Annotated in this window: 121 protein-coding genes, 1 tRNA gene and 1 riboswitch (2 of these 123 running past the window's edge); of the genes, 110 read left to right on the forward strand and 12 right to left on the reverse strand. The window is 42.1% G+C overall.

Going from position 1 to position 115,343, the window contains the following annotated elements; translation table 11 throughout:
* From infB to DWY31_RS00770, 47 genes are all read left to right on the forward strand, one after another.
* A protein-coding gene (infB, locus tag DWY31_RS00535) for a translation initiation factor IF-2 (RefSeq protein WP_118519261.1) crosses the window boundary here: on the forward strand, positions 1–1,091 show its 3' end. It extends 1,666 nt beyond the left edge of the window; 1,091 of the gene's 2,757 nt are visible here — the last part of the coding sequence; its start codon lies beyond the left edge, outside the window; the stop codon is at positions 1,089–1,091.
* A gap of 20 nt (positions 1,092–1,111) precedes the next feature.
* Positions 1,112–1,495, forward strand: a complete 384-nt coding sequence (gene rbfA / locus DWY31_RS00540; RefSeq protein WP_021859999.1) for a 30S ribosome-binding factor RbfA — start codon at positions 1,112–1,114, stop codon at positions 1,493–1,495.
* Positions 1,485–2,432 (forward strand): DHH family phosphoesterase, encoded by a 948-nt coding sequence (locus tag DWY31_RS00545; protein WP_117537296.1) that lies wholly within the window; start codon positions 1,485–1,487, stop codon positions 2,430–2,432. The genes rbfA and DWY31_RS00545 overlap by 11 nt, the downstream gene beginning before the upstream one ends.
* A gap of 2 nt (positions 2,433–2,434) precedes the next feature.
* Complete coding sequence (truB, locus tag DWY31_RS00550) at positions 2,435–3,355, forward strand: tRNA pseudouridine(55) synthase TruB (protein ID WP_118519262.1); 921 nt, start codon at positions 2,435–2,437, stop codon at positions 3,353–3,355.
* An 18-nt stretch (positions 3,356–3,373) separates the two neighbouring features.
* Positions 3,374–4,273 carry a bifunctional riboflavin kinase/FAD synthetase gene (locus DWY31_RS00555; RefSeq protein WP_118519263.1) on the forward strand — a complete coding sequence of 300 codons (900 nt, stop codon included), beginning with the start codon at positions 3,374–3,376 and terminating at the stop codon, positions 4,271–4,273.
* A gap of 12 nt (positions 4,274–4,285) precedes the next feature.
* Positions 4,286–5,932 carry a Na/Pi cotransporter family protein gene (locus tag DWY31_RS00560; RefSeq protein WP_118519264.1) on the forward strand — a complete coding sequence of 549 codons (1,647 nt, stop codon included), beginning with the start codon at positions 4,286–4,288 and terminating at the stop codon, positions 5,930–5,932.
* A 132-nt stretch (positions 5,933–6,064) separates the two neighbouring features.
* A complete protein-coding gene (rpsO, locus tag DWY31_RS00565) occupies positions 6,065–6,331 on the forward strand; it encodes a 30S ribosomal protein S15 (protein ID WP_021859994.1) in 267 nt (88 codons plus the stop codon).
* A gap of 236 nt (positions 6,332–6,567) precedes the next feature.
* Entirely contained in the window at positions 6,568–8,655 is a 2,088-nt protein-coding gene (locus DWY31_RS00570; protein WP_021859993.1) for a polyribonucleotide nucleotidyltransferase, read from the forward strand.
* Between the two features lie 139 nt (positions 8,656–8,794).
* Complete coding sequence (gene spoIIIAA, locus DWY31_RS00575; RefSeq protein WP_118519265.1) at positions 8,795–9,787, forward strand: stage III sporulation protein AA; 993 nt, start codon at positions 8,795–8,797, stop codon at positions 9,785–9,787.
* Complete coding sequence (locus tag DWY31_RS00580) at positions 9,772–10,290, forward strand: stage III sporulation protein AB (RefSeq protein ID WP_021859991.1); 519 nt, start codon at positions 9,772–9,774, stop codon at positions 10,288–10,290. The genes spoIIIAA and DWY31_RS00580 overlap by 16 nt, the downstream gene beginning before the upstream one ends.
* Before the next feature lie 11 nt (positions 10,291–10,301).
* Entirely contained in the window at positions 10,302–10,496 is a 195-nt protein-coding gene (spoIIIAC, locus tag DWY31_RS00585) for a stage III sporulation protein AC (RefSeq protein ID WP_021859990.1), read from the forward strand.
* A gap of 15 nt (positions 10,497–10,511) precedes the next feature.
* Positions 10,512–10,898 (forward strand): stage III sporulation protein AD, encoded by a 387-nt coding sequence (gene spoIIIAD / locus DWY31_RS00590; protein ID WP_021859989.1) that lies wholly within the window; start codon positions 10,512–10,514, stop codon positions 10,896–10,898.
* Positions 10,895–12,109, forward strand: a complete 1,215-nt coding sequence (locus tag DWY31_RS00595; protein ID WP_118519266.1) for a stage III sporulation protein AE — start codon at positions 10,895–10,897, stop codon at positions 12,107–12,109. Before spoIIIAD ends, DWY31_RS00595 begins: the two co-directional genes overlap by 4 nt.
* Before the next feature lie 8 nt (positions 12,110–12,117).
* Positions 12,118–12,468 carry a stage III sporulation protein AF gene (locus DWY31_RS00600; RefSeq protein ID WP_118519267.1) on the forward strand — a complete coding sequence of 117 codons (351 nt, stop codon included), beginning with the start codon at positions 12,118–12,120 and terminating at the stop codon, positions 12,466–12,468.
* Positions 12,452–13,045, forward strand: coding sequence for a stage III sporulation protein AG (locus tag DWY31_RS00605; protein WP_226976723.1), 594 nt, complete (start codon positions 12,452–12,454; stop codon positions 13,043–13,045). The genes DWY31_RS00600 and DWY31_RS00605 overlap by 17 nt, the downstream gene beginning before the upstream one ends.
* A gap of 18 nt (positions 13,046–13,063) precedes the next feature.
* On the forward strand, positions 13,064–13,687 hold the full coding sequence (locus DWY31_RS00610) for a SpoIIIAH-like family protein (RefSeq protein WP_118519269.1): 624 nt from the start codon (positions 13,064–13,066) through the stop codon (positions 13,685–13,687).
* Positions 13,688–13,807: 120 nt separating this feature from the next.
* A complete protein-coding gene (locus tag DWY31_RS00615; protein ID WP_118519270.1) occupies positions 13,808–15,412 on the forward strand; it encodes a peptide chain release factor 3 in 1,605 nt (534 codons plus the stop codon).
* Positions 15,413–15,532: 120 nt separating this feature from the next.
* Positions 15,533–15,916, forward strand: a complete 384-nt coding sequence (locus DWY31_RS00620; RefSeq protein ID WP_117537292.1) for an Asp23/Gls24 family envelope stress response protein — start codon at positions 15,533–15,535, stop codon at positions 15,914–15,916.
* Positions 15,917–16,318, forward strand: a complete 402-nt coding sequence (gene nusB / locus DWY31_RS00625; protein ID WP_021859982.1) for a transcription antitermination factor NusB — start codon at positions 15,917–15,919, stop codon at positions 16,316–16,318.
* A 12-nt stretch (positions 16,319–16,330) separates the two neighbouring features.
* Positions 16,331–17,542 carry an exodeoxyribonuclease VII large subunit gene (gene xseA, locus DWY31_RS00630; RefSeq protein WP_118519271.1) on the forward strand — a complete coding sequence of 404 codons (1,212 nt, stop codon included), beginning with the start codon at positions 16,331–16,333 and terminating at the stop codon, positions 17,540–17,542.
* Positions 17,535–17,750 (forward strand): exodeoxyribonuclease VII small subunit, encoded by a 216-nt coding sequence (gene xseB, locus DWY31_RS00635; RefSeq protein ID WP_021859980.1) that lies wholly within the window; start codon positions 17,535–17,537, stop codon positions 17,748–17,750. Before xseA ends, xseB begins: the two co-directional genes overlap by 8 nt.
* Positions 17,734–18,636, forward strand: a complete 903-nt coding sequence (locus tag DWY31_RS00640; protein WP_118519272.1) for a polyprenyl synthetase family protein — start codon at positions 17,734–17,736, stop codon at positions 18,634–18,636. Before xseB ends, DWY31_RS00640 begins: the two co-directional genes overlap by 17 nt.
* A gap of 15 nt (positions 18,637–18,651) precedes the next feature.
* Positions 18,652–20,520, forward strand: coding sequence for a 1-deoxy-D-xylulose-5-phosphate synthase (dxs, locus tag DWY31_RS00645; protein ID WP_118519273.1), 1,869 nt, complete (start codon positions 18,652–18,654; stop codon positions 20,518–20,520).
* Positions 20,517–21,323 carry a TlyA family RNA methyltransferase gene (locus tag DWY31_RS00650; protein ID WP_118519274.1) on the forward strand — a complete coding sequence of 269 codons (807 nt, stop codon included), beginning with the start codon at positions 20,517–20,519 and terminating at the stop codon, positions 21,321–21,323. The genes dxs and DWY31_RS00650 overlap by 4 nt, the downstream gene beginning before the upstream one ends.
* Before the next feature lie 14 nt (positions 21,324–21,337).
* Positions 21,338–22,171: an NAD(+)/NADH kinase gene (locus DWY31_RS00655; RefSeq protein WP_118519275.1), complete on the forward strand. Its 834-nt coding sequence runs from the start codon at positions 21,338–21,340 to the stop codon at positions 22,169–22,171.
* Between the two features lie 5 nt (positions 22,172–22,176).
* The gene (gene argR / locus DWY31_RS00660; protein ID WP_117537290.1) at positions 22,177–22,626 is read left to right on the forward strand and encodes an arginine repressor; all 450 of its coding nucleotides are present in this window, start codon (positions 22,177–22,179) and stop codon (positions 22,624–22,626) included.
* Positions 22,627–22,634: 8 nt separating this feature from the next.
* Complete coding sequence (recN, locus tag DWY31_RS00665) at positions 22,635–24,311, forward strand: DNA repair protein RecN (RefSeq protein WP_118519276.1); 1,677 nt, start codon at positions 22,635–22,637, stop codon at positions 24,309–24,311.
* Positions 24,312–24,460: 149 nt separating this feature from the next.
* The gene (gene spoIVB / locus DWY31_RS00670; RefSeq protein WP_118519277.1) at positions 24,461–25,519 is read left to right on the forward strand and encodes a SpoIVB peptidase; all 1,059 of its coding nucleotides are present in this window, start codon (positions 24,461–24,463) and stop codon (positions 25,517–25,519) included.
* A 145-nt stretch (positions 25,520–25,664) separates the two neighbouring features.
* Complete coding sequence (gene spo0A, locus DWY31_RS00675) at positions 25,665–26,456, forward strand: sporulation transcription factor Spo0A (protein WP_118519426.1); 792 nt, start codon at positions 25,665–25,667, stop codon at positions 26,454–26,456.
* A 68-nt stretch (positions 26,457–26,524) separates the two neighbouring features.
* On the forward strand, positions 26,525–27,961 hold the full coding sequence (glgA, locus tag DWY31_RS00680) for a glycogen synthase GlgA (protein WP_021859971.1): 1,437 nt from the start codon (positions 26,525–26,527) through the stop codon (positions 27,959–27,961).
* 232 nt (positions 27,962–28,193) lie between these two features.
* Positions 28,194–29,066 carry a methylenetetrahydrofolate reductase [NAD(P)H] gene (gene metF / locus DWY31_RS00685; protein WP_021859970.1) on the forward strand — a complete coding sequence of 291 codons (873 nt, stop codon included), beginning with the start codon at positions 28,194–28,196 and terminating at the stop codon, positions 29,064–29,066.
* 12 nt (positions 29,067–29,078) lie between these two features.
* A complete protein-coding gene (locus tag DWY31_RS00690) occupies positions 29,079–29,726 on the forward strand; it encodes a vitamin B12 dependent-methionine synthase activation domain-containing protein (RefSeq protein WP_118519278.1) in 648 nt (215 codons plus the stop codon).
* A gap of 26 nt (positions 29,727–29,752) precedes the next feature.
* Positions 29,753–32,152 (forward strand): homocysteine S-methyltransferase family protein, encoded by a 2,400-nt coding sequence (locus tag DWY31_RS00695; RefSeq protein ID WP_118519279.1) that lies wholly within the window; start codon positions 29,753–29,755, stop codon positions 32,150–32,152.
* A gap of 64 nt (positions 32,153–32,216) precedes the next feature.
* On the forward strand, positions 32,217–33,224 hold the full coding sequence (asnA, locus tag DWY31_RS00700; RefSeq protein ID WP_118288539.1) for an aspartate--ammonia ligase: 1,008 nt from the start codon (positions 32,217–32,219) through the stop codon (positions 33,222–33,224).
* Between the two features lie 114 nt (positions 33,225–33,338).
* On the forward strand, positions 33,339–34,850 hold the full coding sequence (locus tag DWY31_RS00705; RefSeq protein WP_021859966.1) for a 4Fe-4S dicluster domain-containing protein: 1,512 nt from the start codon (positions 33,339–33,341) through the stop codon (positions 34,848–34,850).
* Positions 34,851–34,939: 89 nt separating this feature from the next.
* Complete coding sequence (gene alaS, locus DWY31_RS00710) at positions 34,940–37,579, forward strand: alanine--tRNA ligase (protein WP_118519280.1); 2,640 nt, start codon at positions 34,940–34,942, stop codon at positions 37,577–37,579.
* Between the two features lie 237 nt (positions 37,580–37,816).
* Positions 37,817–37,912: riboswitch (glycine riboswitch) on the forward strand.
* Between the two features lie 141 nt (positions 37,913–38,053).
* Complete coding sequence (gcvT, locus tag DWY31_RS00715) at positions 38,054–39,142, forward strand: glycine cleavage system aminomethyltransferase GcvT (protein WP_118519281.1); 1,089 nt, start codon at positions 38,054–38,056, stop codon at positions 39,140–39,142.
* Positions 39,143–39,229: 87 nt separating this feature from the next.
* A complete protein-coding gene (gene gcvH / locus DWY31_RS00720) occupies positions 39,230–39,610 on the forward strand; it encodes a glycine cleavage system protein GcvH (protein ID WP_118288536.1) in 381 nt (126 codons plus the stop codon).
* 37 nt (positions 39,611–39,647) lie between these two features.
* Positions 39,648–40,958: an aminomethyl-transferring glycine dehydrogenase subunit GcvPA gene (gene gcvPA / locus DWY31_RS00725; protein ID WP_118519282.1), complete on the forward strand. Its 1,311-nt coding sequence runs from the start codon at positions 39,648–39,650 to the stop codon at positions 40,956–40,958.
* A gap of 3 nt (positions 40,959–40,961) precedes the next feature.
* A complete protein-coding gene (gene gcvPB, locus DWY31_RS00730; RefSeq protein WP_118519283.1) occupies positions 40,962–42,392 on the forward strand; it encodes an aminomethyl-transferring glycine dehydrogenase subunit GcvPB in 1,431 nt (476 codons plus the stop codon).
* Between the two features lie 24 nt (positions 42,393–42,416).
* Complete coding sequence (locus DWY31_RS00735; protein WP_118519284.1) at positions 42,417–43,415, forward strand: lipoate--protein ligase; 999 nt, start codon at positions 42,417–42,419, stop codon at positions 43,413–43,415.
* Between the two features lie 25 nt (positions 43,416–43,440).
* Positions 43,441–44,844: a dihydrolipoyl dehydrogenase gene (gene lpdA / locus DWY31_RS00740; protein ID WP_118519285.1), complete on the forward strand. Its 1,404-nt coding sequence runs from the start codon at positions 43,441–43,443 to the stop codon at positions 44,842–44,844.
* A gap of 154 nt (positions 44,845–44,998) precedes the next feature.
* The gene (locus DWY31_RS00745; protein ID WP_117537412.1) at positions 44,999–45,625 is read left to right on the forward strand and encodes a cyclodeaminase/cyclohydrolase family protein; all 627 of its coding nucleotides are present in this window, start codon (positions 44,999–45,001) and stop codon (positions 45,623–45,625) included.
* A gap of 16 nt (positions 45,626–45,641) precedes the next feature.
* Complete coding sequence (locus DWY31_RS00750) at positions 45,642–46,493, forward strand: bifunctional 5,10-methylenetetrahydrofolate dehydrogenase/5,10-methenyltetrahydrofolate cyclohydrolase (RefSeq protein WP_118519286.1); 852 nt, start codon at positions 45,642–45,644, stop codon at positions 46,491–46,493.
* A 7-nt stretch (positions 46,494–46,500) separates the two neighbouring features.
* Entirely contained in the window at positions 46,501–46,740 is a 240-nt protein-coding gene (locus tag DWY31_RS00755; protein WP_117537286.1) for a hypothetical protein, read from the forward strand.
* 143 nt (positions 46,741–46,883) lie between these two features.
* On the forward strand, positions 46,884–47,060 hold the full coding sequence (gene rpsU / locus DWY31_RS00760) for a 30S ribosomal protein S21 (protein ID WP_004054229.1): 177 nt from the start codon (positions 46,884–46,886) through the stop codon (positions 47,058–47,060).
* Positions 47,061–47,324: 264 nt separating this feature from the next.
* Entirely contained in the window at positions 47,325–48,566 is a 1,242-nt protein-coding gene (locus tag DWY31_RS00770) for an aspartate aminotransferase family protein (protein ID WP_021859955.1), read from the forward strand.
* Here the strand turns inward: DWY31_RS00770 and DWY31_RS00775 are convergent.
* Positions 48,563–49,141, reverse strand: coding sequence for a Maf family protein (locus DWY31_RS00775; protein ID WP_118519427.1), 579 nt, complete (start codon positions 49,139–49,141; stop codon positions 48,563–48,565). The two genes, DWY31_RS00770 and DWY31_RS00775, sit on opposite strands and share 4 nt — an antisense overlap.
* A gap of 224 nt (positions 49,142–49,365) precedes the next feature.
* Between DWY31_RS00775 and DWY31_RS00780 the strand changes: the two genes are divergently transcribed.
* From DWY31_RS00780 to DWY31_RS00830, 11 genes are all read left to right on the forward strand, one after another.
* Positions 49,366–49,908: a prolyl-tRNA synthetase associated domain-containing protein gene (locus DWY31_RS00780; protein ID WP_021859953.1), complete on the forward strand. Its 543-nt coding sequence runs from the start codon at positions 49,366–49,368 to the stop codon at positions 49,906–49,908.
* A gap of 14 nt (positions 49,909–49,922) precedes the next feature.
* Positions 49,923–50,636, forward strand: a complete 714-nt coding sequence (locus DWY31_RS00785; protein WP_226976713.1) for a pentapeptide repeat-containing protein — start codon at positions 49,923–49,925, stop codon at positions 50,634–50,636.
* A 2-nt stretch (positions 50,637–50,638) separates the two neighbouring features.
* Positions 50,639–52,339 carry an ABC-ATPase domain-containing protein gene (locus DWY31_RS00790; protein WP_118519289.1) on the forward strand — a complete coding sequence of 567 codons (1,701 nt, stop codon included), beginning with the start codon at positions 50,639–50,641 and terminating at the stop codon, positions 52,337–52,339.
* Positions 52,306–53,046 carry a tRNA (N6-threonylcarbamoyladenosine(37)-N6)-methyltransferase TrmO gene (tsaA, locus tag DWY31_RS00795; protein WP_243060340.1) on the forward strand — a complete coding sequence of 247 codons (741 nt, stop codon included), beginning with the start codon at positions 52,306–52,308 and terminating at the stop codon, positions 53,044–53,046. Before DWY31_RS00790 ends, tsaA begins: the two co-directional genes overlap by 34 nt.
* An 82-nt stretch (positions 53,047–53,128) precedes the next feature.
* Positions 53,129–53,641, forward strand: a complete 513-nt coding sequence (locus DWY31_RS00800; RefSeq protein WP_118519291.1) for a GNAT family N-acetyltransferase — start codon at positions 53,129–53,131, stop codon at positions 53,639–53,641.
* Positions 53,642–53,749: 108 nt separating this feature from the next.
* Positions 53,750–54,049 carry a metal-sensing transcriptional repressor gene (locus DWY31_RS00805; RefSeq protein WP_021859948.1) on the forward strand — a complete coding sequence of 100 codons (300 nt, stop codon included), beginning with the start codon at positions 53,750–53,752 and terminating at the stop codon, positions 54,047–54,049.
* A 19-nt stretch (positions 54,050–54,068) separates the two neighbouring features.
* Positions 54,069–56,660 carry a heavy metal translocating P-type ATPase gene (locus DWY31_RS00810; protein WP_118519292.1) on the forward strand — a complete coding sequence of 864 codons (2,592 nt, stop codon included), beginning with the start codon at positions 54,069–54,071 and terminating at the stop codon, positions 56,658–56,660.
* Between the two features lie 303 nt (positions 56,661–56,963).
* On the forward strand, positions 56,964–57,458 hold the full coding sequence (infC, locus tag DWY31_RS00815; RefSeq protein WP_021859946.1) for a translation initiation factor IF-3: 495 nt from the start codon (positions 56,964–56,966) through the stop codon (positions 57,456–57,458).
* A gap of 34 nt (positions 57,459–57,492) precedes the next feature.
* Complete coding sequence (rpmI, locus tag DWY31_RS00820) at positions 57,493–57,690, forward strand: 50S ribosomal protein L35 (RefSeq protein WP_021859945.1); 198 nt, start codon at positions 57,493–57,495, stop codon at positions 57,688–57,690.
* Between the two features lie 33 nt (positions 57,691–57,723).
* A complete protein-coding gene (gene rplT, locus DWY31_RS00825; protein ID WP_021859944.1) occupies positions 57,724–58,080 on the forward strand; it encodes a 50S ribosomal protein L20 in 357 nt (118 codons plus the stop codon).
* A gap of 184 nt (positions 58,081–58,264) precedes the next feature.
* A complete protein-coding gene (locus DWY31_RS00830) occupies positions 58,265–58,801 on the forward strand; it encodes a cysteine hydrolase family protein (RefSeq protein WP_118519293.1) in 537 nt (178 codons plus the stop codon).
* A gap of 18 nt (positions 58,802–58,819) precedes the next feature.
* Here the strand turns inward: DWY31_RS00830 and DWY31_RS00835 are convergent, their stop codons facing one another.
* Positions 58,820–59,299 (reverse strand): S-ribosylhomocysteine lyase, encoded by a 480-nt coding sequence (locus DWY31_RS00835; RefSeq protein WP_021859942.1) that lies wholly within the window; start codon positions 59,297–59,299, stop codon positions 58,820–58,822.
* 177 nt (positions 59,300–59,476) lie between these two features.
* Here DWY31_RS00835 and DWY31_RS00840 point away from each other — a divergent pair, with 177 nt between their 5' ends.
* From DWY31_RS00840 to DWY31_RS00855, 4 genes are all read left to right on the forward strand, one after another.
* On the forward strand, positions 59,477–60,106 hold the full coding sequence (locus DWY31_RS00840; protein WP_021859941.1) for a histidine phosphatase family protein: 630 nt from the start codon (positions 59,477–59,479) through the stop codon (positions 60,104–60,106).
* Positions 60,107–60,456: 350 nt separating this feature from the next.
* Positions 60,457–60,975, forward strand: coding sequence for a hypothetical protein (locus tag DWY31_RS00845; protein ID WP_021859940.1), 519 nt, complete (start codon positions 60,457–60,459; stop codon positions 60,973–60,975).
* A gap of 12 nt (positions 60,976–60,987) precedes the next feature.
* Positions 60,988–61,488, forward strand: a complete 501-nt coding sequence (locus DWY31_RS00850; RefSeq protein ID WP_021859939.1) for a hypothetical protein — start codon at positions 60,988–60,990, stop codon at positions 61,486–61,488.
* An 84-nt stretch (positions 61,489–61,572) separates the two neighbouring features.
* Positions 61,573–62,163 carry a hypothetical protein gene (locus DWY31_RS00855; protein ID WP_118519294.1) on the forward strand — a complete coding sequence of 197 codons (591 nt, stop codon included), beginning with the start codon at positions 61,573–61,575 and terminating at the stop codon, positions 62,161–62,163.
* Between the two features lie 212 nt (positions 62,164–62,375).
* On the opposite strand, the gene DWY31_RS00860 is transcribed toward DWY31_RS00855, so the two are convergent.
* A complete protein-coding gene (locus tag DWY31_RS00860; protein ID WP_021859937.1) occupies positions 62,376–64,007 on the reverse strand; it encodes an ABC-F family ATP-binding cassette domain-containing protein in 1,632 nt (543 codons plus the stop codon).
* 477 nt (positions 64,008–64,484) lie between these two features.
* On the opposite strand from DWY31_RS00860, the gene DWY31_RS00865 reads away from it, so the two are divergent.
* Entirely contained in the window at positions 64,485–65,342 is an 858-nt protein-coding gene (locus DWY31_RS00865; RefSeq protein WP_118519295.1) for a patatin-like phospholipase family protein, read from the forward strand.
* Between the two features lies 1 nt (position 65,343).
* A complete protein-coding gene (locus tag DWY31_RS00870) occupies positions 65,344–65,958 on the forward strand; it encodes an HD domain-containing protein (protein ID WP_118519296.1) in 615 nt (204 codons plus the stop codon).
* A 164-nt stretch (positions 65,959–66,122) separates the two neighbouring features.
* Here the strand turns inward: DWY31_RS00870 and truA are convergent, their stop codons facing one another.
* Positions 66,123–66,899: a tRNA pseudouridine(38-40) synthase TruA gene (truA, locus tag DWY31_RS00875; protein ID WP_021859934.1), complete on the reverse strand. Its 777-nt coding sequence runs from the start codon at positions 66,897–66,899 to the stop codon at positions 66,123–66,125.
* A gap of 93 nt (positions 66,900–66,992) precedes the next feature.
* On the opposite strand from truA, the gene DWY31_RS00880 reads away from it, so the two are divergent.
* Complete coding sequence (locus DWY31_RS00880) at positions 66,993–67,469, forward strand: acyl-CoA thioesterase (RefSeq protein ID WP_021859933.1); 477 nt, start codon at positions 66,993–66,995, stop codon at positions 67,467–67,469.
* 7 nt (positions 67,470–67,476) lie between these two features.
* Here the strand turns inward: DWY31_RS00880 and DWY31_RS00885 are convergent, their stop codons facing one another.
* The 4 genes from DWY31_RS00885 to DWY31_RS00900 form a co-directional block, all read right to left on the reverse strand.
* Positions 67,477–67,752 (reverse strand): hypothetical protein, encoded by a 276-nt coding sequence (locus tag DWY31_RS00885; RefSeq protein WP_117537273.1) that lies wholly within the window; start codon positions 67,750–67,752, stop codon positions 67,477–67,479.
* Positions 67,753–67,767: 15 nt separating this feature from the next.
* On the reverse strand, positions 67,768–68,181 hold the full coding sequence (locus tag DWY31_RS00890; protein ID WP_117537272.1) for a hypothetical protein: 414 nt from the start codon (positions 68,179–68,181) through the stop codon (positions 67,768–67,770).
* 120 nt (positions 68,182–68,301) lie between these two features.
* On the reverse strand, positions 68,302–68,562 hold the full coding sequence (locus tag DWY31_RS00895) for a chorion class high-cysteine HCB protein 13 (RefSeq protein WP_117537271.1): 261 nt from the start codon (positions 68,560–68,562) through the stop codon (positions 68,302–68,304).
* Between the two features lie 73 nt (positions 68,563–68,635).
* A complete protein-coding gene (locus DWY31_RS00900) occupies positions 68,636–69,268 on the reverse strand; it encodes a J domain-containing protein (protein WP_021859809.1) in 633 nt (210 codons plus the stop codon).
* A gap of 152 nt (positions 69,269–69,420) precedes the next feature.
* Between DWY31_RS00900 and DWY31_RS00905 the strand changes: the two genes are divergently transcribed.
* The 17 genes from DWY31_RS00905 to DWY31_RS00985 all read left to right on the forward strand — a co-directional run bounded on the left by DWY31_RS00905 (position 69,421) and on the right by DWY31_RS00985 (position 80,377).
* Positions 69,421–70,299, forward strand: coding sequence for a S8 family peptidase (locus tag DWY31_RS00905; RefSeq protein ID WP_118519297.1), 879 nt, complete (start codon positions 69,421–69,423; stop codon positions 70,297–70,299).
* Between the two features lie 114 nt (positions 70,300–70,413).
* A complete protein-coding gene (gene ylxM, locus DWY31_RS00910; RefSeq protein ID WP_021859807.1) occupies positions 70,414–70,758 on the forward strand; it encodes a YlxM family DNA-binding protein in 345 nt (114 codons plus the stop codon).
* A 4-nt stretch (positions 70,759–70,762) separates the two neighbouring features.
* Complete coding sequence (gene ffh, locus DWY31_RS00915; RefSeq protein WP_021859806.1) at positions 70,763–72,115, forward strand: signal recognition particle protein; 1,353 nt, start codon at positions 70,763–70,765, stop codon at positions 72,113–72,115.
* A 78-nt stretch (positions 72,116–72,193) separates the two neighbouring features.
* Positions 72,194–72,439, forward strand: coding sequence for a 30S ribosomal protein S16 (gene rpsP / locus DWY31_RS00920; protein ID WP_021859805.1), 246 nt, complete (start codon positions 72,194–72,196; stop codon positions 72,437–72,439).
* A 24-nt stretch (positions 72,440–72,463) separates the two neighbouring features.
* Positions 72,464–72,694, forward strand: coding sequence for a KH domain-containing protein (locus DWY31_RS00925; RefSeq protein ID WP_021859804.1), 231 nt, complete (start codon positions 72,464–72,466; stop codon positions 72,692–72,694).
* A 76-nt stretch (positions 72,695–72,770) separates the two neighbouring features.
* Positions 72,771–73,277 (forward strand): ribosome maturation factor RimM, encoded by a 507-nt coding sequence (rimM, locus tag DWY31_RS00930; protein ID WP_118519298.1) that lies wholly within the window; start codon positions 72,771–72,773, stop codon positions 73,275–73,277.
* Positions 73,278–73,303: 26 nt separating this feature from the next.
* Complete coding sequence (gene trmD, locus DWY31_RS00935) at positions 73,304–74,050, forward strand: tRNA (guanosine(37)-N1)-methyltransferase TrmD (RefSeq protein WP_118519299.1); 747 nt, start codon at positions 73,304–73,306, stop codon at positions 74,048–74,050.
* A 114-nt stretch (positions 74,051–74,164) separates the two neighbouring features.
* On the forward strand, positions 74,165–74,512 hold the full coding sequence (gene rplS, locus DWY31_RS00940) for a 50S ribosomal protein L19 (RefSeq protein WP_021859801.1): 348 nt from the start codon (positions 74,165–74,167) through the stop codon (positions 74,510–74,512).
* Between the two features lie 65 nt (positions 74,513–74,577).
* The gene (gene lepB, locus DWY31_RS00945; protein WP_118288515.1) at positions 74,578–75,240 is read left to right on the forward strand and encodes a signal peptidase I; all 663 of its coding nucleotides are present in this window, start codon (positions 74,578–74,580) and stop codon (positions 75,238–75,240) included.
* Between the two features lie 6 nt (positions 75,241–75,246).
* On the forward strand, positions 75,247–76,098 hold the full coding sequence (gene ylqF / locus DWY31_RS00950; RefSeq protein ID WP_118519300.1) for a ribosome biogenesis GTPase YlqF: 852 nt from the start codon (positions 75,247–75,249) through the stop codon (positions 76,096–76,098).
* Complete coding sequence (lepB, locus tag DWY31_RS00955; RefSeq protein WP_118519301.1) at positions 76,092–76,652, forward strand: signal peptidase I; 561 nt, start codon at positions 76,092–76,094, stop codon at positions 76,650–76,652. The genes ylqF and lepB (DWY31_RS00955) overlap by 7 nt, the downstream gene beginning before the upstream one ends.
* A 93-nt stretch (positions 76,653–76,745) precedes the next feature.
* Positions 76,746–77,312 (forward strand): signal peptidase I, encoded by a 567-nt coding sequence (lepB, locus tag DWY31_RS00960; RefSeq protein ID WP_117537262.1) that lies wholly within the window; start codon positions 76,746–76,748, stop codon positions 77,310–77,312.
* Positions 77,305–77,976: a ribonuclease HII gene (locus DWY31_RS00965; RefSeq protein WP_118288513.1), complete on the forward strand. Its 672-nt coding sequence runs from the start codon at positions 77,305–77,307 to the stop codon at positions 77,974–77,976. The genes lepB (DWY31_RS00960) and DWY31_RS00965 overlap by 8 nt, the downstream gene beginning before the upstream one ends.
* Before the next feature lie 26 nt (positions 77,977–78,002).
* Entirely contained in the window at positions 78,003–78,356 is a 354-nt protein-coding gene (locus tag DWY31_RS00970) for a YraN family protein (RefSeq protein ID WP_021861164.1), read from the forward strand.
* A gap of 10 nt (positions 78,357–78,366) precedes the next feature.
* On the forward strand, positions 78,367–79,203 hold the full coding sequence (gene pgeF, locus DWY31_RS00975; protein WP_118519302.1) for a peptidoglycan editing factor PgeF: 837 nt from the start codon (positions 78,367–78,369) through the stop codon (positions 79,201–79,203).
* 58 nt (positions 79,204–79,261) lie between these two features.
* Positions 79,262–80,149, forward strand: coding sequence for a mechanosensitive ion channel family protein (locus DWY31_RS00980; protein ID WP_117537259.1), 888 nt, complete (start codon positions 79,262–79,264; stop codon positions 80,147–80,149).
* Positions 80,150–80,304: 155 nt separating this feature from the next.
* Positions 80,305–80,377: transfer RNA gene (locus DWY31_RS00985), tRNA-Thr, on the forward strand.
* Between the two features lie 144 nt (positions 80,378–80,521).
* On the opposite strand, the gene DWY31_RS00990 is transcribed toward DWY31_RS00985, so the two are convergent.
* A complete protein-coding gene (locus DWY31_RS00990; protein ID WP_442873158.1) occupies positions 80,522–81,319 on the reverse strand; it encodes an ABC transporter permease in 798 nt (265 codons plus the stop codon).
* Positions 81,312–82,079, reverse strand: a complete 768-nt coding sequence (locus DWY31_RS00995) for an ABC transporter ATP-binding protein (RefSeq protein WP_021861160.1) — start codon at positions 82,077–82,079, stop codon at positions 81,312–81,314. The genes DWY31_RS00990 and DWY31_RS00995 overlap by 8 nt, the downstream gene beginning before the upstream one ends.
* A 136-nt stretch (positions 82,080–82,215) precedes the next feature.
* Between DWY31_RS00995 and DWY31_RS01000 the strand changes: the two genes are divergently transcribed.
* From DWY31_RS01000 to DWY31_RS01085, 19 genes are all read left to right on the forward strand, one after another.
* A complete protein-coding gene (locus DWY31_RS01000; protein WP_117537256.1) occupies positions 82,216–82,830 on the forward strand; it encodes an epoxyqueuosine reductase QueH in 615 nt (204 codons plus the stop codon).
* Positions 82,831–82,871: 41 nt separating this feature from the next.
* Complete coding sequence (argH, locus tag DWY31_RS01005) at positions 82,872–84,269, forward strand: argininosuccinate lyase (protein ID WP_021861158.1); 1,398 nt, start codon at positions 82,872–82,874, stop codon at positions 84,267–84,269.
* A gap of 25 nt (positions 84,270–84,294) precedes the next feature.
* A complete protein-coding gene (asd, locus tag DWY31_RS01010) occupies positions 84,295–85,380 on the forward strand; it encodes an aspartate-semialdehyde dehydrogenase (RefSeq protein ID WP_021861157.1) in 1,086 nt (361 codons plus the stop codon).
* Positions 85,381–85,603: 223 nt separating this feature from the next.
* Positions 85,604–87,721 (forward strand): polyphosphate kinase 1, encoded by a 2,118-nt coding sequence (ppk1, locus tag DWY31_RS01015; RefSeq protein WP_118519304.1) that lies wholly within the window; start codon positions 85,604–85,606, stop codon positions 87,719–87,721.
* Between the two features lie 16 nt (positions 87,722–87,737).
* Entirely contained in the window at positions 87,738–89,774 is a 2,037-nt protein-coding gene (locus DWY31_RS01020; RefSeq protein ID WP_118519305.1) for a DNA topoisomerase, read from the forward strand.
* A 70-nt stretch (positions 89,775–89,844) separates the two neighbouring features.
* Positions 89,845–90,516 (forward strand): hypothetical protein, encoded by a 672-nt coding sequence (locus DWY31_RS01025; protein ID WP_021861154.1) that lies wholly within the window; start codon positions 89,845–89,847, stop codon positions 90,514–90,516.
* Positions 90,517–90,534: 18 nt separating this feature from the next.
* The gene (locus DWY31_RS01030) at positions 90,535–91,008 is read left to right on the forward strand and encodes a methylglyoxal synthase (protein WP_021861153.1); all 474 of its coding nucleotides are present in this window, start codon (positions 90,535–90,537) and stop codon (positions 91,006–91,008) included.
* Positions 91,009–91,463: 455 nt separating this feature from the next.
* Positions 91,464–92,993, forward strand: coding sequence for a sodium:solute symporter family protein (locus DWY31_RS01035; RefSeq protein ID WP_118519306.1), 1,530 nt, complete (start codon positions 91,464–91,466; stop codon positions 92,991–92,993).
* Between the two features lie 163 nt (positions 92,994–93,156).
* Complete coding sequence (locus DWY31_RS01040) at positions 93,157–95,145, forward strand: 2-isopropylmalate synthase (protein WP_021861151.1); 1,989 nt, start codon at positions 93,157–93,159, stop codon at positions 95,143–95,145.
* Between the two features lie 573 nt (positions 95,146–95,718).
* The gene (locus DWY31_RS01045; protein WP_118519307.1) at positions 95,719–96,282 is read left to right on the forward strand and encodes a hypothetical protein; all 564 of its coding nucleotides are present in this window, start codon (positions 95,719–95,721) and stop codon (positions 96,280–96,282) included.
* A 165-nt stretch (positions 96,283–96,447) separates the two neighbouring features.
* A complete protein-coding gene (locus DWY31_RS01050; RefSeq protein ID WP_118519308.1) occupies positions 96,448–97,755 on the forward strand; it encodes a hypothetical protein in 1,308 nt (435 codons plus the stop codon).
* 166 nt (positions 97,756–97,921) lie between these two features.
* A complete protein-coding gene (locus DWY31_RS13855) occupies positions 97,922–98,071 on the forward strand; it encodes a hypothetical protein (RefSeq protein ID WP_158575475.1) in 150 nt (49 codons plus the stop codon).
* A 224-nt stretch (positions 98,072–98,295) separates the two neighbouring features.
* Positions 98,296–98,802 carry a hypothetical protein gene (locus tag DWY31_RS01055; RefSeq protein ID WP_118519309.1) on the forward strand — a complete coding sequence of 169 codons (507 nt, stop codon included), beginning with the start codon at positions 98,296–98,298 and terminating at the stop codon, positions 98,800–98,802.
* A gap of 47 nt (positions 98,803–98,849) precedes the next feature.
* Positions 98,850–99,779 carry a hypothetical protein gene (locus tag DWY31_RS01060; protein ID WP_021861146.1) on the forward strand — a complete coding sequence of 310 codons (930 nt, stop codon included), beginning with the start codon at positions 98,850–98,852 and terminating at the stop codon, positions 99,777–99,779.
* An 87-nt stretch (positions 99,780–99,866) separates the two neighbouring features.
* Positions 99,867–100,208, forward strand: a complete 342-nt coding sequence (locus tag DWY31_RS01065) for a nucleotidyltransferase domain-containing protein (protein ID WP_118519310.1) — start codon at positions 99,867–99,869, stop codon at positions 100,206–100,208.
* A gap of 208 nt (positions 100,209–100,416) precedes the next feature.
* A complete protein-coding gene (locus tag DWY31_RS01070) occupies positions 100,417–101,064 on the forward strand; it encodes a hypothetical protein (RefSeq protein ID WP_118519311.1) in 648 nt (215 codons plus the stop codon).
* Positions 101,065–101,080: 16 nt separating this feature from the next.
* The gene (locus DWY31_RS01075; RefSeq protein ID WP_118519312.1) at positions 101,081–101,659 is read left to right on the forward strand and encodes a M16 family metallopeptidase; all 579 of its coding nucleotides are present in this window, start codon (positions 101,081–101,083) and stop codon (positions 101,657–101,659) included.
* A 51-nt stretch (positions 101,660–101,710) separates the two neighbouring features.
* The gene (locus DWY31_RS01080) at positions 101,711–102,358 is read left to right on the forward strand and encodes an insulinase family protein (RefSeq protein ID WP_118519313.1); all 648 of its coding nucleotides are present in this window, start codon (positions 101,711–101,713) and stop codon (positions 102,356–102,358) included.
* Positions 102,355–102,621, forward strand: a complete 267-nt coding sequence (locus DWY31_RS01085) for a hypothetical protein (RefSeq protein WP_118519314.1) — start codon at positions 102,355–102,357, stop codon at positions 102,619–102,621. The genes DWY31_RS01080 and DWY31_RS01085 overlap by 4 nt, the downstream gene beginning before the upstream one ends.
* 172 nt (positions 102,622–102,793) lie before the next feature.
* Here DWY31_RS01085 and DWY31_RS01090 read toward each other — a convergent pair whose 3' ends face one another.
* Positions 102,794–104,581, reverse strand: coding sequence for an aminopeptidase P family N-terminal domain-containing protein (locus DWY31_RS01090; protein WP_117537244.1), 1,788 nt, complete (start codon positions 104,579–104,581; stop codon positions 102,794–102,796).
* 249 nt (positions 104,582–104,830) lie between these two features.
* Between DWY31_RS01090 and DWY31_RS01095 the strand changes: the two genes are divergently transcribed.
* On the forward strand, positions 104,831–105,202 hold the full coding sequence (locus DWY31_RS01095) for a hypothetical protein (RefSeq protein WP_117537243.1): 372 nt from the start codon (positions 104,831–104,833) through the stop codon (positions 105,200–105,202).
* A gap of 138 nt (positions 105,203–105,340) precedes the next feature.
* On the opposite strand, the gene DWY31_RS01100 is transcribed toward DWY31_RS01095, so the two are convergent.
* Positions 105,341–106,696 (reverse strand): peptide MFS transporter, encoded by a 1,356-nt coding sequence (locus DWY31_RS01100; protein ID WP_118519315.1) that lies wholly within the window; start codon positions 106,694–106,696, stop codon positions 105,341–105,343.
* Between the two features lie 347 nt (positions 106,697–107,043).
* Here DWY31_RS01100 and DWY31_RS01105 point away from each other — a divergent pair, with 347 nt between their 5' ends.
* From DWY31_RS01105 to DWY31_RS01140, 8 genes are all read left to right on the forward strand, one after another.
* A complete protein-coding gene (locus DWY31_RS01105; protein WP_118519316.1) occupies positions 107,044–107,643 on the forward strand; it encodes a hypothetical protein in 600 nt (199 codons plus the stop codon).
* A gap of 294 nt (positions 107,644–107,937) precedes the next feature.
* The gene (locus DWY31_RS01110) at positions 107,938–109,377 is read left to right on the forward strand and encodes an acyl-CoA carboxylase subunit beta (protein WP_118519317.1); all 1,440 of its coding nucleotides are present in this window, start codon (positions 107,938–107,940) and stop codon (positions 109,375–109,377) included.
* Between the two features lie 14 nt (positions 109,378–109,391).
* Positions 109,392–110,177, forward strand: coding sequence for an OadG family transporter subunit (locus tag DWY31_RS01115; RefSeq protein WP_021861136.1), 786 nt, complete (start codon positions 109,392–109,394; stop codon positions 110,175–110,177).
* Positions 110,178–110,198: 21 nt separating this feature from the next.
* A complete protein-coding gene (locus tag DWY31_RS01120; protein WP_118287908.1) occupies positions 110,199–110,573 on the forward strand; it encodes a biotin/lipoyl-containing protein in 375 nt (124 codons plus the stop codon).
* Positions 110,574–110,619: 46 nt separating this feature from the next.
* Complete coding sequence (locus DWY31_RS01125) at positions 110,620–111,768, forward strand: sodium ion-translocating decarboxylase subunit beta (RefSeq protein WP_117537237.1); 1,149 nt, start codon at positions 110,620–110,622, stop codon at positions 111,766–111,768.
* 56 nt (positions 111,769–111,824) lie between these two features.
* Complete coding sequence (locus DWY31_RS01130) at positions 111,825–113,240, forward strand: oxaloacetate decarboxylase subunit alpha (protein WP_021861133.1); 1,416 nt, start codon at positions 111,825–111,827, stop codon at positions 113,238–113,240.
* Between the two features lie 290 nt (positions 113,241–113,530).
* On the forward strand, positions 113,531–114,253 hold the full coding sequence (locus tag DWY31_RS01135; RefSeq protein ID WP_158575476.1) for a LytR/AlgR family response regulator transcription factor: 723 nt from the start codon (positions 113,531–113,533) through the stop codon (positions 114,251–114,253).
* Positions 114,253–115,343, forward strand: partial view of a sensor histidine kinase gene (locus tag DWY31_RS01140; RefSeq protein ID WP_118519319.1) — the 5' portion only. Its footprint extends 76 nt past the window's final position; the window shows 1,091 of its 1,167 coding nt (coding positions 1–1,091); its start codon is at positions 114,253–114,255; its stop codon lies off the right edge, out of view. Before DWY31_RS01135 ends, DWY31_RS01140 begins: the two co-directional genes overlap by 1 nt.

The following is a 115,343-nucleotide window of genomic DNA, read 5'->3' on the forward strand; positions in this document are numbered from 1 at the left end:
GAAGCACAATTTTTGTCCCGGTATCTGCAAAGACAGGAGAAGGTCTGGAAGATCTGATGGAAATGATCGTACTGACTGCAGAAGTAATGGAATTAAAGGCAAATCCAAACAGACGTGCAAGAGGACTTGTCCTAGAAGCACAGCTCGACAAAGGAAGAGGTCCGGTTTCAACAGTCCTTGTACAGAAAGGAACACTGCGTGTCGGAGATGCGATCGCAGCAGGATCTGCACATGGTAAAGTCAGAGCAATGATGGACGACAAAGGACGCCGCGTCAAAGAAGCAGGTCCATCTGTGCCGGTAGAGATTCTCGGACTCAATGATGTACCGAATGCCGGAGAAGTATTTGTCGGATGTGCAAATGATAAAGAAGCAAGAAACTTTGCTGAGACATTTATTTCACAGAGCAAAGTAAAACTTCTGGAAGAAACAAAATCAAAACTGTCTCTGGATGATCTGTTCAACCAGATTCAGGAAGGTAACTTAAAAGAATTAAACATCGTTGTAAAAGCAGACGTACAGGGATCTGTAGAAGCAATCAAACAGAGTCTTCTGAAACTTTCCAATGATGAAGTTGTTGTAAAAATCATCCATGGCGGTGTTGGTGCGGTCAATGAATCTGATGTAAGCCTTGCATCTGCATCTAACGCGATCATCATAGGATTTAATGTACGTCCGGATGCAACAGCAAAAGAAACCGCAGACCGTGAAGGTGTAGATATCCGTCTGTATCGTGTCATCTACAATGCGATCGAAGATGTGGAAGCAGCCATGAAAGGACTTCTGGATCCGGTATTTGAAGAAAAAGTACTAGGCCATGCAGAAGTACGTCAGCTGTTCAAAGCATCCGGTGTTGGTACGATCGCAGGATCTTATGTACTGGATGGAACATTTGAAAGAGACTGTTCTGTGCGTATCACAAGAGATGGCATCGTCGTATTTGAAGGTGCACTTGCTTCCCTTAAACGTTTCAAAGATGACGTGAAAGAAGTCAGAGCAGGCTATGAGTGTGGTTTCGTATTTGCAAACTTCAATGATGTAAAAGAAGGCGATCTTGTAGAAGCATTCAAGATGGTTGAGATTCCTAGATAGGAAGAAAAGAGGAGAGCAATTTGAGAAAACGTAGCATTAAGAATACAAGAGTAAATACAGAAGTACAGCGCGAATTAAGTAGTATTATCCGGGGCGGGCTCAAAGATCCGAGAGTTGCTCCATGGACTTCTGTTGTTGCGGCAGAAGTCGCACCGGATCTTAAGACTTGTAAAGCCTATATCAGTGTGCTCGGTGACGAAAAAGCACAGAAAGATACACTGGAAGGTTTGCAGAGTGCAGAAGGTTATATCCGCCGGGAGCTTGCGCATACATTAAATATGCGTAACACACCGGAGATTACATTTGTTCTGGATCAGTCGATCGAATATGGTGTAAATATGTCCAAAAAGATCGATGAAGTGACAAAAGGAATGAAAACAGAAGGTGACGAAGATGCTGAATAAGATACTGAGCGGAGCAAAAGAAATCGCAATCGGTGGTCATGTAAGGCCGGACGGAGACTGTGTAGGCTCCTGTATGGGACTGCGTCAGTATATCATTGAGAATTATCCAGATAAAAAAGTGACGGTATATCTGGAAGAAATCCCAGATTCTTTTCAATTCCTGAAAGGAATAGAGGAAATCCGTTCAGAAATCCCGGAGAATAAAGTCTATGATCTCTTTATCTGCCTGGATTGTGGAGATAAGGGAAGACTTGGATTTTCAGCACCGCTTTTTGAACAGGCAGCACACACATTCTGTGTGGATCATCACATCAGCAATGTAAGCTTTGCGATGGATAATGTGATCCGGCCGGATGCAAGTTCTACATCGGAACTGGTGTATGAACTGCTGGATAAGAAGCGTATCAGCAAAGAGACGGCAGAAGCGTTGTATCTTGGAATCGTACACGATACCGGTGTATTCCAGTATTCCTGCACTTCACCGGATACGATGCGGGCGGCGGCAGTACTGATGGAAAAAGGAATCGATGCGCCGGAGATTATTCATGATACATTTTATGAAAAAACATACAACCAGAACCAGATTTTAGGACGTGCACTCTTAGAGAGTATCCTTCTCCTGGATGGACAGTGCATTGCAACTTATGTGCGGCAGAAAGAGATGGAATTCTATGGTGTAAAACCGAAAGATCTGGAAGGAATCGTAAGTCAGTTGCGCAATACAAAAGATACAAAAGTTGCGATTTTCATGTATGAATTAAAGCTGAATGAATTCAAAGTCAGTCTCCGCTCGAATGACGATGTGGATGTCAGCAAGATCGCACAGTATTTTGGCGGCGGCGGACATAAAAAAGCGGCAGGCTTTACAATGACAGGTCAGCCGTTTGATGTGTTGAACAATGTCTCCGCACAGATCGTAGCGCAGCTTGAGGAGTAACTATGATTCATGGCATTATAAATATTTACAAAGAAAAAGGCTATACATCACATGATGTCGTTGCAAAATTACGCAGAATTGTCGGGCAGAAGAAAATCGGACACACAGGAACACTGGATCCGGATGCGACCGGTGTGCTGCCGGTCTGCTTTGGTAAAGCAACAAAATTATGTGATCTTTTAACAGACAAAGATAAAACATACGAAACGGTACTGCTGCTTGGGCGGGAAACAGATACACAGGATATATCCGGAACTGTACTGAGTGAAAAGCAGACCGGTACTGTGACAGAGGCAGATGTAAGAAGTGTGGTGGCTTCTTTTGTCGGTGCTTATGTGCAGACTCCGCCGATGTATTCGGCAATTAAGATTGGTGGAAAGAAGCTCTATGAGCTTGCAAGAGAAGGAAAGACAGTGGAGAGAAAACCGCGGAATGTTGAAATTTTTTCTATTGATATTCTGGAAATGGATCTGCCGCATGTGAAGATGCGGGTGCACTGTTCCAAAGGCACGTATATCCGTACGCTTTGCAATGATGTCGGTGCGAAGTTAGGATGCGGCGGCTGTATGGAAGAGCTTGTCCGTACAAAGGTGAGTTCTTTTGTGCTCACGGAAGCGAAGACGCTTGCAGAAGTGGAAAATTTTGTGTCAGACGGCAGACTTTCTGAAATCATAACACCGGTCGACGCAATGTTTGCACACTATCCGGCATTGTGTGTGACGGAAAAATGGGACAAATTCGCATATAATGGTAACGCACTTCCGAAGGATGCAGTGGGGGATGTGCCAGACGGGCACAGCATTTCGGACGTCCACAGAGTGAGGCTCTACAATTCAAAGGAGGAGTTTATCGGTCTGTACGATTATAAGAAAAGCGAAAATAAATACAAACTTGTAAAAATGTTTTATACGCCGGATGTATAGAACATGAGAGGGAAAAATATGCAATATATAGAAGGTCTGAATGAATATACAGAAACCGAAAAGTCAGCAGTGACCTTTGGAAAGTTTGACGGAGTGCATAAGGGCCACCAGAAGTTAGTTGAAGAAGTGCTCAGATGCTGCACAAATGGAAATATAAAAAGTGTTTTGTGTGCATTTGAGATGAACAAAAAAGACATTCTTATGACTCCGGATGAGAGAAGAGAAAGAATGGACGGCAAAATAGACTATCTTGTGGAATGTCCGTTTTCAGATGAACTCCGGCACATGAGTGCGGAAGATTTTATAAAAAAAATTATAAAGGGCGTTTTTCATGCTGAATATGTGGTTGTAGGGACTGATTTTCATTTTGGATATGGAAAAGAAGGCGATGCGCATATGCTGGAGGCGTATGCCGAAAAATATCATTATAAGGCAATCGTAGTTGAAAAAGCACGGTTTAAGCATCGGGAGATCAGTAGCAGTTTTATTAAGAGTCTGGTCAAAGATGGAAGCATTACAACCGCGAATTACCTTCTGACATATCCATACCCGGTAGAAGGAATTGTAGAACATGGAAAACATCTGGGAAGTGAGTTGGGATTTCCCACATGTAATGTAGAATGGCCGGCGCATAAAGTACTGCCGCCAAAAGGAGTGTATGTAAGCCGTGTTTATATTGATGGGGAAGTTTATGGCGCAATATCCAATATCGGAGTCAAGCCAACCGTATCAGATGAAAACAGAGTGCTGATCGAGAGTTATTTATATGGATATAGCGGAGATGCATACGGAAAAAACGTTAAAATTGAATTACTGGAATTCCGACGCCCGGAACATAAATTTTCTTCTATTAAGGAAATGCAGGTACGAGTCCGTCAGGATATACAGTATGTCAGAGAATACTTTGAAAAAGAGTAAAAGGAGAAACAGATGAATATAATAACTATATTTTCTCTGTTTGGCGGACTTGGACTGTTTTTATATGGTATGAGCCAGATGAGCGAAAGCCTTGAAAAAGCAGCCGGCGCCAAAATGAGAAGTATTCTGGCAGTCTTTACAAAAAACAGATTTATCGGACTGCTGGTAGGTATGATCTTTACAGCGATCATCCAGTCATCCAATGCTACAACAGTTATGGTCGTGAGTTTTGTAAACTCCGGACTGATGAATCTGATGCAGGCAACCGGAATTATTCTGGGAGCCAATATCGGAACTACAATCACCGGACAGTTGATTGCATTTAATCTGTCGGACATAGCGCCACTATTTGTAATCATCGGTGTGATTATGTCCATGTTCTGTAAGAACCAGAAGGTGCAGAGAGCCGGTGATGTGATTCTGGGATTTGGTATTTTGTTTATGGGGCTGAAAGTTATGGGTGAATCCTTGACCATTGTAAAACAGTCACCGGTTGTAAAAGAATTTTTAAGCTCTTTAAGCAGTCCGTTTATTGCGATCCTTGTCGGATTTATTGCGACTTCTATTTTGCAGAGCTCTTCGGCAACGGTTGGTATTATTATTTTGATGGCATCACAGAATCTGATCCAGTTTATGATCTGTCCGTTTGTAATTCTTGGCTGTAACATCGGTTCTTGCGTGTCTGCACTTCTTGCCAGCCTGAACGGAAGAAAAGATGCAAAGAGAGCAGCGATGATTCATTTCTTATTTAACGTGATCGGATCTGCAATTATGTTTACTGTGATCTTTATATTTACCAAACCAATCACAGGTGCACTGCTTGGAATTTCCGGTGGAAATGTGGCACGTGCGGTTGCCAATACACATTCTCTGATGAAAATCATAGAAGTGGCTATGTTGTTCCCGTTTATGGGCTGGATCGTGAAGCTGACTTACAAAGTAGTTCCGGGAAATGATGATACAGACGAAGATGAGTATGAACTGAATTATATCAAACAGTCTATGATGTCACCTGCAACGGCAGTTATGGATGCAATCCATGAGATCGAGCATATGGGAAAGGTTGCAATGAGCAATCTGGAACTGTCCATGCATGCACTCTGTGAGCTGGACGGAGAAGCAATTGAAAAGGTATACAAAACCGAAAAATATATTGATTTTATGAACAGTAAGATCACGGATTACCTTGTGAGAGCAAATGAGCTGGAACTTCCGACTGCAGATGCAGATAAGCTGGGAGGACTGTTCCATGTAGTAAATGATATTGAAAGAATCGGTGATCATGCAGAAAATATGGCTGAGGCTGCAAGAGAGAGAATTGATTCCGGCGTAAAATTAAGCGATAAGGCGATACGTCAGATGAATGATATGATGAAGTCGGTACAGACACTTCTGGAATATGCATTGGATATGTTTACAAATGGAAATCAAGAACATATGCGTGAGATTCTGGAACTGGAAGATGCCATTGATGAGCTGGAAAAGAAACTGCAAAGATCACATATCAAGCGGCTGACGAAGAACAAATGTACACCGGAAGCAGGAATGATCTTTGCAGATGCAGTATCCGGTCTGGAGCGTGTAGCCGACCATGGAACCAATATCGCATTTGCGATATTGGTACCGGATGAATACAAATCTGATGAAGAAGAAGAGTAAAATAATCCTTTACAGAGGATAAGTGTTGTGTTATACTCATCTGGTATGAACAGCCGGTGTTCGGTAACAGGATACTCCAACCGTTGCTTAATACCAGGCGATAATTAAGAGAATTAAAAGGAGGAAATCACAATGGTTTCAAAAGAACAGAAAGAACAGATCATTAAAGACTTTGGAAGAACAGCAGGAGATACAGGTTCACCGGAAGTACAGGTAGCTATCCTGACAGCAAGAATCAATGACCTGACAGATCATTTCAAAGCTAACCCGAAGGATCATCACTCAAGAAGAGGACTTCTTAAGATGGTAGGACAGAGAAGAGGACTTCTTGCATACCTGAAGAAGACAGATATCAACAGATATCGTGCTCTGATCGAGAAACTTGGACTTAGAAAATAATAATGATTTTAATAAAAATTCCGATTGCGTTATGCAGTCGGAATTTTTTGTAGAAAAAAGATATGGTGTATTTACATAAGATATGCTATAATATATTGGATTGTGGACGAGGGAGATATAATCCGAGACCACTGAAAAGGATATTGTCCGGTGGTAGCGAAAAGAGAGTGTCTTTTTCAGTAGTTTCGGTATCCTTCTTTCGCAGAACAGATGAATGAAGATAAAAGGAGAATACTATGTATAAGAAGTATGAGATGGAATTAGCCGGAAGAACACTTCGCGTAGATGTTGGTAGAGTAGCGAAGCAGGCGAACGGTGCAGTTTTAATGCACTATGGTGATACAACTGTACTTTGTACAGCAACTGCTTCTGAGAAGCCAAGAGAAGGAATCGATTTCTTCCCGTTAAGTGTAGAATATAATGAGAGAATGTATTCCGTAGGTAAGATCCCGGGAGGATTTAACAAAAGAGAAGGAAAAGCATCTGAGAATGCGATCCTGACATGCCGTGTTATCGACCGTCCGATGCGACCACTGTTCCCAAAGGATTACCGTAATGATGTTACATTGGAGAACCTGGTACTTTCTGTAGATCAGGATTGTTCACCGGAGTTGACAGCTATGCTTGGAGCAGCAATTGCGACTACAATTTCTGATATCCCGTTTGACGGACCGATCTCTACAACACAGGTTGGACTGGTTGACGGTGAATTTGTATTTAATCCGACAGCAGAACAGAAAGAAATATCTGATATGGCGCTGACGGTTGCATCTACAAGAGAGAAAGTTATCATGATCGAAGCAGGAGCGAATGAAGTTCCGGAAGCACAGATGGTCGAAGCGATTTACGCAGCTCATGAAGTGAACCAGAAAGTAATCGCATTTATTGATACAATCGTTGCAGAATGCGGAAAAGAAAAACACAGCTATGAGAGCTTTGCGATTCCGGAAGAATTATTTGCAGCAATCAAAGAAATCGTACCGCCGGAGACTATGGAGGAAGCTGTATTTACAGATGATAAACAGGTAAGAGAAGAAAATATCCGTCAGATTACAGATAAGTTAGAGGAAGCGTTTGCTGATAATGAAGAATGGCTTGCTGTTCTTGGAGATGCAATTTACCAGTATCAGAAGAAGACTGTCCGCAAGATGATCCTGAAAGATCACAAGCGTCCGGATGGAAGAGCAATCGACCAGATTCGTCCACTTGCTGCAGAAGTAGATCTGATTCCTAGAGTACATGGTTCTGCTATGTTTACACGTGGACAGACACAGATCTGTAATATCTGCACACTGGCTCCACTGTCAGAGGCACAGAGACTTGACGGACTGGATGAAAAAGAGACAACAAAGCGTTATATGCATCACTATAACTTCCCGTCATACTCTGTTGGAGAGACAAGACCATCCAGAGGACCGGGACGTCGTGAGATCGGACATGGAGCACTTGCAGAGCGTGCATTGGTTCCGGTGCTTCCGAGTGAGACAGAGTTCCCGTATGCAATCCGTACCGTATCCGAGACATTTGAGTCTAACGGATCTACATCAATGGCTTCTACATGTGCATCTTGTATGTCACTTATGGCTGCAGGTGTTCCGATTAAAGCTATGGTTGCAGGTATCTCATGCGGACTTGTAACAGGAGATACAGATGATGATTATCTGGTACTTACAGATATACAGGGACTGGAAGACTTCTTTGGTGATATGGACTTTAAGGTAACTGGTACAAAGAAGGGTATCACAGCAATCCAGATGGATATTAAGATCCACGGACTTACAAGACCGATCGTTGAGGAAGCAATCGCACGTACAAGACAGGCTCGTCTGTTCATCATGGATGAGTGTATGTCAAAAGCAATCGCAGAGCCGAGAACAGAGGTTGGTGAATTTGCACCGAAGATTATCCAGATGCAGATCGATCCTCAGAAGATCGGTGATGTTGTTGGACAGAGAGGCAAGACGATCAATGCGATCATCGAGCAGACTGGTGTGAAGATTGATATTACAGATGACGGAGCAGTATCTATCTGCGGAACAGATGCCAAGAGCATGGAAGAAGCACAGAAGCTGATTCACATCATTGTTACAGATTATGAAGCAGGACAGGTTCTGGAAGGACATGTTATCAGTATCAAAGAATTTGGAGCATTTATTGAGTTTGCACCGGGAAAAGAAGGAATGGTTCACATTTCCAAGATTTCCAAAGAGCGTGTAAACCATGTTGAAGATGTGTTGACACTTGGCGATAAAGTCAAAGTTGTATGCCTTGGAAAAGACAAGATGGGAAGATTTTCATTCAGCATGAAAGATGTTGCAGAATAAATTGCTGCGTGATACGTTGTAAAATAAAAGACAGTATGATAAATAAGGACCGTGCCGGGTTATCCGGTACGGTCCTTTGTGGATTTCAGGAATAAATAACTGTCCCGGGCATATATTGGAGATAAGAGGTGGACAAAACATGAAAGAAGAATGTATCTTATCGTTACTACCGGGGAAATTAAGAATCCAGATGCAGAAGATCGTGAAAGATTATGAAAAACTGCAGGAGATCAAAGTACGCATTGAGAAGCCGGTTTTTTATTTTCAGGATGGCAGGGAATATATGCTGAAAGATGAGTGGGGGAGACCTTATATTGCGACAAAAGAAGAAGTGCGGGAATTGCTGGAATATGTGAGCCATTATTCGCTGTATGCATACGAAGAAGAGATGAGGCAGGGATTTCTGACTGTGGAGGGCGGGCACAGGATTGGTTTTGCAGGACAGGCGATTTTAGAAGGAGGGCATGTGAAGAATCTAAAATATATTTCGTCCGTAAATATCCGGATAGCCCATGAAGTGATGGGATGTGCCGATTGGATTTTTCCATATATAACACGAAACCGATCGCTTTTTCACACCCTGATCGTGTCACCGCCGGGACAGGGAAAAACAACACTTCTGCGTGATATTGTGAGGCAGATTTCGGAAGGGAATACATACATCAGCGGGAAAACAGTGGGTATTGTAGATGAACGTTCGGAAATCGGAGGATGTTATCAGGGCGTTGCGCAGAATCATGTCGGGATGCGGACAGACATCCTGGACGCCTGCCCGAAGGCAGAAGGAATGATCATGCTCATCCGTTCCATGACACCGGAAGTCGTAGCAGTTGATGAAATCGGCACGGCGCAGGATGTACATGCCATAGAGTATGCAATGCACTGTGGCTGCAAAATGCTTGCGACCGTACATGGAGAATCCATGCAGGAAGTGAAGAGAAAGCCGGTACTTGGCACATTGATCAAACAGAAGCGTTTTGAAAGATATATTGTCTTATCAGGAGAAGGAAAAGCCGGTGAAGTTGGCGGCATCTATGATGACAGGGGGAATACACTGTATTCTTTTGTCGGACAGTCCAACACAGCGGGCTATACCGGCATGGCAGGTGATGAAAAATGTGGAAAGCCATAGGCGCTTTTCTTATTCTTTTCTCGGCTTCCATGGAAGGGACAAGGCATGCACATAAGATTCGTGAGGAATACGAAGAACTGCAAAAGATACGGTATCTTATTTCTTTATTAAAAAGTGAGATCTGCTATGCCAGGTCCAGCCTGGAAGAAGTGTTTGCATCCGTTGCAGAAAAATGTGAAGATCCGTACCGTAACTGGCTTCTTATGATGAGAAATGAAATGCGATGTAAAAAAGAAAAACGATTCGTAAAAATATGGCAGGAATCGGCAGATGTCTGTCTTGTGGGTCTGATGATTTCAAGAAAAGAAAAAGAGAATCTGAAAGAAGTCGGTGCAAGACTTGGAAATCTGGATCTTAAGATGCAGATCCGTTCTCTGGAGCTGTATGAAGAGAAAGTGGAGGAATCGTTAAGGCAGATACAGAAACAGATGTACACGAAGATGAGACTTTATTATCTTATGGGGATCATGGGCGGGATTCTGACAGTCGTGCTTCTGATCTGAAGGAGGAAGAGATGGATGTAAATCTGATATTTAAGATTGCGGCTGTCGGAATTTTAGTATCGGTACTCAGTCAGGTGCTGAAACATAGTGGCAGGGAAGAACAGGCATTTTTAACAAGCTTTGCAGGACTTCTGCTTGTATTGTTCTGGATCGTGCCATACATTTACCAGTTGTTTCAGAATATCCGGCAGTTATTTTACCTGTAGGAAAGAAGGGGGCATATGAGTATCATACAGATTTGCGCAGCTGCTGTTGCAGGTATGCTTCTTGCTGTGCAGTTTAAAGCGCAGAAACCGGAGTATGGAATCTATATCAGCATAGCGCTGAGTCTTCTTATTTTCTTTTCTGTACTCGAGAAAATAGAAACAATCGCGGAAGTAATACGAAAAATCGGTACATATATATCGGTTGATGATATGTATATGGGAACATTGTTCAAAATGCTTGGAATTACTTATGTGGCAGAATTTGCATCGAACATTTGCAAAGATGCGGGATATCAGACGATTGCAAGACAGATTGAGATTTTCGGGAAACTTGCAATCATGGTACTTAGTTTTCCGGTGCTTCTTGCGATTCTGGACACGATCCGGAAGGTGTTGTCATGAGAAGAAAGGTTAAACAGAAAAAGATGCGCTGTGGGAAAATAGTACCTGGACTTACAATCCTGTTTATGCTGCTGACTGGATTTCCGGCAGGTTTTCAGATGGAATATGTGTATGCAGCAGAACCGGCATATGAAACAGGAATATCAGAAGATGCACAGGCAGAGACAGAAAAATGGATACAGCAGTTTTCCTTTGATGAGATGCAGAACTACATAGATCAGATGTTTCCGGAAAAGAATTATAATTTAGAAGAGATGCTCCGGAAAATTACAGAAGGGGATTATGAAGATTTTTTAAGCCAGGCAGGAAAAATGTTAAGAGACAAGTTTTTTCAGGCTGTGGAAAGCGGAAGAAAATATCTGATTCCGATTGTATTTCTGGCATTTCTGGCGGCATTGTTTCATAATTTTTCACAGGTGTTTGAAAGCGGCCAGCTTTCAGAAACCAGCTTCTATGTTCTGTATCTTTTGCTGATCGCATTGTGTCTGAAAGTATTTCTTGCGGTAACGGAATGGGTAAGCACCGGTGTAGAAGGACTGACTGCATTTATGGGTGTATTCTGCCCGCTGTATTTTCTTGCTGTAGCGATTGCGAAAGGCAGTGTAACAGCGATCGCATTTTATCAGCTTGTGCTTTTTATTATTTATCTGGTAGAACTTTTAATTGCCAAGATCCTGCTGCCGATGATCCATATTTACATGATACTGAGACTGCTCAATTATCTGTCGAAAGAAGATTATCTGAGCAAATTTGCCGGCTTTCTGGAAATGCTTGTTTCCTGGACGCTCCGGACAATGTTGGCTGCTGTAGTCGGATGGAATCTGGTGCAGGGACTGATCGGTCCGTCCGTCGATGATGTGAAGCAGAGTCTTGTGACAAGAGGAATGGAAGCCATACCGGGTGTGGGGGATCTTCTGGGCGGCGCTGCGGAAGTGACGATCGGTACACTCGTACTGGTCAAAAATGGAATTGGAGTTGTGGGCGCACTGTTTGCGGTACTCTTATGTTTGGTTCCGCTCGTAGAAGTCGGGCTGGTCGTGCTACTTTATAAATTCACGGCGGCTCTTCTGCAGCCGGTTTCCGATGCGCGTGTGATTGGCTGTATTGAAAGTGTGGGAGACGGACTACGGCTTTTTATGCGTGTGCTGTTTACAACAGGGCTTTTATTTCTTCTGACAATTGTTGTGGTCGCAGCTACAACCGGAGAATAGGAGGAAAAATGATCGATAAAATCTATGAATGGGTGAAGAACTTAAGCTTTTATCTGGTTCTTGTAACGGCCCTTTTACAAATGCTTCCGGACAGCGATTACCGGAAATATATCCGTTTTTTTACAGGACTTGTGTTGATTGCACTGCTTCTTACCCCGGTCCTTAAGACGTTGCACGCAGGCGACTTGAAGACAGAGATTTTGCAGGATGCAGACTGGCAGGAGTTTCAGGATAAGCTTCAGAAGACAGAAACAAAAGTCCGGAAGCAGATGACGGAAACAGCAGATGCAGCAGAAAACGGGAAAGCGCAGGATGAGCAGAAAAAAATAGAGGTGAAAGAGATTGAAGTTCAACCTTAAGATGTTAAAAGAATTGCTGTGTAAAGGGAAAAAACTGAAGAAAGACCAGCTTCTGATCCTGTTTCTTACCGGAGTACTCTTATTAGTTATTACATTGCCTGCCGGTAAGGAAAAAGAAAATAGGAAAACTGTCGGAAGCAGAACCGGGCAGAGTGTGATAACAGACCGTGAAAGTTATACAAAAGAGATGGAACAGGAACTGGAAGAAATGTTGTCGCAGATGGATGGCGCCGGGGAAGTGAAAGTGATGCTGACACTTGCATCAACAGCGGAAAAAGTGATAGAGAAAGATTGTGACACCCAGAGTGAGCAGGTAAAAGAGTCCGATCATCAGGGCGGAGAGCGTACGACAGATAAAGATTCCCTGTCTGAAGAAACGGTATATAAAAAGCAAAACAGTAATGGAGACAGCCCATATGTAACGAAAGAACTGACACCGCAGGTTGAAGGTGTTGTCGTGCTTGCCACAGGGGGTGATAATCCTGAAGTAGCTAAACATATTACGGAAGCGGTGCAGGCATTATTTGGAATAGACACGCATAAGATTAGAATAATGAAAAAGAATCAGAAACCATAAAAGGCAGGAGGAGAGAACGTGAAACGAGTGTTTAAGAAAAATCAGGTGATCATTGCAGCGCTGGCGGTGATGATAGCGGTAGCAGGATATTTGAATTATTCCGGACGCCTGTTCCCGGATAAGGCAAAATCCAGTGAGACAGGAAGTGAAGTGGCAAGTCAGGAACTTCTGGATATTTCACAGGAGGACAGTCAGAGTGCATCCTCGGATATTAAGAGTCAGGACGGGGATAATGAAGCGCAGACGAGTACGCCGGGCGAGGCGGTACTGACAGGAGGAGATGCCACATCCATCGTATCACAGGCAAAGATCACAAGAGAACAGGTGCGGGCTAAAAATAAAGAGTCCCTGCAGGAGATCATAGACAATAAACAACTGACAGGAGAGCAGAAGAAAAAAGCGGTAAATGAAATGGTTGAGCTTACAAAAATTGCAGAAAAAGAGGCAGCTGCGGAGACGATGCTTTCTGCCAAAGGATTTACAGACAGTGTAGTCAGTCTTTCCGAAGAATCCGCAGATGTTGTGGTAAATGCCAAAGAATTAAGTGAAGCAAACCGGGCACAAATTGAAGACATTGTTATAAGGAAGACCGGAATGGCAGCTGAAAATATTGTGATCACACCGGCAGGCAGTAAAAAATAGAATAAAATATATGGAAAATCCCGCAGCAGCGGGATTTTTGTTTGAGCATTTGCAGAGGATATGTTATACTGACTAACAGTGTCTATAAACGGATATACTAATGTAGGAGTGTTGGAATATATGTCAGAGATAACAAATGAAATAACAAATGAGATTAAAAAACGAAGAACGTTTGCAATTATTTCCCATCCCGATGCAGGTAAGACAACTTTAACAGAGAAGTTCCTGCTTTACGGAGGAGCCATTAACCAGGCAGGAAGTGTCAAGGGAAAGGCAACAGCAAAGCATGCAGTATCAGACTGGATGGAGATTGAGAAGGAAAGAGGTATTTCTGTAACTTCATCGGTATTACAGTTTAATTATGATGGATTCTGTATCAACATCCTGGATACACCGGGACATCAGGATTTCTCGGAGGATACCTACCGTACTCTGATGGCGGCAGACTCAGCTGTAATGGTCATTGATGCATCCAAAGGTGTAGAGGCGCAGACAAGAAAACTGTTCAAAGTATGTACGATGCGTCATATCCCGATTTTTACTTTTATCAATAAGATGGACCGCGAAGCGATGGATACATTTGAATTATTAGATGATATCGAGAACGAGCTGGGAATCGCAACCTGTCCGGTAAACTGGCCAATCGGTTCCGGTAAGGAGTTCCGCGGTGTCTATGACAGAAATACAAAGAAAGTCGAGCTGTTCTCAGATACAAGAAAAGGAACAACACAAGGTGAGGTGCGCAAAATCGACATTGACGATCCGGAGATTGCAGATCTTATTACAGCGGATCAGAAGAGCCAGTTAGAAGAAGAGATTGAACTGCAGGACGGTGCAGGAGCCGAGTTCGATCAGGAGCTGGTCAGCAAAGGAGAACTTTCACCGGTATTTTTCGGATCTGCACTTACGAACTTCGGTGTAGAGACATTCCTTCAGCATTTCCTTGCAATGACAACTTCACCGCTTCCGAGAAAATCAGATGCAGGTCTCATTGATCCGATGGAGGAAGGAGATTTCTCGGCATTTGTATTTAAAATCCAGGCAAATATGAACAAGGCGCACCGAGACCGTATCGCATTTATGCGTATCTGTTCCGGTAAATTCGAGGCAGGAATGGATGTGTTCCATATTCAGGGCGGCAAGAAGGTCCGTCTGTCGCAGCCACAGCAGATGATGGCTAGCGAGAGACATCTGGTGCAGGAAGCTTATGGCGGAGACATTATCGGTGTGTTTGATCCGGGCATTTTCTCAATCGGTGATACACTGACGACTTCAGCAAAGAGGTATGCATATGAAGGTATCCCGACATTTGCACCGGAGCATTTTGCAAGAGTCCGTCAGGTAGATACGATGAAGAGAAAACAGTTTATCAAGGGGGTCAACCAGATTGCGCAGGAAGGTGCGATTCAGATCTTCCAGGAATACAATACAGGCATGGAAGAGATTATCGTCGGCGTTGTCGGTGTTCTGCAGTTTGACGTATTAAAATATCGTCTGGAGAATGAGTATAACGTAGAGATCCGTATGGACAGTCTTCCATATGAATACATCCGCTGGATCGGCAATGAGGAAGTGGATATGGACAAACTTTCCGGAACATCTGATATGAAGAAGATCAAGGATCTCAAAGGAAGACCGCTGCTTCTGTTTGTAAATGAGTGGAGCATCCGTATGACACAGGAGAGAAACGACGGACTGATACTGGAGGAGTTTGGAAGATCTTAATCCGGGAGATTGTGAGAAAAGGAAGTCGGCAGATGGAAGTTTTTTGTGCTGGCTATTTGCAAAAGAATAGAAATTTGTTATAATGATAAGAACGAATAAACCAGACAGGAGGTTTCTGAAATGGGAAAAGAAGAAAGAAATGCTTATACAATAAAAAATGACGCCAACATCGGAGAAGTGAAGATTGCAGATGAAGTTGTTGCAATCATCGCAGGACTGGCTGCGATGGAAGTAGAGGGTGTTGCTTCTATGGCAGGCAATGCAACAAGAGAACTGATCAGTAAGCTTGGAATGAAGTCTCTTTCCAAAGGTGTGAAAGTAGATGTTCTGGACGGTATTGTTACAGTATCCCTGACACTCAATTTATTATACGGATATGGAGTCAAAGACATTTCTGTAAAAGTACAGGAGAAGGTCAAATCTTCCATCGAGAACATGACAGGACTGGAAGTTGCAGATGTGAATATTCGCGTTGCAGGCGTGAAAGTACCGGAGGAAGACTAAGTGAGAAGATCAGAATTAAGAGAACACATTTTCCGGATGGTTTTCGGACTGGATTTTAATGAAGGCGAAGAGATTCCGGAGCAGATTCAGCTTTATTTTGAACAGCTGGATGATGTAAAAGAAAGAGACATGGAGTACATCCGTGAGAAAGCAGAACATATTGCCGAGAAGAGAGAAGAGATTGATGCGCTGCTCAATACACATACGAAAGGCTGGAAGACAAGTCGTATGAACAAAGTAGACTTAAGCATCCTGCGTGTCGCAGTCTATGAGATGAAATGGGACGATGAGGTTCCGGTTGGTGTTGCGATCGATCAGGCAGTAGAACTTGCTAAAAAATACAGCAGTGACGAAGGTCCGTCTTTCGTAAATGGCGTGCTTGCAAAACTGGCAAAGGCGTAGAAGAGGTGTAGCATGACACAGAACGTATATACGGTCAGACAGGTAAATGCATACATTAAAAATATGTTTACGCAGGATTATATGCTGAACCGTATCTATGTAAAAGGCGAAGTATCCAACTGTAAATACCACACATCGGGACATATATATTTTTCGTTAAAGGACGAGTCCGGAACGATTGCCTGCGTTATGTTTGCCGGGCAGCGAGGCGGGCTCGCTTTTCATATGAGAGAAGGACAGCAGGTTGTTGTATTTGGCGGAATCAGTGTTTATGAAAGAAGTGGTTCTTACCAGCTTTATGCAAGAGAGATTCGTCTGGATGGCGAAGGAGTACTCTATGAACGTTTTCAGGCACTGAAACAGGAGCTTGGTGAGATGGGGATGTTCGCCCCTGAATATAAGAAAACGATTCCGTCTTTTGTGAAAACTGTTGGAATCGTGACAGCACCGACCGGCGCTGCGATCCGGGATATTATGAATATTTCTGCGCGGCGGAATCCATTTGTACAGCTGATCCTGTATCCGGCGCTTGTGCAGGGCGAAGGTGCAGTGCAGAGTATTGTTACAGGAATACAGACACTGGATGCATATGGCGTAGATGTAATGATTGTTGGACGTGGAGGCGGATCGATCGAAGATCTGTGGGCGTTTAACGAAGAAGCCGTTGCAAGAGCGATTTTTGAATGTGAGACACCTGTGATTTCCGCAGTCGGACATGAGACAGACACGACAATCGCTGACTATGTGGCGGATCTTCGGGCACCGACACCGTCTGCGGCTGCAGAACTTGCAGTTTATGACTATCGCTTGACAGAACGGACGATGATTGAATATCGTGAGAAAGCTACAAGACTTCTGGAACAGCAGATTCGTATGCAGCGTCTGCGTCTGCGGGAATATCAGACGAAGCTTATGTATCTCCATCCGGAAAATCAGGTGCGTGATTACAGACAACGCATAGTAGATTACGAAGAGAAACTGCGTCTTCTTATGGAGAACAGTCTGCAGAAGAATAAGATGCGCTTTACGGTTGATCTGGAGAAAATGAAGAAGCTGTCTCCGCTTGAAAAGCTGAATCAAGGATTTTCTTACGTAGAAACAGCAGACAGAAAAGCAGTGAAAAGAATCGGACAGGTAGACGTGGGAGATGAGCTTACAATCTATGTCACGGATGGTACGATCAAAGTATGTGCAGAAGAGACGAGGGAGGAGAGACATGGCTGAGAAAGAACAGACTCTGGAAAAGTTATTTACACAACTGGAAGATGTGATCCGGGAGATGGAGCAGGGTGAGGTCTCTTTGGAAGAAGCTTTTGCACTGTATCATAAAGGCGTGGATACACTTAAGATGTGTAATGAAAAGATAGATAAAGTAGAGAAAAAGATACTGGTGCTGGATAATGAAGGAGAAACGCATGAGTTTGAACAATAATTTTGCACAGTTACAACAGGAAAAGGTAATAGAGATAGAACAATTACTGCGGGAATATCTGCCGGTGCAGAGTGGTTATCAGAAGATTATCACGGAGGCTATGGAATATAGTCTGATGGCAGGTGGCAAGAGGCTTCGTCCGATGATGATGCAGGAAGTATTCCGGCTTTTTGGAGGAACAATGAAAGCAATCGAACCGTTTATGGCAGCAATTGAGATGATTCACACGTATTCCCTTGTGCATGACGATCTGCCGGCGATGGATAATGACGATTACAGAAGAGGTAGAAAGACTACCCATGTTGTGTATGGCGAAGATATGGGAATCCTTGCGGGAGATGCACTTTTAAATTATGCATTTGAGACTGCATTTCACGCATTTGAGCTTTGTCCTCAGGACAGCCTTAAGATTGGAAAAGCACTTCAGGTGTTGGGGGAAAAAGCCGGCATTCATGGAATGATCGGAGGACAGGTCATTGATGTAAAAGAGACCGGAAAACAGATCGACAGGGAAGTATTGGATACGATCTATGAACTGAAGACGTCTGCACTGATCGAAGCATCTATGATGGTTGGAGCGATCCTTGCAGGTGCTACAGATGAGGAGCTTGAAAAAGTTGAGCAGATGGCATCGAATATCGGTATCGCATTCCAGGTACAGGATGACATTTTGGATGTGACAAGTACGGAAGAAGTGCTTGGAAAGCCAATCCACAGTGATGAGAAGAATGAGAAGACTACATATGTAACTCTGTATGGTATAGAGAAAGCATCAGCAGTTGTAGAAGAAAGATCAAAAGAAGCAATTGCTCTTTTACATGAACTTCCGGGAGAGAATGATTATCTGGAAGAGTTGATCATCAAACTGATCCATAGAGTGAAATAAGAGAGGACGTTCGTGATGTTGGAACGAATTCAGAAAGCAAATGATATAAAGAATTTAAAAAAAGAGGAACTCCCGGTACTGGCAGAGGAGATTCGTGAATTTCTTGTAGAGACGGTCAGCAAGACAGGTGGACATCTCGCATCGAATCTTGGCGTTATAGAGCTTACAATGGCAATGCACCTTGTATTCCAAATGCCGGAAGATAAGATTATCTGGGATGTCGGACACCAGTCTTATACCCATAAGATTCTGACCGGAAGAAAAGATGGTTTTGAAAACCTGCGTAAATACGGCGGCATGAGTGGGTTCCCGAAGCGTAAGGAGAGCGATTGTGATGCATTTGATACCGGACACAGCTCTACGTCCATATCAGCAGGTCTTGGCTATGTAAGAGCGAGAGACCTGAAAGGAGAAGACTATAGTGTGATTTCCGTGATCGGTGACGGTTCGATGACGGGTGGAATGGCGTTTGAGGCGCTTAATAATGCGTCCCAGTTGAACAGTAATTTTATTATTGTGCTGAATGACAATCATATGTCGATCTCTGAAAATGTCGGAGGAATGTCCAGATATCTGGCAAAGATCCGGACAGCAGATTTTTATACCGGGTTGAAGAAAGGCGTGACAACGACGCTTGAGAAGATCCCGAAGGTCGGGGATTCTCTGATCGAACAGATCCGCCGGACGAAGAGCAGTATCAAACAGCTGATCGTTCCGGGTATGTTTTTTGAAGATATGGGAATTACATATCTCGGACCGGTAAAAGGACATGATCTTCCTACGCTTTGCCGTGTATTTTCCGAAGCACGGAGAATAGAAGGACCGGTTCTTGTCCATGTTCTGACGAAGAAAGGCAAAGGTTATACGCCGGCAGAAGAGCATCCAGGCAAATTTCATGGCATTAGCCCGTTTGACATTGCGACAGGTGAGGTATCAGAGAAGAAGAAAAAGGATACCTATACCGATGTGTTTGGAAAAGTTATGTGTGCAGAAGCAAAAGAGAATCCGGACATTACAGCAATTACAGCTGCAATGGAAGATGGAACCGGGTTGGCCCGTTTCCATAGTATGTTCCCTGATCGCTTTTTTGATGTAGGAATTGCAGAAGAGCATGCTGTGACATTTGCGGCAGGACTTGCAGCGGGAGGCATGCGCCCGGTTGTGGCGGTTTATTCTTCTTTTCTGCAGAGAGCATATGACCAGATCATCCATGACGTGGGACTTCAGAAGCTTCCTGTTGTATTTGCCGTTGACCGAGCAGGACTGGTCGGAAGTGACGGAGAGACACATCAGGGAATTTTTGACCTGTCATTTTTAAGCAGTATTCCGAATATGACAGTGATGTCACCTAAACATAAATGGGAACTGGCAGACATGCTTCGCTTTGCACTGAAATCTGACGGCCCGGTTGCAATCCGTTATCCAAGAGGTGCAGCGTACGATCAGTATGTTGAATATCGTGCACCGATCGAATATGGCAAAAGCGAGATGATCTGCGAGGAGAGTGGGATCGCACTCATCAGTATGGGACATATGTTTGAAGAAGCGGTAAAAGTACGAAAGAATCTCAAAGATGCAGGGTATTCCTGCACGCTCGTAAACGGACGTTTTGTAAAGCCGATAGATGAAGAATGTATTGCAAGGCTTGCAAAAAATCATAAACTGATCGCTGTACTGGAAGAAAATGTTATAACTGGCGGCTATGGAATGCAGGTGCTGGAATGTGCAGCGAGAAAACAGCTTTCCTGCCACGTTCTGCCGATTGCACTTCCGGATAATTATGTAGAACATGGAAGTGTGGAAGTGCTTCGCAAAGAGACTGGTATTGATGCACAGTCAGTGACAGAGAAAATCATGGAAACATATAAGGAGTTACAGATATGAAAGAACGTTTGGATGTCTTGCTTGTAAAGCGTAATCTGGCGGCGTCCAGAGAAAAAGCCAAGGCGATCATCATGTCCGGTAATGTCTATGTGTATGACCAGAAAGAAGACAAACCGGGAACATTATTTAAAGAAGAAAGCAAGATTGAAGTGCGCGGACATACACTGCCATACGTCAGCCGCGGCGGATTGAAACTCGAAAAAGCACTGAAGAATTTTGACGTTAGTGTAAAAGGAAAGACATGCACGGATGTCGGATCTTCAACAGGTGGATTTACAGACTGTATGCTACAGAATGGTGCAGTCAAAGTATTTGCGATTGATGTCGGACGTGGTCAGCTTGACTGGAAATTAAGACAGGATGACCGTGTTGTCTGCATGGAAAAGACAAATATCCGTTACGTGACACCGGAAGATATTGGGGAACCGGTACAGTTTTCGTCCATTGATGTGTCATTTATTTCGCTTACGAAAGTGCTTCTTCCGATCTACAATTATCTGACGGAAGACGGGGAGATTGTTGCGCTTATCAAACCACAGTTCGAGGCAGGAAGAGAGAAAGTCGGAAAAAAAGGTGTCGTAAGAGAACGAAGTACCCATGTAGAAGTCATTGAGATGGTTACGGCATATGCAGTTTCCATCGGTTTTGATGTACTGGAACTGGAATTTTCACCGATCCGCGGACCGGAGGGAAATATTGAGTACCTTGTACACTTGAAAAAAAGTAAAGGACAGGCAGAGATTTCAGAAAATTTCGATATAGAAGCAATAACAAAGCGTGCATTTGAATCCCTGACCAAATAATACAGGTAACAGATATGGAGCATATATTCATTGTCACGAATGATGGAAAAGACAAAGATCATTCTGTGACAAGACACATAAAAAAAATAATCGAAGATTACGGCAAAACCTGTTCGGTTTGTCGTAAAGATGAAGAAAAGAAAATAATTGAAGAGAGTATTCCGGATGGTATTGACTGTGTGATCGTAATTGGAGGCGATGGCAGTTTTATCGAAGCTGCAAGGATTCTGCATGACAGGGATGTTCCGATGCTTGGGGTAAATATGGGAACACTCGGTTATCTGACAGAAGTAGAGCTTGCAGATCTGGATGAATCCATTGAGAAGCTATTGAGAGGAGAATATACGCTGGAATCCAGAATGATGCTGGAAGCAGTATACGGAGCGTCTGTGAAGGATGTTGCACTGAATGATATTGTTGTATCAAGAAACGGTGGAATTCGCATCATTCATTTCCGTATATGGGTAAATGGAGAATTGCTGAACTGCTATGAAGCGGACGGAATCATTATCTCGACACCGACCGGCTCTACCGCATACAATCTCTCTGCGGGCGGACCGATCGTAGAACCGACAGCATCGTTGCTTGTAGTCACACCGATCTGTTCGCATGCACTGAATACGAGCAGTGTGATTTTATCCGGTGAAGATGAGATTGAGATTGAGATCGGAGAAGGCAGAAACGGTACAGAAGAGGAAGTGCTGGTATCTTTTGACGGAACCCAGATGCTTATGATGCATACAGGAGAGCGGATTACCATCCGCAGATCCGCTACCAGAACAGAGATCTTAAGACTGAATAAAGTCAGTTTTCTGGAAACATTGCGTAGAAAAATGAAAGGAAATTAATGGTCATGAAAGTAAACAGACATGCGAAAATTATTGAACTGATTAGTAAATTTCAGATCGAGACGCAGGAAGAACTTGCAGATCATCTGAATAAGGAAGGATTCAAAGTTACGCAGGCAACGGTGTCACGGGATATCCGTGATCTGAAGTTGACAAAAGTTCCGTCTGAAAATGGAAAGCAGTGTTATGCAATCCATCAGGGGACGGAAAATGGCATGAGTGAAAAATATATCCGTATTCTAAGAGACGGATATGTATCTATGGACATGGCACAGAATATTCTTGTGATCAAAACAGTTGCAGGAATGGCAATGGCAGTATGTGCTGCGCTGGATGCAATGAAATGGACAGAGATTGTCGGAAGTATTGCGGGGGATGATACGATCATGTGTGCAGTCAGAAGTGTGGAAGATACTGTGAAAGTGATGGATAAGATTCGAAAAATTGTCTTGTAGGAGGCTGCATGTTACAACGTTTATATGTGAAAAATCTTGCATTGATCGATGAGATCGAAGTAGAGTTAAAAGACGGACTGAATATTCTGACCGGTGAGACAGGAGCAGGTAAATCTATTATTTTAGGATCTGTCAATCTGGCGCTTGGAGCCAGATACAGCAAAGATATGCTCCGCAAAGGAGCAGAATATGGATTTGTTGAATTGAATTTTCAGATTGAAAATGCAAAGCAACTGCACAGGCTGAAAGAACTGGATGTCTACCCGGAAGATGGAATGGTAGTTCTCTCCAGACGTCTGATGGAAGGCAGAAGTGTAAGCCGGATCAATGGAGAGACTGTGACGATGACACTTTTAAAAGAAGTGGCATCGGTGCTGATAGACATTCACGGACAGCACGAGCATCAGTCACTTCTCTACAAGAAGAATCATCTGGCAATTGTGGATGCATTTGCCAAGGATGAAATCAGTGAACTGAAAAAAAAGATAACTGAAAACTACCGGGAGTACCGGAGCTGGATGAAAGAACTGGAAGAGGCAGATCAGGATGAGGCGTCCAGAGCCAAAGAGCTTTCTTTCCTGCAGTTTGAAACGGAAGAGATCGAAAAGGCAGAGCTTCGTGAAGGGGAAGATGTAGAGCTGGAGACGGCTTATCGTTTTATAGTCAATAGTAAGAAGCTCGCAGACGGGGCGGCAGAGGCCTATGCATTTACCAGCCAGGAAGAAGGAAATGCAAGCGAAAGCTTAAGCCGGGCAATCCGTGCACTTGGAGAAATCCGCGATTACGATGATACCGTGCAGGGACTTTTTGACCAGTTGTCGGAGATTGACAGTCTGTTAAATGATTTCAACAGAGATTTGTCTGAATACAGGGATTCCTGTGAATGTTCTGAAGAGGAACTTTATGAGACGGAACAGAGACTCAACGAGATCAATCATCTCAAATTAAAATATGGCAGTCAGATTTCGGATATTCTGTCATATTATGATGAGCAGCAGGAGAAAATAAAGAAGTTGGAAGACTATGAAAATTACATTCGCAGTTTGAATGAAAACTGTCAGAAAGCAAAAGAAAAGATGGAAAAGACAGCTGGAAAATTGTCTGCAATCCGCAGAAAACAGGCAAAAACGCTGGAGAAATCTATTGGGGAGAGCTTAAAAGAGCTGAACTTCGCAGATGTAAAATTTGAGATTCAGTTTCGCACTCTTGATGCATGTACTCCGGCAGGAATGGATGAAGTGGAATTCATGATTTCAATGAATCCGGGACAGCCGGTAAGACCACTTACGAATGTTGCATCTGGTGGCGAATTGTCGCGCATTATGCTGGCGATCAAAACCGTGCTGGCGGACAAAGATGACACAGAGACATTGATCTTTGATGAGATTGATGTGGGAATCAGCGGGCGCACTGCACAGAAAGTTTCCGAGAAAATGGCACTGATCGGAAGGAATCATCAGGTCATTTGTATTACACATCTTGCGCAGATCGCAGCGATGGCAGATCACCATTTCATGATTGAGAAGACAGTCGGCAATCTGGATACGACAACCGGGATCCACGAGCTTACTGAAGAAGAGTCGGTGGAAGAACTGGCAAGAATCTTAGGTGGGGCAAAAATTACAGATGCAGTCAGAGAAAATGCGAAAGAAATGAAGACACTTGCAAGACAGATGAAAGCATAGAATTGAAAAAGAAACATATACTAAGATGGATATTACATTTGTGATATCCATCTTTATTTATGTTATGAATTATGGCGATAAGTGCTAATATACGAATCGGACAGGAGTCAGCCTGCTCGATTTATTATAAATGGGAAAGGGCGAAAACTATGCGGAAATACTGGTGGCGTAAAATGTGGATCATAATACTTGTTTTTGTATTGTCAGTAGGTGGCAGCTATTCTTATATCCGATTAAGACAGAAAGATTTTGAAAAGGAGGTAAATGCCAGTCCGATGGACAAGAAGCTGGTGATACCTGGCGGGATGCCAATCGGTATTTATCTGGAGACAAAAGGTGTTATGGTGCTTGGAACAGATGCAATTGAGCGTGAGGACGGTGTGAAAGAGAATCCCTCCAGTCATCTTGTAAAGGCAGGAGATTATATCCAGAAAGTCAATAATGCAACAGTAAAGACTAAAAATGAACTGATCGAAGAGATGAAAAAACTGAAAGAAGAGGAAGTTGTTCTTACAATCCGGCGGAACCGTGAAAATATCCGGATTAAAACAAAAGCAGTCAGGGATGTAAAAAAAGAATACAAGCTCGGAATCTGGGTGAGAGATAATGCACAGGGACTTGGGACAATCACATATCTGGATGCGGACAGCCATTTCGGAGCGCTCGGTCATGGTATTCATGATGTAGATACGAATAAGCTTTTAAGTATTTCAGAAGGCAAGGTGTATGCGACGAGTATTCGCGATATCCAGAAAGGAAAATACGGAACACCCGGCGGTATGGAAGGAATCATTGTTTACAATAACTACAATATCCTTGGAAAAATCAGTGAGAATACGGAAAATGGAATTTTTGGAAAAGTCGAACGGATTGATACGCTTTTTACGGAACAGAAGCCGGTAGAAACGGCAAAAAAAGAAGAAATCCGAAAAGGAAAAGCAAAGATCCGCTGTGCTGTAGAAGGAAAAGTCAAAGAGTATGAGGTGCGTATTCTGGAGATTAATACAAAAGCGAAAGAAGCAAATAAAGGAATACTTCTGGAAGTGACAGATCCGGAACTTCTGAAAGTGACAGGTGGCATTGTCCAGGGAATGAGTGGAAGCCCATTACTGCAAAATGGAAAAATTGTGGGTGCGGTGACACATGTACTGGTTAATAATCCGACAAAAGGTTACGCAATTTTCATAGAAAATATGCTCTCCCGGTAGAACATGGAAAATGAATGGAAAATGCAGTCGTAAACCGTCAGATTTTTACGACATTAAATTCTTGATTTACATTTTGGCACTCTTTATAATGACAATTAACAAAAAGAAAGAACCTGTGACAAACGGAAAGGGGGCATTTCGAGCAATGAATGAGATAAACGTAGCAATTGCTGATGATAATGAGAGAATTTTGGATTTACTTGGCGATATGATTGATGCGGATAAGGACTTGAAGCTGGTCGGAAAAGCCAACAATGGAGAAGATGCCTATGAAATGATCAGGCAGAAACAGCCGGATGTAGTATTACTGGATCTGATCCTTCCGAAGATGGATGGACTAAGTGTTATGGATCAGGTAAACAATGATCAGGAATTAAGAAAGCATCCGGATTTTATTGTGATCACGGCAATCGGACAGGAACGGATCACGGAAGATGCTTTCAAGAAAGGGGCAAGTTATTATATCCTGAAACCGTTCCACAACGATACGGTGATAAAAAGAATAAAAAATGCCGGAGAGAATATGACAAAAAATATAAAGCCGGTTGCGAAAGAAGGCGGTGTGCTTCCGGCACAGCCACAGATGCAGCTTGAAAACCGGGTAACAGATATGATCCATGAAATCGGAATCCCGGCGCATATCAAAGGGTATCATTACCTTAGAGATGCGATCATCATGGCAGTGGAAGATATGGATGTGCTAAATGCAATCACAAAAGTGCTGTATCCGACAGTTGCCAAGATGCATCAGACAACAGCAAGCCGCGTAGAGCGTGCAATCAGACATGCGATCGAGGTCGCATGGAGCAGAGGAAAACTGGATACACTGGATCATCTGTTTGGATATACGGTGAGCACTGGAAAGGGGAAACCGACAAATTCAGAGTTTATAGCACTGATCGCAGATACGATTCGATTGGAATATAAGAACAGATAACACTTTTCTTCTTGACAAAAATACGATATAATGATTGTATATCGTGGATCGAGAGGAAGGGAAGCAATATGAAAAAAATACTATTTGTAGCTTCAGAGTCAGTACCATTTATCAAGACAGGTGGATTAGCCGATGTAGTTGGATCACTGCCAAAGTATTTTGATAAAGATAAATATGATGTACGTGTTATGTTACCGAAGTACATGTGTATGAAAGAGACATGGAAAGAGAAGATGGAATACGTCACACATTTTTATATGGATCTGAACTGGAGAAAACAATATGTAGGAATTCTTCAGATGAAATATGAGGGAATCCTTTTTTATTTCATAGATAACGAATATTACTTTAATGGTTTCGCGCCATATGGAGATACCTATACAGATGTTGAGAAGTTCGCATTCTTCTCAAAAGCAGTTTTAAGTGCACTGCCGCTTATTGATTTCAGACCGGATATCATTCACTGTCATGACTGGCAGACAGGACTCGTTCCGGTATACCTTGATAATTTTCGCTATGGTAATGAGTGGTATAGAGGAATCAAGACGATCATGACCATTCACAATCTGAAGTTTCAGGGCACATGGGATACGAAGCGGATTCGTGACATCACGGGACTGCCACAGTATTATTTCGCACCGGATAAGCTGGAAGCATATGAGGATGCCAATTATCTGAAAGGTGGAATTGTCTATGCAGATCGGATCACAACCGTAAGCAATACTTATGCAGAAGAGATTAAGATGCCATTCTATGGAGAACGCCTGGACGGTCTGATGAATGCAAGAGCGAACTGTCTGTCCGGTATTGTGAACGGAATCGATTATGAGGATTATAATCCGAAGACAGATCCAAGCATTGTGAAGAACTATGATGTATCGAATTTCCGGAGAGAGAAAATCAAGAACAAGACAGCGCTTCAGGAAGAACTGAATCTGGAGAAGAACCATAAGACGATGATGATCGGTATCGTTTCCAGACTGACTGACCAGAAAGGCTTTGACCTGGTAGCATATGTGATGGACGAGCTCTGTCAGGATGCTGTGCAGATCGTGGCACTCGGTACTGGCGAAGAACAGTATGAGAATATGTTCCGTCATTTTGCATGGAAGTATCCGGATAAAGTATCTGCGAATATTTATTATTCCGAAGAGATGTCGCATAAAGTATATGCATCCTGTGATGCATTCCTGATGCCGTCACTCTTTGAACCATGCGGACTGAGTCAGCTTATGAGCTTAAGATACGGAACAGTTCCGATCGTAAGAGAGACCGGAGGACTGAAAGATACTGTAGAAGCATATAATGAATATGAAAAGACGGGAACTGGATTCAGCTTTATGAATTATAATGCACATGAGATGCTTGGAACAATCCGCTATGCAGAGCGTATCTATTATGATAAGAAGAGAGACTGGAATAAGATTGTAGAACGTGGCATGAAACGGGACTTTTCATGGAAGAATTCTGCAAAACAGTATGAAGACTTATATGAAAGTATGTAGAAGTTTGCAGGAACATAGATCATGAAACATTCACAGGTATCATAGTGAATGAGTTCTAACCACACTATTATATAATAATGTATTAAAAAGAGAAAACATCCTTTCTGTTCATATGAATAAATATGAATGAGAAGGATGTTTTTCTTGCATTTTATGCAAATTTGTTTTATCGTATATAATAAAGCCTTTATAGGAATAATTGTATATTTACATAGAAGGAAAAGGAGATTATATGAAGATTAAAGACATTTTAAAAGAAAAGACACCACACATATCTTTTGAAGTATTTCCACCGAAGACAGATGCCGGATTTGCAAGTGTATTATCTGCTACGGATCAGATTGGTGCATTAAAACCATCTTACATGAGTGTAACTTATGGAGCAGGTGGAGGAACCAGCAAGAATACGGTAAATATTGCATCACATATCAAGGACGACTTGGGACTTACCAGTCTGGCGCATCTGACATGCGTTTCTTCTACAAAAGAACATGTAGCACGCGTAATTGACGAGTTGAAGAAGAATAATATTGAAAATGTTCTGGCACTCCGTGGGGATATTCCGAAGGAATCTGAATTTCCACTTCCGAATCATTACAGATATGCATATGAGCTGGTTGAAGAGATCAAAAGCAAGGGTGATTTCTGCATCGGAGCTGCATGCTATCCGGAAGGTCATGTGGAAGCAGAACATAAGAAAGATGACATTTATAATCTGAAGAAAAAAGTAGACTGCGGTGTGGATTTTCTTACAACACAGATGTTTTTTGATAATACAATTTTCTACAATTTCTTATATAGAATCCGTGAAATCGGAATTACGGTTCCGGTTGTGCCGGGAATTATGCCGGTAACAAAAGGCAACCAGATGAAGAGAATCAGTGAGATGTCCGGAACAGTGCTGCCACAGAGATTCCGTGATGTACTGGATCGCTTCGGTGAAGATCCGAAAGCAATGCAGCAGGCCGGTATTGCATATGCAACCGATCAGATTATTGATCTGTTTGCAAATGGAATCAATCATGTGCATGTATATTCTATGAATAATCCGGCAGTAGCAACAGCAATCATGCACAATTTATCTGATATCGTAAAAAACGGATAGGTGTGATAGTGAATGGATAACAGAACCAAAGAAGCAATCCGCTATCTTGGATATGGAAGACAGGAAGCGGATGAACAGACGTTTGGATTGGTGGCAGATGCGTTCAGAGAACTGGATGAAACTGCGAAACCGAGAAGCATATATCGTACATTTGAACTTCAGTGGAAGCAGACAGATACGATCCGGATAGAGATGATGGAAATACATAGCAGGAATCTTTCAAAGAATCTGAAAGGCTGCCGTCAGGTCGTTCTGCTGTGCGGGACACTGGGGATTGAAGTGGACTATCTCATTAAGAGATATTCTTATACGGAAATGGCAAAAGCTGTTGTAATGCAGGCGTGTGCAGCAGCACTGTTAGAAGAGTATTTGGATGAGAGGCAGGAAGAGATACGCACAGAGATGGAAAAACAGGACTTGTATCTGCGCCCGCGATTCAGCCCGGGATACGGTGATTTTTCCATTCTTCACCAGAGAGAGATTTTAACATTGATGGAGGCATCGAAGAAGATTGGTCTGACGATGACAGAAAGCAGTATGCTCACACCGACAAAATCAGTAACCGCTTTGATCGGTCTTAGTACGACGCAGGAGAACTGTCATCAAAAAGGTTGCGAGGTCTGTGGAAAGAAGGACTGCATTTATCGCAGAGAATCATAGAAAATCAAAGATAAAGGAGCAAGAATATGCTATTAGACAGGCTGGGGAAAGAGCTTTTGTTTTTTGATGGAGGAACAGGAACTCTTTTGCAGGAAAATGGATTAAAACCGGGAGAACTTCCGGAAACATGGAGCATTGAGCATCCAGATATAATGGTTCAGATTCATAAAAAATATTATGAATCTGGAAGCGATATTGTACTGAGTAATACATTTGGCGCAAATGCATTGAAGTTTCACGATTCGCAGTATTCGCTGGAAGCGATTGTGAATGCTTCTGTTGCAAATTTAAAGAAAGCGGCAGAAGAAGGTGTTACGGATGGAAGAGAAGTGTATGCAGCACTTGATATCGGACCGACCGGTAAATTATTAAAACCAATGGGAGATCTGGACTTTGAGGATGCCTATAATGCATTTAAAGAAGTTACCATTTATGGAGAAAAAGCCGGTGCAGACCTGATCCACATTGAGACAATGAGCGATACTTATGAGGTGAAAGCGGCAATACTGGCTGCAAAAGAGAATACATCACTACCTGTATTTGCAACGATGATCTTTGATGAAAAAGGAAAACTTCTCACAGGTGGAGATGTTCCGTCTGTAGTTGCGATGCTGGAAGGGCTTCGCGTAGATGCACTCGGTATTAACTGTGGTATGGGACCGGAACAGATGATGCCGATCCTTGATGAGATTTTAAAATATACTTCCGTTCCGGTCATTGTCAAGCCTAACGCCGGACTTCCGAAACAGAAGGACGGAGAAGTTTATTATGATGTAGATCCGGAAGAATTTTCCGAATATATGATAAAGATTGTTGAGAAAGGCGCTGCTGTGATCGGAGGCTGTTGCGGTACAACACCGGAGCATATCCGTCAGATGATTGCAAGCGTGAAAGCATCCGATGCATGGAGCAGAAGAAAACTGCCGGAAGTTTGTGAGAGAACGATCGTATCTTCCTACGGAAAAGCAGCATTTTTAGGTGAGAAGCCGCTGATCATCGGAGAGCGTATCAATCCAACCGGTAAAAAAAAGTTTAAACAGGCGCTCAAAGATCACGACATGGATTATATTCTGCGTGAAGCGATTTCCCAGCAGGATCATGGAGCACATATCCTGGATGTCAATGTCGGACTTCCGGATATTGATGAAGTAGAGATGATGCGTGAAGTTGTCATGAACCTGCAGAGTATTACAAGCCTGCCACTTCAAATCGATACAGTTGACCAGCAGGCAATGGAAGCCGCTATGCGTATTTATAACGGAAAACCGATGGTAAACTCCGTGAATGGAAAGCAGGAGTCCATGGATCAGGTATTCCCACTAATCAAAAAGTATGGCGGAGCAGTAGTAGCGCTGACAATTGATGAAGACGGGATTCCACAGACAGTTGAAAAACGTGTGGAGATTGCCGGAAAGATCATTACAGAAGCAGCAAAATATGGCATCCCGAAGAAAGATATTGTTATCGATGTTCTTACAATGACGATCAGTTCAGAACCGGAAGGCGCCCGGATCACATTGGAATCTCTGAGAAAAGTCAGGGAGATATATGGAGTCTGTACGGTGCTTGGAGTATCGAATATTTCATTCGGACTTCCATACCGCCCGGCAGTCAATTCCAATTTCTACACAATGGCAATGCAGAACGGTCTGAGTGCAGGAATTATCAATCCTCTGTCAGAAGATATGATGCGTTCATACTATTCTTATTGTGCATTGATGAACTATGATGAGAACTGTGAAGAATATATCAGACAATACGGAAGCGTAAAGGCAGACAAACCTGTTGCCAAAGATACGCAGATTACGCTCAAGAGTGCAATTGAAAAAGGCTTAAAAGAAGAAGCGCATCATGCAGCCTATGAGCTTGTAAAGACGATGGCACCGCTTGATATTATCAATGAGGAGATGATTCCGGCTTTAGACGGAGTTGGAAAAGGATTTGAAAAAGGTACGGTATTCCTTCCGCAGCTCTTGATGAGTGCAGATGCCGCTAAGATTGCATTTGCGGTATTGAAGGATGAACTGGCAAAGAGCGGCACAGAAGAAAAGGAAAAAGACAAGATCATTCTTGCAACTGTAAAAGGAGATATTCACGATATAGGCAAGAATATCGTGAAAGTACTTCTTGAAAATTACAGCTTTGATGTTCTGGATCTTGGAAAAGATGTACCGCCGGAATTGATTGTTGAGACAGCAGTAAAAGAAGATATTAAACTGGTTGGATTAAGTGCGCTTATGACGACAACTGTAGTCAGCATGGAAGAAACGATCAGACAACTCAACAAAGAAAAGCCGGATTGTAAAGTTATGGTAGGCGGTGCAGTCCTAAATCAGGATTATGCAGACCAGATCCATGCAGATTTCTATGGAAAAGATGCAATGCAATCCGTATACTATGCACAGAAAGTATTCGGACGGGAATAGACAGATAAGAAGATTCATAACAATAGAGCAAACATAAAACAAGTCACAGCTAGGAGGAAGAAACATGGCATTAATATTACCTGAAAAATATGACCCTCATCTTTCGGTAAGAGAGACGCAGGAAGCAATCAAGTACATTCGCGACACATTTCAGAAAGAATTTGGAAAAGAGATGAATCTGGAAAGAATTTCAGCGCCTCTTTTCGTTACGAAGAAGAGCGGACTGAATGACAATTTGAATGGTGTGGAGCGTCCGGTACAGTTTGATATTGCAGGGATTAAAGGAGAAGAAGTAGAAGTTGTACAGTCTCTTGCAAAATGGAAACGTATGGCCCTTCATGAATATGGCTTCAAACCAGGCGAAGGACTTTATACAAATATGAATGCGATCCGCCGCGATGAAGAACTGGATAATCTTCATTCCTGTTATGTTGACCAGTGGGACTGGGAGAAAGTAATTACAAAAGAAGAGCGTACAGTTGAGACATTAAAAGATACCGTGCGTACAATTTTCAAAGTGATCAAACATATGGAGCATGAAGTATGGTATAAGTATCCACAGGCAGTGAAACATCTGCCGGACGGAGTGACGTTTATCACTTCCCAGGAGCTGGAAGACCGTTATCCGGATAAGACACCAAAAGAACGAGAAAATCTGATTACGAAAGAATACGGTTGCGTATTTGTTATGCAGATCGGTGACAAGCTGGCAAGCGGGGAGCCGCATGATGGTCGTGCACCGGATTATGATGACTGGCAGTTAAATGGAGATATCCTATTCTGGTTTGAAAATCTGAACTGTGCACTGGAGATTTCCAGCATGGGTATTCGTGTAGATGAGAAATCTCTTGCAGAACAACTAAAAAAAGCCGGATGCGAGGAACGCAAAGAACTGCCGTATCATAAGATGCTTTTAAATGGAGAATTGCCGTATACGATCGGTGGAGGTATCGGTCAGTCAAGACTTTGTATGCTGCTTCTGGATCGTGCCCATGTCGGAGAGGTTCAGGCAAGTATCTGGCCGGAAGAAATGAAAAAGACATGCAAAGAGCATAATATCGTATTACTGTAAGTTGTATTTAATTCTGTACATGCGGGAATATTGACACTGTATTAACGATTTTTTATACTTAAAGGAGTTTATGAGAAATTCTATTAGGAAAGAGAATCAGGAGGATGTGTCAATATGATCAGAGGATTAGATACGACAGTCAAACGTTTGAGACGGAAAGTATTCGAAGAAGTTGCAAGACTTGGCTTCGAGGCAAATGATGAGACGCTTTGTGACGACATGGAAGCAATTCCATATGCTATGGTGAATGAAGAAAGCCCTGTTTACAGGGACAGCATTTACAGAGCCAGAGCAGTTGTCAGGGAGCGTCTTCGTCTTGCTATGGGATTGTCACTCCGTCCGGAGAACAAACCGGTTCATCTGACTGCCGGTGTGGAGGCGAGTAATATTTCGGACAAATACTATGAGCCGCCGCTTATGCAGGTCATACCGTCAGCGTGTGCAGCATGTGAGGAACGTGGATATGAAGTAAGCAATATGTGTAAGGGCTGTCTGGCACATCCGTGTATGGAAGTCTGTCCGAAGAGTGCGATTTCCATGGTAAATGGTAAATCTCACATTGACCAGGAAAAATGCATCAAGTGTGGAAAATGCAAATCCGCCTGTCCGTATGACGCAATCTCCTGTAAGGCAAGACCTTGCAAAATGGCATGTGGTGTAGGAGCAATCGAGTCAGATGCTATGGGAAGAGCTTACATTAACAATGATAAATGCGTATCCTGCGGAATGTGTATGGTAAACTGTCCGTTTGGTGCGATTTCTGATAAATCGCAGATTTTCCAGTTAGCGCATGCACTGAAAGATGGTGAAGAGATTGTTGCCGAGATTGCTCCGGCATATGCAGGACAGTTTGGAGATAATATCACGCCGAGAAATCTAAAAGCGGCACTCAAGGAACTTGGTTTCTCGGAATTTTATGAAGTTGCACTTGGGGCAGATATTGGTGCAGTTGCGGAGGCGCATCATTATGTGGAAAAAGTTGTGACAGGAGAACTGCCGTTCCTTCTTACATCTTGCTGTCCGTCATGGGCGATGCTTGCTAAGAAGTATTTTCCGGACCTCATTGATCAGGTATCACAGGAGTTAACGCCGATGGTTGCGACGGCTCGTACGATCAAGCAGAAGCATCCGAATGCCAAAGTGGTATTCATCGGACCGTGTGCGGCAAAGAAGCTGGAAGCGATGCGCCGGGATGTGCGAAGTGATGTGGATTTTGTTATTACATTTGAAGAACTGCAGGCAATGTTCGATGCTAAGAATATTGACCTGACACAGTATGAAGCAGAATCGTCTTTCCATGATGCGACCGGAGCAGGAAGAGGGTATGCAGTAGCAGGAGGCGTTGCAGAGGCAATCGAGAAATGTATCCATGAGTATTATCCGGATGTAGAAGTAAATATCGAACATGCGGAAGGACTGGCTGAGTGTAAGAAGATGCTCGCTCTTGCAAAAGCAGGACGCATGAACGGATGCCTGATCGAAGGAATGGGATGCCCAGGAGGATGCGTGGCAGGTGCAGGAACAAATATTCCGGTTCCGAAAGCGCAGAAGAATATCAAAGAATTTGTAAAAGCATCCACAAAAAAACTTCCGCCAAAAGAATTGGCAGAGATTGAATTAAAGTAAAAAAGAAGAAATGTGCAAAGATGCCTGTCGTTGACAAACGGCGGGTATCTTATTATAATTAGGAGATAGTGAGTTTGGAGGAGGAAATTATGCAAAAATACGGAGTAAATGAATTACGTAGAATGTTCCTTGAATTTTTTGAAAGTAAAGGACATCTGGCTATGAAAAGTTTTTCACTGGTGCCGCACAATGACAAGAGTCTGTTGCTTATCAATTCCGGTATGGCGCCGTTAAAACCATATTTTACAGGACAGGAGATTCCACCAAGAAAGAGAGTGACAACCTGTCAGAAGTGTATCCGTACAGGAGATATCGAGAATGTAGGAAAGACTGCAAGACACGGTACTTTCTTCGAGATGCTTGGTAACTTTTCGTTTGGAGATTATTTTAAACACGATGCAATTCACTGGACATGGGAGTTTTTGACAGAAGTTGTAGGTCTTGATCCGGATCGTCTGTATCCATCTGTTTATCTTGAGGACGATGAAGCGTGGAAGATCTGGAATGAAGAGATTGGGATTGCACCGGAGAGAATCTTCAAGTTTGGCAAGGAAGATAACTTCTGGGAGCATGGTTCAGGTCCTTGTGGTCCATGTTCAGAAGTATATTACGACCGCGGTGAGAAATATGGTTGCGGACGTCCGGATTGTACAGTAGGATGTGAATGTGATCGATACATGGAAATCTGGAATAACGTATTTACACAGTTTGACAATGACGGACACAACAACTACACAGAACTTGAACAGAAGAATATTGATACCGGTATGGGACTGGAGCGTCTTGCATGTATTGTGCAGGATGTAGATTCTATGTTTGATATCGATACAATGAAAGCACTGCGCGACCATGTATGCCGCATTACAGGTGTATCTTATGGAACAAGCGATGAGACAGATGTTTCTCTCCGTGTTATCACGGATCATATCCGTTCTGTCACGTTTATGATCTCCGACGGAATTATGCCGTCTAACAGTGGAAGAGGTTATGTGCTGCGGCGTCTGTTGCGTCGTGCCTGCCGTCATGGACGACTGCTTGGCATTGAGAGAGCATTCCTCGTAGAACTGGCACAGACTGTTATCGATGGTTCCAAGGATGGATATCCGGAACTGGAAGAGAAAAAAGACTTTATTTTCAATGTCATTGCAAAAGAAGAAGCGCAGTTTAACAAGACGATCGATCAGGGACTGTCTATTCTTGCTGACATGGAAGCAGATATGAAAGCAGAAGGTACAACCGTACTTTCCGGAGAGAATGCATTCAAGCTTTATGATACTTATGGATTCCCGGTGGATCTGACAAGTGAGATCCTGGAGGAAAAGGGACTGACATATGATAAAGAAGGCTTTGAAAAAGCACAGAAAGAACAGCGCGCGAAGTCCGAAGGAACTTTTGGAACACACAGTTACAGTGGTACAGACGCAAGCGTTTATGATGCGCTTGATCCGGAACTGACAACAGAATTTGTCGGATATGACAATATGGAAGCAGAGTCAGAAGTTACAGCACTTACAAGTGAAGAAGAGATTGTAGATGCACTCTCTGACGGAGAAAAGGGAACGGTCATTGTAGCGAAGACTCCGCTCTATGCAACAAGCGGTGGACAGGAAGCTGATAAAGGTGTGATCCGCAGTGCAGACGGTGAATTTGTAGTAGAAGATGTTGTAAAACTTCTCGGTGGCAAATTCGGACATGTCGGTCATGTGACAAAAGGCATGATCAAAATCGGTGATAAAGTGACACTGGAAGTTGATCGTGAGAACCGTGCACTTGCTGCAAATAACCACAGTGCAACACATCTGTTACAGAAAGCACTCCGCATGGTGCTTGGAACACATGTAGAACAGGCTGGATCTCTGAACAATGCGAACAGACTTCGTTTTGACTTTACGCATTTTTCTGCTATGACAGAAGAACAGCTTAAAGAAGTAGAGGCAATCGTCAACAGAGAAATTCGTAATCATCTTCCGGTTGTTGTGCGCAACATGCCGATCGAGGAAGCAAAAAAGACAGGAGCAGCGGCTCTATTTGGTGAAAAATACGGAGATATTGTACGTGTTGTCAGCATGGGAGATTTCTCTATTGAGTTCTGTGGTGGTACACATGTGGCAAATACCGGTGATATCATGTCATTTAAGATCCTTTCCGAGTCCGGTGTCGCAGCCGGTGTGCGCCGTATTGAAGCACTGACTTCCAAAGGACTGATGGATTATTACGAGGAACAGGAGCAGAAGCTTCACGAAGCTGCGAAGATGTTGAAGACAACTCCGGATAATATGGAAGAGAAGATCAGTCATCTGCAGGCTGAGAATAAGGCATTGAAGAGCGAAGTGGAGAGCCTGAAGGGCAAGCTTGCCAAAGATGCTATAGGTGATGTGATGAATCAGGTGACAGAAGTTGTCGGTGTGAAATTGCTCGCCGCAAAGGTAGAAGGCGTGGATATGAACGGACTCCGTGATCTTGGTGACCAGTTAAAAGACAAGCTTGGCGAAGGTGTTGTTGTGCTTGTATCGGCTACAGATGGTAAAGTCAGCCTGATGGCTATGGCTACCAAAGGAGCAATTGATAAAGGCGCACATGCAGGTAATCTGATCAAGGCTTGTGCATCATGCGTTGGCGGTGGTGGTGGTGGCCGCCCGAATATGGCCCAAGCTGGGGGCAAGAAGCCGGAAGGCATGAATGATGCACTCACAAAAGCGAAAGAAGTACTGGCTGAACAGCTTGCATAAGTGCACTTTAGAAGTATGAAAATACGCAGATAATAGTACAATAAAATACAATGAAAATAAAGAAAGATACATTTTCTACAAAAAAGTGAAAATGTATCTTTCTTTTTTATAGATAATAACTATAATGACTGTTGCAATTGCCTATAAATAACAGAAAAGTTAAAAAATAAACAATTATTGACAGATAATTTAAGGACTGTTACAATAAGCCTGTCAAAATAAAAGAAAAGTGATCGGGTGATGAACCTAAGAGAGATTATTAGCAATAAGCAATAGCGCCGAAGGGGCAAGAAGTAATTCGAAACTCTCAGGCAGAAGAATTGGGTTCGGACGAAGCTCTGAAAGAAAGCAGACAGGGAGGCAGGAAGTCCTGAAATAGGACATGTCTCTTATTTTTTTGCTCCGACAAACTTTTAACGGGACAAGACCCGCTGACAGAGCAGTTCATGATGAGAAAAAAGGAGGATTTTTATCATGGAATTAAAAACGCCACTCTATGATGCACATGTGAAGGCAGGAGGTAAGATCGTACCATTTGGAGGTTACCTTCTTCCGGTACAGTATGAAGCAGGTGTAATCAAAGAACATATGGCTGTTCGTACTCAGGCAGGACTATTTGATGTATCTCATATGGGAGAAGTTTTATGCGAAGGAAAGGATGCACTTGCAAATATCCAGATGATACTGACGAATAACTTTGACAATATGGTGGATGGACAGGCAAGATACAGTCCGATGTGTAATGAACATGGCGGAACAGTAGACGATCTGATTGTTTACAAACATTCCGATGATCATTACTTTATTGTTGTCAATGCAGCAAACAAAGATAAAGATTATCAGTGGATGTTAAATCATCAGTTTGGAGAAGTCAAATTTACAGACGTATCTGCTCAGTATGCACAGCTTGCACTGCAAGGACCAAAAGCAATGGATATCTTAAGAAAGCTGACAGCAGAAGAGAACATTCCTCAGAAATACTACCATGCAGTATTCGACACAGAAGTAGCCGGAATCCCATGTATCATTTCCAAGACAGGATACACAGGTGAGGATGGAGTAGAATTATATCTGCCAAGCGAGTATGCAGAGAAGATGTGGGATACACTTCTTGAAAATGGAAAAGAAGAAGGACTTATCCCGTGTGGTCTTGGAGCAAGAGATACACTTCGTATGGAAGCAGCAATGCCACTTTACGGTCACGAGATGGATGATGATGTTTCACCGCTGGAGACAGGACTTGGATTCGCAGTGAAGATGAAAAAAGATGACTTCATCGGTAAGAAAGCTCTGGAAGAACATGCAGAACTAACGAGAAAGAGAGTAGGTCTGGAAGTTATTGGAAGAGGAATCATCCGTGAACATCAGGATGTATATGCAGACGGCAAAGTGATCGGACATACAACATCCGGTACAAAAGGTCCTTTCATTGACAAGGCTGTCGGAATGGCATTACTGGAAACTGCCTATACAGATGTAGGAACAAAATTACAGGTGGATGTCAGAGGACGTATGGTTGATGTAGAAGTTGTAGCACTTCCGTTTTATAAGAGAGCAAAATAAATATAAGGATGCCAGGGAAAAGGTCTGAAACCGAGGGTATCACAAACAGAGGCATATTATATCATAAAAGAAAAGGAGATTAAAACAATGGAATTAAGAGCAGAATTAAAGTATTCAAAATCACACGAGTGGATAAAAGAGGATGGAGACGTAAGAGTGATCGGATTAACAGATTATGCACAGTCTGAATTAGGAGATCTTGTATTTATAAACCTTCCGGAAGTTGGAGATGAAGTAACAGTCGGAGAAGCATTCGCAGATGTTGAGTCTGTAAAAGCAGTATCTGATGTATTCTCACCGGTTTCAGGTGTTGTAACAGAGATCAATGAAGAGCTGTTAGACGCTCCGGAATCTATCAACGAAACACCTTATGATGCATGGTTTGTAAAAGTTGGTGAAGTAAAAGAGACAGAAGAACTGTTAGATGCTGACGCATACAAAGCATTTGTAGAAAGCGAAGAGGCTTAATACATAAGAATGTAAAGAAAGGCGGTGGATAAAGAACATGGGTAGTTATGTTCCAAACACATTAGATGAGCGAAAAGCGATGCTCAATGAAATCGGATATGAGAGCATCGATGATTTATTCCGCCACATTCCGGAGCAGGTTAAGATCCAGGGCGGCTTAGATATTCCGGAAGGAATGTCAGAGATGGAAGTTCTGAAAAAGATGAAAGGAATCGCAAAGAAAAATAAAGTATTTCCGACAATCTTCCGTGGTGCAGGCGCATACAGACACTATATTCCGGCTATGGTAAACAATGTCATTTCAAAAGAAAATTTACAGACTGCATATACACCGTATCAGGCAGAAATCAGTCAGGGAATTCTGCAATCCATTTTTGAGTATCAGACAATGATAGCAGATCTTACAGGAATGGATGTATCCAATGCATCTGTTTATGACGGAGCTACGGCAGCAGCAGAGGCGGTTGCAATGTGTGCTGACAGAAAACGTAAGAAAGCATTTGTTTCAGCAACAGTAATGCCAAGTGTGTTAGAAGTTATTAAAACATATTGCTTCGGTAACGAATTAGAAATCGAAGTAATTCCGGAAAAAGACGGAGTGACAGATATTGATTATCTGAAAGAACATATTGATAAACAGGTAGCATGTGTGCTGATCCAGCATCCAAATTATTATGGAAGTTTGGAAGATGCACAGACAATCGGCGAAGTGGCACACGAGGCAGGCGCTAAATACGTTATGAGTGTGAATCCGATTTCTCTTGGAGCACTGAAGACACCAAGAGAGTATGGCGCAGATGTTGCAGTTGGCGACGGACAGCCACTCGGACTTCCAATTGCATTTGGCGGACCATATCTCGGCTTCATGACATGTGTGGAAAGTATGATGAGAAAGCTTCCTGGACGAGTTGCCGGAGAGACAGAAGATCACAACGGAAAAAAAGGCTATGTTCTGACATTACAGGCAAGAGAGCAGCATATCCGTCGTGAGAAAGCATCCAGCAACATCTGTTCAAACCAGGCACTTTGTGCACTTGCTGTTGGTGTATATCTTTCCTGCATGGGAAATGAAGGTGTGACAAAAGCAGCCGAGCAGAGCATGTCCAAAGCACATTACATGGCAGAGAAACTTGCGGGAGCAGGATTTAAGGTGGAAAACAAACAGAATTTCTTCCATGAATTTGTAACTGTATCAGATACACCTTCTGAAAAAGTACTGAAGGCACTGGAAGACGAAGACATCCTTGGTGGATATCCACTGGATGACAAGCGGATTCTCTGGTGCTGTACAGAGATGAACACAAAAGAAGAGGTCGACAAAACAGTATCGATCTTAAAGGAGGTGTAGTGGATGCTGATTTTTGAAAAAAGCAAAACAGGAAGAAAATGCCAGAACCTTCCGGAGTGCGATGTACCAGTCGTTACTTTAGATGCAAAAGATAAAAGAGAAGTGAAATTACATCTGCCGGAGCTTTCAGAGGGCGAGCTTAGCAGACATTACACAGAACTGGCAAAGAAATCACATGGTGTGAACGATGGATTCTATCCATTGGGCTCCTGTACTATGAAATATAATCCGAGAGTTAATGAAGTGGCAGCAGGATTGGAAGGATTTACAGATATTCATCCGTTACAGCCGACAGAGACTGTGCAGGGATGTCTGGAAGTATTAAAAACACTGGAATCCTATCTGTGCGAGATCGCCGGAATGAAGCGTATGACTTTCCAACCGGCAGCAGGTGCGCATGGAGAGTTTACAGGACTTCTTCTGATCAAAGCATATCATAAAAGCCGCGGAGATGAAAAACGTAAAAAGATCATCGTTCCTGATTCTGCACACGGAACGAACCCGGCAAGTGCAGCAATGGCAGGATTTTCAGTAGTGAGTGTTCCTTCAGGACCGGATGGATGCGTAGATATTGAAAAATTAAAAGAAATTGCAGGCGATGATGTAGCCGGGCTTATGCTTACAAACCCGAATACAGTAGGTCTGTTTGACAAGAATATTCTTGAAATCACAAAGATTATTCATGACTGTGGCGGACTCTGTTACTATGACGGAGCAAACTTAAATGCAGTTATGGGAACAGTAAGACCTGGAGATATGGGATTTGATGTTATTCATCTGAATCTTCATAAGACATTCTCAACTCCGCACGGTGGAGGCGGCCCGGGAAGTGGACCGGTAGGATGCAAGGAATTCCTTGTTCCATTCCTTCCATCGATTCTTGTAGAAGGTGAAGACAAACTGGTTGCTGTAAAAGAAAAAGACAGTATTGGTGAGATGAAGAACTTTTATGGAAATTTCCTTGTTGTAGTACGTGCCTCGGCTTATGTTATGACACTTGGAAAAGAAGGAATTCCGGAAGCAAGCAAGAATGCAGTTCTGAACGCTAATTATATGATGAATAAATTAAAAGATCTCTATACAATGGCTTATGATGAAGTGTGCATGCATGAATTTGTTATGAGTCTTGTAGATCTGAAAAAACAGACAGGTGTATCAGCAATGGATATTGCAAAAGGACTTCTCGACTTCGAAATCCATCCACCGACAATGTATTTCCCTCTGATCGTGGACGAAGCATTAATGGTTGAGCCTACAGAGACAGAGTCTAAAGAGACAATGGATGAGGCGATTGCAGTATTCCGCAAATTGTATGAGACTGCCGGTGAGGATGCAGAGAGTCTTCATAATGCTCCGATGACAACACCAGTAACAAGAATGGATGAAGTAGGAGCAGCAAGACATCCGATTCTTAGATATCAGTTTGAAGACTAATTAGAATGGCAGGAGAATAATAAAGTGGTTAATAAGTTAACATATATTGAGAGCGAGCAGTATAATCCTTATAAAAACCTGGCAGTGGAAGAATATCTTTTCTTCCACTGTCAAAAAGAAGAATGTATCTTATATCTGTGGCAGAATCAGCATACGGTTGTGATCGGCCGGAATCAGAATGCATGGGCAGAATGTCTGACAGAGAAGCTGGAAAATGAAGGTGGATATCTGGCAAGAAGATTATCCGGCGGCGGCGCAGTCTATCATGATCTTGGTAATCTGAATTTTACTTTCCTTGTAAATGAAGAAAATTATAATGTAGACAGACAGCTTGAAGTTATTCAAAAAGCGGTAGCAAAGTTCGGTGTCTGTACTGAAAAATCCGGAAGAAATGATATTCTAATTAATGGAAGAAAATTTTCCGGAAATGCATTTTACAAAGAAGGTTCACGTTGCTATCATCATGGAACAATCATGTTGGATGTAAAGCTGGATGAGATGTCAAAATATTTGACAGTATCCAAAGAAAAATTACAGTCCAAAGGTGTAAATTCTGTAAAATCCAGGGTAGTGAATATAAAAGAGCTGGTTCCGGATATTACAGTGGACCGCATGAAAGAAGCGCTTAGAGAAGCATTCGAAGAAGTATATGGCGGGCAGGCTGAAGTGCTGTCAATGGAAAAATTAGAACCGGCTGAGGTTAATAATATTACAGAACGTCTGGGTTCATGGAACTGGAAGTTTGGGCGTAAAATTCCGTTTAACGAGACACTTACACATCGGTTTAACTGGGGACAGATATCACTGGATATGTGTGTGCAGGAAGGTAGGATTGCAGATATTATTGTGTATACAGATGCGTTAAAGCCGGCAATAGCAGAAGAAATTCCAAAATATTTAAAGGGAATCAAGTATAAAAAAGATAATATTTGTACAGAACTTGGGCTGTACTGGTCGGAAGATGACGGTGAAAACCAGATGATGAAAGACATTATTGCCTGGTTAAAAACCGTCGAATGGTAATCAGATTGTAGAGGAGATCGAGAACATGAGTGATAAATTTGATGTAATTGTTGTCGGAGGAGGACCGGGGGGCTATGTGGCTGCGATCAAGGCAGCAAAAGAAGGTATGCAGGTTGCGCTGGTAGAGAATGCCCGTGTTGGAGGAACATGCCTGAACCGCGGCTGTATTCCGGCAAAAGCAATGATTCATGCATCCTCTCTGTACAGAGAGATGAAGGAAGCAGAAAAATTTGGTGTGTCGGCATCCGATGTTTCTTTTAATTACAGTAAGATTCTGGAATACAAACAAGGAACAACCGATCAGCTTGTTCAGGGCATCGAGCAGCTCTTAAAAGCGAACGGAGTAACACTTGTATCCGGACACGGAACATTGCTTGGAAGTCATAGAGTACAGGTGGAAGGGGAAGAAATACAGGTGCTTGAAGCTAGAAATATTATTCTTGCAGCAGGAAGTAAACCATTTATGCTTCCACTTCCTGGAATGGATCTTAAGGGGGTATTATCCAGTGATGAATTATTCAAGCTGGAAGAAATGCCGGAAAGTCTCGTAATTATTGGCGGCGGAGTTATCAGTGTCGAGTTCGCAACTGCATTTTCAGCACTCGGATGTAAAGTAACGATTCTTGAGGCAATGCCAAGACTTGTACCGAATATGGACAAAGAGATTTCACAGAGTCTTAAGATGTTGCTGAAAAAGAGAGGTATTGATGTGCATACATCTGCCGGCGTACAGTCCGTAGAGGAAAGAGACGGCGCATACGTTTGCAAATATACCGAAAAGGAGAAAGAATGCGAAGCATCTGCCCAGTATGTTCTCTGCGCAGTCGGACGTATTCCAAATACAGAAGGATTGTTTGCGGAAGATGCTGTGCCGGAGATGGAAAGAGGTAGAATCGTTGTAGATGAACATTTCAAGACCAGCATCCCGGGAGTATATGCGATCGGTGATCTGATCAAGGGAATGCAGTTAGCACATACAGCAAGTGCACAGGGGGTGGTTGTGATCGAATATTTGAACGGAAAAGATCCATCCATTGATTTGTCAGTTGTGCCGGGCTGTGTATATACAGAGCCAGAGATTGCTTCGGTAGGTATAACAGAGGAGGATGCGAAGGCAGCGGAAATTCCGGTAAAAACAGGTAAGTTCATTATGAGCGCCAACGGAAAATCATTAATCACAAAAGAAGAGAGAAGTTTTATTAAAATTGTTGCAAATGAAGAGACAGATGTTGTTCTTGGAGCACAGATGATGTGTGCACGTGCAACAGATATGATCGGCGAGATCGCAACAGCAGTTGCAAATAAAATGACAGTAGCGCAGCTGTTAAAAGGAATGCGCGCACATCCGACTTACAATGAAGGTATTGGGGAGGCACTGGAAGAGTTGGAAGGTGGAGCAATCCATATTGCACCAAAAAAGAAAAAATAAGATAAAATTTACAGGAATTCATCCAAATAGAAGAAATTTAGTTGCAACAGACAGCACTTTAAAATATAATGAAAAAAGTGCCGAAAGCTGAATTTCCAATATCATCTTCCGGCTATTGGGGAAATGCATAAAAAGGCAGGAGGAATGAAGGATGATGCTGGAGAAGAAAACAACAGAATTTTTGAATGTTCTTTCTTCTTCTGCACCCGTTCCAGGCGGCGGAGGAGCTTCCGCCGCTGTTGGTGCTTTTGGGGCTGCACTTGGCATGATGGTTGCCAATCTGACAGTCGGAAAGAAAAAGTATGCGGATGTAGAAGCAGAAATGATTGAGATATGTGGAAGATTAGAGAAGATCAGAGATCGTCTTATTGTGCTTACAGATGAGGATGCAAAAGCATTTGAACCATTGTCAAAAGCGTATGGACTTCCGAAGAATACGCCGGAGGAGAAGGCGGAGAAAGAGCGGATCCTGGAGCAGGCTTTGTACGAGGCAAGTCTGACTCCGATGGAGATCATGAAAACAGTTCTGGAATCCATGAAACTTCTGGAGATACTGGGAGAGAAGGGCAGCCGCATCGCGATCAGTGATGTCGGTGTTGGAATCCTGTTTGCGCAGGCGGCACTGGAGGGTGCTTCACTGAATGTATTTATCAATACAGGTCTGATGAAGAACGCAGAACGTGCCTGCGAACTGAATGAAACTGCAAACCGGCTTATTGCTGAGGGGCAGGCATACAAAGAAAGAATTTATGCCGGTGTCTGTGTCCAGCTTAAAAGTTAATACGGAGGAGAAGGCTATGAGTACAGTAATGCTTGGAACAGAAGTGGCGAAGACCATGAAGGAAGAGCTGATTCGGGATGTGGAACTGTTAAAAGGAAAAGGAATCCATCCATGCCTTGCGATCATCCGTGTTGGCGCCAGAGGAGATGACCTTGCGTATGAAAAAAGCGCAAAAAAACGTATGGAAATGGTAGGAATTGACTGTAAGGTTGTAGAACTTCCGAAGACAATTTCACAGGAGAATTTCGAACGCGCATTTGCAGAAGTAAATGACGATCCGAAAGTAGATGGAATTTTATTATTCCGTCCATTGCCGGAAGGCCTAGATGAAGAACCGGTGAAGCTTATGATACATCCGGAGAAGGATGTGGACTGCATGAGTCCGTTCAACAGTGCGAGAGTATTTTTAGGTGAGACTGAAGGACATGCACCATGCACAGCACAGGCTGTTATGGAGATGCTTCGTCATTTTCACATAGATCTGACAGGAAAGAAAGTGACGATCGTGGGGCGCAGTATGGTGGTTGGAAAACCATTGGCTATGATGATATTAAAAGATCATGCAACGATCACGGTATGTCATACAAGAACAAAAGATCTGAAAGAAGAATGTAGGAACGCAGATATTGTCGTTGCCTGTGCAGGAAAAGCAAAATTTATTACTGCAGATATGATAAAAGAAGGAGCTGTTGTGGTGGATGTAGGAATTAACGTTGACGAAAACGGTAATATGTGCGGTGATGTAGATTATGAGAAGGTAAAGGAGAAGGCTTCTTATATCAGCCCGGTTCCAAAAGGAGTGGGCAGTGTAACAACGTCCGTGCTTGCAAGCCACGTTGTAAGAAGTGCAAAAAACAGAACAGAATGAAAAACAGATGGGATGGGAGAAAAAAAGCTGTATGCGTTTTGTTGTTGCAACAGCAGTAAGTAATCTGGTTACAGTGCTTTTTGTCTCAACGTATGCTTTGAGTATGCTGTACGGAACATCATTTACTGCGCTGTTCATAAGTCGGATACCACAATATATTGTGACAACCGGTGTGTGTGCAGTGATTGCATTCAGTTTGTATTACAGTGTAGTAACAATGATGATGAAACAGCACCAGATGGCATAAAAAATTGGAAAGTTTTCCCAAAGTTAAAGAAAAACATTGACGTAAAGAAAATATGTGCTATAATCTTATGTAGTGCAATAAAAATACCCGATCAGTCGTATGATGCACAATATAGGACTGGAGGGGAGGTTAGGTGTGAGACTATGTCAAATGTAATCGTTAAAGAAAACGAAACGTTAGATAGCGCTTTACGCAGATTTAAAAGAAACTGCGCAAAGGCTGGTATTCAGCAGGAGATTCGTAAGAGAGAGCATTACGAAAAACCAAGCGTAAGACGTAAGAAAAAATCAGAAGCTGCAAGAAAGCGCAAATATAACTAATATGTGCAAAGCAAGGATGCTGTATCAGATGATACAGTGTCCTTTTTTGTTATAACGACGAGGAAAATGCGACATGCTTGCATGGCAGCATTTGACGACCGTTAATCAGCGGATAAAACTCGCGAAGCGTGTTTTAACGCTGTACACAGAAAATTCTATTTTCTGTGTAACAAAAATATATCTTGAAAGATATATAAAAATGCTTCGCAGGATGCGCACCTGCGCGAAGCGGAAGATAAATTTATTATTAGGAGGAATGAGACAATGAGATTAAAAGATACAGGTTTATCAGCAAAGGAACTGAAAGCAATTGTCAACAAATACATGGTAGAAACTTACGAAAGATATGATTTTATCGCAGAACGTGCTGAAGGAATGTATATATATGACGAAGAGGGAAATGCATACCTTGATTTCTACGGCGGTGTTGCTGTAAACAGTGCAGGTAATAGAAATGCAAAAGTAGAAGCTGCAATCAAAGACCAGTTAGGTGACATTGTACATACATTTAACTATCCATATACAATCCCGCAGGCATTACTTGCAAAGAAAATCTGTGATACGATCGGAATGGATAAGATATTTTATCAAAACTCCGGAACAGAAGCAAATGAATGTATGATCAAGATGGCGAGAAAATATGGAACAGATAATTTCGGACCGGAAAGATATCATATCATCACAGCGAAAAATGGTTTCCACGGAAGAACTTACGGAGCAATGTCTGCAACCGGTCAGACAGACAATGCGATTCAGATGGGGTTCAAACCGATGCTTCCAGGATTTTCTTATGCAGAATATAACAATCTGGAAGATTTTGCATCCAAAGTTACAAAAAATACAATCGCGATCATGATCGAACCTGTACAGGGCGAGGGTGGTGTACATCCTGCAACACAGGAATTTATCGAAGGACTCCGCAAATTATGTGATGATAACGATATGTTACTTCTGTTTGATGAAGTACAGACCGGATGGGGACGTACCGGAGCGCCGATGGCATACATGGGATATGGCGTAAAACCGGATGCAGTGTCCATGGCAAAAGCAATGGGTGGCGGAATGCCGATCGGAGCATGCTGCGCAACAAAAAAAGTTGCAAAAGCATTTACAGCAGGAACACACGGATCTACTTATGGCGGACACGCACTTGCTTGCGCATCAGCATATGCAGCAGTCAGTGAAATCCTGGATAACGATCTGAGTGGAAATGCAAAAGAAATGGGAGAATATATGAAAGAACAGCTTGCAAAACTTCCACATGTAAAAGAAGCAAGAGGACGTGGACTTCTTGTTGGATGTGAGTATGATATACCGATCGCACTGGAAGTAAAACATGGCTGCCTGGACCGCATGGCACTGATCACAGCGATCGGAGACAGCGTTAACCGTATGATCCCGCCGCTTATTGTTACAAAGAAACAGATTGATGAACTGATGATCATTATGAAAGCTGCCATTGCAGACGCAGCAGAAAAATACGAAGAGCTGAAACTTGCAGGCTAAAATGCAAGTTTCAATTCCTGATACAGATGACCGATTGGAAGACCTACTACATTATTATAATCGCCATTGATAGATTTTACATGGATAGCAAAATCCCCCTGGATGCCGTAGGCACCCGCTTTATCCATTGGATCGCCGGTGGCGATATAAGACAGCAGGTCTTCTCTCATAATCGGGTAGAATGTAACTTCTGTTTTTTCATAAAAAGTTCGTATTATTTTTCTGCCATTTTTCCAGATTAGAAGTGAAACACCTGTGTAGACCTGGTGGGTACGGTCGGCGAGCATAGAAAGCATATCCAATGCTTCCTGTTCATCGGCAGGTTTGCCAAGTATTTCATCTTTATAAGAAACAACAGTATCTGCTCCAATGACAGTAAAATCTTCGTCATGAATTTTGTGGTAAAGATTAAAAATATCTGCGGCTTTCTGATAAGCCAGTTCAGTAACAACATCAGCCGGTAATTCCTCGGTAATGACTTCTTCTTTGGAAGATGGCATGATTTCGAATGAAATGCCGGTTTTTCTGAGCAGTTCTTTTCTACGTGGAGAAGCAGAGGCTAAAATATATTTCATAAATAAAATTCCTTTCTTTGAAAATTCTTTCATATTATATCAGTTTTCCCTAAGAAAGTAAAAATCAATATTTTTTCTATAGTTAATTACAGTACTGTTTGTATTTTCTGAAAAACCGAATGAAAAATGCTATTATATTATAAGAAAAATAGAAAGACCATATTGGAAGAAAAGCGTGTTGTGTTATAATAGCAAGATAGGAAACAGACAGGAGGAACATAGAAATGTATATCAGTGAAATTGTAACAACAGTACCGGAAAATGTCAGCGAGCGTGTGCCGCTGGAGCAGAAAGTATATAAAGTATTTGACAAGCTTGGAATCCCATTTGAAAGAGTCGATAACGATCCGGCATCTTCCATGGAAGAGTGTAGGGATATCGGTAAAGTTCTTGGCGCACCGGTGCGGAAAGATGTGTTTTTGTGTAACCGGAAGAAGACTACATTTTTCCTTCTTGTAATGCCGGAGGAGAAAGACTTTGACGCGTCCTCATTCAGTAAAAAACTAGGCGTATCACATATGTCATTTGCTTCACCGGAGCATATGTGGGAGCATCTAGGAACAAAACCGGGATCTGCAAGTGTTGTCGGACTTTTGAATGATGAAGATGATTATGTACAGCTTATTCTTGATAAAGAGGTGGCTGAGGGCGAGTATTTTGTATGCAATACAGGAATCAATACGACGCATCTGAAGATTAAGACAGAAGATCTGTTGAAGAAATTTTTGCCGCATATTCATCATAGAGCTAAAATTGTTGATTTGTAAAAGGATGTGAGTATATGAATGACAGGATGCAGGAATTGAAATTATCCGACCTGAAAGAGAAGCTTGAAAACAGGAAACCGGGAGAACGGCTTGTATTTCGTGAAGTACAGCTGGAAAAAGGAGATTTAAGCGGAACGGATTTAAGTAATACGGATTTTACACTGTGTTCCTTTGATGGCGTGATGTTAAATAATGTAGATTTCCACTACAGCAGTGTGGAGAATGCGCTGTTTGACGGATGCTCCATGCACGGTGCAAATTTTGAAAATGCAAATATGAGGACCGCATCTTTCCGGTTCTGCGATATGAGTGACTGCAATATAAAAGGCGCAAACCTCTATGGGGCTGTGCTGGAAAATGCAGATCTTACAAATATACAGTCGGACGAAGCGACACAGTGGTTCCGTCTGCGCTGCCCGGAGACGGGAGCATTTTTAGGATATAAGAAATGCATTAATGACCGGATGGTACAGCTTCTGATTCCGGCAGATGCACTTCGCACGTCAGCAACATTGCCGTCCTGCCGGTGCAACAAAGCCAAGGTCCTGACGATCAAGAGTTTCGATTTCAAAAAAAATTATGATGAGGCATGGTCTCTCGTAGATGAAAACTTTGAATATAAAAGAGGTGAGTGGGTGGAAGTAAAAGATTTTAACGAAGACCGGTGGATGGATTCCACAACCGGTATCCATTTCTGGATGACAAGAGAAGAAGCAGAGGCATATTAGAGATGAAAACAGCAGAAGAATTAAGAAATTTATTAAGACAGATCGATCGTAAGAGCTATCCGGCATACAAAAATCTGAAAGGCAGTTACCGGTTTTCAGGATATGTGCTTGGAATTGACCATGTGCAGGGTGATCCGTTTGCAGCACCGTCCAGAGTACATATAGAAGTTGAGGAGAAAACAGCAGGATTGCCAGAAAGACTGTATGATAAACAGTGGAAGAAGATGGCGCTTGAAGATGCGCTTATCCGTATATTTGCATCCGGGATCAGAAAATATTCGTTTCAGGCAAAAGGTTCCGGTAAAAGTGGTCTGATCCGTGTGACAAACTGCGGACAGGAAGTACTGGAGCGGACAGCCGCAGATATAAGGGAAGACGGAACCGTTATTCTACGGTTTGAAGTGGGCTTTCCGGCAAATGGAAGAACGGTAAATGCGAGAGAACTGGAGAAGATTTTTTTTCAATATCTGCCGTCTTGCGTGCAGGAGACACTTTATTATAAAAATTTGGATATAAGAAAACTTGAAAATGTTATGGAACTTTCGGAGGATCAGGAAGCAATCCGCAGACAGCTTAAGGAATATGGTCTGGTGGCTTTTGTGGCAGATGGCTCTGTACTGCCGAGAATGTCAGGTGTATCCCAAAAGCCGATGAAAGATGCAGTACCGTTTGTATCACCGGAATCTGTGAGAGTGACTTTAAAGCTTCCGTATTATGGTGAGATAAGCGGAATGGGAATCAGGCGCGGGATTACGTTGATCGTCGGCGGAGGCTATCATGGAAAATCTACGCTTCTGAAAGCACTGGAGATGGGGATTTATCCTCATATAGCCGGAGACGGAAGAGAATATGTGATCACAGATCCGGATGCTGTGAAGATTCGGGCAGAAGATGGAAGAAGTATTAAACATACAGATATTTCTATGTTTATAAGTGATCTACCAAATCAGAAAGATACCGTCAGTTTTGATACGGAAGATGCCAGCGGCAGTACGTCGCAGGCGGCAAATGTGATTGAAGCGATGGAAGCCGGAGCGAGTACATTTTTAATTGATGAAGATACCAGTGCAACAAATTTTATGGTGAGAGACGAGCTGATGCAGAAAGTGATTCACAAAGATATGGAACCAATCACACCATTTATAGAACGGATGCAGTATTTTTATAAGAAATTTGGTATCTCAACAGTACTTGTAGCAGGAAGTTCCGGGGCTTATTTTCAGGTGGCAGATGTGATCGTGCAGATGGATCGCTACCAGCCACGTGAGATCACGTCCAGAGCAAAAGAGGCAACAGCCGGATATCAGGGACTTCAGTTTTTAGAAAAAGAAATTCAGAAACCGATCATGAAAAGATGTCCAAAGAAAAATACAGGACTGGAACACAGAGGAAGAATCAAATTAAAAACACTGGGAAAAGATGGTATTATGCTGGGATCAGAAACAATTGATCTGCGTTATGTAGAACAAGTGGCAGATGAAGAACAGCTTACCTGCTTGGGATATCTTATGAGAGAACTGGAAACACATCGGATGAATGGGAAGACTTCCATTTGTGAACTGGTTGAATCCTTATACAGAGATATAGAAAGACAGGGGTTAAAGGATGTTCTCGGAGAGCGTGAGCTTCCAGGCAATCTGGCACTTCCGCGAAAAGAGGAACTCTGCGCATGTCTGAACCGTTACCGGGGGCTTCAGTTATGATGAAAGAAAAGAGTATTCGGCCAATTGCATATATAGAAGGGGATTTCCCGGAAAAATTCGGAATCCCAAGGCAGAGTGGCCTTGTAAATACACAGGCAGAGATTCATTTCCTGCCGGAATACCGCAAGCCGGAAGCGTTCCGTGGACTGGAAGAGTATTCACATCTGTGGCTGATCTGGGATTTTTCAGAGGCAGAGGGTACAAACTGGCGTCCGACTGTCCGCCCGCCAAGGCTTGGAGGAAATCAGAGAGTCGGTGTATTTGCAACTAGATCCCCATTTCGTCCAAATGGAATGGGGTTATCCTGTGTAAAACTGACAACCATTGACTGGGAACATGAGGATGGACCGGTGCTAATCGTAAGCGGAGCAGATCTGATGAACGGGACACCAATTTATGATGTGAAACCATATTTACCACATATCGATGCGTATCCGGAAGCAGAAGCTGGATTTGCAGGACGAGTAAAAGAATACGGTCTGGGAGTATCAATCCCTCCTGAAATTGAAGAGTCACTATCTGAAGAAAAACGTGAAAAGATTCCCGCTTTAAAGGAAATACTTGCAGAAGATCCAAGACCGGCGTATCAGGAAAACCCGGAGAGGGTATATGGAATGAGCTTTGCAGGAATGGAAGTGCGTTTCCGGGTAGTGGATGGTGTTGCTGAAGTATGTGAAATTGAAGAGGATAGAAATGAAATGCAATGATTGCAAATAATAGCGGCAAATATTATTTCAAAGAATAAAAAATGAAAAGCAAAGAAAAATAAATAAGAAATGGAGAAACAAAATGGAATTTAGAATTGCAAGAGAGAAAGATCTGGAACGTATGTGTGAGATTACCGCACAGGCAAAGGCTGGACTTAAAAATCTTGGACTGGATCAGTGGCAGAAAGGATATCCATCGAGAGAAATCTGGGAGAATGATATTAAGAACCAATGTACTTACGTGGCAGAAGAAGATGGAATCATTCTTGGAATCTTTGCATTTCAGACAACACCGGACATATCTTATTATGAAATAGAAGGCGAGTGGATTAGTGCGGGACCGTATGCAGCAATGCACCGCGTATGTGTAGCAGAGGAAGCAAAAGGAAAAGGAGTGGCAGGAAAGATGTTTGCGCATGGGTTCCGTATGGCAGAAACACTTGGATTTTCAAGTGTGCGTATTGATACCCACCCGGGGAATATTCCGATGCAGAGAGCACTTGGAAAAGCCGGATTTGAAAGATGCGGAGAGATCCATCTGGCAGGTGGACCGGAGAAAGGTGCACTCCGCATAGGTTTCGAAAAGATATTATAAAAAAATTCTGACATCCGTATCGAAAAAAAGATTCAGTAAGAATGAAAAACAATGGTTGAAATATACCTATGCGGGGTATATAATATAGACCGGAAAGAGGTGAAGAATATGGAAGAAAAAACATGCTGTCACAAAACGAAAGAACGTTCGGAAAAAGAATACAAAGATTTGATCCACAGACTGAACCGTATTGAAGGGCAGGTAAGGGGAATCAAAAAGATGGTTGAGAACGATGTTTACTGTACCGATATTCTTGTACAGGTCTCAGCTGTGAATGCAGCACTTAATAGTTTCAACAAAGTGTTGCTTGCAAACCATATCCGAACCTGTGTAGCAGAAGATATCCGCAAAGGAAAAGAAGAGACAGTGGATGAACTGGTAGCTACACTTCAAAAACTGATGAAATAGTAAGAAAAGGATGATCAGAATGGAACAGTATAACGTTACGGGTATGAGCTGTGCAGCCTGCAGTACCCGTGTAGAAAAGGCTGTGTTGAAAGTAGACGGAGTGACATCCTGTTCTGTAAGTCTTTTGACAAACTCAATGGGAGTTGATGGAACAGCTACACCAGAGCAGATTATAGAGGCGGTAGAAAAGGCAGGATACGGAGCTTCTATGAAAGGAACGGAGAAATTAAAAGAAGTCCGGGATGAAGATTTCCTGAAGGATAAGATAACACCGGTTCTTAAGAAGAGACTGATTGCGTCATTTTGCTTTCTTGTGCCACTGTTGTATTTATCTATGGGCCATATGATGTGGAACTGGCCACTGCCGGGGTTCCTTAGCGGCAATCATGTAGCGATGGGACTTATCCAGATGTTATTTACAATCGTGATCATGGTGATCAATCAGAAGTTCTTTATCAGCGGCTTCAAAGGATTGATTCATCGTGCACCGAATATGGACACGCTGGTTGCACTTGGATCCGGCGCATCATTTGTATATAGTACGTATGCATTATTTGCGATGACAGATGCGAAGATGAAGGGCAATGCAGAACTTGTTATATCCTATATGCATGAATTTTATTTTGAGTCAGCGGCAATGATCCTGACGCTTATTACAGTCGGCAAGATGCTTGAAGCAAGATCGAAAGGTAAAACAACCGATGCGCTGAAAGGACTTATGAAGCTTGCGCCGAAGAAGGCAGTCATTCTTTGTCAGGGAAAAGAGGCAGAAGTAACAATTGATCAGGTGAAGATTGGTGATATCTTTGTTGTAAGACCGGGTGAGAATATTCCGGTAGATGGGACGGTTATAGAAGGAAGCAGTGCAGTGGATGAAGCGGCACTTACCGGAGAGAGTATTCCGGTGGACAAAACAGTTGGAGACAGTGTGTCGGCAGCTACCATGAACCAGTCCGGATTTTTAAAATGTGAAGCGACAAGAGTCGGAGAAGATACGACCTTATCACAGATTATTCAGATGGTCAGTGACGCAGCGGCTACAAAGGCGCCGATCGCCAAAGTCGCAGACCGGGTATCCGGCGTATTTGTGCCGGCAGTTATCGGGATTGCGACTGTAACAACTCTGATCTGGCTGATCGCCGGACAGACGATTGGTTTTGCACTGGCAAGAGGAATTGCAGTTCTTGTAATCAGCTGTCCGTGTGCGCTTGGACTGGCAACACCTGTTGCGATCATGGTTGGTAACGGAATGGGTGCAAAGCATGGAATAATGTTTAAGACAGCCGTTTCCCTGGAAGAGACAGGAAAGACAGAGATTGTCGCATTAGATAAGACAGGAACAATTACAAAGGGAGAACCGAAAGTAACGGATCTTGTTGCGGAAGATAATGTCAGTGAGGAAGAATTGCTCTTCACAGCGTATGTGCTGGAGCGAAAGAGTGAACATCCACTGGCGAGAGCAATCACATCGGCTGTAGAAAGTCTTGGCACAGAAGGTCTTGATGATCTTGCAGAAGTGGAAGATTTCCAGATCGCAGCTGGAAATGGTCTCTCCGGTATGTTAAACGGACAGAAACTGGTTGGAGGCAGTTACCGGTATATCAGCGGTCTGGTTGAAATAAGTGAGGAAATGAAAGAACAGGCGCAGGAGCTTGCCGAAGATGGGAAGACGCCTTTGTTCTTCGCAAGAGAAGACAAATTAATGGGAATCATTGCCGTAGCGGATGTTATGAAAGAGGACAGTCCGCGTGCGATCCGTGAACTACAGAATATGGGTATCCATGTTGTCATGCTGACCGGTGATAATGAGCGGACAGCGAAAGCAATCGGAAAGCAGGCAGGCGTAGATGAAGTAATCGCAGGTGTGCTTCCGGACGGAAAAGAAGCAGTAATCCGTGATTTAAAGAAGCAGGGCAAGACAGCGATGGTCGGCGATGGTATCAATGACGCACCGGCACTGACAAGAGCAGATATTGGTATTGCCATAGGTGCAGGTACAGATATTGCCATTGATGCAGCGGATGTTGTATTGATGAAGAGCCGCTTAAGTAATGTTCCGGCGGCGATTCGTTTAAGTCGCGCAACACTTCGGAATATCCATGAGAATCTGTTCTGGGCATTTTTCTACAATGTGATCGGAATCCCGCTGGCAGCAGGACTGTGGTATCCGATCTTTGGGTGGAAATTAAATCCAATGTTCGGCGCAGCAGCGATGAGTCTTTCAAGTTTCTGTGTTGTGAGCAATGCATTGCGTCTGAACTGGTTTAACATGTTGGATGCAAGCAAAGATAAAAAATTAAAAAAAGCTGCAAAAACCGGAACTGTAGAAATAGCAGATGAAGGATCAACAATTAAAAATAATGAAAAGAAAAAGGAGGAAACAACAATGGAGAAAACAACAATGGAGAAAACAATGAAGATTGAAGGAATGATGTGTGGACACTGTGAGGCAGCAGTAAAAAAAGCGCTGGAAGCATTAGACGGCGTAGAAGAGGCAATTGTCAGCCACGAAGCAGGAACAGCAGTTGTAAAGATGAGCCACGAAGTTGCAGATGATGTACTTACAAAAGCAGTAGAAGACAAAGATTACAAAGTAGTCTCAGTCGGCTAATTAACAATTGCATTTGAGAAAAAAGAAGCTTATAATGTGGAAGAGGAACAGAAGATAAGAAAAATGATAAGAAAATTCAAGTTAACAGTTGACAGTAATATGAATTTATGGTAAATTATCTTTTGTGTGAAACAACAAAGAAGAGTATCCACTCTCACCATAGCACAATCGGGTGACTATTGGTTGATATTGAACATGAATCATTTTTAGATAGATTTGATTTTATTGTGACAGGAAAGTGGATAGTCTGAAAACTATTCACTTTTTATTTTATAATGGGGGTGCAGGAACATTAGCGATTTAATGATTAACGGACAGATTAGAGATAAGGAAGTTCGTGTGATAAGCGAAAGTGGAGAACAGCTTGGTATCATGTCATCCAAAGATGCCATGAAACTTGCGAGAGAGGCAGATCTTGATCTTGTAAAGATTGCTCCGAAGGCACAGCCGCCGGTATGTAAGATCATCGACTACGGTAAGTATAAGTATGAGCTGGCGAGAAAAGAAAAAGAAGCAAAGAAGAAGCAAAAAACTGTAGAGGTTAAGGAAGTACGTCTTTCACCGAATATTGATACGAATGACCTGAATACGAAGATGAACAATGCAAAGAAGTTCATCGGTAAAGGAAATAAAGTAAAAGTCACTTTACGTTTCCGTGGCCGTGAGATGGCGCATATGCAACAGAGTAAACACATTCTGGATGATTTTGCGCAGGCACTTGCTGATGTTGCTGTGATCGAGAAACCGGCAAAGCAGGAAGGCAGAAGTATGAGCATGGTTTTAACTGAAAAACGTTAAAAATACATTTATAAATCTAAGGAGGAATATTACAATGCCAAAAATTAAAACAAATAGAGCAGCTGCAAAGCGCTTCAAAAAAACAGGTACAGGAAAATTAAAAAGAAATAAAGCTTACAAGAGCCATATCTTAACTAAGAAATCTACAAAGAGAAAAAGAAATCTTAGAAAATCAATCATTACAGATGCAACTAATGTAAAGAACATGAAGAAAGTATTACCATATCTGTAAGATAGTGTAGAGAATAGAAGGAGGAGATAAGACATGGCAAGAATCAAAGGCGGATTAAACGCTAAAAAAAGACACAATAGAACTTTAAAATTAGCAAAAGGATACAGAGGAGCACGTTCTAAACAGTATAGAGTAGCAAAACAGTCTGTTATGAGAGCTCTTACATCTGCATACGCAGGAAGAAAACAGCGCAAACGTCAGATGCGTCAGTTATGGATCGCTCGTATCAACGCTGCAGCAAGAATGAATGGTCTTTCTTACAGCAAACTGATGCACGGTCTGAAACTTGCAAACATCGACATCAATAGAAAGATGCTTGCAGAGATGGCTGTTAATGACGCTGAAGGATTTACAGCACTTGCAGAAGCTGCAAAAGCAAAACTTGCTTAATTTTAGCAGAATATAGATAGAATATACAAAGCAGTTATTGGAAATTCCGGTAACTGCTTTTTGTAAATGCGATGAGGAAAATACATTCATGCGAGCATGATGTATTTGATAACCGCCCACAATATCAGAATAAGGCGGAAGGCGTTTCTGATAATTTGTATGGGAAACATTAAGGAGGCAGATCATGGATATATTAATTATTGTGGATATGCAGAATGACTTTATTGACGGCGCACTTGGAACGAAAGAAGCAAAAGCGATTGTATCGGATGTTGCAAAAAAAATTAAAGATTTTGACGGTGAAATTATTTATACGAGAGACACCCATGAAGAGAATTATCTGGATACACAGGAAGGCAGGAATCTTCCGGTAGCACATTGTATCCGTGGTACAAAAGGCTGGGAGATTTGCCCGCAGTTAGAGGCGCTTCGCAGAGAAAATGACATTGTGATCGATAAGCCGACATTTGGAAGCATGGAGCTGGGAGAACTGTTAAAGAAAAAAGATGAAGAGCTGCGTGGAAATGGCATGGATGGGATTACATCGATTACGCTTGTCGGACTTTGCACAGATATCTGTGTGATTTCAAATGCAATGATCAGCAAAGCCGCATTGCCGGAAGTGCCGGTATATGTTGACAAAGACTGTTGTGCCGGAGTGACAACAGACAGTCATGAGACAGCACTGGCAGCTATGCGGATGTGCCAGATCAAATGCTAGAAGAATTATCTGTAAGAATTATTCCGGATAAACGAGACGATCATCGGTAATGTGATCCAGAACTTCTGTCAGATATTTCTTTGCGAGGTAATTTGCCATCGGAAGGTTCATATCCAGATAATTGCCGCAGTCTCTTGCCGACGCACCAGGAACTTCATCGTTAAAATCTGCGATAAACCGGAACATTTCGCAGATGAGTGGAACGATTTCCTTAGAAGTAAGCTCTCCGGCAAGGATCAGATAGAATCCGGTACGGCATCCCATTGGTCCGAAATAAATAGTCAGATCTTTGTAAGTTGGATGATTGCGAAGAAATGTCGCACCGAGATGCTCGATCGTGTGAACTTCCGCTGTGTTCATAACTGGTTCTTTGTTCGGTGTTGTCATGCGAAGATCAAAAGTTGTGAGTGGGTTACCGTTTACATGATCGATACGCGATACATAGATACCCGGTTTTAATTTCAGATGATTAATTGTAAAACTTGTTACTTTTTCCATAATGTGAATATCCTCCTGTTTCAATGATTCTGTAAGAGTATAGCATTTTTATGGAAGAGTAGCAAATATTTTAAGACTGTTGCTTTTGACAGGATACAGACATGTGCAACAGCACATGAGTGAGAAGATGTCGCTGTCAAGTGCAGTGGACATGAGATATATAAGGAGTTTTAGAGGATGGAATTATATTTGGTGAGACACGGAGAGACAGAATGGAATAAAGAGCGTAGGCTGCAGGGACAGGCGGATGTCGCTTTAGATGATTTTGGCAGACAACTGGCAGTGGAAACAGGAGAAGCGCTTCAGGACATACCATTTGATGTATGTTTTACAAGCCCGTTAAAAAGAGCGAAAGAGACGGCTGAGCTTATCCTTGCGGGGAAAGATGTGCCGATCATAGAAGATAAACGGATCATAGAGATGGGATTCGCAGAGTACGAAGGAAAATGCTGCGCAGAAGAAGGATGGGATCTTCCGGAATCTTTCAGAGCATTTTTTAATGATCCGGTTGGTTTCAAGCCTGCACAGGGCGGCGAAGATTTTCTGGCAGTGAAAAAACGTACCGGCGCATTTCTGGACTGGCTGATACATGCACCGGAATATGCGTGTAAATGTGTACTGCTTACCACCCATGGTGTAGCACTTGCAGGGCTTATGAATAATATTAAGAATCAGTCGCTGGAAGCATACTGGGATATTGGTGTACATAAAAACTGTGCAGTAACAAAAGTAGAAGTGCAGGATGGCGTTGCCCGGATTATTTATGAGAACCGGACATTTTACAAAGAAGAGGTGAAGAATTGGTAGATGAAGAGTATAATAATAACATCATGGGTGACATTCGCATGTCTATGCTATATGGCAGTAACAGAAGGATTAAACTTGATTCTGGGAATAGCATTGCTGACTAATATTATAAGCAATATAATCAACATAATATACTTGAAAAAGGAGTAGGAGAGGACGATTAGGGTTCTCTCTTTTTTATTACAGTTTGTATTAATAAAATCGCAATAAATACGCATCTGGAAGAGTTTTTGAAGAAATATTCAAATGATTAAAGAGAAAAATTAAGGGAATCTTAAAGGAATTTTCAGAAAATATGTCATAAATTGAAGCCCTGATTTGTTATAATGAGAAAAAGGAGGGAAAATCCTATGAAAAAATCAGATAAAATTTTTGCAAGAACAAAAGAGAGCATACTGCTTATTGTTTTACTGGTGCTTTGTATTCCGAAAGTTGTCTATGCTGATTCTTCCTGGATATGGTTTACAACGACGGCACCATATCAGCTATTGCCATTTGTAGCTGTGCTGACAATTGTGATCGAATATTTGATGATTAAAAATATTTTACATATTCAGAATAAAAAAAGAGTGCTGATCGCTGTCTGTATATCAAATCTCGTATCTTTTATGGTGCCGTATTTTGCCACTTATTATCAAGATGGAGTATATGAAACGATAAAACAGACATTTGAATCGATGGATTTTTATACCATTAACAGTGCATACCTGTTCCTGACGCTGATCATAGAATGTCCGATTGTTTATGCAATTGTGCAGGATGAAATTCATGATAAAAAGAAGAGTCTCGGTGTGATTGCGGCTGCGAATGTTGTAACTACTGTAATGGTCGCTGCAATCGAGCGAATCGCGTGCAGAGGAAGCTGGTAAGGAGGAAAAAAGATGAAGAAAAGTAGAATTTCACAGTGTGTAGTAGTTGTCGTATGTCTGGCAATTGTAATGTATGCAGGAATTGGATGGAATCATTTTACAACATGTAAGATTCATATTACATATAATGGAAAAGAGATTAAGGATGTAAATGTTGTAAAGGTAGAAGTTGCCAGAGATTCGGGAAAACCGGTTAAATCTACATGGATGAAGAAAAGTCCGGATAAAATTAAGTTGCTTAACTGGGACAAAGATGCAACGGAATATCAATATTTTGTCAGTATTCCCAAAGATGCTCTTGGAAAAGGTGTTCCGGAACAAGTATATGAGATGAGTTATTATATAGCAGATGAAATGCAGTGTGCAGCGATTACCTGGAATGCTGATATTGTAAATGAGAATGGTATCTGGAAAGCAAATTATAATGTAAAATACAGAGAACCGAAATGGGGCGACACCTATAAGAAGAAAGTAAAGAACGGAACGGATTCAGGGTTCGTGATTGGAATTTAGAGCAAATTAAAAAAAGATTCGTGATGGGATATTAGAGAAAAGAAAGGAATCCAGAGTTATGTTTGGATTTTCAGTGAGGAAGAAATGAAAAAAGAAATGAAAGTCAGCCCGTTTTTTGACAGGGAATATTTAAAACGGGCTGAAACAAGAGAAGACAGAGAAAGACTTTTACAAAATATAGAATGGGTGTCAATGGATCCTGCGGAAGAGTTTCTGGCAAATCTTGCTAACATATGGCTTGAGATGGAAGATATTTACATGGAAAGAGAAGATTATCATACAACATATAAAGGTGCAGATAATTTCTTCCAGATACTTCAATATGCGGAAGCAAATTTTAAAAATAATGCCTATAGAACCTGCCACTGGCAGATTCCTACGGATGCTATGGCAACTAAAATACAGCTACTGATTGGCTGGATCTGCAGTACAACAGACTTTTATTTCTGGGGAAAAGGTGCTGTGGTTGAAGAATTACAGAAGAACAACGAATGTATGATTGAGGAATTGTACAGGAAGATGCCTGAGAAAGAGGAAGTACTTTATTTTTATTATGCTGTACATAAGCCGGGAAAATGTGAGAGGCAGATAAAAGAAAAATTAAAACAAATAGGTGCGCAGATGTTTCCTACAGAATTAGAAGCAGATCGCTATTTTAGATTTTCAGATAGATAATTGTAAATTAGATACAGACTGGCGGGTTGCCGTATCCCCAACAAGCTAATGAGATGTGATATCCCTATATAAACAATAGAACTGTAAGGGATATGTTTGCCGTATCTCAAACAAGCTGATATAAACTAAAAGGAATCTCTAACAAGTTAAAAGAAAACGCTAACAAGACATAACAAAAGAGGATCGCAAAAATGCGATCCTCACGGAGCTGTTTAGTTGTCTTCTTCCTGAACAGTGTAAGTCTGTCTCTTTCTTGCCATCTCGTCATTTTCAAGGTACTCATCGTAAGTAGTAATCTTGTCGATGAGCTTTCCGCCCGGAACAATCTCCATGATACGGTTGGCAGTTGTCTGGACAATCTGGTGGTCACGGCAAGAGAACAGGATAACGCCAGAAAACTTGGTCATACCTGTATTCAGTGCAGTGATCGATTCCATATCCAAGTGGTTAGTCGGCTCGTCAAACATCAGCACATTTGCACCGGAAATCATCATCTTGGAAAGCAGACAGCGCACCTTCTCACCACCGGATAATACTTTTACACGTTTCACACCGTCATCACCGGCGAACAACATGCGTCCGAGAAAACCACGTACATAAGTAGCATCTTTCTCTTCAGAATACTGAGTCAGCCATTCAACAATCGTATAATCGTTGTCAAATTCTTCTCCGCTGTCTAATGGAAAATATGCCTGTGTGGTAGTGATTCCCCATTTATAAGTTCCCTCATCCGGTTCCATGTTACCGGCGAGAATTTCAAACAAAGTGGTTTTGGCAAGCTCATTACCGCCAACGAAAGCAACTTTGTCATCACGGTTCAGTGTAAAGGAAATGTTATCCAGAACTTTTTCACCGTCGATGGTCTTGCTTAAGCCTTCTACAGACAGAACTTCATTACCAATCTCGCGGTTTGGACGGAAATCAATGTAAGGATATTTTCTGCTGGACGGCTGGATATCGTCAAGCTGGATTTTCTCCAGTGCACGTTTTCTGGATGTCGCCTGCTTGGATTTGGAAGCGTTAGCGCTGAATCGGGAAATAAATTCCTGCAATTCTTTGATTTTCTCTTCCTTCTTCTTGTTGGCTTCTTTCATCTGACGGATCAGAAGCTGGCTGGATTCATACCAGAAATCATAGTTACCGGCATACAGTTTGATTTTTCCATAGTCGATATCTGCGATCTGTGTGCAGACTTTATTCAGAAAATAACGGTCATGGGATACAACGATGACTGTATTGTCGAATCCGATCAGAAATTCTTCCAGCCATGCGATCGCATCCAGGTCTAGGTGGTTGGTCGGCTCGTCGAGGAGCAGGATATCCGGGTTGCCGAATAATGCCTGTGCGAGAAGCACTTTGACTTTCTCAGGACCTGCAAGATTTTTCATTGTCTCATAGTGAAGTTCTGTCCCGATTCCAAGACCATTTAATAAAGTAGAAGCGTCAGACTCAGCTTCCCATCCGTTCATGGAAGCAAATTCAGCTTCTAATTCACTTGCCTTGATACCATCTTCATCAGTGAAATCTTCTTTCGCGTAGATGGCTTCCTTTTCTTTCATGATTTCGTACAATCGAGCATTTCCCATCATGACCGTATCCAGTACCGGAAATTCATCGTATTTGAAATGATCCTGCTGCAGGAAAGAAAGACGCTCACCCGGAGTGATGATGACTTCTCCCTTGCTTGGTTCAAGCTGTCCGGATAAAATCTTAAGAAAAGTAGATTTACCGGCTCCATTTGCACCAATCAGACCATAACAGTTGCCTTCTGTAAATTTGATATTTACATCTTCAAATAATGCTTTTTTACCCACACGCAGTGTAATATTGCTCGTGCTGATCATATTTTACATTCTCCTTGTTATTTTGATTATCTTCTTATTATTAATTTCATTGCATACAAAGCCTATCTTATCAGAGTTGATGGAAAATGGCAAGGAAATTTAAGCTGGACGCAGAGGTTGTTTTTCGGGTTTGTTGTCGCATAGGGGTTACGTTTCCTGAAAAATCATGTTATGATAAGCAGTAACCGAAATATCATAGAACATACAGGTTGATGATATTGAGACAGGATAGTAACTGGAAATGCTATAGATATACTGGTTTACAGAAGGGATGATATTAAAACAGACTGCAACTGGAAGTGCTATAGAATATACAGATTTACAGAAGTAATGATATTAAGACAGACCGCAACTGGAAATGTTATAGAATATGCAGGGCAAGAGAAGTCTGCTATTAAGACAGGCTGTAATCAGAAATACTATAGAGCATAGAAGGTGACAGAATCGAGCTATATAAAGAAAAGGAGCGTGGAATTTATGATAAATGGAACACTTGTATTAGAAGGCGGAGCTACGAGAGGTGTATTTACATCAGGAGCACTGGATTATCTTATGAAGAAAGATCAGTATTTTTCTCATGTGATCGGTGTATCGGCAGGCTCCTGCAATGCGGTGGATTATGTGTCGAAACAGCCGGGACGCACAAGAGACTGTATGATTCATAAAGATAAAGAGTATAGCTATTATTATGGCTTCCGTGAGTTTATCAAAGAGAAGAGTATTCTGGATATGGACATGGTATTTGACAAATATCCGAAGGAAATCTTCCCGTTTGATTATGAGACATATTTCGCATCAGATATGACATGCGAAATCGTGACAGTCAACTGTGAGACAGGAAAAGCAGAATACATGACGGAAGATCATGATTTTGACAGACTGATGAAGATTTGCCGTGCATCCAGCAGTATGCCGCTCGTATCTCCGATTGTAAATATTGACGAAGTTCCGTATCTGGACGGTGGAATTGCGGATTCCATTCCGCTACGCCGTGCGATGGAGCTTGGCAATAAGAAGATTGTTCTGATACTGACAAGGAATCCTGGCTACCGAAAGAAACCAATTTCCAAAGGAATGGCAGGAATTTACCGGAAAGCATATAAGAAATATCCAAATCTGGTGCGAGCAGCGATCCGCAGAAATCATGTATATAATCAGACAATGGAGCATGTAGAGAAACTGGAAGAAGAAGGAAAGATTTTCGTGCTTCGCCCACTGATCCCGACAGTTTCCCGTCTGGAGAAAGACTATGATACATTGATGAATTTCTATAATCATGGCTATAAGCTGATGGAAAAACAGTATGATGCAATGATGAAATATCTGGAGGAATAAAATGGATCAGAGAAGTCTGTTAGAATTTATGACGATTGCGGAGAAATTAAAATGTAATCTCCGCCATTCTTGTACGAGCAGCGGACGTCCGGAGAGTGTGGCTGAGCATACGTTTCGGCTGATAATGTTTGCGTGGCTTGTGGAGGATGCATTTCCAGAGTGTGACAGTGACCGCATTATGAAAATGTGTCTGTTGCATGATATGGGAGAAGCAGTGACAGGAGATGTTCCGGCATTTGAGAAGAAAGAAGAAGACCGGATGACAGAGAAGGATGCGATTTATCAGATTGCAGAAGTGCTGCCGGATAAAAAACGAAAAGAATTTCTTATGCTTCTTGAAGAACTGGAAGCAAGTGAGACGATGGAAGCGAAGATTGTGCATGCTTTGGATAAGATGGAAGCTATAATCCAGCATAATGAAGCGTCGATTGATACGTGGCTGCCACTGGAGTATGATCTGCAGCTGACTTATGGGCAGGAGCAGGCAAAAGCACATCCTTATCTGGAACGGCTGCGGGAACTGATACGTCAGGATACGTTGGATAAGATTGACGCTGCTGTAGATGAAGCGCTGGATGAACAGATGGGGCTACAGGATAAAAAAGGGTTTCTATAAAATGCAATGTGAAAATAATCTTGCAGAAGAGAAAAATGTAACGTGAAAGGAACTATGTAAGAGATACACTATAAAGTAATAAGGACATAAGATAAGAAAAGAGTACTGCAAAATAGAAGAGATATTCTAATTGCAATACTCTTTTGTTGTTTAAGTCTCCAGAACTATATCTCGCCCATCGTTGGTGCATTGCCGACCGGTGCAGCATATTCAATATCCTGCAGATATAATCCTTTCGGATCGCACGGGGCACTTGCATCGGCAGTGCCGTCAAAGATTGCATCGATATCATCAAGACTTCGTGTGCCAAAACCGATATCCAGAAGTGTGCCGATAATGATACGCGCCATGTTATGAAGAAAATCATCGGCGCGGAGTGTGATCTGCATTTCTTCGATATCGTCATAAATCTCAATGTTTGTAACTTCACGGATAGTAGATTTGGTCTTCTTGACGGTTGAAAAATTCTTGAAATCATGTTTGCCGATCAAGTGCAGGGCAGCCTGCTGCATGCGTTTCTTGTCCGGAATCTTATAGCAGTGGTAAGTTGTCTTGCGGTCGAATACACTCGGCACATCGGAAATCGTCATGCGGTATACATAAGTCTTATATCTGGCATTCAACTGTGCATGAAAACGGTCATCGACTTCCTCTACATCTGTAATCGCGATATCCATTGGAAGATAGCGGTTCAGATAATGTTTGATATCCTGTACATCCATCGTGCTCTCAGTCTTGAAGTTGACAATCTGTGCATAGGCGTGCACACCAACTTCTGTACGGCATCCACAGTAGAGATCCACAACAAATTCACCGGTCATCTTCCGCAGAACTTCCTGAATCTTATTGAAAATTGTATTGCTCGATTCATTCTTGCCAAGTCTTGTCCAACCCTGATAACGGCTGCCATCGTATTCTATCGTAAGTTTTATATTTCTCATGTTTAAATGCTCCTTTTGTATGCTTGTAGTGTTAGTATAACAAATCTTGTGGTATAATAAAAGACACGAAAATAAGAAAGAGAAGATTATTTTATGAAGGCAGAAGAAAGAAAAGTATCTGAATCAGTCGTTGAGACAATCCATATTGTGCGCCCAAACCATCTAAACGGTGCAGATCGTCTGTTTGGTGGAATCCTGATGCAGTGGATCGATGAAGTGGCTGTAGTCGCGGCAAAGAGACATGCAAGAATGAATGTGATCACAGCATCCGTAGACAATCTGAAGTTCCTCCACGGTGCGTATCAGAAGGATGTTGTGATTATTATAGGAAGCGTAACGTATGTCGGAACTACTTCCATGGAAGTAAAGGTAGACACCTATGTAGAGCATATGGACAGTGAACGTACACTCATCAATCGTGCATATTTTACAATGGTTGGTCTTGATGAGAATGACAGACCGGCGCACGTTCCGGGACTCGTTCTTGAGACAGAAGAAGAGAGAGCGGAATGGGAAAAGGCAAAGAAGCGTCGGGAGATCCGTATGCTCCGCAAGGAAGAAGGGTTTTAGAATGCTATTACTTTATATAACCTTTTATCATCTGTACCATCTGATCAATATTCTGTTTCGCCTGATCCGATTTCCCGTCTTTCAAGATCTCAAGGATCAGGGAAAATTCATCCGGAGTGAAGCGGATTCCTTTCTTTCCGGCACTGGATATAAGAGCCATCATAACCGGAGCAAGATCCTTTCCGGTTTTATTCCCTGCATTGGCGGCAGCAGTGCGGATCAGCTGTAATTTGATCGGATCGAGATTTTTAAGATCCGGGTGATTCATCCATTCATTTGCCATAGATAAACACTCCTTTCATTTTCCAAAATCTTTGTTTAACGCATCATCAAACATCTGACTGTATGCAGCAAATTCTTCCTGCTGTGTATCTGTAAACATTCCATTTAAAATATCAGAAGGATTAAAGTCTGTGTCATTTTCTGACATGGAAAACATCTGCATCATCATTTCCAATTGGCGGAATTTGTCTGAGCTGTCCGGATCCATGTATGGAAGAAGTTCGGAGACAGACTGCAGGGAAAATTCTTTCCGGGCAAATCCCTGAAACGTACGCAAGGTATAGGAAAGTTCCAGATATTTAATAAAAATGGCAAGTAATTTCTGCATATGTGCGGGGATGAACGGCAAAAGAAGTTTCAGAAGATATAAGTCCCCGGGCATGGTCAGTTCATCGAACGGCAGCAATGATCTGGGTGTTTTCTTTTCCATGGCAGTTCCTTCCTTTTACGTTGTAAATATATATGAGGAATAACGTGGAAATATACATAAAAAAGGAGATGGAGTATAAACTCCATCCCGAATCATATCGGAAACAGTGTGAAGGATGAATTAGCAGCATCCGTTTCCACATCCGCAGTTGCCGAAACCACCGCAGCAGCATAAGAGAAGGATGATCCACAGGCAGCTGTCATTGCCACAGCCACATCCGTTGTTGTTGCCGCATCCGCCACAGCAGCATAAGAGAAGGATGATCCACAGGCAGCTGTTATTGCCGAAACCACATCCGCAGTTGTTATTGTTGCCGCATCCGCCTCCGAATCTGTCAGCGTCACATCCGCAGCCACAGTTTGTAGCACTTAAATCACTCATATTAAAATCCTCCGATGAAATATTTACAGTAATAACATATGCGAATCCGGAGGATGTGTGAGTAAAGCACCGGCTAATATTTTAATAATTTCCTGACAGTATGTTCATATCTGGCAGCAGCGTTCTGGGCTTTTAGCTTTTCAACCATGCTGCGGCTTGATCTGATATGGGTGTCATAGAGCGCAAGCAGATAAGTAACAGTATAGTTTGGATTCTGGTAAGACGTAAAAAGTAGCCAGTTCATAATATCCGGATGCCAGTAGCGCTCCGGGATCTGCGCTTCCCGCAGTGTGATGATCGGGCGCAGGGCTCGGATGGCAAGTGCAGTCAGTCTGCCTTTAGCCTCCCGTTTGTGAAATAACGGTTCACTCTCCAGAACGATATCATATAATGTATTTGCTGCTTTCCAGTAAACGACAAATCCGGTGTCGCCGTTCGATTCTTCTTCTATATCGAACAGATCAAAAGTACGCATAACGGCTTTCCGCCCGGTTAAGGAGCGGTCGTATGCCTTGCGGCGTGCCGGATCTGAAAGTACTTTATATGCTTCGAGAATTTCCTGCATCCGGCTGGTTGTATCAACGCCGTTCTTCATATTTGCATCGGGATGGTACCTTTTTGCCAGTTCGTTTTTCGCCGATGTGATTTCTTCCGCAGACGCTTTCACAGAAACACCCAGAATGTCATAATAATTTTTTGATTTCATAGATTCTCCCCTTATATGTCTATGTAAATAGAACATATTTATATTACGACAGTTTTTATAGGAAATCAATTTGAAATTCTGGAAAATTTTAGCGGATAATATCTGCCGGAAAGCATACCGGTGAATATGCTGATAAAAAAGGTGATAATCATATGGACAACGTAAAGCGCCAGATCGGATATGCATGTCCGGATACAATAAATGGAAGGATTACAGGAAGAGGTGTGAGAGCTGCTATCCTGGATACAGGTGCATATCCACATCCGGATTTTAAAGGAAGAGTCATTGGATTTGCAGATATGCAGCATGGACGATGCGGACTTTATGATGACAACGGGCATGGAACACATGTGGCAGGAATTCTTGCCGGAGACGGGAAAATGTCCGGTGGAAGGTATGCAGGGATGGCACCGGGAGTGGAACTTCTGATCGTGAAAATACTGGATGAAAGAGGGGAAGGAAATGCCATGCATATTTTACGGGGAATGGAACATGTAAGAAAAGTGAATAAGAAAAATAAAATTGCACTTGTGAATCTGTCACTTGGTGCCGGCGTGGGACTTGATCCGGTCAAGGAGAACCGCATTACAGAAGCTGTGGAGGAACTGTGTAACTGTGGAATCACGGTCGTTGTGTCTGCCGGAAATTATGGACTGCAAAGCCGGAAAGTAAGTGTTCCGGGTACAAATGAAAAAGTACTCACTGTCGGAGCTTACAGGCGCAGTGGCATGGGCAGGTACTGCAGCGGAACAGGACGGGAAAGAATCTGTGTGTGGAAACCGGATATTTTTGCGCCGGGAGAGGGAATTGTATCCTGCGGATATGAAGCGGTAAACGGGGAAAGCTGTTTTCAAAGAAAAGAGTTTTTTCCTTATATAAGAAAGAGCGGTGCGTCAATGGCGACACCTGTCGTAACAGGTGCGCTTGCACTTGCAAAAAGCAAATATCCGGAACTGGAAGGTGAGGAGCTGAAGAGATATTTGCTGAAGCGGTGCGGCAGATCACTGCGTGTGGAACAGCTGCTTGCATAAAAATGAGACACGAAAGAAGTAGGGAAAATAAGAAAAAAGGAAGAAAACCAGGGTGTCAAGAAAAAATACTTGACACCTGCGCAGCTATCGTGTATGATAACACAGGTGATAAACATGAATGAAATTCTTGAACAGGCTTTATTGTTTGACTTCTATGGAGAATTGCTGACAGATCATCAGAAAGAGATTTACGGACAGTTCATCCAGGAGGATCTGTCTCTTGGTGAGATTGCAAGAGAGGCAGGCATCAGCCGGCAGGGAGTACACGATCTGATCCGACGGTGTAATCAGACATTGAGCGGATATGAAGAGAAACTTCATCTGGTAGAGAAGTTCATGGCAATAAAAGAGAAGACAGGAACGATCAAGGAATTGCTGGATGGCTATGAGAAAGAGCGTGCAGAAGAGATCGTGAAAGAAATCCGTAAGATATCGGATGAGATTATAGAGGAGTTATAGATATATGGCATTTGACAGTCTGACAGAAAAACTTCAGAATGTGTTTAAGAATCTGCGGAGCAAGGGTAGACTTACAGAGGCAGATGTAAAAGAAGCATTAAAAGAGATCAAACGTGCATTGTTAGCTGCGGATGTAAACTTCAAGGTTGTAAAGGAGTTTATCAAGAATGTCCAGGAGAGAGCCATTGGACAGGATGTCATGAATGGATTGAATCCGGGACAGATGGTGATCAAGATCGTTAATGAAGAGCTGGTTAAGCTGATGGGCTCTGAGACAACGGAGATCAAGTTACAGCCGGGAAGTGCAATCACTGTCATTATGATGGCAGGACTTCAGGGAGCAGGTAAGACAACAACGACCGCGAAACTGGCGGGCAAATATAAATTAAAAGGCAAGAAGCCATTACTGGTAGCGTGTGATGTGTACCGTCCTGCTGCAATCAAGCAGTTACAGGTCAACGGTGAGAAACAGGGAGTGGAAGTCTTCGCAATGGGAGAAAACCACAAGCCGGCAGATATCGCAAAAGCTGCGATCGAGCATGCGAAGAAGAATGGCAACACGCCGGTGATCCTCGATACTGCAGGACGTCTTCATATTGATGAAGATATGATGGCAGAACTTCAGGAGATCAAAGAAACCGTAGAAGTACATCAGACGATTCTCGTAATTGATGCGATGACCGGTCAGGACGCCGTGAATGTGGCGAAGGATTTCAATGATAAGATCGGCATTGACGGTGTGATCGTTACCAAATTAGATGGTGACACAAGAGGTGGTGCTGCACTTTCTGTTAAGGCAGTTACCGGAAAGCCGATTTTGTACGCAGGTATGGGAGAGAAACTTTCAGATTTGGAGCAGTTTTACCCGGAACGTATGGCATCCAGAATCCTTGGTATGGGTGATGTGCTGACACTGATCGAGAAGGCAGAGTCACAGATTGATGAAGAGAAAGCCAAAGAGATGTCCAAGAAGCTTAAGAAGGCACAGTTTGATTTCGAGGATTATCTGGAAAGCATGAAGCAGATGAAAAATATGGGTGGACTTTCCAGCATCATGAGCATGCTGCCGGGACTTGGCGGTATGGGAATGGGCAAGATGAAAGGTCTTGATGATGAGCAGACAGCGCAGGCTGAGAAGAACATGGCGCGCATGGAAGCAATCATTTATTCCATGACTGTGGAAGAGAGAAGAAATCCGGATGTTCTGAATCCTTCAAGAAAGCATCGTATCGCAAGAGGCGCAGGTGTGGACATCAGTGAAGTGAACCGTATGGTCAAGCAGTTCGGTGAGATGAAGAAGATGATGAAGATGATGGGAAAAGGCGGAAAACGCGGCAAGTTCCGCATGCCGTTCTAACATTGATATAAGGCGTGATTACGCATTATATATAGAAATTAAAAAATATTTATAAAATTTTATTTGGAGGTAAACAAAATGGCAGTAAAAATCAGATTAAGAAGAATGGGACAGAAGAAAGCTCCTTTTTATAGAATCGTAGTAGCAGATTCTAGATCACCAAGAGATGGTAAATTCATCGACGAGATCGGAACATATGATCCGAACTGTGAGCCAAGCGCAATCTCAGTTGACGAAGAAGCAGCTAAGAAATGGTTAGGAACAGGTGCACAGCCGACAGAAACAGTAAGCAAGATTTTCAAAGCAGCAGGCATCGAGAAATAATTAATACCCTGGAGGTGCACAGCTATGAAAGAGCTGGTAGAAGTTATCGCAAAAGCTTTAGTAGATGATCCTGACAGTGTTGTTGTAACAGAACGTGAAGATAAGAAAGCTACCGTTCTGGAAGTGAAGGTTGCAGATTCCGACATGGGAAAAGTAATCGGAAAACAGGGACGTATTGCAAAAGCAATTCGTTCTGTGGTAAAAGCAGCAGCTGCAAAGGAAGATAAGAAAGTAATCGTTGATATTTTAGATTAATTACCAACGGATGCTTACAGGACAGGTCTGTAGTAGTACCTGTCCTTTTTTAAAGCAGTCAGAAGGAGATTTGTAAATGGAAGATATGCTTCAGGTAGGCGTGATCACACAGACACACGGCGTGCGGGGAGAAGTCAAAGTTTTTCCGACTACGGATGATGTGAACCGCTTCAAAAAGTTAAAACAGGTCATTCTTGATACAGGAAAAGAGACAATGCCGTTAGAAATTCAGAGTGTAAAATTTTTTAAACAGTTTGTAATCTTAAAATTTAAAGGCATTGATAATATAAATGATATTGAAAAGTATAAAAGATGTTCGCTTTATGTAACAAGAGAACATGCAGTAGCGCTGGAAGAAGACGAATATTTCATTGCGGATATGATCGGCATGGAAGTATGCACAGAAGATGGCAATATATTCGGTACATTAAAAGATGTGATCGAGACAGGCGCCAACGATGTTTATGTGATTGAAAATGCGGAGCACGGCGAAGTGCTTGTTCCTGCGATCAAAGAATGTATCCGCAGTGTAGATATAGAAAAAGGACAGATGATGATCCATCTGATGGATGGACTGATCTGATTGCTTACAGGAAGGAATCATAACAAATGCAGTTTTATATTATGACATTATTTCCGGAGATGGTGATGGGCGGTCTTAAGACAAGTATTATCGGACGTGCGATAAAGAATGAACTGCTTTCCATCGAAGCAATTAATATCCGGGATTATGCATTTAACAAGCATAACAGCGTGGATGATTATCCATATGGCGGCGGTGCAGGAATGCTCATGCAGGCAGAGCCTGTATACCAGTGTTACAAAGCTCTGGAAGACAGAATCGGAAAGCGTCCGCGTGTAGTCTATCTGTCGCCGCAGGGACAGACATTTAACCAGAAGATGGCAGAAGAATTTGCGGAAGAAGAAGAACTCGTATTCTTGTGCGGTCATTATGAAGGCATTGACGAGCGCGTGCTGGAAGAGATTGTTACGGATTATGTATCGATTGGAGATTATGTGCTGACCGGAGGAGAACTTCCGTCAATGATCATGGTAGATGCGATTTCCAGACTTGTTCCGGGAGTGCTCCACAATGATGTTTCCGCAGAGTTTGAAAGTTTTCAGGATAATCTTCTGGAATATCCGCAGTATTCAAGACCGGAGACATGGCATGATAAAAAAGTTCCGGAAGTTCTGATGTCCGGTCACCATGCCAATATTGAAAAATGGCGCAGAGAGCAGTCTGTCATCCGTACAGCGAAGAACCGTCCGGATCTGCTGGAAAAAGCAGAGCTTACAGACAAGGAGAGAATCCTCGCAGCGCAGATACAGAAAGAAATGACAAAAAGCGAATAAACTTCTTGCTTTTGGGTTAGGATTATGGTAACATATTATATGTTGTGAAGAAAATAGATGGTCCTCTGGTACGAAGCGTATTAAGAACATCCAAGTAAACAAGGAGGTCACACAATGAACGATATTATTAAAAATATTGAAGCAGAGCAGTTAAAAGAGAATGCACCGGAGTTCCACGTTGGTGATACTGTAAAAGTTTACGGTAAGATCAAAGAGGGAAACCGTGAAAGAATTCAGGTTTTCGAAGGTACAGTTCTTAAGAAGCAGGGCGGAAGTACAAGAGCAACATTTACAGTTAGAAAGACTTCTAATGGAGTAGGCGTTGAGAAGACTTGGCCGCTTCACTCTCCAAACGTAGAGAAGGTTGAAGTAGTAAGAAGAGGTAAAGTAAGAAGAGCTAAACTGAACTACTTAAGAGACCGCGTTGGTAAGAGAGCGAAAGTTAAAGAATTAGTAAAATAAGAAACAGGTTTAAAAAGGACAAGTACATATTTGTAGTTGTCCTTTTTCTGATATAAGGGGATCTTATGAAAAGAAAGAGAAGGGCGCTTTTTAAAGGAAGACATTTGCGGAGAAAAGATTTTAAAAGCAAAAAATATCGAAGCAGAAGGTACAGGAGAAAACAATTCGGACAGAAGAAGTTTTCTTTCAAACCGGACCGTTACATCGTTGCAGGCGTTTTTAAATGGATCTTTCAGATTGCAGTAGTCTGCTTGCTGGCATTTGTATCGGTATGGTATTTTGGACAGCGTGTCAGTGTAGTTGGCGATTCCATGAATCCGGTTCTGAAGAACGGAGATGTTGTACTGGTAAATCGGATTGTGTATAATGCTACGACACCGAAGCGGGGAGATATTATTGTCTTTAAACCAAAAGGGAATGAGAACGATCATTATTATACGAAGCGTATTGTCGGATTGCCGGGTGAGACGATCCAGATTATCGAGAATAATGTTTATATAGATGGAAAGAAACTGGAAGAAGATTACAAGACATCGAAGATCAGTGATGTCGGTATCGTAGGTGAGCAGATGAAACTTGCTTCCGATGAATATTTTGTCCTCGGAGATGACAGAGAGAACAGCGATGACAGCCGTGATGCAGATATCGGTAATGTGAAGCGCAGTTATATTTACGGAAAAGCGTGGTTTGTTGCGTTACCGAGAAAACATTTTGGATTTGTGAGGTAAAGATATATGCATTTTCAGTGGTACCCTGGTCATATGACGAAAGCAAAGCGTATGATGCAGGAAAATATTAAATTAATTGACCTTGTGATTGAGCTGGTAGATGCCAGAATCCCGATTTCCAGCCGGAATCCGGATATCGATGAACTAGGAAAGAACAAAGCAAGACTGGTTTTACTGAATAAAGCTGATCTTGCAGAAGATAAATGGAATGATGCGTGGGCAGAATATTTTAAAACCAAAGGATACTCTGTTGTGAAGGTCAATTCCAAAAAAGGCGGCGGGATCAAGTCCATCCAGGGTGTGATCCGTGAAGCCTGCAAAGAAAAGATCGAACGCGACAGAAAGCGAGGAATCTTAAACCGCCCGGTACGTGCGATGGTTGTCGGCATCCCGAATGTCGGTAAATCTACATTTATCAATGCACTGGCAGGAAAAGCCTGTGCAAAGACAGGAAATAAACCGGGTGTTACAAAAGGCAAGCAGTGGATCCGCTTGAACAAGCAGGTGGAGCTTCTGGATACTCCGGGAATCCTCTGGCCAAAATTCGAAGACCAGGCAGTCGGACTCCGGCTTGCATTTATCGGCTCTATGAAGGATGAGATTTTAAACACAGAAGAACTGGCGGCAGAGCTTATTAAATTCCTCGGAACATATTATCCGGATGTTTTACCGGAAAAATATGCCGTAGAACCGGATGAAGGTCCTTATGTAGTACTGCATCAGATTGCGAAGAACCGTAACTGTGTTGTCAGAGGAAATGAATTAAATACAGAGAAGGCAGCCATGCTGTTGTTAGATGATTTCCGTAACGGACGTCTTGGCAGACTGACACTGGAATATCCGGAGGGTGTATGTTAGATAATAAAGAAGAGAAGAAAAGCACAGGACGTTCATTAATTGGATGGCTTTTATATCTGTTAGTGATTATCGGGCTTGCATATCTCATCGTAACATTTGTAGGACAGCGTACAAAAGTCAGCGGACCTTCCATGCAGAATACACTTCATAATGGAGATAACCTGATCGTAGATAAGTTATCGTACCGTTTCCATGATCCGGAGAGGTATGATATTATTGTATTTCCGATCAAGTTTGAAGAAAATACATTTTATATCAAACGTATCATCGGACTGCCGGGCGAGACAGTGCAGGTAAAGGATGGTTACACATATATTAATGGAAAGAAACTGACCAGTGATATATACGGCAAAGAAGTGATGGATGAACCGGGAATTGCCGAAGAACCGGTAAAACTTGGAAAAGACGAGTATTTCGTGCTGGGAGATAACCGTAATGACAGTACGGACAGCCGTGATCCGGATGTCGGCGTACTGAAGAAAAGCGATCTGATGGGAAGAGCGTGGCTTCGGATCTATCCGTTTAACAAGTTCGGACTGCTCCGGCACAAGTAGCATATCTGCTGAAAACTGCCGACAGAAGGTTTCGCGGACAGATAACGGATGGAAGTTTTTTAGAAAGAGAGCATCCGGAAAGGGGTTTAAAGAATGGCAAAAGGAAAAGAAAAGGAGCGTTCAAAGAGCATGTTAAGAACGATTCTTGGGTATATTTTATACATATTAGTGATCATCGGACTGACTTGGATGATCGTAACATTTGTAGGACAAAGAACAAGAGTCAGCGGACAGTCGATGGAGACGACACTGCAGGATGGAGACAATCTGATCGTAGATAAGATATCTTATCGTTTCCATGACCCGTCGCGCTATGATATTATCGTATTTCCATACAAATATGAAGAAAATACATTTTATATCAAACGAATTATCGGACTGCCGGGTGAGATTGTCCAGGTAAAGGATGGCTATACTTATATTAATGGAAAGAAATTAACCAGTGACATTTACGGAAGAGAAGTGATGGATGAACCGGGAATTGCCGAAGAACCAATTAAGCTTGGCTCCGATGAGTATTTTGTGCTGGGAGATAACCGGAATCACAGCCAGGACAGCCGTGATCCGTATGTTGGAGTATTGAAGCGGAGTGATCTGCTTGGAAGAGCATTTATCAGAATTTATCCGCTGAATAAGTTCGGAGTGATCAAACATGAATAAAAGAGAAGAAGAGAGACTGCGCAAGAAAGAAGAGAAGCTTAGAAAAGAGCTGGAGAGACTGGAAGTCATGTCCGCGTATGAGAAAGAATATGCGCAGTATACGCATATCTGCGGGATTGATGAAGTCGGACGCGGACCGCTTGCGGGTCCGGTAGTGGCGTGTGCAGTTGTGTTGCCAAAAGACGTTACGATATTATATCTCAATGATTCTAAGAAATTATCTGAGAAAAAAAGAGAATTACTCTATGATGAAATTATGGAAAAAGCTGTTGCGGTCGGGATCGGCGCGGTTGGTCCGGCAAGGATCGATGAGATCAATATTTTGCAGGCAACTTATGAAGCAATGCGGATGGCAATTGAGGATCTGACAGGAAAACTCGGAAAAAAGCCGGATCTGTTGCTCAATGATGCGGTGACGATTCCGGAAGTGGATATTCCACAGGTGCCGATCATCAAGGGAGATGCGAAGAGTATTTCCATTGCAGCGGCAAGTATCGTAGCGAAAGTCACAAGGGATCATCTGATGATCGAGTACGACCAGGTTCTGCCGGGGTATGATTTTGCAAAAAATAAAGGCTATGGAACAAAAGCGCATATTGCAGGCTTAAAAGAACTTGGAGCGACACCGATACACAGGAAAACATTTATTACACATTTTGTATAGGACAAAGATGAGGACAAGATCTGTTTATGAGAGAGAATAACAGAGCAATCGGAAGCAAATTTGAGAAAGAAGCCGGTGCATATCTTAAGAAGCACGGATATGAGATACTGGAATACAATTACAGATGCCGTGCAGGCGAGATTGATATTATCGCAAGAGACGGTGAATATCTTGTCTTCTGTGAAGTAAAGTACCGGAATGGTTCGTCCGGCGGACATCCGCTGGAGGCTGTTGATGTGAAGAAGCAGAGGACGATCGCACGATGTGCAGGAATTTATCTTATAAACCACGGATTATCTGAAGTACCATGTCGGTTTGATGTGATTGGAATTATGAATGATGAGATCTGTCTTGTAAAAAATGCATTTGAGGCGTATTAGGAGGAGCGATATGCTGGGATTCAAATATAAAAATGACGAACATATTTTTAATGAAAAGATAGTAAATGATGTGCCGTTTCTTTCGTACCCGCTGTTCGAAAATACTGGGATTGTAAATCATGGATTTTCTACAAGACTGGGTGGTGTCAGCAAAGGATGCTGGACATCTATGAATATCAGTATCACAAGAGGCGATGATCTGGAGGATGTGGAAATCAACAAGGAACGTATCGCAGGTGCAATCGGTGTACATAAGGAAGACTTTACCTACACACACCAGACACATACGACGAATGTTGCACGTGTCATGCCGGAGGATAAAGGCAGACATTTTATGGAGACAGACGGACTGGTTACAAATGTGCCGGGGATCTGCCTTGTAACATTTTACGCAGACTGTGTACCGCTTTTCTTTGTAGATCCGGTGAAGAAAGCGATTGGACTCAGCCATTCCGGATGGCGTGGTACAGTCGGCAAGATGGGAAAAGTAACAGTAGAGAAGCTTGTGAAAGAATTCGGCAGTGACCCGAAAGATATTCTCGCTGCGATTGGACCTTCGATCTGTCAGGACTGCTATGAAGTGAGCGAAGATGTAATTGAAAAATTTAAAGAAGCTTTTGATGCGTCACTCTGGGAAGAATTATTTTATAAAAAAGAAAATGGAAAATACCAGTTAAATCTGTGGCGTGCCAATGAGGCAGTCTTTGAAGAAGCCGGTATTTTAAAAGAACATATAGCGGTGACAAATCTCTGCACACACTGTAACCCGGATCTGCTGTTTTCACATAGAACAACGGGCAATGCGAGAGGCAATTTAAGTGCGTTCCTGGCATTACAAGAAGTGTAAGAGAAAGCGTATGTAAGAAAAAGCATATATAATAATATGCAGGAGGATAATAAAATCTATGGATGACACAACAAAAACGGTAGAAGCCGCAACAAAGACGACACAGGATACGGTTAAAGAAGTCAGTCAGTTTACGACATATCTGCAAAATCATATTCCCGATTTTATCTCTTTTGGAATAAAAGTAGTATTTGCACTTGTGTTTTTCTTTATTGGAAGAATTGTAATCCGCTGGATTCGCAAACTCGTACGCAAATCCATGCAGCGCTCAAGTGCTGACAAAGGTGTAGAACAATTCGTTGATTCACTTTTAAAGTTTTCATTATATTTTCTTCTGTTGTTTATGATCGGAACGAAATTTGGAATCGATGCTTCTTCTGTAGCGGCATTGATCGCATCCGGTGGTGTGGCAATCGGCCTTGCCATGCAAGGAAGTCTTTCCAACTTTGCGGGTGGTGTATTGATCCTTCTCCTGAAGCCATTTGAAGTCGGGGATTACATTATTGAAGATACGAACAAAAATGAAGGAACTGTAAAAGAGATACAGATTTTTTACACGAAACTGACAACGATTGATAACAAGACAATTGTCATACCGAACGGGATACTGACGAATAACAGTCTGACCAATGCGACAGCGAAGGATGAGAGACGTCTGGATCTCAAGGTAGATATTTCCTATGATGCGGATCTTAAAAAGGCGAAAGCAATGATCATGGATGTGTTAAATAATGATCCGGCAGTGCTCCGAGAAGATGAGATTGTCGTATTTGTAGATGAACTGGGTGAAAGTTCTGTTGTTCTGGGTGCCCGTGCCTGGACGAAGAGTGCGGACTTCTGGCAGGCAAAATGGCGTATACTGGAGAACATCAAAGAGAAGATGGATGAGAACCAGATTGAGATTCCGTATCGCCAGCTGACCGTTCATATGAACAAAAACGCATAAGGACGAAGTCTGGAACAGATTTAAAAATTAGACTGGTTTGAAAATGGAAAAGCCGATTTGAAAATCAGTTTGAAATCGGTTTCGTAAAAAAGTTCTTGCAAAAGTAAAAAAATCAGGTATAATATAATTTGTGACTGCGAGTTGATGCAGTCCATGCTGGAATAGCTCAGTCGGTAGAGCACTTCACTCGTAATGAAGGGGTCGTCGGTTCAAGTCCGATTTCCAGCTTTTTTTATTATTTATTTTCAGAAGACTTTTAGAGAATATATTTCAAAAACCAGAATATGCGATTCAGGATGAATTTGCGTGTTTGTAGAATAAGATATGTAGACAGGACCGTCACGTAGCAGTGAATGGTCCTTTTTGGTTGTTCTAATAACGGCGCCTGCACCGCCTCTCCAGAAGATTGATGAGCGAATAGAGGATAGTGGCAAGGATGCAGAGCAAAAGAATAGACATTAGAAGCCAATCCATTTTAAATACCTGACTTGCGTAGATGATCAGGTAACCAAGCCCTTCTTTGGCGGCAAGAAATTCGCCGATGATAACGCCGACCAGACAGAGCCCGATGTTGACTTTCATATTACTGATGATGGCAGGCAGTGAGCAGGGGAGAACGACTTTATACAGCGCATGGAAGCGGTTGCCGCCAAGTGTGTAGACCAGCATCAGTTTCCCGGCATCTACGGTGTGGAAACTTGTATAAAGATTTAAAATACTCCCGAAGATGGCAACAGACATTCCTGCAACAATGATCGTCGTTTTATTTGCACCGAGCCAGACAATCAGAAGCGGTGCAAGAGCAGATTTTGGAAGGCTGTTCAGCACGACCAAATAAGGATCTGCAATTTCTGAAAGCTTTGGGCTGAACCAGAGAAGAACTGCCATCAGGATACTGATGGCAATGACGAGCAGGAAGCTTAAAAGTGTTTCGTAAATCGTGACACCGATGTGCAGGAAAATGCTCTGGTCAGCAGCCATGCCGGCAAAGCACTGTACAATCTTTGACGGACTGCTGAAAATAAAAGAATCGATGATGCCGACATTTGCAGTAAATTCCCAGATAAAGAGAAAACTTAGAAGAATCAGTATTCGGGAAATGTGTACAATGTGTTTATGCCTTCGTATTGTCCTCAGATAGTCTGCATGTGTTCTGGATATTTCATACATTTGCATTCAGCTCCTCCCAGATCAGATTAAAATATGTTTTAAATTCGGGAGCATTGCGTCTTGCAAGCGGTGTATCCCGATCAAGGTCAAAGATAAGTGGAATTGTCTGCTGTATCGTTGCCGGTCTTCCGGATAAGACGATCACCCGGTCAGCAAGGGAAATTGCTTCTGAGAGATCATGGGTGACCAGAATGGCAGAATTGCCTTCTTTCCGTATGATCTGTCCGATATCATCCCCGACCTGGAGTCTGGTCTGGTAATCCAGCGCGGAGAATGGTTCATCCAGAAGCAGAAGATCCGGATCCAGTACGAGTGTGCGGATAAGAGCGGCACGTTGCCGCATGCCGCCGGACAGCTCAGAAGGTCGGGAATTTTTGAAATTTCCAAGACCGTAAAGATCCAGAAGTTCTCCGGCTTTCTCTTTTGTCTTTGCAGTCAGCATATGCTGTACTTCCAGTCCGAGGATGACATTATTGAAAATTGTCCGCCACTCGAACAGCTCATCATGCTGTAACATATATCCGATATTTGTCGTACTTTCCCGCATGTATTTGCCATTGATACGGATCAGCCCCTTTTCCGGAGACAGAAGACCGCAGATCACGGATAACAGGGTAGATTTGCCGCAGCCAGACGGTCCGACGATGGCGATAAATTCTCCTTTGGAAAGAGAAAAAGAAATATCGGCAAGCGCCGGTGTCTCTCCTTCCGGCGTGTGATAGGAATAATAAATGTGTCGAAGTTCAAGCACTTGTTCCATATTTTACAGACTCCGCACAGGAATTTAATATTAGTTTATGTAAATATAAGAAATAAGTGCAAGTATTTACTTGTCATAGGATTTCAGAAAAGCTATAATTTTGTAGTATGTTAAAACAACAGAGAGAAGGTAACTTATGAATTATCAGAAAGAACTGGACAAGACACTTGAAAAACTGACGAAGGAGGAGAGAGTTCCAAAACTTCTTCTGCACAGCTGTTGTGCACCATGCAGCAGCTATGTGCTGGAATATCTGAGCCAGTATTTTGAGATCACGGTTTTTTATTATAATCCGAATATTTATCCGGAGAGCGAATATACAAAAAGAATCTGGGAGCAGCAGAAGCTTATTGATGAGCTGCCTGCGAAGCATCCGATATCCTTTATGGCAGGTCCTTATGATAAGGAACGCTTTTATGAGATGGCAAGTGGTCTGGAGCATGTAAAAGAAGGAGGCGCACGTTGCATGAAGTGCTATGAGCTGCGCTTAAGGGAAGCGGCAAAGATCGCTAAAAATGCCGGGTTTGATTATTTTACAACGACACTCAGTATCAGCCCGCTTAAGAAAGCGGAGCGTTTAAATGAGATTGGACAGCGGTTGGGTGAAGAATACGAGGTGGAATATCTGTTATCTGATTTTAAGAAGAAAAATGGATACAAACGTTCCATCGAATTATCGAAAATATATGGACTATATCGACAAGATTATTGTGGATGTGAATTTTCCATGGAAAACCGTGACAAAATGTGATAAAATTATTTACAATATTTTTGTGAAAGGAAGTAGAGCTGATGGCACAATTATGGGGCGGGCGTTTCACCAAAGAAACAGACCAGCTTGTATATAACTTTAACGCATCGATTTCTTTTGATAAGAGATTCTATGCGCAGGATATGAAGGGCAGCATGGCACATGTCAGAATGCTGGCAAAACAGGGAATCCTGACCGAAGAAGAGAGAGACCAGATCCTTGATGGACTGAATGGAATTTTAAAAGATGTAGAAGAAGGAAGGCTTGAGATCACCTCTGAGTATGAAGATATTCACAGCTTCGTAGAGGCGGTACTGATCGACCGGATCGGTGATGCAGGAAAGAAGATGCATACCGGACGCAGCCGTAACGATCAGGTCGCATTAGATATGAAACTTTACACGAGAGATGAGATCAAAGAGCTTAATCATTTGGTGAAAGAGATGATGGAAGTACTTCTTGAGATCATGGAAGCACACCTTGACACTTATATGCCGGGCTTTACGCATTTACAGAAAGCACAGCCGATCACACTGGCACATCATATGGGCGCATATTTTGAGATGTTTAAGAGAGATCATGAGCGACTTATCGATATTGCGAAGAGAATGAATACCTGCCCGCTTGGTTCAGGAGCACTTGCAGGTACTACATACCCGCTGGATCGTGAGTATACAGCAGAACTGCTTGGCTTTGACGGACCGACACTTAATAGTATGGACGGTGTTTCCGACAGAGATTATCTGATCGAACTGTTATCTGCATTGTCTACGATCATGATGCATTTATCCAGATTTTCAGAGGAAGTGATCATCTGGAATACCAATGAATATAAGTTTGTGGAGATTGATGATGCATACAGCACCGGAAGCAGTATTATGCCGCAGAAGAAGAATCCGGATATTGCAGAACTTGTAAGAGGTAAGACTGGAAGAGTGTATGGAGCACTTAATTCGTTCCTTACAACGATGAAGGGAATCCCGCTTGCATATAATAAGGACATGCAGGAAGACAAGGAATGGGTATTTGATGCAATCGATACAACAAAGGGCTGTCTTGCTTTATTTACAGGAATGTTAAAGACCATGCAGTTCAATAAAGAGCGCATGGCAGAGAGTGCAAGACATGGGTTTACCAATGCGACGGATGCGGCAGATTATCTGGTAAATCACGGAGTTCCGTTCAGAGATGCACACGGTATTGTCGGAAGACTGGTACTTCTGTGTATCGAGAAGAAGATCGCACTGGATGATCTTCCGTTAGATGAGTACAAGGAGATCTGCCCGGTATTTGAAGAAGATATTTATGAAGCTATCAGCTTAAAGACTTGTGTAAATAAGCGTCTGACGATCGGTGCGCCGGGACACGATGCGATGGCACAGGTAATAAAGATCTGTCAGGATTATCTGTCAGCATATGAAGATGGTGTAAGTGAATAGAGAGAATTAAAGAAGGAGAGAAAAGATGGAACAGAAGTTAAAAGTAGGAATCTTAGGAGCAACAGGTATGGTAGGACAGCGCTTTATTTCTCTGCTGGAAAATCACCCTTGGTTTGAAGTAGTAAAAGTGGCAGCAAGCCCGAGATCTGCAGGAAAGACATACGAAGAGGCAGTTGGCGGACGCTGGAAGATGGACACACCGATGCCGGAAGCAGTGAAGAAACTGGTTGTTGCCAATGTTAATGAAGTGGAGAAAGTAGCTGCTGATGTAGATTTTGTATTTAGCGCTGTAGATATGACAAAAGACGAGATCCGTGCGATCGAGGAAGCATATGCGAAGACAGAGACACCGGTTGTTTCCAACAACAGTGCACATCGCTGGACAAAGGACGTACCGATGGTAGTACCGGAGATCAATGCAGCTCATTTTGAACTGATCAACGACCAGAAGAAACGTCTTGGGACAACAAGAGGATTCATCGCAGTAAAACCAAACTGTTCTATCCAGAGTTATACACCTTGCCTTGCAGCATGGAAAGAATTCGGACCGAAGGAAGTTGTTGCAACAACATACCAGGCAATTTCCGGAGCAGGTAAGACATTCAAAGACTGGCCGGAGATGGTGGAGAACATTATCCCTTATATCGGCGGAGAAGAAGAGAAGAGTGAGCAGGAGCCGCTTCGTGTTCTCGGAACATATGAGAATGGACAGATCACACTTGCCGAGTCACCGAAGATTACATGCCAGTGCTTACGTGTACCGGTTCTTAACGGACATACAGCAGCAGTGTTTATCAATTTTGAGAAGAAGCCTACAAAGGAACAGCTTATCGAGAAGCTTGTAAACTTCAAAGGATTCCCACAGGAAGCAGAACTTCCGAGTGCTCCGAAGCAGTTCATCCAGTATCTGGAAGAGGACAACCGTCCGCAGGTAAAAATGGACGTAGATTACGAGAATGGAATGGGCGTATCCATCGGGCGTCTCAGAGAAGACAGCATGTTTGATTATAAGTTTGTTGGTCTGTCTCACAACACAGTCAGAGGAGCAGCAGGTGGAGCTGTGCTCTGCGCAGAAGCACTTACAGCCAAGGGATACATTCAGGCGAAATAATGATACCAGAGTGCGTTAGCACGTAGTAATCCGTTGGTATCATGATATATAATACCAGATCAAAAGGAAGGCGAGCCGGGACACAATCGGGCTTACGCCTTCCTTTCTTGTCCGTCCGAGCAGAATGTGGTATGATAGAAAACATACGAAAGTAGGATGTAATCTTGTGGGAGCATGCAGAATACAGAAATAATCACGCACAGACAGGAAGGGATGAGAGGACATGAAAAAAGAAATTTTGAATTATACACAGAACCGGGAGCTTTCCTGGCTGGAATTTAATAAACGGGTACTGGAAGAAGCAAGAGATATTACCGTTCCGCTTCTGGAGCGAATGAAATTCGTAGCGATTTTCACAAGCAATCTGGATGAATTTTTCATGATCCGGGTCGGAAGTCTGTTTGACATGGCACATACAGATGCGCAGGCAACGGACAGCCGGTCCGGCATGACACCGATGGAACAGCTTGAGAAGATTTACGCTGCGGTGGCACCGCTTTACAAAGAGCGTGATAAGACCTATGCTGACATCAAGAGTCAGTTGAGTCCTTACGGTGTGTGCGGGCTGGATTTTAAAGAGTTAGACCAGCAGGAAAGAAAATATGTGAAGAAATATTTCAAAGAACAGGTTCTTCCGGTATTGTCTCCGCAGATTGTGGATGCGAATCATCCGTTCCCACATCTTCTGAATAAAGAAATCTATGTAACGGCAAGTCTTACACAGAAAGACAAAAAAAATAAAGTGCATATGGGTATCGTTCCGGTTCCGCAGTTTATTTCCGATATTTTATATTTACCAGGCAAGGATATCCGTTATATCCGCATGGAAAAAGTGATTATGGAATATCTGGATCTTGTCTTTACCCGGTATGACATTTCCGATGCAAACTACATCTGCGTGACAAGAAATGCAGACGTTGCGCCGGATGATGAGGCACTGGAAGTAACGGACGATTTCCGCAAACTTATGAAGAGCACCCTGCATAAGAGAAGAAAAATGGCAGTGGTACGCCTGGAAGTAGCTGAGAAATTAAGCGAAGATATGCAGGCATTTTTCTGCGAGAAATTCCAGATCACTCCGGATCAGATTTTCCGGACAAAGATGCCGATGAAGCTGTCATATATTTTTGCAATTAGCGGAAAATTGCCGGAGCCATTGAAGAAAGCGTTGATCTATCCGCCGTTTTCACCACAGCCGTCTGCGGCAGTAGAAGATGGCAGTATCATGCGTCAGATCCGGAAGAAAGACCTGTTATTATTCTATCCATATGAAAGTATGCAGCCGTTCCTGAATCTCATCAAAGAAGCATCGACAGATCCGAATGTGCTGACGATCAAGATTACGATCTACCGTCTGGCAAGTAAGGCGAGACTGGTAGAATATTTGTGTGCTGCAGCAGAGAATGGCAAAGAAGTTACCGTTCTCATTGAGTTGAGGGCAAGATTTGACGAGCAGAATAATATTGACTGGTCTGAGCGTCTCGAAGAAGCCGGATGCCGTGTAATCTATGGATTTGAAAATTACAAAGTCCATTCCAAAATCTGCCTGATCACTTACCGGAACCGTGGAGATATCCAGTATATTACCCAGGTAGGAACCGGTAATTATAACGAGAAGACAGCAACAATGTACACCGATCTGTCTCTGATAACAGCAGATCCGGCTATTGGAAAAGATGCGTCTGCATTTTTCAATAATATGGCGACGGGTAATCTGGATGGTCATTATACGTATCTGATCGTCTCACCGGCCAGTCTGAAGCAGAAAATTCTTGTAATGATGGATGAGGAGATTAAAAAAGGCGTAAAAGGACGCATCGTGATGAAGATGAATTCCGTCACAGATGTTGATTTTATTAAGAAAGTATCTAAGGCTTCCTGTGCCGGTGTAAAAGTAGATCTCCTCGTGCGCGGTATCTGCTGTATTCTTCCGGGTGTACCGGGATATACAGAAAATGTGCGCGTGATGAGCGTTGTCGGACGCTTTCTGGAACATCCGCGCATTTTCAGCTTTGGAACCGGAAAAGAACAGAAGATCTATATCGGTTCGGCAGATATGATGACGAGAAACACAGAAAAACGTGTGGAAGTTGCGTGTCCGGTGTTGGATGAAGAGATTAAGAAAATTATTAATCATGATTTGAAAGTGATGTTAAGTGATAATATCAAAGCGCGTATTTTACAGAAAGATGGCACTTACAGAAAGAGAGAACTGACAGAACCATATATTGATTCACAGGCAGTTTTCATGGACGAGATGATCCGGGCGGCAGAGAAAACAAAAGAACGACCGAAGAAGAAAAAAGGTCTTTTATCAAAGATAAAAAATATATTTCACTAGGAGTTAGATAAGATATATGGGGAAATCATTATATATCGCGGAGAAACCAAGTGTGGCGCAGGAATTTGCCAAAGCACTGAATATTTTTGCAAAGAGAAAAGACGGATATCTGGAATCGGAAGAAGCCGTTGTAACGTGGTGCGTTGGGCATCTCGTTACAATGAGTTATCCCGAAGAGTATGATCCGTCACTGAAAAGGTGGAGCCTTGAGACTCTGCCTTTTATTCCGCAGGAATTCAAATACGAAGTAATCCCGGGTGTTGCAAAACAGTACCGGATTGTGGCAGGGTTACTAAACAGAGCGGATGTGGATACAATCTATGTCTGTACCGACTCCGGGCGAGAAGGAGAATATATTTACCGCCTGGTGGAGCAGCAGGCACAGGTGACCGGCAAGAAAAGGCTTCGTGTGTGGATTGATTCGCAGACAGAGGAAGAGATATTAAGAGGGATCAGAGAAGCAAAAGACCTCTCCGAGTATGATAATCTGTCGGCGTCCGCTTATCTTCGCGCGAAGGAAGACTATCTGATGGGAATTAATTTTTCCAGACTGCTGACACTGAAATACGGGAACAGTATTTCCAGTTACCTGAATACAAAATATTCCGTGATATCGGTAGGACGTGTCATGACGTGCGTCCTCGGAATGGTCGTGCGCAGAGAGCGGGAAATCCGTGAGTTTGTGGAGACGCCATTTTACCGTGTGCTCAGTGCGATCGGGGAGAGCGGACAGACATTCGAGGGAGAATGGCGCGCCGTGAAGGGCTCCCGCTATTTTGAATCCTTTGATCTTTATAAGGAAAATGGTTTCAAAGAAAAAGACAAAGCAGAGGCGCTCATTCAGTATTTTAAAGAAAATAATGAACCACTGACCTGTCAGATCACTTCCATTGAGAAGAAAAAGGAAAAGAAGAATCCGCCGCTTCTCTATAACCTGGCGGAGCTCCAGAATGAATGTTCCAAAAGATTCAAGATCAGCCCGGATGAGACACTCAGGATCGTGCAGGAATTATACGAGAAGAAGTTGGTTACATATCCGAGAACGGATGCCCGTGTCCTCTCAACAGCAGTGGCAAAAGAGATCCACAAGAACTTAAACGGGCTGATGAAATATGACGTTGCCGTTCCATATCTGAAAGAAATCGTATCCTTCGGTTCCCATAAAGGACTGGAGAAGACAAGGTATGTAAATGACAAACAGATCACAGATCACTATGCAATAATTCCGACCGGACAGGGTATGGGGGCGTTGAATGGTTTATCCCATCTGTCCAAACAGGTGTATGAAGTGATCGTGCGACGTTTCTTGAGTATTTTCTATCCACCGGCTGTATACCAGAAAGTTGCGATTGTGACGAAAATCAAGGAAGAGTCCTTTTTCTCCAGTTTCAAAGTACTGGCAGAAGAAGGGTATCTGAAAGTCGCAGGCAATCCGGCGAAGAAAAAAGCAAAGACAAATAACGCTGACAGTCCGGATGACGGACAAAACGATGGACAGATGGAGGCGGATGTAAACTTTTTTGAGAAGATCAAGACGTTAAAAAAGGGTATGTCTCTCCCGGTACAAGCGTTAGACATCAAAGAGGGAAAGACATCACCGCCGAAGCGTTACAATTCCGGTTCACTGATTCTTGCAATGGAAAATGCGGGGCAGTTGATCGAAGATGAGGAACTGCGTGCACAGATTAAAGGAAGCGGAATCGGAACAAGTGCAACAAGGGGAGAGATTTTAAAAAAATTATTTAACATCAAATATTTATCTCTTAATAAAAAGACGCAGATCGTAACTCCGTCCATGCTCGGAGAGATGGTATATGACGTTGTGCAGAATTCCATCCGTTCACTCCTTAACCCGGAACTGACCGCAAGCTGGGAAAAAGGACTCAACTATGTTGCGGAAGGTGACATCACTTCCGAAGAATATATGCAGAAGCTGGATCATTTTATCGTCAGTCGCACCGAGGGTGTGCGCGGACTCAGAAATCAGAGCCAGCTCAGAAACTGCTATGATAAGATCGCGCAGTTTTATAAGAAGACGAATAAAGGTAAATGATTTGCCAGCTACTTAAGAACGTGGTATGCTGATACAAAAGAGAGATTACTGTAAAGGAGAAAAGAAACAAATGAAAGAAATAACAGTGAAGGAGTTATACACACTGGATGAGACAATCGCAAAAAATCTTTTTGAAGGTGTGACATATCCATGGGAAGTGCTGCCGAAGATCAGTGCTTTCATTCTGGAACTGGGAAAAACATTACCGGAAGAGGAATATGACAAAGTAGGAGAGGATGTATGGATCGCCAAATCAGCGAATGTATTTCCATCTGCTTATGTACACGGACCTGCGATCATCGGAAAGAACGCAGAAGTCAGACACTGTGCATTTATTCGTGGAAATGCGATTGTAGGTGAAGGCGCGGTTGTCGGAAACTCTACAGAGCTTAAAAACGTTATCCTGTTCAATAAAGTACAGGTACCGCATTACAATTATGTCGGTGATTCGATTCTTGGCTACAAGTCCCACATGGGAGCCGGTTCTATTACATCCAATGTAAAATCAGACAAGAAACTGGTTGTTGTGAAGACACCGAAAGAAAATATCGAGACCGGAATCAAGAAATTCGGCGCTATGGTCGGAGACGAAGTAGAAGTCGGATGTGGATCCATCCTGAATCCGGGAAGTGTGATCGGAAGCCACACCAATATTTACCCGCTTTCCAGCGTGCGCGGTTATGTGCCGGCAAACAGCATTTACAAAAAGCAGGGTGAAGTGGTTGAGAAATACGAAGATTAATGATAGGGAGGACCAGATATGGACGACAGATATGTATCATTTGAAATTGCGAAAACAAAACACATTGCACTGGTAGCACACGACGGAAAGAAAAAAGAAATTGTAGATTGGTGTGACAGAAATAAAGACATTCTGAAAAATCATTTCTTATGCGGAACAGGAACAACAGCCAGACTGATCGCAGAGAAGACCGGGCTTCCGGTGAAAGCTTACAACAGTGGTCCGTTAGGCGGAGACCAGCAGATCGGTGCCAAGATCGTAGAAGGACAGATTGACTTCATGGTATTCCTCTGGGATCCGTTAGAGGCACAGCCGCACGATCCGGATGTAAAGGCATTGCTTAGAATTGCCGTTGTTTATGACATCCCGGTTGCAAATAACCTTGCAACAGCAGATTTCATGTTGCAGTCCAAATATATGTCTGAAAGCTACAACCGTACGGTTGAGAACTTCAACAAGACGATTCAGGACCGCGTGAATCAGATGAAGTAATGATATGAGCATGAAAGTGGGATTTTAAGACCACGATATGCGAATAGAGAGAGGGATTGTGAGAGTGCGAAGCATGGAACAATCTACAGGTATTATAATTATAGTGTAAAGATTATATAGAATAAAAAACAGCCATCATGCAGGAAAACATTGTTATAAAAACAATATTACATGCAAGGTGGTTGTTTTTTACTGCCATAGTATCTGAGAAATCTGCCAGTATCAGGTTTTACAGGTATTGATAAGGTGAAAGAGAGAAAATTTATTGACAAGTACACAGTTGCTGTGATATCCTATGAAAAGAAATTAAAACTTTAATGCTTTAAAGCGTTACGCTTTAAAGTGACAAGCGAAACGGAGTTAGTAAAAAAAGGTGAAAGATAGGAATTGAGAAGCTAACCTCTGCTTAAAAAGGAACGAGAGAAACAAAAGTAAAAGAAAGATGAGGGTTTATTATGGGAATCAAGATTGTACTTCTTGTATTATTCTTCGCTGTGATGGTGGCGGTAGGTGTATACTCAAGAAAGCATGCAACCAGTGTTGACGGATTTGTTCTTGGAGGAAGGTCAGTAGGACCGTGGCTGACTGCTTTCGCATATGGAACATCCTACTTCTCGGCAGTTGTATTTGTCGGCTATGCAGGACAGTTCGGATGGAAATACGGACTTGCAAGTACATGGATCGGACTTGGCAATGCGATTATCGGAAGTCTGCTGGCATGGGTTGTATTGGGAAGACGAACCAAAGTTATGACGCAGCATCTGAATGTCAAGACAATGCCGGATTTCTTCGGAGAGAGATATGGAAGTAAGGCACTGAAAATTACTGCATCAGCAATCGTATTTATTTTCCTTGTACCGTATACAGCGTCCGTATACAACGGATTATCCAGACTGTTCGGAATGGCATTTAACATTCCATATACATACTGCGTTCTCGGAATGGCAGCATTTACAGCAGTGTATGTTATCCTCGGAGGCTATATGGCGACAGCGATTAACGATTTCATCCAGGGAATCATCATGTTAGGCGGAATTATCGGAGTTATCGGAGCTGTTCTTAGCGGACAGGGAGGGTTTATCCAGGCCATTCGCAAGATGGCAGAGATTCCAAGTGATGTACCTGTGACGATGGGACAGCCGGGTGCATTTACATCCTTTTTCGGACCGGATCCGCTGAACCTGTTAGGCGTTGTAATCCTGACATCCCTCGGAACATGGGGACTGCCGCAGATGATCGGTAAATTCTACGCGATCAAAGACGAGAAAGCAATCAATACAGGAACTGTGATATCTACATTATTTGCAGTTGTGATCTCCGGAGGATGTTATTTCCTCGGAGGATTCGGACGATTATTTGACAATGCATCTATTTACGATGAGACAGGAAATGTCGTCTTTGACAGTATCATTCCGTATATGCTGTCTACGTTACCGGACATCCTGATCGGAATTGTGATCGTACTTGTCTTATCCGCATCCATGTCCACGCTGGCATCACTCGTACTGACATCCAGTTCTACACTGACACTGGATTTCTTAAAAGACAATGTTATGAAAAATATGAGCGAGAAGAAGCAGGTGCGGACGATGCAGGTACTGATCGTATTCTTCATCGTGCTTTCCGTAGCGATCGCATTAGATCCACCGACCTTTATCGCACAGCTTATGGGAATTTCCTGGGGCGCACTTGCCGGAGCATTTCTGGCACCGTTCTTATATGGATTGTATTGGAAACGAGTTTCCAAAGCGGCTGTATGGGCAAGCTTCGCAGCAGGTGTCGGTATTACCGTATCGAACATGTTTATCGGCTACATTGCTTCACCAATCAATGCAGGAGCGATCGCGATGATCGCAGGACTTATCATTGTGCCGATAGTGAGCGCATTATCACCGAAACCGGATACCGGAAAGGTGGATCAGATTTTTGAATGTTACGATGAAAAAGTCGTGATAACGAAAAAACGCTCTTTGGAGGCAAAATAAGACACAATCTAATACAATAAATTAAAAAACATCAAGGGAAGTGATTAAATTTACCACTTCCCTTTTTAATGTAGCTGTGTTAGTATAAGTGAGTGTTAAAAATAAACAACTAAATTGATGATTATTATTCAATGAGTTTTGTATAGAAGGAGAGGTAATACACATGAAAAATTATGAAAAATATCAGCGGTCTTATTTTATGCCGCCGGAGGTCACATACGATTGGGCAAAGAAAGATCACATTGAAAAACCACCGATCTGGTGCAGCGTTGACTTACGTGACGGTAACCAGGCACTGATCGAGCCAATGAGTCTGGAAGAGAAGTTAGAGTTCTTTCAGATGCTTGTAGATATCGGATTCAAAGAGATTGAGGTCGGATTCCCGGCAGCATCTGAGACAGAGTACCAGTTCATGCGCACATTGATCGAGAGAAATATGATTCCGGATGATGTTACTGTACAGGTACTGACACAGGCAAGAGAACATATTATCAAGAGAACATTTGAAGCAGTTAAAGGTGCTCCACATGCAGTTGTACATCTTTATAATTCTACATCTGTTGCACAGAGAGAACAGGTATTTAAGAAAAGCAAAGAAGAAATTAAGAAGATTGCAGTAGATGGTGCAGAGTTATTGTTAAAACTGGCAAATGAGACAGATGGTAACTTCACATTCCAGTATAGCCCGGAGAGTTTCCATGGAACAGAAGTAGATTATGCAGTAGAAGTTTGTAATGCAGTATTGGATGTATGGAAACCTACAGCTGACAACAAAGCGATCATCAATATTCCGACAACCGTAGAGAATGCGATGCCACATACATTTGCATGTCAGTTAGAGTATGTAAATAAACATTTGAAATACAGAGATGATGTTATTCTTTGCTTACATCCACATAACGACCGTGGATGCGGTGTTGCAACAGCAGAGCTTGGAATGTTGGCAGGAGCAGACAGAATCGAGGGAACTTTATTTGGAAATGGAGAGCGTACCGGTAACGTAGATATTGTAACTATGGGTATGAACATGTACTCACAGGGTGTGGATCCGGGACTGGATTTCTCTAATATGAAAGAGATCCGCGAGACATACGAGAGACTGACAAGAATGCACGTTTACGAGCGTCAGCCATATGCCGGAGATCTTGTATTTACAGCATTTTCAGGATCTCACCAGGATGCGATCGCCAAAGGAATGCAGTGCAGAGAAGAGAGCAAGAGCAATCTGTGGACAGTTCCGTATCTGCCGATCGATCCGAGGGATGTCGGAAGAGAGTACGATTCCGATGTTATCCGTATCAACAGCCAGTCCGGTAAGGGTGGAGTCAACTACATCCTGAAACAGAGCCACGGCATCAACCTGCCACAGCAGATGCGTGCAGAGGTCGGATACCTTGTAAAAGACGTATCCGACAAGGCGCACAAAGAGTTGAGTCCGGAATGGGTATATCAGATCTTCTCTGATAACTACATTAATACAAAACCAGTATTCCATGTAGACGAGTGCCATTTCAAACAGACGGATGGAATTACTGCAGAAGTAACGATCAATCACCAGAATGAGAACCGCACGATCACAGCAATGGGTAACGGACGTCTGGACGCTGTCAGCAACGCACTGAAACAGTATTTCAACGTTAGCTATGAACTGAGCTTCTATGAAGAACATTCTCTGACAAAGGGATCTTCTTCCAAAGCTGTTGCTTATGTCGGAATCCTCTGCAACGGCAAGCCATTCTGGGGCGTTGGTATCGATGCAGATATCATCAAAGCATCTATCGAAGCGCTGACAGTTGCAGTCAACAAGCTGGAAGATATTGGGAGCGCCGATACATGCAAAGATGCAAGAATGATCGAGATTATGAATTATATTCAGGCAAATTATATTGATGTGACACTGGATGATCTGGCAGAGAAATTCTACCTGTCCAAGCCATATATTTCCAAATATATTAAGGAAAAATCCGGCATGACTTTTGGCGAACTGGTAAAGAAAATCCGCATGAAAAAAGCAAAAGCATTACTCAAGAGCAGCAATATGACCGTTGAAAATATTGCACTCACAGTCGGCTATCAGAATGTGGAGCATTTCAATCGTATGTTCAAGAAAGCTTACAACATGACACCGATTCAGTTCCGCAATCAGAAATAATTAAGAAGAGAATAAAATGAGAAAATAAGATGAAGCACCGCTTTCAGTTGTTCCGTAAAAGGACATGGGAGAGGTGCTTTTTAATTGCCATAGTATCCGGAGGAAGCTTCCAGTGGCAGATTCCGTAAGTAAAACTTCCAAATGCAACAAAACTTTGCTATACTTACAGTAATGATAAGCTTTAATCAAAGAAAGATAATAATATAAACAGCACGACAGCAGGGCGATTTCTGAATACATGAAACAGAATTTCCCTGCTGTTTTTAAAAACTTTGAAATTATATGTCACAAAGTGGAGCTGTGGATTGTTACTATATATGTAAGATAAATTATCCGGACGTGGTTGGATGAAAGAAAAGGGGTGGTAATGTTTGGAACTGAAGCTAGTTTATAAAAGGGATCTCTACAAAATCAGGTAAAAGTGAAACAAAAAATTACAGCAGTATAATTTGACGGGATATTCACTTTCATATACAAAAAAAGATGATTTCGATAGTGTTGAGAATATTTTGCGTAGAATAACTGCACATTTTGAGAACGGCTATATTATAAGCAAGTAAAGGGGGAAAACAAATGATAGATATATTATATTCATACCCAACATGGGTAGTAATTATATCCACATACATTATAGTAGATTTATTATATCTATTTATATTTAGCAAGTATCTAAAGAAGACGAACGGAATAATTGCTAATAAAAAAATATTTTGGACAAAATGTGTAATCACTAATATAGGATCAGCGTTTTTACTTCCTATATTAATGACTTCAGTGGACATTTTTGGCTATGTTGATATTTTGAATGATAAACTAATGAATCTTTGGTATATAAATATAGAATATCCAATTGAAAGCTACTACATATATTTTAAAGCTGTTACATTTGTATGGGTTCTTATAGGATTTGTAATTACTATATTTGTTATTTACCGGATTGCCAGACGCTGGATATTTAATAAACTAAATATAGAAAAAATGTTGATTAAAAAATATGCATTAACATTTGCTATTGTAACTGCACCGTGGATGCTGTTGTGTCCTGAATTTGTAACCAAAGTGCATAATGCTTGGTGTGATTTATTTAATTTGGATGGAGTAAATCTTATGTATTGGCTTATGGATTTGTCTATATAAGCAATAAGACAGCAGGGTGATTTCTGAATATATGGAACAGAATATCCCTGCTGTTTCTAAAAACTTTGAAATTATATGTCACAAAATGGAGTTGTGGATTGTTACTATATATGTAAGGAAATTATCCGGTATGCGATAATATTCTATTACGAGAGGCGGTGTCTTATGAATTATGGAGGAATGATAGTATTTATTATATGTGTGCTGTATATTATCTTAAGCACATTTGGAATGGCACATTATGGAAAGAGAAGCGGAAAAGGAAATTGGAAAATCTGGACGGTCTTTCTTGTAACCAATATTATTGCAGTTAATTTAATTATAAAAAGCATGTCTGGCTCTACGATGACACAAATCAGTGAAAAAGCAGTTTCAGGAGAACTAGGTATAGAAGTAGATATTCTGGAAAATGAAGGTACGGAGTTAGCGGCATTTGATGGAAAGAATCATTATTATCGTGAAGGTAAAAAGATATTTTCTCTGGAAGATAAGAAACACATTGTGACTGTGCCAAATGAGTGCCGTAATTTTTCCGTGTCTGAAAAATATGTATACTGCGCAGTAGCCGACGGAGTACTGCAATATGACAAAGCGGGAAAACTTCTTCAGAAAAGGAAAATCAGTCAGGGTATATCGGAGATATGGCTTTATACAGGACAGAAGAATCTGTATTGCTATGTGAAAGATTTAAAAGGAATACGGTATGTGTATAGTTTTGATCTGGACGATGTGGCAAGACCGGGCAAAATGTCTTCGGAAATTTTAGATCAGACAACAGACTATTCGGCAGATGGAAATAAGATGTTAGAAGAATACCGGGCAGTGGAATTACCGGATTTATGGCTTATTGTTGACCGGTCGGACAGCAAAGTACAATGGATGGACAAAGAGAAAGCGTTGAAAATAACTGGTAAAATCGCTGAAGTTGCATTTGTAGACAAACATGAAAAACGGCTTGTATTAACAGAGAATATGGTAGTTAATTATGATGGCAAAGATTTATATGTCCGTGATGATTTGCTGAAAATATCCGGAGAAAACAAATGGAAAGATTATGCAAATTGTATTACGGACAAGTACAGCATCGTGTCGGCGGATGTAAAGAAAAATACTGCCCTTGTGAGATTTATATCTTATGGAGATGATGGACGTGGCGTGAACCGAACAGGTTCTTTAGCAGAATTTGAAGGCAGTGGATTTGCACGGATTGATTTATCAACGGGAAGAATTCTACATAAGGTAATCAAAGACAAAGAACAGGTGCTTGCAGCATCAGATAACTATTATTCGACATTTTGCAAAGGAACTGTAAAACGTTATCAGGTGAAAGATGATAAATGTATCAAAGAAAGCAAAGTGAACGGCTATAAGCGGAATGAAGAATATACGGTACAGACTTGTGGAAATATTGTCTTTGTGTTTGTGCGGCAGCAAAATGGAGATATGAAGCTGTTAGATGCGATAGAGATTTGATTTACAGAACTGTACGATAGTTAAAGAGAAACAGCAGGGCAATTTCTGAATATATGAAACAGAATTTCCCTGCTGTTTCGAAAAACTTTAATATTATATGTCACGAAATGGAGTTGTGGATTGTTACTATATATGTAAGAAAATTATCTGAGAAAGAGGTGAATCTATGTTATATGAATTATCATTTAACTACTGGAACGACGATCCGGCGAATGATGACGAGATAATCCTGGCAGTGTACTCATCCGAAGAGCAGTTAAAGAAAGGGCTGGAGAAATTCAAAAAGCAACCAAGATTTACAGGAAAAGAAGCCTAAAATGGTGAAATATTGAATGATGCTGACAGGATCAAGTGCAAGAATAAGCCTTAGATGAGATAATCTGAAATAAAGTCAAAGAAATTAAGAAGTATTCTAAGCTAAAATTGAAGAAATTCAAGATTAAGTCAATAATTAGCTAGAATAGCTAAGCTTCATTTAAAAAAACTGACATTGAGTCAAAAAGTAGGTAATAGAATAAGTTTTTGATAAGGAGATAATAGTTGGAACCACTGAAAAAGCTACTTATAAATATTTTTGGACCGAAGTCAGATCCATGGACACATGCGAGAGCACTTCGGATAGGTAAGAAAATTTTAAAAGGAATATTTATATTAAATATTGTGTTTTTTGTTTTGGCTGTAAAGTACGGAGGAGATGCGACTTTTGCACTGTGCGGCTGGTTTATAGTCGCAAATTTGATGGTTGTAATAATAATAAAGTTCAAAGATTACAATTTCATTGCCGAAGTAATCATAAATGGAAATGATATTTGTTTTGAATTGCCGGAAGAAGTAATTGTTGTATCAAAAGATGATATAAAAGAAATGATTTATATATTGTATGAAGTGCGTGTTTATCTGAAAAACGGGAAAAGGCTCTATGCCGACCGAAAATTTTGCCCGCCATATGTTGTTGCAGATGGCAGAAAACATCAGGGAATCAGAGCAGAAGACTTTGTGGGTGTAAAATTTATCATGAGGGAAGAAGATACAACGTTTAGAAGATAGTAGAGGTTAGAGAGACAGTTTCCGACTGAAAGCAGAGGAGAAAGCCAATGAGTTTTGTATATAATGATAAAGCATGGCAGATTGTTGAATATAAGAATTTGTATTATATTGAACTGTATACGCGTTCAATCCGTGTTTATAACCAATCATTTGATCAGATATTGAAAAGAGATAATCCGCAGTATTATTATGCGCAGATTTTAGTTGTAGAAGATACATTGTTCGCGATGGGGAAAGATACAACATTTATTGATGTGCTGAAAATACCATCCTTAGAATTAGTGAAAAGGATCAAATGGAATGAGGAACGATATTTTGTACGAAGTGAATCGACAAATATGATATACAATAAGCAGGAACAACTTGTATATTCAGGCTTGTATTCTGATAAAAAAGACACTGCTGTTTTAACGATAATTCATATAAATGAAGATTACAGGGAAGAGGTTGTCTGGCAATCAGAGCATACATATTTATTGCAGATTCTTTATAACAAGAGAAAAAAAGATTACTTGCTGTGTTATAGAAAGATATACGAAGAAAATAGGAGAGAAGTATTCTGGGAGGAGCTGGCATGGCTTAGAAGCGGGAAAATGTTCATGCGCTATGAAATGGAGCAAGATCAGGATTTTTGGGATTATGCATTTGACAGAAAAGAAAAAATTTGGTTTCGTGGATGTTTTGCGCCGGCTTGGAAATCGTATCTGGTAAAATTAGAAGATAGCAGAAAAATGGATAGCTTTAGAAAACTGACCGAAATAAATGATTTGCTTGCATTTTCCGAGGATGGGAAGCGATGCGCTTATGTGATACCGGGGAAGACCTCAAAAGTATACATTTATTCTCTCGAAAAAGAAGCATGTGAGCGGGAAATTACTTTGAAAGATTCAGAGCTTAGCTGGTGTGAAATTCAATTTGTTGGGAATCGGTATATAGCAGTCAGAGGCTGTGATTATATGTTCTGGTATGAGATATGATTCTCCGGTTGTACAACCTGTATATTCCAGCTATAATAAAATTATAGGGAATCCTTTTAATTATGAATTTGAGAACGGAGCACCAGTATGTTCACAAATAGAAAAATCTTGTTGGAACAATATACAGAGATATTGCAAAAAATATATGGAAATCATTTAAGAAGAGTGATTTTGTATGGCTCTTATGCAAGAGGTGATTATACGAAAGATTCTGACATAGATATTATGATTTTGCTGGATATGTCGGATATGGATATTAAGCAGTATCGGCATGACTTGTCTGGGGAGACATTTGAGTTCAATATGGATCATGATCTTGATATTAAGCCGATAGCGAAAAGTGAAATACATTTTCAAAAGTGGGTTGATGTATATCCGTTTTGTACAAATGTAATGAAAGAGGGGGTGAAATTGTTTGAAGCAGCCTAATTTTTACATTGCAACAAAAGACGAAGCGGAAGAACAAATTCAAACAGCAAAAGAATTAATAACATATGTGGAGCAATATGTTTCAACAAAATATAAGAAATAACCAATCTAAAATTAAAGAAAAGGTTGGTTATTTCGTCAAATGAAGAGTTAAAAAAATGACGGAAGAGATATTTACGTCGGGATAGAAATAACCTGCGAGGTACATATGGAGATTACAATCAAATCATACATTAAAGAGAAAGTCAAAATTGAATTATGGCAGTGCAGCCAGAATATTCTGAGTATCGATTTATCGGAAGGCGAAGACTGTGTGACTGACATAGATTTGCCAGAGTATGGCAAGACAGAAATTCTGGTTGCTGTTTCTTACGAAGAGCCAGAAGAAGCAGGCAATTTTCTGGATCATTTTCTGTGGGGATTATACTATTTGCTGGATGGTGATATAGGAAGCCCTCTGGATGGAGAATCTGGTTTGATCGGTACGAAAATATCTGGTGAATTTCGGGAAGATACTGCATTAAAGTTATCATGCGTTGGGAGCAGTCAATCAAAAGGTTATGTCGTTACGATTGAATGTAAAGAAAATTTAGAAAAGTTATATTATCTAAGAGTTGGAAAAGAAGAGCTGGAAAAGAAAGTAAAAGAATGGAAAAAACGAGTATTTTCTGCGTGGCTAATTGTAGCGTTTGTCTTTATATGCGGGATGCTATATGGAATCTTAAGAGTAATTCCGGTTATGAGTATATTCTGCGGTGTTGTGATTTTATTGTTTCTCGTATTATTATGTGTTCGGTTCAGAGATGCTGATAAACAGGTGGAACATTTATACGAGAAGGCAACTGATGAGATATGATTTATAGGAGAAGAATATGAAAAAATATTTTATTCCAATGCAGCACACGCATTCCTGCGTGGCAGGTCTGTATTTTCACGCTGGGAATATAGTTGAGAACAGAAAAAACAGAGGTATTTCACATCTACTGGAACATATGATCTTCCGGCGGTTGGATACGCTGAAGATGAAGGAGCTTTACCGGAATCTGAACAGGCAGGGATTTGATCTGCGTGGTTTTACAAATGAGAAAATGATCGGTTTCTATATTCAGACACCGCTAGAAAAAATTAACGATGCGGCAGATCTTTTGTTAAAAATTCTGCAAAAATATGACTACACGGAAGAGGAAGTAGAAGCAGAAAAGCGTGTTGTATTGCGTCAGATAGATGAGAAATCCGTGTATTTTTTTGATAAGAAGACGCACCGGAAATACTATCGGAACACGCCATTTGCCAAATTAATCATGGGGCGGCAAAAGGATGTTGAGAAGATAGATGCCACTATGGTAAATGAATACAAAAACAAACTGTTCTGCAGTGAAAATGCTGTATTTATCATGACGGGGAATTTCACAAATGAAGTACAGGAGGAAATCAGTCATAAAATCGAGTAAATAGAAGCAGTTGACAATCGACAGGGCATTTATACTTCGGAGATGGAAGATGTGCTCCCGAAACATTTCGGCAAGCGGACGGAGAAAGATGATTTGCTTGTAGATTGCGGCTACAGTCTGTGTGATATGAGTGTTTCTTTTGATATTTTACGGGAATGTAATCCGTTTGCTGTGGATATGCTGATGAACATATTCGTAAATGGAGATGGAGCAAAGTTACAATGGAAATTAAAGGATAAAAAGGGCTGGACAGGAGATGTCTTTGGCAGCATAGAAAATTTTGCAAATTTTGCCAGATTTAAAATTGATTATGCAGTCAAAGAAGAAGATCTGCCAGATTCCATGATCTGTTTTGCTAAGACACTTCAGAAAGCAAAAGAAAATTTATCCGAAAAAGACAGAGAAGAAGTGATTGGATTTCATACATTCCAGCCGGGACTATGGGATGACTCTTGCGAATATAATCAGTATATTGCGGAAAGTGTGTTTACACAGGGTAGTTCTGCATATGAAGTGAAAGAGATTATCCGCCAATATGAAAATGTTACAGTTGAAGAATTAAAACAACTGGCAAATGAGATATTTACGCCGGAAAATATGAGCATCAGCGTTGGCTATGACAGTTGGTACACGAAGAAATCAATTTTGGAAAAGAAATGCCGGAAGATGCGAAAAATACTGGGAGGACAATACTTATGATGAATAAAATATCAATTATTACATTTATAGGAATGATCATTACCGGACTCATATCAGTCGCGGTGTTTCTCGCGCCGGTAAGTGGTTTCCTTATGTATCCGTTTTTTGCGGGCTTCGCAGCACTGCTTGGGATTGTGAGCGCACTGCTTGCAAGAGAACATAAGATTTTGCGCGTATTTGCTATTCTTATAGTGGTAATCCTGGTTGGAACAATATTATGCGATGTAATATTTGTGATTCGCTTTATGACTGGGATGTTTTAGGGAATAGAAAGCTTAAATTGAAAAAATTTCGAAATTAAGCCAAAAATTTTCAAAAAACAGGCTCCGGCGGATTCCCGCCGGAGCCTGCAATCAATATATGCAATTCTACTATACAAACAGCTTAGCTGGCAGCCAGAAAATCGTGTAGCCAGGGAAGCCTCGCAGTCAAGGTCTAGATTGCTCTTGTGTATTCTTTGAGCCATTCTCTTTCCTCATCTGTAAGGTGCGGTCCGATCTTCTCATATACGTCTTTGTGGTAGTTGTTGAGCCATTCTCTCTCGGATTTGGTCATCTCTTCCGGATCAATTCCGTCAAGGTCGATCGGAGCGAAAGTGATCGTCTCGAAGTGCATGAACTGACCATATTTGTTCAGCTCACCTTTTCTTACGATAAATTCATTCTCGATACGGATACCGAATTTACCATCTTCGTAAATACCAGGCTCGTCTGTGATAACCATACCTTCTTCTAACTGATGATGCTCGTTCTTGCTTGGAACAACATACCAGCGGAAGCCTGTCGGTGGCTCGTGAACATTTCCAAGGTATCCGACACCATGTCCGGAACCGCACTGGAAGTCAATGTTCAGGTCCCAGATCGGCTGTCTTACGAGAACATCCAGGTTGTAACCGTGGCATCCGTAGAGGAAGTTTGCACGGGACAGGTTCATCATAGCACGTACAACGGCTGTGAAATATTTCTTCATATCCTGATCGATAGAACCAAGGATGAAAGTACGTGTAATATCTGTAGATCCTTCATAGTATCCACCGCCTGTATCATTCAGGAACATTGCGCCTTCTTTTAATACAACGTCTGTCTCTTTACTCGGAGAATAATGCATCATAGCTGCATGATCTGCAAATGCGCACAGAGGCTCAAAACTGTCGCGGATATATCCTTCCTGAGCTGCTCTTAAGCTTGTCAGCTTGTCAGCAGAACTTAACTCTGTAATATCTTCTTTGTCGTAACGAGTCTTGATCCAGTACATGAATTTTGTAATCGCAATACCATCTTTGATATGCGCTTCTTTGATGTTCTCCAGCTCAACATCATTCTTCATAGCTTTCATAAGAATTGTCGGGTTGGCAGCTTCTACGATCTTGCAAGGAATGTTCTTGTAAAGTGCGTAGTTCATCTTCATCGGATCGATGAGGGCAGTCTCGGAAGCATCCAGTTTTTTAATGTCTTCGTAAATGTCATTGTACGGATGAAGTGTAACATTTACTTTCTTGAACTCTTCCAGAATACGGTCATTTAACTTCGTCTCGTCAACATAGAGATCTACACCGTCCATTCTTACGATAGAGTAAGAGAGCAGTAATGGGAAGAAATCAATATCATCACCACGGACATTTAACAGCCAGCCCGTATCATCCAGAGATGCGATAATATGTACTGTTGCACCATTGTCTTTCATGACTTTGCGGACACGCTCCAGTTTGTGTGCTGAGCTTTCGCCGGAATATTTCTCCTCAAGGAAGAATGCTGGTTTGTCAGAAAGCGGCGGTCTGTCTTCCCAGATCTGGTCGATCAGATCTTCTTCGTAATCAATAGAAATATTCTTCGGTGAAAGAGCATCTTCATATTCTTTTCCTTCATCCATGGAAAGAACACGTCCGTCAAATCCAACCTTTCCGCCTTCCGGAATCTTGTCTGCCAGATATTCTGTAACAGATGGAGTATCCCCAACGAACATTTTCATAAGGCGGACTCCACTGCCTTCCAGTTCGTTTGTAGCCTGGAAGAAATAACGTCCGTCTGTCCAAAGACCTGCATCATCCTGGCATATAACAGCAGTTCCGTAAGAACCACTAAAGCCGGTGATGTATTTTCTGGCTTTGAAATGTTCTCCTACATATTCACTCTGGTGGAAATCGGCTGTTGGAACGACATAGGCATCAATTCCTTTTTCAGCCATCAGAGCACGCAGTTTTGCGATTCTTTCTGATACTTTCATTTGAAAATCCTCCTTAGTATTTAAATCTGTCTATATTTTAACACTTATTAGACTAAAGTACAAACCTGTTTCTGAAATTTTATAGATCATTTTATAGATCTTTTATTATCATTGATTGAAAGCCGGGATGTTTTAGCGTATAATAGACAAAGCGGTATACGAAGAAATATAGACTTATAAATTTGTAAGATGTCAGAGCGGTATACGCAGGAATCAATAGAAGAAAGGGTACAAGACGGAGGAGAGAACATGGTAAAGTATTTATTAGTAGTTGCCGGTGGCCTGATTTTCCTTGCTGGATATTCTTTTATGAAGAAGAATGAAGGCTCCGGTAAGACAATGCGTATCTATGCATTGTTTGCATATGCGGGATTAAGTCTTATCATTCTGGCAGGTGCGAGGGTATTGGATCCAGTATTTGCACAGATGGGAAGCTGGGCCGATAACATACAGCTTGCAGTGCAGGCAGCATGTTTTGTAATCGGAGCAGAAGTTTTATTAAAACCTGCTTTTGAAGACCAGAAAGAGAAACGGACTTCCAAGAAGATCACATCCAGAGGAAGTGTCAGCCAGACGAAGATGACTTATACGCAGTCAAAAAAGAATCATAAGAAGAAGTAAGTTATAAATGGGAATCAGACAAGTGCTGGTTCCCATTTATTGTGTATTGCTATAACAAAAAATTGCTATAACAAAAAGAGTTGTCGTACTAACCGAAGTTAGTAGACAACTCTTTTTATGTACGATATTCAGTTTGAATTATTCGCCTTCAACCATTCTGTCGAACTTCTTAGTAAATGCTAACATGATAACTCCGCAAGCGATGATGATAGCTGTTACTGTACCATAAGCTTTAACGAAGTCGAAGTTTCCGAGCCAGTTATAAAGTGGTCCGTAAGCTTTACCAGAGAAGAAGATGATCAGTGGCCATACACCAAGCATTGTTCCGAGAAGTTTCTTCGGAGAATACTTGCTGATGAAAGCGTTTCCAAGTGGTGAGAAGATAACTTCACCAACAGACATACAAACGGCTGTCAGAATGATTACCCAGATACCAACCGGATGATCAGAGCTCTGTCCTGAAAGAACTGCTGCAAGTACCATGGATGCTGTACAAAGACCAAGTACGATGATTCCTAAAGCTGTCTTTGTGAACATTCCCCAGTCTCCCTGTGGGCGCTGTCTCATCTTAGCCCAGATTCCTGCAAATACAGGGCAAAGGATGATACAAAGCAGACCGTTCATAGAGTCGAACCATGCAGTAGGCATCTCGAAGGAACCGATGTTCCAGTTAGCCCATCCTTGTCCTCCCTGAGAAGCTGGACCGAATTCATAGTAAACAGGCATGTAAACCATGTACCAAATCAGCCAGAAGATTCCAGAGAATAATGTTACGATCAGAATAGCGATAACACGGTTTCTCTCAAGTTTGGTAAGTGGAGCGTTGTCTTTCTCTTTGTCAGCTTTCTCAACATTTTCTGTACGGTTGTCAACCAGGAATGGTTTCTTACCAGCATCGCCGAAGAATCTCATTCCGAATAACCACCATGCACAGTCGATGAACATGAAGATTCCGCAAACGAGGAACATCTCACGATATCCAACGTTAGTACCGACCAGTGACAGGAAAGTTGTTCCGATGAATGATCCGATGTTAACGAATGAGTACTGAAGACTGAATGCAGTATCCAGTTCATCCTGATCAGATGATGGGAACAGACGTCCGTTGATACCAGAAACGTTTCCTTTGAAGAATCCAGTTCCGATAGCGATCAGTACGATCATTACCCAAAGCATTCCAACTCCGTTAGCTTTCCATGCACACAGGTATCCGAGTCCCATAAGAATCTCTCCAACTGGTACAAGAAGACGAGGACTAATCCAGCGGTCAGCGATATATCCACCAATAACTGGTGTGATATAAGTAAACGCTACCAGGTTAGAACTCATTGCAGCACCTACGGATTTGTCTAATCCAAGACCACCCTTTGTTGCAGCGACTACGATAAAGATCGACAGTCCCCACTTAGCAGCATAGTATGCAAGTCTTTCGAATGTGAAAGAGAGGCAGCATACATAGAAGCCAAATGGAAATTTTTTCTTAGTGTTTTCCATGAGTTTCACCCTCCAATTATGAAATTTTTCATGATGTACAAAATGTAGAGACATAAGTTCTAAATTTTGTGCTCTCAATGTTCTATATGATAGCATAACTTAGACTAAAGTACAACCAATTAATTTAAGAAAATGTTAAGTTTTTCATTTTTTGTCGTTTTTTTGACATAAATATGCCATAAAAAGGATAAAAAAACACCCATTTGGTAATGCAAAATGCATAATTGTCAGAAAATTAACGGGGAATATAAAAAAAACGTAAAATGCTTGAATGTTAGTATCTGAACATATATAATGAAACGGATATATTTTACAAAATGATAATAGAAGAAAGATGGGGAAGATTTATGGCAGGACGTTATTGTGTGAAGTATAAGGAATCTCAGAATACATTGCAGAAGATCTGTAAGCTGTTCCGAATGGATGAGAGTGATATTACGCTTAAATTTGTAGTATTTTTCCTTGGAATCCTGATTTTTTATTTTGTTATGAAATTTGGAAATCCTGGCAATGATATGACAAAGTTTGTTGTACGGTATATAATCTGGTGGATTGCAGCTTTTGCAGTTGGTATTACATTAAATCGTACAATCTGGAGAAAGGCTCTGGATGCTACAGCAATCGGAGATGCGGAAGACCAGTTCCTTAGAAGAAATAAACTGAACGGTGGAACTGTATCGACTGAGCTGGATTTTTACGACGATCATTTTGACAGTGTAATGGAAATGAAGACAAGATCCTTTCAGTATGCGAATGTCGTTAAATTACTGGAATCGGAAGATGCATTTGCGGTTGTTGTGAAGACAGAACCGGACAGCAAAGGATCACCGAGAGCAATGTGCGGCTTCCCGAAGGATGCGCTGGAACAAGGAAGTATTGATGAGCTGAGAGCATTTTTATTGGAACGCTGTACGAATATGAGGCGCAAGAAAGTAAAGAAATTTTAAGATATTATTAAAGAACAGGACATGGAGAAGCAATGCAATTGCTTTCCGTGTCCTGTTTATTTATTATGGCGACGAGGAAAAATGCAATATAAAAGTTTATAATTATGCATATTATTAATAGGAAACAACATGTTTGCGCATAAAAACCTATAAAAAGTTGATAAGATTTTAACAAAAATAAAGGAAAATACTTGCAGATTGATGTCGGAAAAGATATAATATAATTGGCTAAAATTTGGTTTTACTTTTCCAAGAAGTATAAACCTTAAAATAAGGAAAATGGAGGGCTGGACTATGGGCAACATGGCAACAGAAAATGCAGCAGGTAATCGTATTTTATCGGTTCTTGATGCAGGAAGCTTTGTTGAGATCGGTGGCGCTATAACAGCAAGAACAACAGATTTCAACATGCAGGACAAAGAAACTCCGGCAGACGGTGTGGTGACCGGATATGGAGTAGTAGACGGTAATTTAGTGTATGTGTACAGCCAGGATGCATCCGTATTAAACGGTGCGATCGGCGAGATGCATGCGAAGAAAATTGCAAACATCTATGATATGGCAATGAAGATGGGAGCGCCGGTGATCGGAATGATCGACTGTGCGGGACTGAGACTTCAAGAGGCAACCGATGCACTGGATGCTTTTGGTAAGTTATATACAAAACAGGCACTTGCATCCGGCGTGATTCCGCAGATTACAGCAATCTTTGGAACATGCGGAGGAGGACTTTCCGTAGTTCCGGCTCTTTCTGATTTTACATTTATGGAAGCAGAGAAAGGAAAGCTTTTCGTAAACTCTCCGAACGCAGTTGCAGGAAATGAGATTTCCAGATGTGATACATCATCTGCAAAATTCCAGAGCGAGAAAGCCGGTCTGGTAGATGTTGCAGAAACAGAAGAAGAGATTCTTGCAGATATCCGTTCTCTCGTATGCATGTTACCTTCTAACAACGAAGATGATGCTTCCTATGAGGCATGCGAGGATGATCTGAACCGTGTATGTGCAGATCTGGCGAATGCAGCAGAAGATACTGCAATCGCACTTGCAGAGATTTCTGATGACCATATTTTCTTTGAGACAAAACGTGATTTTGCGAAAGATATGGTAACAGGATTCATCAAATTAAACGGACTGACTGTTGGCGCCGTTGCCAATCGTTCAAAAGTATATAATGAAGAAGCAGAAGTTGTAGCAGAATTTGACGTATCTTTAACTGCTGACGGAGCAGATAAAGCAGCAGATTTTGTGCGTTTCTGTGATGCATTTGGAATTCCGGTGCTGACTCTTACGAATGTATCCGGATTTGCAGCAAGTGCATACGATGAGACACATCTTGCAAAAGCGGCAGCACGACTGACTTATGCATTTACAGAGGCAACTGTAGCAAAAGTAAATGTCGTGATCGGCAAAGCTTTTGGAAGTGCTTATGTAGCAATGAACAGCAAATCTGTCGGAGCAGATATGGTATATGCGTGGCCACAGGCAGAGATCGGTATGATGGATGCGAAGCTGGCTGCCAAAATCATGTATGCAGATACAGATGCTGAGACAATTAATGAGAAAGCAGCTGCTTATGCAAAGCTTCAGACAAGCCCGGATGCAGCAGCAAGAAGAGGATATGTGGATACGATCATCAATCCGGAAGATACAAGAAAATACATCATTGGCGCATTTGAGATGTTATTTACCAAGAGAGAGGATCGTCCGATGAAAAAACACGGAACAATTTAGAGAGGTGAGGCAAAGTGAAGAAAAAAATTAGCTTAATAATTTGTATGCTTGTAGCTGTATTATGCTTTACCGGTTGTTCCAATTCAGGCAATGAATTGAAGTATGACAAATCTTCTATTAAAGAATCAACAGAGTTTCTGATCAACTATTGCCAGAGTGCAGATGATGCGACGATTCAGCAGTGGGAAGATATGGACGACTTTAATCTGGAATATCAGCTGATGCAGTCAGGACTTCCGTATACAGCAGACGGATTTACCAGTGCACTGGAAAGCTGGCAGTCTGGAATCAAAGAGTGTGGAGCATATGTAAGTCATGGAGATTTCAAATATGAAACTTCCAAAGACGAACTTAAGGTTACAACAGCGGCAAAATTCAAAGACAGAGATGCCACATTGACATTTGTATATAACCAGAAATTAAAACTGGAGAGTATGACAGTTGACGGAAAATATTCCATGGGTGAAGTCCTGGAAAAAGCCGGACTGAATACCGTACTTGGAATGGGAACGGTATTCGTTGTGCTGATCTTTATCTCCCTGATCATTTCTCTTTTCAGATTCATCCCTGCGCTGGAAGAAGCATGGAAGAACAGAGGAAAGAAATCGGCAAAAGAAGCTGAGGCTGTTGTAGTAGAAGAGGCAACACAGAGCGCATCTGCTGAGGCAGAAGATGTTACGGATGATACAGAGCTGGTAGCGGTTATTGCAGCGGCTATTGCAGAATATGAAGGAACAGGCACAGATGGATTTGTAGTAAGAAGCATCAGACGCCGTCCGTCTAATAAATGGAACGCATAGAGAATTTAGGAGGATTGAATCATGAAAAATTATACAATTACAGTAAACGGAAATGTATATGATGTAACTGTTGAAGAGAACGGCGCAGGCACAGCACCTGCAGCAGCACCAAGAGCAGCAGCGCCTAAGGCAGCTCCTAAGACAGCGCCGAAAGCAGCAGCACCTGCGGCTGGAAACGCCGGAAGCATTGAAGTAAAAGCAGGAGCAGCCGGAAAAGTATTTAAGCTGGAAGCAAGTGTCGGACAGAGCGTGAAGAAAGGTGATGCAGTTATCATCATTGAAGCAATGAAGATGGAGATTCCAGTAGTAGCTCCGGAAGACGGAACAGTTGCAAGCATTAACGTAGCAGTTGGAGACGCAATCGAATCCGGTGCAGTTTTAGCTACATTAAACTAATGTGAAACTGATTCCTTATGGAATGAATACGACTGGAGGTTAAGAAATGGAATATATAACATCAACATTGGGAAACCTCGTGCATCAGACAGCTTTTTTCAGTCTCACATGGGGCAATTTGATCATGATTGCTGTAGCATGTTTTTTCCTGTATCTGGCAATCGCGCGGGGGTTTGAACCTTTGCTCCTTGTGCCGATCGCATTCGGTATGCTGCTTGTTAATATCTATCCGGATATTATGCTGCATGCAGAAGATTCGGCAAATGGAACGGGCGGACTTCTGTATTATTTCTTTAAATTAGATGAATGGGCAATCCTGCCGTCTCTGATTTTCCTTGGAGTTGGAGCAATGACAGACTTTGGACCATTGATCGCGAATCCGAAGAGTTTCCTCTTAGGTGCTGCAGCACAGTTTGGTATTTTCGCAGCTTACCTTGGAGCGATGGCATTTGGATTCTCTGATAAAGCGGCCGCGGCTGTATCCATTATCGGTGGGGCGGATGGACCGACTTCCATCTTCCTTGCCGGAAAGTTACAGCAGACAGCAATTATGGGACCGATCGCAGTGGCGGCGTACTCGTACATGGCGCTTGTCCCGATCATTCAGCCGCCGATCATGAAGCTTTTAACAACAGAAGAAGAACGTAAGATCAAGATGGAGCAGTTAAGACCGGTATCCAAACTGGAGAGAATCCTGTTCCCGGTCATCGTTACAATCGTTGTTTGTGTGATCCTTCCTACAACAGCACCGCTGGTAGGTATGCTGATGCTCGGAAACCTCTTCCGTGAATCAGGTGTTGTAAGACAGTTGACAGAGACCGCTTCCAATGCACTGATGTATATCGTAGTTATCTTACTTGGTACATCTGTCGGAGCGACAACAAGTGCGGAAGCATTTTTGAACAAACAGACTATTTTCATCGTTATCCTTGGACTGATTGCATTTATGTTTGGTACAGCAGCCGGAGTATTATTCGGTAAGATCATGTGCAAAGTTACCAGGGGAAAAGTTAATCCGCTGATCGGATCAGCCGGAGTATCCGCCGTTCCAATGGCAGCCAGAGTATCCCAGAAGGTTGGAGCAGAGGCAGATCCTACGAACTTCCTTCTGATGCATGCAATGGGACCGAACGTTGCCGGAGTTATCGGTACAGCAGTTGCGGCCGGAACATTTATGGCGATCTTCGGAGTTTAAGAACCGGATATTTCGTATGATAACGATTGAATACTGATTATATGGAGGAAGAAATAATGGCAGAAATTGAAAAAAAACCAATTAAAATAACAGAGACAATTCTGCGTGACGCACACCAGTCTCTGATTGCCACTCGTATGACAACAGAACAGATGCTTCCGATCATCGACAAGATGGACAAGGTTGGCTATCATTCTGTAGAGTGCTGGGGTGGTGCAACATTTGACGCATCTTTACGTTTCCTGAAAGAAGATCCATGGGAGAGACTTCGTAAATTCCGTGACGGATTTAAGAATACAAAATTACAGATGCTGTTCCGTGGACAGAATATCTTAGGATATCGTCCGTATGCAGATGATGTAGTAGAGTATTTCGTACAGAAATCAGTTGCAAATGGTATTGATGTGATCCGTATTTTTGACTGTTTGAATGACCTTAGAAACTTGCAGACGGCCGTTACAGCAGCAAACAAAGAAAAAGCAGAAGCACAGGTAGCGCTTTCCTATACACTGGGAGATGCTTATACACTGGATTATTGGGTAGATATCGCCAAGAGAATCGAAGATATGGGTGCAAATTCTATCTGTATTAAAGATATGGCGGGTCTGCTCCTTCCGTACAAGGCAACAGAGCTGATCGGTGCATTAAAAGAAGCCACAGACCTTCCGATCCAGCTTCATACACATTATACATCCGGTGTTGCTTCTATGACTTACTTAAAAGCAGTAGAGGCAGGTGTAGATGTCATTGATACTGCAATGTCACCATTTGCAATGGGAACATCACAGCCGGCAACAGAAGTTATGGTTGAGACGTTCAAAGGAACACCTTATGATACAGGTCTGGATCAGAAATTACTTGCGGAGATCGCTGATTACTTCCGCCCGATCCGTGACGATGCATTAGACAGCGGACTGCTGAATCCGAAGAACCTTGGTGTAAATATCAAGACTCTTCTGTATCAGGTACCGGGTGGTATGCTTTCAAACCTGACATCTCAGTTAAAAGAGCAGAATGCAGAAGACAGATACTATGAAGTACTGGAAGAAGTGCCGAGAGTAAGAAAAGACTTAGGTGAACCGCCGCTTGTAACACCGTCTTCACAGATCGTAGGTACACAGGCTGTATTTAATGTACTGATGGGCGAACGTTATAAGATGGCTACAAAAGAGACAAAAGACGTATTAAGTGGTAAATACGGTGCAACTGTAAAACCATTTAACGAAGAAGTGAAGAAGAAAGTATTAGGAGACGATGCTGAGATCATCACATGCCGTCCGGCAGATCTGATTCCGGCAGAATTAGATACACTCCGCAAAGAGTGTGCACAGTGGATCCAGCAGGATGAAGATGTATTAACTTATGCATTATTCCCGCAGGTAGCTGTTGACTTCTTCAAATACAGAGAAGCACAGCAGACAAAGATCGATCCGAATGCTGCTGATACAGAGAACGGAAGTTATCCGGTATAATAACTTCTTTTAATTAAAAATTGTATATTTTATATGCGATGCAGAAGTCCTGTCAGACAATGAAAGTTGTCCGGCAGGACTTTTTCATGTCCTGAAATACCTGGATTCATGTCCAAATGTATAAGAAAATTTTGTGATGTGCTATAATGTGTGATATCGGCAGGTGAATATGGTACATCTACATAGGTTTCACATACAAAGAGAATAATCATTCAGTGCCTGCCCTGCTACAAGCATAAAAGTAAGACGAAAGTCTTCGGATATGTGTACAGAGGGAGATGGGGGAATATATGCATTTAACAATAGCAATTATAGAAGACGAACAGCCGGCGCGTGAGCGAATCGGCGAGCTTGTCATACAGGAACTGTCCGGTGAGACGGAAGTTTATATAGAAAAATACGAGGACGCAGAGAGGTTCCTTAAAGCACTTGAAGTGAAGAAAGAAACAGCGTATCCGGACGTTGTAATCTCTGACATTGACCTTCCGGGAATGAATGGAATTGAACTGGGAGCGGAGTTAAAAGGAAACGGCATAGAAACATATCTCGTATTTCTGACGTCTTTTGCAGAATTTGCGGCAGACAGTTATATACTGGAGGCTTATCAGTATATTCTGAAGCGGGATATGAAAGAGCGACTCGGAGATGTGCTCCGGGGGATTGCGAAGGAAAAGCAAACGAGCGAACAGGATTTCCTGTGGGTTGGAGATCATGAGAAGAAGTTGTTTTATAAAGACATCATCTGTGTGAGTAAGGTAAAAGGGCAGAAATACTCGGAGTACAGAACGAAGAAAGAAGTGTACCGGGAGCGGATGCCTTTATTTCATATACAGGAACAACTGGGAACAGATGCATTTATCATGGTCGGACGAAGTTGTCTTGTAAATATTGAACACATTGCGGGTATTTCAGCAGAGTCGATGCAATTAGATAATGGGGATGTAATCGGAGCCGGAAGAGAACTGATTTGGGAAGTGAAACAAAAAGTAACTGCGTACTGGAGAAAAAACTAATGGGAAGAGAAAGAAAATGGACAAGTGTCCAACTGATAAATATCATATTCTGCGGACTGATGCAGATTTTTTATTTCTTCCCGTGGCTTAAGTATAGCGGCCTGCATTGTTCTCTGCATCGGTATATTTTCCGAGCATTGACAAGAAATGATTACATAGAAGCGTTTAACAAGACGTACTATCCGGGAAAAGATCTGGGGATTTATGAACAGAAGATGGCAATCCTGGTCCTTGTTTATCTGATGAGTTTTCTGGTGGCGCAGGTAGTGGATCTGCTTCTTTTATACCGGAATATGAACCAGATTCCGTACCGAGATCATCAGGGACTGTTTTGGGTTATCGCGATGACGTGGGTGTTCTTCCTTGAATATGCAGATTATCAGGGAGCAGATGAGCAGTTTTATATTCCGATGTCCATGTTCATTTACCTGAATACGTGGCTTGTGGTCAAAGGTGTCCAGTATTTTGCATGTAGGATGACAGAAAGTTTGGAGTATATGAATCTTTCCAGCCAGAAAAAGCTGGAGCAGAAAGAACAGGAAGTACTGGAACTTAAGGTAAATGTGCTGGAAGAGCGGTTCAAAGGAATGTTAAAGAGCCGGCAGGTTGTCCATGACATGAAGAATCATCTGTTGGCGCTAAGGCGTTATGAACAGGAAAGAGACTGGGATGGGATTCACGAATATCTGGAAAAATTAAGTGATGCGATACTGGTGCATAATTATCAGGTGTGGACAGGAAACCAGATGCTGGATATGATTCTGAACCAGAAGATGCAGGATGCGAAAGACTCCGGTGTACAGATGACGATCCAGACGGAAGTATTTACAAAATTGCCGTTTACGGACTGGGAGATCATCACGCTATTTGGGAATCTTCTGGATAATGCACTGGAGGCAACGCAGAAAGTGACTTCGGAAAATCCATGGATCCATGTGAAATTTATAAGACGGAACCGGCTTTTTTACGTGGAGATTGAGAACAGTGCAGAGGAAGCAGTGAAAGTGGAAAATGGACAGCTCCGGTCGCAGAAAGAAGAAAACGGACTGCATGGATACGGTATGAAAAATGTTCGGGAAATCGTAGAAAA

This window comes from Dorea sp. AF24-7LB, assembly GCF_003478575.1.
GTDB lineage: Bacteria > Bacillota > Clostridia > Lachnospirales > Lachnospiraceae > Dorea_D > Dorea_D hominis.

Excerpts from the sequence above, each read along its gene's own strand:
- DWY31_RS00805 (WP_021859948.1), top strand. The coding sequence starts at position 53,750 with ATGGAAGAAAAAACATGCTGTCACAAAACGAAAGAACGTTCGGAAAAA.
- rpsO (WP_021859994.1), top strand. The coding sequence starts at position 6,065 with ATGGTTTCAAAAGAACAGAAAGAACAGATCATTAAAGACTTTGGAAGA.
- DWY31_RS00790 (WP_118519289.1), top strand. The coding sequence starts at position 50,639 with ATGAAAACAGCAGAAGAATTAAGAAATTTATTAAGACAGATCGATCGT.
- DWY31_RS00865 (WP_118519295.1), top strand. The coding sequence starts at position 64,485 with ATGATAAATGGAACACTTGTATTAGAAGGCGGAGCTACGAGAGGTGTA.
- DWY31_RS00745 (WP_117537412.1), top strand. The coding sequence starts at position 44,999 with ATGCTGGAGAAGAAAACAACAGAATTTTTGAATGTTCTTTCTTCTTCT.
- DWY31_RS00840 (WP_021859941.1), top strand. The coding sequence starts at position 59,477 with ATGGAATTATATTTGGTGAGACACGGAGAGACAGAATGGAATAAAGAG.
- DWY31_RS00620 (WP_117537292.1), top strand. The coding sequence starts at position 15,533 with ATGGGAAAAGAAGAAAGAAATGCTTATACAATAAAAAATGACGCCAAC.
- spoIVB (WP_118519277.1), top strand. The coding sequence starts at position 24,461 with ATGCGGAAATACTGGTGGCGTAAAATGTGGATCATAATACTTGTTTTT.
- DWY31_RS00970 (WP_021861164.1), top strand. The coding sequence starts at position 78,003 with ATGAGAGAGAATAACAGAGCAATCGGAAGCAAATTTGAGAAAGAAGCC.
- DWY31_RS01085 (WP_118519314.1), top strand. The coding sequence starts at position 102,355 with ATGATGAATAAAATATCAATTATTACATTTATAGGAATGATCATTACC.
- rplS (WP_021859801.1), top strand. The coding sequence starts at position 74,165 with ATGAACGATATTATTAAAAATATTGAAGCAGAGCAGTTAAAAGAGAAT.
- DWY31_RS00785 (WP_226976713.1), top strand. The coding sequence starts at position 49,923 with ATGAATGACAGGATGCAGGAATTGAAATTATCCGACCTGAAAGAGAAG.
- DWY31_RS00965 (WP_118288513.1), top strand. The coding sequence starts at position 77,305 with ATGAATAAAAGAGAAGAAGAGAGACTGCGCAAGAAAGAAGAGAAGCTT.
- DWY31_RS00705 (WP_021859966.1), top strand. The coding sequence starts at position 33,339 with ATGATCAGAGGATTAGATACGACAGTCAAACGTTTGAGACGGAAAGTA.
- DWY31_RS00990 (WP_442873158.1), bottom strand. The coding sequence starts at position 81,319 with ATGTATGAAATATCCAGAACACATGCAGACTATCTGAGGACAATACGA.
- rplT (WP_021859944.1), top strand. The coding sequence starts at position 57,724 with ATGGCAAGAATCAAAGGCGGATTAAACGCTAAAAAAAGACACAATAGA.
- DWY31_RS01130 (WP_021861133.1), top strand. The coding sequence starts at position 111,825 with ATGGCAGAAATTGAAAAAAAACCAATTAAAATAACAGAGACAATTCTG.
- DWY31_RS01075 (WP_118519312.1), top strand. The coding sequence starts at position 101,081 with ATGAAAAAATATTTTATTCCAATGCAGCACACGCATTCCTGCGTGGCA.
- DWY31_RS00770 (WP_021859955.1), top strand. The coding sequence starts at position 47,325 with ATGAGATTAAAAGATACAGGTTTATCAGCAAAGGAACTGAAAGCAATT.
- asnA (WP_118288539.1), top strand. The coding sequence starts at position 32,217 with ATGGCATTAATATTACCTGAAAAATATGACCCTCATCTTTCGGTAAGA.
- DWY31_RS01050 (WP_118519308.1), top strand. The coding sequence starts at position 96,448 with ATGAATTATGGAGGAATGATAGTATTTATTATATGTGTGCTGTATATT.
- pgeF (WP_118519302.1), top strand. The coding sequence starts at position 78,367 with ATGCTGGGATTCAAATATAAAAATGACGAACATATTTTTAATGAAAAG.
- DWY31_RS00750 (WP_118519286.1), top strand. The coding sequence starts at position 45,642 with ATGAGTACAGTAATGCTTGGAACAGAAGTGGCGAAGACCATGAAGGAA.
- DWY31_RS00555 (WP_118519263.1), top strand. The coding sequence starts at position 3,374 with ATGCAATATATAGAAGGTCTGAATGAATATACAGAAACCGAAAAGTCA.
- DWY31_RS01105 (WP_118519316.1), top strand. The coding sequence starts at position 107,044 with ATGGCAGGACGTTATTGTGTGAAGTATAAGGAATCTCAGAATACATTG.
- metF (WP_021859970.1), top strand. The coding sequence starts at position 28,194 with ATGAAGATTAAAGACATTTTAAAAGAAAAGACACCACACATATCTTTT.
- DWY31_RS00830 (WP_118519293.1), top strand. The coding sequence starts at position 58,265 with ATGGATATATTAATTATTGTGGATATGCAGAATGACTTTATTGACGGC.
- DWY31_RS01110 (WP_118519317.1), top strand. The coding sequence starts at position 107,938 with ATGGGCAACATGGCAACAGAAAATGCAGCAGGTAATCGTATTTTATCG.
- DWY31_RS00570 (WP_021859993.1), top strand. The coding sequence starts at position 6,568 with ATGTATAAGAAGTATGAGATGGAATTAGCCGGAAGAACACTTCGCGTA.
- lepB (WP_118288515.1), top strand. The coding sequence starts at position 74,578 with ATGAAAAGAAAGAGAAGGGCGCTTTTTAAAGGAAGACATTTGCGGAGA.
- DWY31_RS00890 (WP_117537272.1), bottom strand. The coding sequence starts at position 68,181 with ATGGAAAAGAAAACACCCAGATCATTGCTGCCGTTCGATGAACTGACC.
- DWY31_RS00855 (WP_118519294.1), top strand. The coding sequence starts at position 61,573 with ATGAAAAAAGAAATGAAAGTCAGCCCGTTTTTTGACAGGGAATATTTA.
- rpmI (WP_021859945.1), top strand. The coding sequence starts at position 57,493 with ATGCCAAAAATTAAAACAAATAGAGCAGCTGCAAAGCGCTTCAAAAAA.
- DWY31_RS00595 (WP_118519266.1), top strand. The coding sequence starts at position 10,895 with ATGAGAAGAAAGGTTAAACAGAAAAAGATGCGCTGTGGGAAAATAGTA.
- xseB (WP_021859980.1), top strand. The coding sequence starts at position 17,535 with ATGGCTGAGAAAGAACAGACTCTGGAAAAGTTATTTACACAACTGGAA.
- dxs (WP_118519273.1), top strand. The coding sequence starts at position 18,652 with ATGTTGGAACGAATTCAGAAAGCAAATGATATAAAGAATTTAAAAAAA.
- DWY31_RS01120 (WP_118287908.1), top strand. The coding sequence starts at position 110,199 with ATGAAAAATTATACAATTACAGTAAACGGAAATGTATATGATGTAACT.
- spo0A (WP_118519426.1), top strand. The coding sequence starts at position 25,665 with ATGAATGAGATAAACGTAGCAATTGCTGATGATAATGAGAGAATTTTG.
- gcvH (WP_118288536.1), top strand. The coding sequence starts at position 39,230 with ATGGAATTAAGAGCAGAATTAAAGTATTCAAAATCACACGAGTGGATA.
- glgA (WP_021859971.1), top strand. The coding sequence starts at position 26,525 with ATGAAAAAAATACTATTTGTAGCTTCAGAGTCAGTACCATTTATCAAG.
- DWY31_RS01045 (WP_118519307.1), top strand. The coding sequence starts at position 95,719 with ATGATAGATATATTATATTCATACCCAACATGGGTAGTAATTATATCC.
- rpsU (WP_004054229.1), top strand. The coding sequence starts at position 46,884 with ATGTCAAATGTAATCGTTAAAGAAAACGAAACGTTAGATAGCGCTTTA.
- asd (WP_021861157.1), top strand. The coding sequence starts at position 84,295 with ATGGAACAGAAGTTAAAAGTAGGAATCTTAGGAGCAACAGGTATGGTA.
- DWY31_RS00870 (WP_118519296.1), top strand. The coding sequence starts at position 65,344 with ATGGATCAGAGAAGTCTGTTAGAATTTATGACGATTGCGGAGAAATTA.
- gcvPB (WP_118519283.1), top strand. The coding sequence starts at position 40,962 with ATGCTGATTTTTGAAAAAAGCAAAACAGGAAGAAAATGCCAGAACCTT.
- rpsP (WP_021859805.1), top strand. The coding sequence starts at position 72,194 with ATGGCAGTAAAAATCAGATTAAGAAGAATGGGACAGAAGAAAGCTCCT.
- spoIIIAD (WP_021859989.1), top strand. The coding sequence starts at position 10,512 with ATGAGTATCATACAGATTTGCGCAGCTGCTGTTGCAGGTATGCTTCTT.
- DWY31_RS00895 (WP_117537271.1), bottom strand. The coding sequence starts at position 68,562 with ATGAGTGATTTAAGTGCTACAAACTGTGGCTGCGGATGTGACGCTGAC.
- DWY31_RS00580 (WP_021859991.1), top strand. The coding sequence starts at position 9,772 with ATGTGGAAAGCCATAGGCGCTTTTCTTATTCTTTTCTCGGCTTCCATG.
- DWY31_RS00810 (WP_118519292.1), top strand. The coding sequence starts at position 54,069 with ATGGAACAGTATAACGTTACGGGTATGAGCTGTGCAGCCTGCAGTACC.
- DWY31_RS01030 (WP_021861153.1), top strand. The coding sequence starts at position 90,535 with ATGGACGACAGATATGTATCATTTGAAATTGCGAAAACAAAACACATT.
- DWY31_RS00880 (WP_021859933.1), top strand. The coding sequence starts at position 66,993 with ATGAAGGCAGAAGAAAGAAAAGTATCTGAATCAGTCGTTGAGACAATC.
- lepB (WP_118519301.1), top strand. The coding sequence starts at position 76,092 with ATGTTAGATAATAAAGAAGAGAAGAAAAGCACAGGACGTTCATTAATT.
- DWY31_RS00900 (WP_021859809.1), bottom strand. The coding sequence starts at position 69,268 with ATGAAATCAAAAAATTATTATGACATTCTGGGTGTTTCTGTGAAAGCG.
- DWY31_RS01020 (WP_118519305.1), top strand. The coding sequence starts at position 87,738 with ATGGGGAAATCATTATATATCGCGGAGAAACCAAGTGTGGCGCAGGAA.
- DWY31_RS01025 (WP_021861154.1), top strand. The coding sequence starts at position 89,845 with ATGAAAGAAATAACAGTGAAGGAGTTATACACACTGGATGAGACAATC.
- recN (WP_118519276.1), top strand. The coding sequence starts at position 22,635 with ATGTTACAACGTTTATATGTGAAAAATCTTGCATTGATCGATGAGATC.
- infC (WP_021859946.1), top strand. The coding sequence starts at position 56,964 with ATGATTAACGGACAGATTAGAGATAAGGAAGTTCGTGTGATAAGCGAA.
- alaS (WP_118519280.1), top strand. The coding sequence starts at position 34,940 with ATGCAAAAATACGGAGTAAATGAATTACGTAGAATGTTCCTTGAATTT.
- DWY31_RS00690 (WP_118519278.1), top strand. The coding sequence starts at position 29,079 with ATGGATAACAGAACCAAAGAAGCAATCCGCTATCTTGGATATGGAAGA.
- DWY31_RS00885 (WP_117537273.1), bottom strand. The coding sequence starts at position 67,752 with ATGGCAAATGAATGGATGAATCACCCGGATCTTAAAAATCTCGATCCG.
- DWY31_RS00995 (WP_021861160.1), bottom strand. The coding sequence starts at position 82,079 with ATGGAACAAGTGCTTGAACTTCGACACATTTATTATTCCTATCACACG.
- DWY31_RS01135 (WP_158575476.1), top strand. The coding sequence starts at position 113,531 with ATGCATTTAACAATAGCAATTATAGAAGACGAACAGCCGGCGCGTGAG.
- DWY31_RS00800 (WP_118519291.1), top strand. The coding sequence starts at position 53,129 with ATGGAATTTAGAATTGCAAGAGAGAAAGATCTGGAACGTATGTGTGAG.
- ffh (WP_021859806.1), top strand. The coding sequence starts at position 70,763 with ATGGCATTTGACAGTCTGACAGAAAAACTTCAGAATGTGTTTAAGAAT.
- DWY31_RS00925 (WP_021859804.1), top strand. The coding sequence starts at position 72,464 with ATGAAAGAGCTGGTAGAAGTTATCGCAAAAGCTTTAGTAGATGATCCT.
- DWY31_RS00780 (WP_021859953.1), top strand. The coding sequence starts at position 49,366 with ATGTATATCAGTGAAATTGTAACAACAGTACCGGAAAATGTCAGCGAG.
- DWY31_RS00980 (WP_117537259.1), top strand. The coding sequence starts at position 79,262 with ATGGATGACACAACAAAAACGGTAGAAGCCGCAACAAAGACGACACAG.
- DWY31_RS01065 (WP_118519310.1), top strand. The coding sequence starts at position 99,867 with ATGTTCACAAATAGAAAAATCTTGTTGGAACAATATACAGAGATATTG.
- gcvT (WP_118519281.1), top strand. The coding sequence starts at position 38,054 with ATGGAATTAAAAACGCCACTCTATGATGCACATGTGAAGGCAGGAGGT.
- ylqF (WP_118519300.1), top strand. The coding sequence starts at position 75,247 with ATGCATTTTCAGTGGTACCCTGGTCATATGACGAAAGCAAAGCGTATG.
- trmD (WP_118519299.1), top strand. The coding sequence starts at position 73,304 with ATGCAGTTTTATATTATGACATTATTTCCGGAGATGGTGATGGGCGGT.
- DWY31_RS01060 (WP_021861146.1), top strand. The coding sequence starts at position 98,850 with ATGAGTTTTGTATATAATGATAAAGCATGGCAGATTGTTGAATATAAG.
- DWY31_RS01125 (WP_117537237.1), top strand. The coding sequence starts at position 110,620 with ATGGAATATATAACATCAACATTGGGAAACCTCGTGCATCAGACAGCT.
- DWY31_RS00545 (WP_117537296.1), top strand. The coding sequence starts at position 1,485 with ATGCTGAATAAGATACTGAGCGGAGCAAAAGAAATCGCAATCGGTGGT.
- DWY31_RS01070 (WP_118519311.1), top strand. The coding sequence starts at position 100,417 with ATGGAGATTACAATCAAATCATACATTAAAGAGAAAGTCAAAATTGAA.
- DWY31_RS00640 (WP_118519272.1), top strand. The coding sequence starts at position 17,734 with ATGAGTTTGAACAATAATTTTGCACAGTTACAACAGGAAAAGGTAATA.
- gcvPA (WP_118519282.1), top strand. The coding sequence starts at position 39,648 with ATGGGTAGTTATGTTCCAAACACATTAGATGAGCGAAAAGCGATGCTC.
- DWY31_RS01040 (WP_021861151.1), top strand. The coding sequence starts at position 93,157 with ATGAAAAATTATGAAAAATATCAGCGGTCTTATTTTATGCCGCCGGAG.
- ylxM (WP_021859807.1), top strand. The coding sequence starts at position 70,414 with ATGAATGAAATTCTTGAACAGGCTTTATTGTTTGACTTCTATGGAGAA.
- DWY31_RS00835 (WP_021859942.1), bottom strand. The coding sequence starts at position 59,299 with ATGGAAAAAGTAACAAGTTTTACAATTAATCATCTGAAATTAAAACCG.
- spoIIIAC (WP_021859990.1), top strand. The coding sequence starts at position 10,302 with ATGGATGTAAATCTGATATTTAAGATTGCGGCTGTCGGAATTTTAGTA.
- xseA (WP_118519271.1), top strand. The coding sequence starts at position 16,331 with ATGACACAGAACGTATATACGGTCAGACAGGTAAATGCATACATTAAA.
- DWY31_RS00655 (WP_118519275.1), top strand. The coding sequence starts at position 21,338 with ATGGAGCATATATTCATTGTCACGAATGATGGAAAAGACAAAGATCAT.
- DWY31_RS00615 (WP_118519270.1), top strand. The coding sequence starts at position 13,808 with ATGTCAGAGATAACAAATGAAATAACAAATGAGATTAAAAAACGAAGA.
- DWY31_RS00775 (WP_118519427.1), bottom strand. The coding sequence starts at position 49,141 with ATGAAATATATTTTAGCCTCTGCTTCTCCACGTAGAAAAGAACTGCTC.
- truB (WP_118519262.1), top strand. The coding sequence starts at position 2,435 with ATGATTCATGGCATTATAAATATTTACAAAGAAAAAGGCTATACATCA.
- DWY31_RS00695 (WP_118519279.1), top strand. The coding sequence starts at position 29,753 with ATGCTATTAGACAGGCTGGGGAAAGAGCTTTTGTTTTTTGATGGAGGA.
- argR (WP_117537290.1), top strand. The coding sequence starts at position 22,177 with ATGAAAGTAAACAGACATGCGAAAATTATTGAACTGATTAGTAAATTT.
- lepB (WP_117537262.1), top strand. The coding sequence starts at position 76,746 with ATGGCAAAAGGAAAAGAAAAGGAGCGTTCAAAGAGCATGTTAAGAACG.
- DWY31_RS01100 (WP_118519315.1), bottom strand. The coding sequence starts at position 106,696 with ATGGAAAACACTAAGAAAAAATTTCCATTTGGCTTCTATGTATGCTGC.
- lpdA (WP_118519285.1), top strand. The coding sequence starts at position 43,441 with ATGAGTGATAAATTTGATGTAATTGTTGTCGGAGGAGGACCGGGGGGC.
- DWY31_RS00755 (WP_117537286.1), top strand. The coding sequence starts at position 46,501 with ATGGGATGGGAGAAAAAAAGCTGTATGCGTTTTGTTGTTGCAACAGCA.
- DWY31_RS01095 (WP_117537243.1), top strand. The coding sequence starts at position 104,831 with ATGGTAAAGTATTTATTAGTAGTTGCCGGTGGCCTGATTTTCCTTGCT.
- DWY31_RS13855 (WP_158575475.1), top strand. The coding sequence starts at position 97,922 with ATGTTATATGAATTATCATTTAACTACTGGAACGACGATCCGGCGAAT.
- DWY31_RS00650 (WP_118519274.1), top strand. The coding sequence starts at position 20,517 with ATGAAAGAACGTTTGGATGTCTTGCTTGTAAAGCGTAATCTGGCGGCG.
- tsaA (WP_243060340.1), top strand. The coding sequence starts at position 52,306 with ATGTCTGAACCGTTACCGGGGGCTTCAGTTATGATGAAAGAAAAGAGT.
- ppk1 (WP_118519304.1), top strand. The coding sequence starts at position 85,604 with ATGAAAAAAGAAATTTTGAATTATACACAGAACCGGGAGCTTTCCTGG.
- DWY31_RS00860 (WP_021859937.1), bottom strand. The coding sequence starts at position 64,007 with ATGATCAGCACGAGCAATATTACACTGCGTGTGGGTAAAAAAGCATTA.
- DWY31_RS00845 (WP_021859940.1), top strand. The coding sequence starts at position 60,457 with ATGAAAAAATCAGATAAAATTTTTGCAAGAACAAAAGAGAGCATACTG.
- spoIIIAA (WP_118519265.1), top strand. The coding sequence starts at position 8,795 with ATGAAAGAAGAATGTATCTTATCGTTACTACCGGGGAAATTAAGAATC.
- DWY31_RS01000 (WP_117537256.1), top strand. The coding sequence starts at position 82,216 with ATGAATTATCAGAAAGAACTGGACAAGACACTTGAAAAACTGACGAAG.
- DWY31_RS00850 (WP_021859939.1), top strand. The coding sequence starts at position 60,988 with ATGAAGAAAAGTAGAATTTCACAGTGTGTAGTAGTTGTCGTATGTCTG.
- argH (WP_021861158.1), top strand. The coding sequence starts at position 82,872 with ATGGCACAATTATGGGGCGGGCGTTTCACCAAAGAAACAGACCAGCTT.
- rimM (WP_118519298.1), top strand. The coding sequence starts at position 72,771 with ATGGAAGATATGCTTCAGGTAGGCGTGATCACACAGACACACGGCGTG.
- DWY31_RS00560 (WP_118519264.1), top strand. The coding sequence starts at position 4,286 with ATGAATATAATAACTATATTTTCTCTGTTTGGCGGACTTGGACTGTTT.
- DWY31_RS01090 (WP_117537244.1), bottom strand. The coding sequence starts at position 104,581 with ATGAAAGTATCAGAAAGAATCGCAAAACTGCGTGCTCTGATGGCTGAA.
- DWY31_RS00600 (WP_118519267.1), top strand. The coding sequence starts at position 12,118 with ATGATCGATAAAATCTATGAATGGGTGAAGAACTTAAGCTTTTATCTG.
- truA (WP_021859934.1), bottom strand. The coding sequence starts at position 66,899 with ATGAGAAATATAAAACTTACGATAGAATACGATGGCAGCCGTTATCAG.
- DWY31_RS00905 (WP_118519297.1), top strand. The coding sequence starts at position 69,421 with ATGGACAACGTAAAGCGCCAGATCGGATATGCATGTCCGGATACAATA.
- DWY31_RS01035 (WP_118519306.1), top strand. The coding sequence starts at position 91,464 with ATGGGAATCAAGATTGTACTTCTTGTATTATTCTTCGCTGTGATGGTG.